Raw genomic sequence first — 113438 nt, 5'->3', positions numbered from 1 at the left:
TGTCAAGCGGGTCTCACCTTCACGCCCCTGCCGTATCGTCGCCGCACAGGGGTGTGGAGTGCGAAGCTTCTCGATCGTCGCCATCGCGGCCGCTACGGTGCTCGTGTTCACCGCGTGCTCGCCGTCGTACGAGGGCGACACGCGGGATGGCCTTCGGACGTACGTCGTCACGGTGAGCGAGGCGAGTGCTGCGGGTGACTGGCCGACTGCGATCGGCGCGCTCGACGGCATGGTCGCCGAGGTGGAGGCCGCCCGTCAGGCGGGCAAGCTCGACGACGAGCGCTTCAAGACCATCACGCTCGCGATGGAGCTCGTCCGGGCACGACCTCGAGATCGCAGTCGCCGGGGCGGAGGACGTGGCCGAGCGCCATCGCCTCCAGGATGAACAGGCTCGTCTCGAGCAGCAGATCGCCGAGCTCCAACAGCAGCCGGCGCCCGTCGACGATGAACCGGGTGACGGCGGCGGCGGCAAGGAGAAGGACAAGAAGAAGGACAAGGCTGAAGGCGGCGACAAGGGCGAAAAGAAGGACCGGTGATCCGGCTCACCTCTGGAGTTCGTCGAACTCGTGTTCCCCACCCGGCCCGGCTCGAACTCGGCTGCCTCCCTCTCCAAATGCGGCTACACCGACGGGGTCTCGGCCTAGCTAGGGCGGGTCGGATCCGAGCCTAGAGTCTCCCGAGTGGCCCACGGGGGTGCCGAGTCGCGGGGAGGGGGAGGAGCAGTGCCAAAGGGAATGCTTCCGATCCGCGCGCGTCGAGGCGCGCGCCCAAACCTCTTGACCGACCCAAGTCAGCCTGAGGCGGCTTCGGATCGATCCGGTGGCGAGTTTCCGGCCGCAGGCTCGGTCGGGATGCGAGTCCGGTCCCGGTCGTGAATCGCGGCGCTCACCGACAACCCGGCATTGCTGCTTGCAGCGACCATAAGGCGCTCAAGCCAGGCCCGGTCTCGCGGACTTCGGTTCGGCGAGTCGAACTCGGCCCGGATGAGGGCTTTCTCGCTGAGGAACATCCGCTGCTCCTGGTCGGCATCATCAGTCCAAGAAAGAAGCACCGGTTCGCGGCGTCGTAATTTTGATGTCACCACGGTGAAGATGTGGTCGAGAAGTTCGTCGTCGATTTGGATCGGGCCGACGCCCTCGATGTGAAGAGCGCCCATGAGTAACTCCTTTCACTCCTCCGGGTGCTACCACCTCCAGCAATCGGCAGAAGTATTACTTGCGTCGTTTCGAGTATTCAAGGCCTTTGGTCCCGGTCGTTCTTTTTCATTGACCTCTGTCAAGTCCACGCCATGATTCCGGAGACCCTCCGGGTGAGTGCCCGGGGTCTCTGCGCGCGTCAACCCCAATTCTCGGACCGTGCTGACCAGAGAGCTGACTCCCCACGAACGGACCATTCTCGAACTGCTCACGAGCGGGAACTACGAGGGCTCCGAGACCACTCAGGCGCAAATTCGCACCGCTCAGCATGCGGGCAATTGCTCGCTGAACGACCCGAGCTTCCATATCCGCCTCGATGAGGAATGCCCACTCATGCCGGTCACTGACGGCATTCTTCTATCGAGCGATCGCCCAGTGCTCGGAGAGGATGGCGCGGCCGGAGGAGGTGTCATGCTCGGGGTGCTCGACGGTCGCATCGACGACTTCGTGTACTACCGGTACAACGAAGCTGACCGACGACGCGAAGCTGGGCCGAATCGCTCGAGGAGCCGGATCGCCGCTTCCTCGATCGTCAGGTCCGGTACATGCGGCTACCGCTTCTGTGGATAAGTCCGGGGCGCGGCATCCGCTCTTCTCCAAGATGGGAGCTATGACCGACCCTGTGCGCACGATCGCCGAGCGCGTCCGCACGAGGGTCCTGCGTGAGGGCATCGACCTCGGCGCCGACGGGACCGCCGCGCGCCGCTTCGCCGATGAGGAGGTGCGCCGCTACAGCGAGCGGGCACTCGCCGGTGCGCATGCGCAACTGTCCGACGAGTCGGGCACCGCGCGCGACGTCGTGGCCGCGATCACGGGCTATGGCCCGCTGCAGCCGTTCTTCGACGACCCGACCGTCGAGGAGATCTGGCTCAACGCCCCGACCCGAGTGTTCGTCGCCCGCGACGGGGTTGCCGAGTTGACGCCGGTCGTGCTCTCCGATCGCGAGGTGCGCGAGCTCGTCGAGCGGATGCTGCAGCATTCCGGTCGGCGCGTCGACTTGTCGTCGCCCTTCGTCGACGCCTCCCTCCCCGACGGCTCGCGACTCCATGTCGTGATTCCCGATGTCACGCGGGCGCACTGGGCGGTGAACATCCGCAAGTTCCAGCGCGGCATCCGTTCGTTGTCGCAGCTTGTCGAGCTCGGCTCGCTGACGCGGCAGGCGGCGGAGTTCATGCGCATGAGCGTGCTCGCGGGCGCGAACATCCTCGTCTCGGGCGCGACGCACACCGGCAAGACGACCATGCTCAATGCGCTGATGTCGGCGGCGCGCACCGGCGACCGCGTGGTGACGGTCGAGGAGACATTCGAGCTCGACCTCGACGTGCGCGACCTCGTGTCGATGCAGTGCCGCCAGCCGAGCCTCGAGGGAACGGGTGAAATCACGCTGCGACGGCTCATCAAGGAGGCGCTGCGCATGCGGCCCGACCGGCTCATCGTCGGCGAGGTGCGCGAGGCCGAGAGCCTTGACCTGCTGATCGCGCTCAACTCGGGCCTTCCCGGCATGTGCACGATCCATGCCAACACCGCGCGCGACGCGCTGACGAAGCTGTGCACGCTGCCACTGCTCGCAGGCCGCAACATCGATGCGTCATTCGTCGTGCCGACCGTCGCGAGCTGCATCGACCTCGTCGTGCACCTCGGGATGGATCGCCATGGGAGTCGGCATGTGGCCGAGATCGCGGCGACCTCGGGAGCGGTGTTCGACGGCGTCGTCGAGGTCGAGCCGATCTTCACGCGTCGCGGCAGCGAGCTCGAAGCCACGGGTGCACTGCCGCCGCGTCGCGAGAAGTACATCGCGGTCGGGCTGGATCCCTCGATCGTCCTCGCGCGGGATGCCGCATGAGCCTGATCCTCGGCGGCATCCTCGGGCTCGGGGTCCTCCTCGTCATCTCACCGTGGCTGTGGCCTGCCCGGCCGGCAGAAACCTCGAAGCCACGGGCGTTCGAGTCCGCGCGCGACGCCATGGCGCTCGCCGGGCTCGGCGGCGTTTCGCTGCCAGTGGTCGTCGTGGTCTGCCTGCTGCTCGCGCTCGTCGCGGGGGCACTCGCCCAGGCGGTGTTCCGCGTGCCGATCCTCACGATCGTGGCGGCGGTGCTGGGAGCCGCGCTCGTGCCGATGGTCGTGAACGCCCGTGCGGCTCGGCGGCGAGCCGCGAACCGTGCCGTCTGGCCCGACGTCGTCGACCACCTCGTCGCCTCGGTCCGGGCCGGGATGTCCTTGCCCGACACCGTCGCCGCACTCGCCGAGCTGGGGCCCGCCGTCACGCGACCGGCGTTCGCCGAGTTCGAGGCGGACTTCCGGCGGAGCGGCAACTTCGGCCACTGCATCGATCGCCTGAAGGCGTCGCTCGCCGACCCGACGGCCGACCGGATCCTCGAGACGCTTCGGATGGCGCGGGAGGTCGGCGGGAGCGACGTCACGGCCGTGCTGCGGGGACTCGCGGGCTACCTGCGTGAGGACGCCGCCGTCCGGTCGGAGGTCGTCGCCCGACAGTCCTGGATCCGCAACGCTGCCCGTCTCGGCGTCGCCGCGCCATGGCTGCTGCTGCTCGTCCTCGCCTCGCGGCAGGAGACGCTCGTGGCGTACGACTCGGCTGCCGGAAGCGTGTTGATCGTCGTCGGAGTCCTCGTGACGTTCGTCGCCTACCGCACGATGATCGCGCTCGGGCGGCTTCCCGAGGAGCGTCGATGGTTGCGTTGAACGTGGTCGGCGCGCTCGCCGTCGTGCTCGGCGCGGTCCTGGGTCTCGGGCTCTGGCTGGTCACCTCGGCGGTGCCGCGGCTCGGGCGGCCTCGACTCGTCGAGCGCGTCGCGCCGTACGTCGCGGATCTCTCGCCCCCGGCGCGGGCGCTGCTCGATCGTCGTCCGGCGGACCCGAGTCCGGTGCTCGGGGTTCTCGTGGGTCCCGTCGCGCGGCGGGCACGCACGATCCTGTCGACGTGGCTCGGCGGAGACGAAACCGTCGCGAGGCGCCTTCGTCAGGCGGGGTCCGCGGCATCCGTCGAGCGATTCCGCGGGGAGCAGCTCGCGTGGGCTGCCGCCGGCTTCGTGCTCGGCGCAGCAATCGCGCTCTTCGTTCCGACGTTCGGCGGACTTCCGGTCGTCGTCCGGCTCGCCACCCCCGTGGTGACGGCTGCGCTCGGTGCAGCCCTCCGCGACTGGACACTGCAACGCGCCGCGCGGCGACGGCTTGCCCGCATCTCGGCAGAGCTGCCGACGGTGCTCGAGTTCCTCACGCTCAGCCTGACGGCGGGCGAGGGGATGCTCGACGCGATTCGCCGCGTCGCGAACGCCGGGTCGGGGGAGCTTCCGCAGGAGTTCGCGCGCGTGGTGAGCCAGGTCGGCACCGGTGTTCCGCTCGGCCGTGCGCTCGCAGATCTGCGCGACGGGCTCGACCATCCGGCGCTCTCACGAGCGATCGACCAGGTGCTGGGCGCCCTCGATCGCGGTGCTCCGCTGGCGGCAGTGCTCCGATCGCAGGCCGGCGACGCACGCGAGGAGGCCAAGCGCACGATCATCGAGCTGGCCGGTCGCAGGGAGATCTCCATGCTGGTGCCGCTCGTCTTCCTCATTCTGCCCGTTACGGTCGCGTTCGCGCTGTTCCCGGGATACCTCGTGCTGCAGGCGGGCTTCTGATGCCGGCCGAAGCAGCGCTCCGACCGCGCACCGGGGGGTGCGCCGACGAAAGGACGGTCCATGCGAGAGCTCATCACGCGGTTGCGCGAGGAACGCGGCGACGTGCCCGGCTGGGTGCTGATCACGCTGATGACGGCGGGGCTGGTGATCGTCATCTGGGGGCTCGCCGGCCCGGCACTGAGCGGCGTCTTCGACCAGGCGATCAGCCGCGTGCTCGGCTTCTGAGCCCATCCTGCGAGCACAGAGCCCGCCGCGTCATCAGCACGCTCGCTCGCGACGAACGCGGGTCCGCGGTCGCCGAGTTCACGCTCGTCGGCGTCCTGCTCACGGTCCTCGCGCTCGCAGTCGTGCAGCTTGCGCTCGCGCTCCACGTGCGGAACACCCTGCTCGACGCCGCGGCTGAGGGGGCGAGGTACGCCGCGCTGGCCGGCTCGTCGACGGGCGAGGGCACGGAGCGCACCCGAGACCTCATCTCGGCGGCGATCTCGCCCGACTACGCGCGGGATGTCACCGCGGGAACGACCTCGGTCGGCGGGGTGACGGCGGTCGAGGTGACCGTCCGCGGGACACTCCCGGTCATTGGCCTCCTCGGGTTCGAGCGCGGCCTGGAGGTGTCGGGCCATGCGGCGCTCGAGACGCTCGACTGACGCGGGTTGGGCGGCATCCGCCCGGCGCGTGCAGGGGCGCTTGGCGGGAGAGCGGGGTTCTGCCTCGCTCGAGTTCCTCACGGTCGGCATGCTCCTGCTCGTGCCGCTCGTGTACCTCGTGCTGGCGGTCGCCGCCGTGCAGGCGGGTGCGCTCGGCGTCGAGGGCGCGGCGCGGCAGGCCGCTCGCGTCGCGGTAACGGGTGCAGACCAGGGGGCGACGGATGCCGCGGTCGAACGCGCGGTCCGGGTGACGCTCGCGGACTACGGCATCGATGCCGATGCGGCATCCGTCGTCGTGCGTTGCGACCGCGCCGACTGCGGGGAACCGGGCGCGCGGGTGAGTGTCACGGTCGCCGCCCGGGTGGAGCTGCCACTCGTGCCCGACGTGCTCTCGCTCACCGCCGTCGGCAGCGTGCCCGTCGAGGCGAGCGCCACGCAGACCGTGTCGCGCTTCGCGCGCACATCGTGATCGACGTGCTGCGCAGTCGCGTGGCTCGCGACGAGACCGGGTCCACGCTGCTCCTCACCATCGGCTACTGCGTGCTCGGGCTCGCGATCATCCTGGTTGTCGCGTCGGCGACGACGCTCTACCTCGAGCGGAAGCGGCTCTTCACCGTCGCCGACGGTGCCGCGCTCGCGGCGGCCGAGGCGTGGGCGCTGGAATCCGTGCGCGTCGAGGGTGATCGACTGACCCTCGACCTCACCGATGCCGACGTGCAGCGCGCCGCCGCCGACTACCTCGCGAGTGCCGCCACCGATCTCGATGACGTGGTGATCGTGAACGCGAGCTCGTCCGACGGTCGCAGCGCGACGGTGACGCTCCGTTCGGTCTGGCGGGCACCGATCTCCTCGGACCTGGTGCCCGTCGAGGTGCCGATCGAGGTCACGGTGACCGCGCGGTCCGTGTTCCACTGATCGAACTGTCGACCTCATCGAACTCCCCAGGAGAACTGCAGGAACTTCCGAGCGACACGCCGACGTCGACCGCTCGACACGCCGCGCGGATGGGAGTTCTTCCTGCAGTTCCCACAGGGCCCGCAACAGCGCGCAGGGGGACTCAGTACGTCGGCGCGAACCCCGGGCCGAAGCGCTCGAAGAGCTGGGTCTTGCGGCGGATCGCCTCCTCGTCGGTCGGGAGGTCCCAGATGAAGACGTGGTCCGACGGCGAGTACTGCAAGGTGCGCGCGGTCGTGACGATCTCCACGACTTCCTGGCGCTCGCCGAAGAGGTCGGCACCGGTCTGGTGCGCCGATCGCAAGATGGTGCCGAGCGAGAGGCCGTCGTCGGTCGAGAGCACGTGACCGATGTGGTGCGAGCGGATGCCGCGGGCCTGCAGCTTGCGCAACGGACGCGCTTCGGTGCCGTGCACGTTGGGCCAGCACACCTTGCAGCTGCGCACACCCGAAAGACCCCGGGCGGACTCGCGGGTGACGAGCGCCGGGAGTGGGAGCCGGTAGGTGCGGTCGTCGTGCAGGCGTCGGCGGTGGCCGGTGCTCCAGCGGGCGCGCAGGTCGAGGTGCGGTTCGAGCGAGGCGCACTCGAGGCGGTGCAGCATCCGTTCGCTCGGCGACTCCATGTGCGTCACCGCGAACTCGGCGCCCTCGGCGAACGCCTGGCGCAGCTCGTCGTGCTCCTCGGCGATGATGCGCTCGACGAGCGCGTCGACCGGGTCGACGGCGGCGACGCCGCGGGCCGGTGTCAGCAGGTCGACGATGCCCGCGGCATCCTGCGGTACTGGCGCAGGCCGCGCACGGCCTGCGGGCTCGGATCGGGTCATCCGCGTCCTCCGTATCGGGCCCCGGGACCGGCCCTTGCTGCGAACCTAGCGGAGCGCGGGGCCGCGTCACCGCCCATCGGCTCAGGACACGCGGCCCCCAACCGGGGCACGCGGCCTCGGTACGGAGCGCATGCGGTTGACTGGAGGGCATGATCGCCGACCATCGACGCTCCGCCAGCCGCCCGCACGAGAGGGTCGCGCGATGAGTGCCGACCGCCCCGGCAGCAACGCCGCGAAGCGGTCGCGCGTCTCGCTGTTCGCGATCATCGGGCTCGCACTCGGCGTGCTCGCGCTGGCCCTCCCGGCGGTGCCGGCGCTCGTGACGGCGGCCGGCGGCATCATCCTCGGCGTGCTCGGCCGCCGGCAGTTCACGCGCGACCCGTCCACCGGTCCGGGCTGGGTGTCGCTCGCCGCGATCATCGTGAGCGCGTTCGTGTTCGTGAGCCAGGCGGTCATCCTCTCGGTCGTGTACTTCTCGGCGTGACCCTTCGCGCCCCGTGCGCCGCCACGCCATGATGGAGCCCATGGCCACCGATGCGCTGACCGCCGCGGCCGACGAGCTCTACGCCCTCGTGCCCGAGGAGTTCACCGCCGCCCGCAACGCTCGCGCCAAGGACGTCAAGGTCGACGACCGGGCGCTCAGCCAGCGCATCGGCGAGTTCCGCAAGCCCTCGCCCGCCGCATGGATCCTCAACCAGCTCGTTCGGGAGCAGCCCGATGCCGTCGACGAGCTGCTCGACCTCGGCGCCGACCTGCGCGACGCCCAGGCCGCCGGCGACGGCAGGACGCTCACGACCGTCGGCGCCGAGCGCCGCCAGCTCATCGCCGGCCTTCTGCGGCAGGCGACGCACATCGCGGATGCCGCGGACCGCTCGCCCTCGCGCGCCGTGCTCGACGAGGTCGAGCAGACCCTCATCGCCGCGACCGTCGACGAGGCCGCCGGCGAGGCGCTGCGCACCGGACGGCTCACCCGCGGACTGCAGGCGGTGGGCTTCGAGGCCGTCGACCTCGACGGAGCCGTCGCCGGCGAGGCATCCGCAGCACGACCCCGGAAGCCGCGCGCGGCGAAGCCCTCGACGGCGAGCGGCGCCGCCAAGAAGGCGGGCAAGACCAAGAAGGGCGATGAGGCCGACGAGCGGGCCGAAGCGGATGCCGCAGCCGAGCGCGAGGCGGCCGCCCGCGCCGTGCGCGAGCAGGCCGACGCCGACGTGGAGGACGCGAAGGGCCGCCTCGACGCGGCCGAGAAGGCGCTCGCCGAGGCCGAGGACCTGCTGAAGGCCGCCGAGTGGAACGCCGACGAGCTGCGCGACGAACGGCACGAGCTCGAGACTCGCCTGAAGGCACTGCGATCCGAGATCGTCGATGCCGAGCGCGATGAGCGCGACGCCGAGCGGGTGCGCAACAAGGCCGAGGTGGCCGTCGACCGGGCGAAGGACGACGTCGACGCCGCCGAGACGGCGCGCGAGAAGCTCAACTGACCGGCGACGATTCCGCGGTCGCGTCCGTGGTGCGCTCGGTGAACACGAGGATCGCGCCGATCGCCGCGCCGACCGCGGCCGCACCGCCGTGGAGGTCGCCCACGCCCAGCAGCACCGCGGCGCCGACGAGGCTCACGACCGCGAGGATGCGCGCCGGACCACGTCCGCGCAGGACTGCCGCGACCGCCACGGAGGCCGCGAGCCCGTAGACCACGACCGAGTTGCCGGCGCCGACGGGATCCACGAGGAGTCCCCAGAGCTCGGCGAGCAGTCCCGACCCCAGCCCGATGAGCACCCACCGGGCGGATCCCCAGATCCACTCCGCGACGACCCCGACGAGCGCGAGCGAGATGAGGTTGGTGATCGCGCCGGTGGCCCCGCTGTCCTGCACCACGATCGGGGTCACGAGTCGCCAGAGCTCGCCGGCGAAGATCCGCTCCCGGTCGCGCTCGAGCGCGTCCAGCAGCGACGGCACGGCCGTGAACTGCAGCAGCGTCGGCACGCCGACGACCACGAGGGCCACGATCGTCGCCACGGGCACGCGTCGGCGGCCGCCGCGAGGTCCGCGGGTCGCGAGCAGGCCGAGCCCGGCGCCGACCGCGGTGGCCAGCATGATGGTGCCGACGGCTGCGGCGACGGTGTCGATCACGTGTCCAGTATGTCCGCGCGGCGAGCCGAGACTCAGTCACCAGGGTCGGGCGCGCCGGGCGGCTCCGGTGGTCCAGAGTCGTCCGAGCCGCCGGCCCGTCGCGAGCGCCGCGGACTCGGCACATACCTCGGCACATAGCGCCACAGGATGCCCGCGCCGACGAACCCGAGGACGCCCATCGTCGCGCTCGCGGCCATGATCGATACCGCCGACGTGACGGCCGCGAGGATGAGCGGCGCGACCGCCTGGCCGGCGTCGGCGATCGTGCGGAACGCGGCGAGGAACGGCGCCGGCTGGTCCTTCGGCGCGAGGTCGGCGCCGAGCGTGAGGATCACGCCGCTCGACAGTCCGTTCGCGACGCCGAACAGCACCGCCACGACCGTGAACCACGCCTCGGCACCCGGCACGTCGTGCGTGAACGCGAGGATGAGGTGCCCGGTGCCGAGGCCGACGAGTCCGGGGATCGCGCTCCAGAGCCGGCCGAACCGGTCCATGACCTGGCCGCTCACGTAGAAGAGGGCGAAGTCGATCGTCGCCGAGATGCCGATCACGAGCGCGGCGGCCTCGGGCGGCATCCCGATCGACACGGCCCAGAGGGGCAGGATCACCGTGCGGCTTGCCCGCACCGCCGCGAGCAGGCCGACACCGCTGCCGATGCGAAAGAGCACCGCGCGGTACGTCGCGATCGCGCGGAACACGCCGTGCGACGCGGCATCCGCCTCGGCCTCGCCCGCCGTGCGCACAGCGCCCCAACCCGCACCTGCACCCGAAGCGGTCGACGCAGCGTCCGCGGATGCCTCGCGCGCCAGCCGCGCGGCTCCGAAGACTCGCTCGGGGTCGGGCAGCACGATGAGCACCACGACGACCGCGAAGCAGGCCGCGACGAGCACCCAGAACACGACCTCGGACGAGCCGGTCCACGCGATGAGCGCGGCGGCCACGAACGGGCCGACCGCCCAGCCGGCGCGGAACACGCCCGCGAGCGTCGAGAGGGCCCGCGCCCGCACCGCCTCGGGCACGTAACTCGTGAGGAACGCGTGCCGCGCGAGTCCGAACACCGCGGTCGCGAGGCCGAGCAGGAAGATGCCGATGCCGAGCGCGAACTCGGTGGGGGAGGCGAGGGCGATGAGCACGCCGATCACGGCGAGCAGCGACGCGCCGATCATGGCGTTGCGCTCGCCGATGCGCGCGACGAGCCAGCCGGCGGGGAGGTCGCCCGCGAGCTCGCCGACCATGAGCATGGCCGCGATGAGGCCGGCGAGCGCGAGCGAGGCGCCGCGGTCGGTCGCGACGACCGGGATGACGGGGATGATCGCACCCTCGCCGATCGAGAAGAGCAGCGTCGGCAGGTAGGCCGGGAGGATGATCGAGCGCCAGGAGAACGGAGGCGTCGCGTCGGTCATCGCCTTCGACGCTACACCCGGGGCGCGCGGCATCCGTGCGCGCCGAAGCTCACCTCACGGCGTCGTGCCGACCGCGCCGGTCGCGACGTTCCACGAGAACGTCATCGGATCGGCGAGCGTCCCGTCGGGCCGCTGCTTCCGGTACGCGAACTTCACCGAGCGGAACTCCATGCCCACCGTCTGCTCGACCTCGCCATCGGCCGAACCCGTCGTCTGCACCGACGTGATGAGGAGCTCCTCCATCGTCACGACGAGCCACGCGTCGCGTCCGCCGTGCCCGCCGCCGCGGGTCACGTGCAGCTCGGCCTTGCGGAGGTGCCGACCCGAAGCGACGAACCCGAGCAGCCTCGTGGATGCCGCGTCGAAGACGTGCTCCCACACGAGCGCCGAGGGATCGGGCCGACCTGCGCCACCGCCACCGCCGCCACCCGGCCCACCCCCTGGACCGCCCGGACCGACCGGCGCCGTCACGCCCCAGTTCCACGACAGCAGCTCGATCCAGTCCTCGTGGCCGACCGCGGGCGACTCGCCCACCGCGTCGTCGAAGAACGTGAGGTACGCGTGACCCGACATCGGTCGCCCCCTTCGGCGCGGCTCCGACCCCCCGGATGCCGCCGTCGATCCGCAGTGTACGCCGGGCGCGACTAGGCTGGACAGGCCATGTTGGATCTTGATCTCTCGCAGGACATCGCCTCGCTGCGCTCCACCTTCCGCGACATCCGTGCCGTCGTCGACGTCGACGCCCTCGAAGCCGAGATCGCCCGTCTCTCCGAGCAGGCCGGCGCGCCCGACCTGTGGGACGACACCGACAACGCCCAGAAGGTCACCAGTGCGCTGAGCCACCGCCAGTCCGAGCTCGCGCGCGTGAAGAACATCGACTCCCGCCTCGACGACCTCGAGGTGCTCGTCGAGCTCGCGAACGAGGCCGACGACGAGGAGTCCGCCGCCGAGGCGCGCGCCGAGCTCGCCGCGCTGCAGAAGACCGTCGGCGACCTCGAGGTGCAGACGCTCCTCGACGGCGAGTGGGACGGCCGCCCCGCCGTCGTCACGATTCGCGCCGGCGCCGGTGGCGTCGACGCCGCCGACTTCGCCGAGATGCTCATGCGCATGTACCTGCGCTGGGCCGAGAAGCACGGCTACAACGCCACCGTCATGGACACGAGCTACGCCGAGGAGGCGGGCATCAAGTCCGCGACCTTCGAGATCGACGCGCCCTACGCGTTCGGAACCTTGAGCGTCGAGGCCGGCACCCACCGCCTCGTGCGCATGAGCCCGTTCGGCGCCGCCGGCAAGCGGCAGACGTCGTTCGCGGCCGTCGAGGTCATCCCGCTCATGGAGGAGACCGAGGAGATCGACATCCCCGAGGGCGACATCCGCGTCGACGTGTTCCGCTCGTCGGGCCCCGGCGGCCAGTCGGTCAACACGACCGACTCCGCCGTGCGCATCACGCACCTCCCCACCGGCGTCGTCGTCTCGATGCAGAACGAGAAGTCCCAGATCCAGAACCGCGCCGCCGCCATGCGCGTGCTCCAGTCGCGCCTGCTCCTCATGCAGAAGGAGCAGGAGGCCGCCCAGAAGAAGGAGCTCGCAGGCAACATCACCGCGAGCTGGGGCGACCAGATGCGCTCCTACGTGCTCGCGCCGTACCAGATGGTGAAAGATCTGCGCACCGAGCACGAGGTGAACAACCCCAACGCGGTGTTCGACGGCGACCTCGACGGGTTCATCGCCGCCGGCATCAAGTGGCGCAAGCAGAAGGTCGAGTAGTCGCGGCTGCTCGGTGCTGGATGCCGCGCGCTCGCGGCATCCGCTGGGCTCGCCGTTCGATGCGCCGGCCTCGCCTCGCGCCTACGAACGCACCGCGAACTTCGCCCGCGCCCGCGTGCGCGCCGCCTGCACGAACGCCCGGATGAGCGCGATGCCCTCGGGGTCGAGCCGCTCCTCTGGATGCCACTGCACGCCGAGGCAGAACGCCCCGTCGGTGGTCTCGATCGCCTCGACGACGCCGTCGGGCGCGCTCGCCGAGACCACGAGTCCCTCGCCGAGTCGGTCGACTCCCTGGTGATGGTGGGACGAGATGTCGAACTCGGCTTCGTGCGTGATGCTGCGCAGCAGGGTGTCGGGCAGGATCGACACGGGATGCGACGTGTGCTCGCCGTAGATGTCACGATGCGGCGTGAGGTCGATGCGATCGCCGAGGTGCTGCTCGAGCGTGCCGCCGAGCGCGACGTTGAGCACCTGCATGCCGCGGCACGCGCCGAGGATCGGGATGTCGCGCTCGCGGGCGAGCTGGGTGAGGGCGATCTCGAGCTCGTCGCGCACCCGCAGTGGCTTGTCGTTCGTCGGATGCGCGACGCTGCCGTAGAGCTCTGCGTCGAGGTCGCGTCCACCCGGCAGGAACAGCCCGTCGACGAGGTCGATGAGGCGCTCGGGATCGTCGACGTGCACGTCGAGGCTCGGGAAGATGATCGGCGCGCCGCCCGCCTCCTGCACCGCCGAGACGTAGGTGTGCGAGATCGCGTCGGTGGGGATGTCGACCCACGAGCCATAGCTCGCAGACTTGCGATCGGCGACGATGCCGATGAGTGGAACCGTCATGTGTTCCTCCATTGGGTGAGCTCCAGCATCCGGATCCCACGCTACTCCCGGCCCAACCTGAGAAACGGGCGAGTCGCAGGTGCGTTCCGCGCCGGGGCTGCTTAGGCTCGATCCGACATGATCCGATTCGATGCCGTCACCAAGACCTACCCGGGTCAGTCGAGGCCCGCCCTGGACGACATCGGGGTGGAGATCCTCCGTGGTGAGTTCGTGTTCCTCGTCGGGGCCTCGGGCTCCGGCAAGTCGAGCTTCCTGCGGCTCATCCTCAAGGAGGAGAAGCCCAGCACGGGCAAGATCCACGTGCTCGGACAGGACCTCGGCTCGATCTCGAGCCGCAAGGTGCCGTACTTCCGCCGCGACCTCGGCGTCGTCTTCCAGGACTTCCGGCTGCTGCCGAACAAGAACGTCTACGAGAACGTCGCGTTCACCCTGCGGGTGATCGGCAAGTCGCGCGGCTTCATCCAGTCGGCCGTGCCCGAGACGCTCAAGCTCGTGGGCCTCGACGGCAAGGGCAAGCGGATGCCGCATGAGCTGTCGGGCGGCGAGCAGCAGCGTGTCGCGATCGCCCGTGCCATCGTGAACAAGCCCCAGATCCTCCTCGCCGACGAGCCGACGGGCAACCTCGACCCCGTGACGAGCGCGGGCATCATGACGCTCCTCGAGCGCATCAACTCCAGCGGCACCACGGTGGTCATGGCGACCCACGAGGCCGGCATCGTCGACCAGATGCAGCGCCGCGTGATCGAGCTGTCCGCCGGCGAGATCGTGCGCGACGAGCGCGGGGCCGGCTACGGCGCGGCCCTCGGCGACGTCGACTCGGCACTCACGGTCGAGGTGTCCGACGAGCTGGTCCCCGCCGCCTCCGCACCTGCCGCGGCCGTCCCCGACGAGGAGGCCGTCGCGGCCGTGCTCGCGGGCGGTGCCGCGGCGAAGGGCCGGAAGACCCGCGCCACTCGAACGAAGGCCGCGAAGGCGACCGAGCGTGTGCCGGCCGCCGCGGCAGCCGCCGCCTCCGCCCAAGCCTCAGCGGCCGAGGTGGCGACCGACACCGACGGCGAGTCCGTGAGCCCCTCCGAGGCGGCGACCGTTGCCGCCGCGACCCCCGCGAAGAAGCCCGTGAGGAAGGCCGCTCCGAAGGTCGACCGCAAGGCCATGGAGGAGAAGCAGCCGCTCTACGTAGAGCCCGAGGAGCGCGACGAGGTGACGGATGCCGCCGCCGCGATCACCGCGGCCGCGACCGCATCGGTCCCCGTCACGCCCGCCGGCGAGGCGGCAGAGCCCACGGCCGAGCCCGGCACCGCCGCACCGGCCGCGAAGGCCGGCGGCGTGGCATCCGAGCACCTGACCCTCGCGGAGCGCCTGGGGCTGCGCGCCCCCGGCGGACCGCGCGAGGGTGACGACCAGCAGGAAGTGGGACCGACGAAATGAGGTTCGGGCTCGTGCTCGCCGAGGCAGCGAACGGCCTGCGGCGGAACGCGACGATGGTCGTGTCGGTCGTGCTCGTCACGTTCATCTCCCTCACGTTCGTGGGCACCGCGGCGCTCATGCAGCTGCAGATCGCCCAGATGAAGAACTACTGGTACGACCGCGCACAGGTCGCGGTGTACCTCTGCACGTCGGTGTCGACGGCCGCCGGATGCACCGACGGCGAGGCGACCGAGGAGCAGAAGGCCGCCGTCGAGGCGCAGTTGGACTCCGACACGCTCAAGCCGTTCATCGACGAGTTCTACTTCGAGGACCACCAGCAGGCGTACGACAACTTCCAGCAGCAGTTCGAGGGCACGCCCGCGGCCGACTACGTGACGCCCGAGGTGCTCAACGAGACGTTCTGGGTGAACCTCGTCGACCCGTCGCAGGCCGCCGTCATCGCCGAGAGCCTCGCCGGCCTCGCGGGCGTCGAGCAGGTCGTCGACCAGCGCCGCTACCTCGACCAGATCTTCGACGTGCTCAACGCGGCGAGCTACACGGCCATCGCGATCGCGGCGATCATGCTCGTCGCGGCGGCGCTGCTCATCGCGACGACCATCCGCCTCTCGGCGTTCTCGCGCCGCCGCGAGCTCGGCATCATGCGGCTCGTCGGCGCCTCGAACCGGTTCATCCAGACGCCGTTCGTGCTCGAGGGCATCTTCGCCGGGCTGCTCGGCTCGCTGCTCGCGGGTGGGGCGGTGATCGCGATCGTGCAGTTCTTCGTGCAGGGCTACCTCGCGCAGAGCCTGTCGTTCACGTTCGTCGACCTCACCGACGCGCTCATCGTGGTGCCGATCCTCGTCGCGGTGGGCGTGCTGCTCGCGGCCGTGTCGGCGGGCATCGCGATCACGCGGTACCTGAAGGTCTGAGTTCATCGCGCGCCGCCGCCCCTGCGGCGCGCGGCCGGCCGGCTGGCCGTCCGGCGGCGGCGGCCGCGGCATCCGCTAGAGTGAGAGGCTGCCTCGGATGCCCCGGGGCGCTCGCACTCGAACGAAGGAGCACGTCGTGCCCAAGGAACGCGGTCAGAAGGTCGTCGCGACCAACCGCCGGGCGCGCCACGACTACCTCATCGAGGACACGTACGAGGCGGGCATCGTGCTCACCGGCACCGAGGTGAAGTCGCTGCGCGAGGGGCGCGCGTCGCTCGTCGACGGCTACGCCTTCATCGACAACGGCGAGATGTGGCTCGACGCCGTGCACATCCCCGAGTACACCGAGGGCACGTGGAACAACCACGCCCCGCGGCGCAAGCGCAAGCTCCTCCTGCACAAGCAGGAGATCATCAAGATCAGCCACCGCACGAAGGACGGCGGGTACACCCTCATCCCGCTCTCGATCTACTTCAGCGACGGGCGCGCCAAGGTCGAGCTCGCGGTCGCGAAGGGCAAGCGCGAGTACGACAAGCGCCAGGCGCTGCGCGAACGGCAGGACAAGCGCGAGGCCGATCGCGCCATCGCGAGTCGGCGGAACCTCGGGGAGTAGGCGCGTTCTGCTCGGCGCCGTCGCGCGTCGTGGCCGATCACCGTTCCCGGATGCCTCCCAGCCGACGTGTCGGCACCGCGGGGTAGGCTCGCTGCGATGGAGACCTCGACCCGCATCCCGGTTCCCGGCACCTACAACTTCCGCGACGTCGGCGGACTGCCGGCGAAGACCGGCACGGTGCGCGACGGGGTCCTCTACCGGTCCGACGGCCTGCACCGCCTCGGCGTCGACGGGCGCGCCGCGCTGCGCGACCTCGGCATCGGCATCGTCATCGACCTGCGCGACGAGAACGAGGCCGCGGTCATGCCCGACGACCTCGACGGGCTCGACGTCGAGGTGCTGCGCCTGCCCGTCTTCGAGGGCTCGGGCGCCTCGCAGGGCCGGGGCGGCATCTCGCTCGACGCGCTCTACGACCGCATCGTGACCCAGCACGCGCCCATCGTCGTGAGCGCGCTGCGCGAGATCTCGAGCGCGGGGGAGCGCTCGGTCGTCGTGCACTGCACTGCCGGCAAGGACCGCACCGGCATCGTCGTCGCGCTCACGCTGCTCGCGGTCGGCGTCGACCGCGACGCCGTCATCGAGGACTACGCGCGCACCGAGGGCAACCTCGCCGGCGAGTGGCTCGAGGACATGGTGACCATGATCGGCCGCTACGGCGTGCCCGACACCCCCGAGTTGCGCGTGCTCATGGGCGGCAGCCCGCGCGAGGCCCTCGAGGGCGTGATCGAGACGGTCGAACGCGCGCACGGCTCGACGCGCGAGTACCTGCTCGCGTCGGGACTCACGCTGCACGAGCTGGCGGCGCTCGAGGCGCTGCTCATCGACCACGAATAGGTTTCGAGATGCGTCGGGCTTCGCCGGGCGCTCCTCAACCAGCGGGGGTCGTCAGGCCGGGTCGGCGGTGAAGCGCGCGTCGACGGCGGCCTCGATCACGAGCTCCTGCGGTGCGAACTCGGTGGGCGCCGCACCGCCGACATCGGCCACGGCCCGCATCATCATGGCCTTCGGCATCGGCGGACCGGGCTGCACGGCGAGCAGGCCCTGGTCGGCCAGCTCGACGGGCGTGGGCGCGCCGAGTCCGAGCGCCGACGCGTAGACCTGCGCCTTGGTGACGGCGTCGGCCACGGCCGCGCGCTGCGCGGTCTCCTGCACGTGTCGACGCGTCGCCTCGGTGAGGCGCCAGTCGATGCCGCCGATCGTGATCTCGTCGGATCCGGCTGCCTCGCCGACCCACTCGCCGATGCGGGAGAGGTCCTTGAACACGACCTCGACGTCGGCGCTGGCCTGGTGCACGACCGGCAGCTGCCGGCCCTCGTTGTTCCACGGGCGGTACGACCACACCCGGAGCTGGCCGGCCGACCAGGTCTCGAGCGCGCCGGATGCCTCGAGCTCGCGCACCTCGGCGAGCAGACGTTCGTGGGCGGCGCTCGTGCGGCCGTAGACGTGCTCGCGTGCGGCGCCCGAGCCGCCGACCGACAGGGTGACGGCCCCGAGTTCGGGAGCGATGCGCTCCTCGGCGCGTCCGGTGACGGCGATCGTGGTCGGCATGTGGTCCCCTCTCGACGGCGAGCGGCGGGCGGCGGGATGCGTCCGCGGCCGCACGCGGGCGCGGCCGACCTCAGCATACGGGCCGGGGCCGACCGCGCCGCCGAGCCTCAGGCGGGCTGGCGCGCCGGAAGCACGCCTGCCGCGTCGAAGAGCCGGTCGAACACCGCCATCCGGTCGAACTGCAGTGCGTACGCGCGGGCGCGCTCGGCCCGGGCCGCACGCTCCTCGGCCGGCAGCGCGAGCGCCCGGTCGATCGCCGCCGCGATCGCGTCGGGATCGTCGACCGGCACGATGAACGCGTGGTCGCCGACGGCCTCACCGATGCCGCCCGTCTCGGTCGTGACCACCGCCCCGCCGCCCGCGAGCATCTGCTCGGCCAGGGCGATGCCGAAGGTCTCGACGAACTCGGGGCGCGGCTTGCTCGGCAGCACGTAGGCGGCGCAGCCGGCCATGAGGTACGGCTTCTCGGCGTCGTCGACGTCGTCGAGGAAGACGATGCGATCGGCGAGCGGCGAGGCCGCGGCGAGCCGCTGGAACCACGCGGCATCCGGCCCGCGACCAGCGATCACGAGCTTGAGCCGCGCGTTCGCGGGCGTGCGCTCGAAGCCCGCGATGAGGTCGTCGACGCCCTTCGCCTTCGTGAGGCGCGACAGGAAGAACACGTAGCCGTCGCGCTCGAGGCCGCGTGCCGCCAGCACGCCGTCGACGAGGTCGGGATCGAGGTCGAGGTACTGCGACGTGTCGATCGCCGGGTACGAGATGCGGATGCGCTCGCGGCACTGGTCGGCGAACCGCGTGCCGCGGAAGGCGTCGATCTCGGATGCCGCGGCGACGATGAGGTCGCGGGTGTACTCCGAGACGGCGACGCAGTGGTCCTGCGCGAGGTAGCTCGAGAGGATGTGGGCAGCGGCCCCGAACCGGCCCTCCTCGACACACGAGCGGACGACGTTCGTGACATCCGACCCGACCGCCTCGGCGATCGTCGTGACGTTCACGGGCAGGCCCGTGCTCCACGCGGCGCGCACGGCGTCGGTCACGGCGATCGTGTGCGGGCTGAGGTAGAGCGAGAGGCACACGGTGGGCACGCCGTCGGTGAAGAGCTCGACGAGGCGGCCGGTGATGCCGGCCAGCCAGCGGCCGTCGGGCACCTTGTAGTCGCCGACGGGCTCGGGGCGCTCGACGATGATGCCCTCACTGTAGGGCAGCATGCGGTCGAGCGGCTTCAACGGGAGGCCGGTGGCCTCGAGGCGGTCCATCGGCCAGGTCACGATGCGCACCTCGTCGAAGCCGCGTTCGAGGGCGGCTTCCGCGAGGTTCCGTCCCTCGACGGAGTGGCCGCAGATGACGGGATCGGCGCGGTTGACGATCACGAGGCGGGTGCGGGGCTTGGTGGTCATGGGCTCGTCCTTCCGGATGGGTGGGCGATGGACTGGTCGGGCGGTGGTCCGGGTCGTTGCGGGCCTCGCGGCACCCGTGCTCAGGGATCGGACGCCGAGGGCGGCCGGCCGTCGCGACCCCACGCGCTCGGCTCGGGGCCGAGCTTGATGCGCAAGAGGCCGCCGCGGTGCACGTCGTCGCCGCGCAGCCACGTGCGGTCGAGCGGCACGCCGTTGAACGTGGCGGACTGCACGTACTGGGGCGGGCCGTCGCGCTCGGGCTCGACGAATCCGGTGGTCTCGATGCGCAGCTCGCCGTCGCCGAGGCGCAGCTCCGACTCGGCGAACGACGGCGCGTTGACGAGGAACAGGTTCTGGCCGGCGACGGGGAACAGCCCGAGCGACGCCCACACGTACCAGGAGCTGAGGCCGCCCGAGTCGTCGTTGCCGGGCAGGCCGCCTCGGCCGGTGCCGAACTGCTGGTGCACCGCGGCGTGCACGACGTCGGCAGTCCGGTCGGGGCGTCCGGCGTACTGGTACGCCCACGGAGCCTCCATGTCGGGCTCGTTGTTGAGGCCCTCGAATCGGCCGAGCGCGTACCCGTTTGCGAGTTCCTCGAGTCCCGGGCGGATGCCCGGCTGGCGCACGGGCTCTGCTCCGTAGCCGAAGAACGCGTCGAGGAGCCGCACGAAGGCGTCGTCGCCGCCCGCGAGGCCGATGCGGTTGCGCATGTCGTGCAGCAGCCGGAACGAGTAGTTGTGCCGGCTGCCCTCGTAGAACGTCGAGTCCTGGAGCAGGCCGGTGGCGTCGTCGAACGCGTTCACCCAGCGCGCGGCGAGGGTGCGGAACTGCTCGACGAGGGCGCGGTCGCCCACGCGTTCGGCGACGCCGGCGGTGCACCAGTATCCGTAGGCCAGGTCGAGCGTGTGGCTGATCGGATGCGCCACGCCGCGCAGCAGGAAGTCCTCGCCGTACGTGCGGCGCAGGTCGGTGTGCATGTGCACGAGTGCCCACTCCCAGTCGATGCCCGGCAGGCCGAGGGCGCACAGGTCGGCGAGGAAGGTCTGCGCGAGTGCACTGCCCTGTCGCGAGAAACGATCGCTGCCCCGTGCCATGCGGTAGCCGATCGGGAAGTTGCCCTCCTCCTCGCAGATCGTGAGGAGCGCCGTTCCGAGCTCGACCGCCCGATCGGGCATGAGCGCCGTGATGAGCGGCAACTGGGTGCGATAGATGTCCCACATGGTGGAGAGGTCGTAGACGAACGGGCCGTCCGACGGCCAGAACGGGCTCTCCTCGGGCGCGAGGCACGGCTTGATGATCGAGTGGTAGAGCGCCGTCGAGAACACCGTCTCGCGCTCGGCCGACGGCGTGTCCACGGTGATCGCCTTGAGCTGCCGCCGCCACGCCTTCCTCGTGCGGTCGCGGCGCTGGGGGAACCGCGCCGGCCCGACGCCACAGTCGCGGCGGAGGTTCTCGCGGGCCTGCTCCACGCCGCGCAGCGAGAATCCGATGCGCACCTCGACCGTCTGGCCCGCGTCGCTCGGCCCCGCCCACATGAGCCCGAACGGGCGCAGCGTGGTCGGGCGGATGTGGTCGAACGCGAGCCGCGTGCCGCCCGGCATGAGCCGGCGGTCGTACCAGAGCATCTGCCGCCACGATCGCGCGTCGCACTCGACGTAGACCGCGAGGGGCGCGCCCTCCACGACGATCTCGCCCTGCGCGATCCCCGGGCCGATCGACTCGAGGTGCGCGCGCAGCGGGATGGTCTCGCCGTGCGGGATCGCGAGGCCGCCGAGCGAGAAGTCGATCACCACGCGGGCGTTGCGGTTGCGCGGGAACGTGTACCGGTGCACCGCGCTCTTCGGCCCGACGGTGAGCTCGGCACGGATGCCGCTCTCGAGCGTCGCGGCGTAGTACCCCGGCTCCGCCTCCTCATCGACCAGGCGCCAGGTGCGACCGAGCACGTCGAGCGGCTCGAGCATGGGCGTCACCCGGAAATAGTTGTAGTACTTGCGGATCGCCCCCGTCCCCGACTGCTGGAAGTGCGTGAAGCCGGATGCCACGGCGTCATCGTGGATCGTCGTGGGCACGCCCTCCGTGCTGAGGTCGTAGCGTCCGTAGCCGGTGGGATACGCGCCAGAGTACGCGCACGCCGAGACCATCCCGAGCGGATACGTCGCACCCGGATGCGTGTTGCCCACCTGCGGCTTCGGCCACCACCACGTGGCGGCGATGCCCGTGGGCGGCGGCAGGTCGGTGACCTCCGTGCCGATGAACGGATCGACGCGGCCGATCACGCAGCTCCCGAACTTCCCATGCCGGGACGCTACGGGCATCGCGCGTGCCGTGGGTTACGGTCGGATGAACGATTGCCGAGCGCTGACCCGCGGCGTGGAATGACAGTGACGCCCGGTCCGTTGTATCCTGTAAGGCCGCGGACACCGAGTGCTGAACTCGGAGGATGCGGGACTTGGAAACTCCACAGCGTGCGACAACGGCCCTCCGAACCGGTTCCGACCGGCGCGGTGCCACATGGGGATGATCGGTTTCGACATCGCCTGTGCGCCCACGAGAAGCGGGCCGAGGATGCAGGGTTATCTCGTGAACGCTCCCTGCGAAACAATAACTGCCAATAAGAAGCAGTCCGACTTCGCCCTCGCTGCCTAAGCGAGGCCGATAGTCCGTCAGTCCGGGTTCGTTCCCGCCCCGGTCACTGGCGTCATCTAGGGAACTCGCTGCGCGTCGTCGCCTGAGCGACGTGCGGGACTTTCTTCAGGCTGGGCCCGTCGACTCAGATGCCTGTGGCAAGAGTCGGGGCCGAGCAGAACGCCTCACAGGATGCGCCCGGAGAAGGCGTGGAAACTCAGCGATGGACGGGGGTTCAATTCCCCCCATCTCCACCACCACTGCTGTTGTCGCGCGATGTGGACCGAACGGCCGCCCGAGGGGGCGGCCGTTCGTCGTCTCCCGAGGTCGCGGGCCCGGTCGTCGGGGATTCCCCCTGATCGGGGGGTCCGCATGCGGCCTCTCGCGGTCGCGAGCGGAATCACGAATCTATAGCCTCGTGTTCATGGCGAAGACGCTGGATGATCGTCGGGCGTTCGGTGCCCTGCAAGCCCGCCGACCGTGGTCGCGGTTCATTGCCGCGCTGTTGGTCGTGGTGGCGCTCGTCGTCGCCCAGGTCGTCGCGCCCGCCACGTCCGGACCGGCGCCGTCCGCCTCGGCCGCGACGCCGTGCACCGGCGGGTCGCTCACGGTGGTGGCGCACACCGACGACGACCTGCTCTTCCTCAACCCGCACATCCTCCAGGACATCCAGGCCGGCCGCTGCACGCGCGTCGTCTACACGACCGCGGGCGAGGCGGGCGAGAGCGCCGCGTACTGGGGGAGCCTCGAGTCCGGCATCCGGGCGACGTACGCGCAGATGGCCGGCGTCGCGAATCGCTGGACCGCGGCGGACGCCGGCGTCAGCGCCGGTGCGGTCTCCGTGCACACGCTGACGGCCGCACCGCACGTCTCCGTGGTGTTCCTGCGGATCCCCGACGGGTTCGACGGGAGCGGCAGCGCCCCGTACGGCTACGAGAGCCTCCAGAAGCTGTGGAACGGCGAGATCTCGCTCGTGCACACCGTCGACGACAAGGAGTGGTACACCAAGAACGAGGTCCGGGACATCCTCGTGCAGCTCATGACGAGTTTCGCGCCCACGACGGTGCGCACCCAGGACTGGACCACGAACCCCAACAACCTCGACGACCACAGCGACCACTGGGCGACGGCCATGTTCGCGCGCCTCGCCAGCGGCCGGTACACCGCTCCGCACACGCTCCTCGCCTACGAGGGATACCCGATCTGGAACTATCCCGCGAACGTCACCGGCCCGGACCTCCAGAAGACGATCGACGCCTTTGTCACGTTCGCGGCGTACGACAAGTTCCTCTGCAGCAACCCGAACGAGGGCTGCCCCGAGTACCCGCACGACGTCTGGCTCGAGCGCCAGTACCTCGTGGCATCCGAACCGACGAAGAACGCTGTCCGCGAGACCGGCGTCATCGTTGCGGCATCCTCGATCAAGTCGACCTCCCAGGCCGCGGATCGTGCTTCGGACGGCTACCCGATGGGTGCACCGATGGATGCCGCACGCGAATGGGTCACGAACAACCAGGGCGTCGGCGGTTGGATCCAGTTCACCTTCCCCAAGCCCACGCCGCTCGAGGGCATCACTCTGTACGACCGGCCGAACACCGCCGACCAGATCACGGGCGCGACGCTCCAGTTCTCCGACGGCGGCATCGTCCCGGTCGCCGCGCTGCCCAACAACGGTGCGGGACTCACGGTGACCTTCCCGGTCCGCACCGTCACCTCGGTGCGGCTGAACGTCACGGCCGTCAGCGCCTCCACCACGGCCGCAGGCCTCGCGGAGTTCGAGGCGTGGCGCGGACCCGCCGACACGACGGCGCCGGTCGTGACCGCCTCGCCCGCCGGCGGGGAGTACGCCGTCGGCCAGCCGATCACGCTCACCGCCAACGAGCCGGCGACGATCTACTACACCACCGACGGCACGGCGCCGACGACGACCAGCCGGGTGTACAGCGGGCCCATCCCGCTGACCGCCGGGTTCACCCTCAGGTACTTCGCGGTCGACACGGCCGGCAACGCCTCCGCTGCGGGGCAGCAGGTCTATCGGGTGCCGGCCGCCGACACCACGGCGCCGACCGTGACGGTCACGCCCGCCGGCGGTCGCTACGAGGTGGGCCGTCAGATCACGATGACGACGAACGAGCCCGCGAAGATCTACTACACGACCGACGGTTCGACGCCCACGACGAGCAGCCCCGTGTACGCGGCGCCGCTCACGATCACCGGCTCGTTCACCCTGCGATACTTCGCGGTCGACCCTGCCGGGAACGCTTCGGCGGCCGTGTCCCAGAGCTACTCGGTGCCCGGGCCGCCGGCAATCGTCCTCCCGAGCAACGGCCAGACGGTCGGCCGCACGACGACCATCCAGCTGCAGGGCGATCCCGGATCGACCTTCCGGTGCACGCTCGACCCCGCCAGCGGCGGGAAGCAGGCTCCGTGCGCCTCGGGAGACGTCCTGACGTTCACGACCGAGGGTTCGCACACGCTCCAGGTCGTCGGCGTGGATGCGGCGGGAACGGTGAGCCCGCCGAGCTCGGTGACCTTCACGGTCAGCTTCGCGGCTCCCGCGCCGGTCATCAGCAACCCGGCCGCCGACGGATCCACGACGACGGCTGCGCCCAGCTTCGAGTTCTCGGCACCTGGCACCACGAATGCCACGTTCCGGTGCAAGCTCGACGCCCAGGCGTTCGCGGCGTGCACGTCGCCACGGGCCTACACGGCCGTGACGGCGGGAGCCCACACGTTCACGGTCGAGGCGACGAACGCACTGGGGAACACCGGTACGGCGGCCCGGACGTTCACCGTGGTGGTCCCCGACACCACGCCGCCCACCATCACGGCGACGCCGATCGGGGGCACCTACGCCAAGGGCCAGTCGATCACGCTGTCGGCCAATGAGTCCGCTCGCATCCACTACACGGTCGACGGGTCGGTGCCGACGACGAACAGCCCGCTCTACAGCGCGCCGCTGTCGCTGCAGACGTCGTTCGAGTTGCGCTACCTCGGCGTCGACACGGCGGGCAACCAATCGGCGGTGGGATCGCAGCGGTACACGGTCCAGGTCGTCAAGCCGGCCGGGCCGAGCCACGACTTCAATGGAGACGGCCGCGCCGATGTGCTGGCTCGGGACACGGCGGGCAACCTCTGGCTCCACCCGGGCGACGGCGCAGGTGGATGGCAGCCCGCCCGGCAGATCGGGACGGGCTGGAACGTCATGACGACGATCCTCGTCCCGGGCGACTTCGACGGTGACGCCAAGGTCGACGTGCTCGCCCGCGACACCACGGGCCGCCTGCTGCTCTACCCGGGCGACGGGGTCGGCGGTTGGCGCGCCCCGTCGCAGGTCGGCTCGGGATGGAACATCATGCGCTCGATCGTCGGCCCCGGCGACTTCAACGGTGACGGCAGGGTCGACGTGCTCGCGATCGACAACGACTACCGGATGATCCTCTACCCGGGCAACGGGTCGGGTGGTTGGCTCTCGCCGGTGCAGGTCGGCTCGGGATGGGGAACCATGAACGCCCTCGTCGGTGCCGGCGACCTCAACGGGGACCGTGCGGTCGACGTGCTCGCGCGCGGCACCGACGGAACGCTCTACCTGTATCCGGGGAACGGGCGGGGCGGCTGGGGAACGCGATCCACGATCGGCGCCGGCTGGGGAGGCCTGAACCCGATCGTCGGCCCTGGCGACTTCAACGGCGACGGATTCGTCGACGTGCTCGCGCGCAACTCGTCCGGAGGACTGCTGCTGTACCGGGGCAACGGGGCCGGCGGACTCGGGCCCGCGACGACGGTGGGATCGGGCTGGAGCGCCTTCTCGGCCATCATGTGAGTCGCCGGTGAGGGCCGGTCTACGATCGGGTCCATGACCTACGCTGCCGACCCCGCCCGCTACGACCGCATGCCCTACCGGCGCGTCGGGGCATCCGGACTCAAGCTGCCGGTGCTCTCGCTCGGGCTGTGGCAGAACTTCGGCGACGACCGGCCCCTCGACACGCAACGCGAGATCGTGCGCCGGGCCTTCGATCTCGGCATCACGCACTTCGACCTCGCGAACAACTACGGCCCGCCGTACGGCTCGGCCGAGGCGAACTTCGGCCGCGTGCTCGCGGCCGACCTCGCGCCGTATCGCGACGAGCTCGTCGTCTCGACCAAGGCCGGCTGGGACATGTGGCCGGGGCCCTACGGCGTGGGCGGCAGCCGCAAGCACGTCATCGCATCGCTGGATGCCTCGCTGCGACGCCTCGGGCTCGACTACGTCGACCTCTTCTACCACCACCGACCCGACCCCGAGACGCCCATGGAGGAGACCGCGGGCGCCCTGGCGTCGATCGTCGAGCACGGCAAGGCGCTCTACGTGGGCGTCTCGTCGTACTCGGCCGCCGACACGCGTCGGATGCACGAGCTGCTCGCGGAGCGCGGCGTGCCCCTGACGATCCACCAGCCCTCGTACTCGATGCTCAACCGCTGGATCGAGACCGATGGCCTCGTGGATGCCGCGGGCGACCACGGCTTCGGCATCATCGGCTTCACCGCGCTCGCCCAGGGCCTGCTCTCCGGCAAGTACCACGAGGGGGTGCCCGAGGGCTCGCGTGCGTCGACGGACGGTTCGCTCGACTCGGAGGTCATCACCGAGGAGCTCGTGGAACGCCTCAGGGGGCTCACGGCCATCGCGGAGCGCCGCGGCCAGTCGCTGCCGCAGCTCGCGCTCGCGTGGGCGCTGCGCGACGAGCGGGTCACGAGCCTGGTGCTCGGCGTGAGTCGCGTCGCGCAGCTCGAGCAGAACGTGGCGGCGCTCGACCGCCTCGACTTCTCCGCCGAGGAGCTCGCCGAGATCGACGCGTTCGCGCGCACGACCGAGGGCGTCGACCTGTGGGCCGAGCCTCGCGAGGGCGGCCCGCTGCCGGTGCTCCGCCCCTGATCGAGGGTCATTTCGGCTCCGGTTGCCCCGTGAACGAGGGACGATCGGGAGTGCCGATCCATGCGTGCCGATGGACATATGGCGACCGCTGTGCATAAGCTGTAAACGCAGCGACGGAGTCGCGTTTCGCACGATGGAGTACGGAGGAGACCCATGTTCGCCAATCTCAACGGGTGGCACGCCCTGATCGTCGTGGTCGTGATCCTGCTGCTGTTCGGAGCCCCCAAGATCCCTGCGCTGGCGCGCAGCCTGGGCCAGTCCATGCGCATCCTCAAGACCGAGATCCGCGACGAGGGCGAGAAGCCGGCGAGCCCCCAGGCGACCGCCGCCCAGCCCGCGGTCAAGGACGCCGACGCGGCCGCCTGAGCCATTCCCACCGCCCTCCCGGAGGTCCCTTTGGGCCTCCGGGACTCCGGCGTGCCCGGCGTCACTGAGGCGTGTCCTCACTTATGACGACAACGATTCAAAAGTCAAAACCGGAGACTCGTCTTTTGCTTGACCGCCTCAGAACAAATGCCGTAGTGTCCGAAAAAGCGTGATCCGCTCGGTTCACGTGAGGCGCTCGACCGGTGCGAACCGGGACGGCGTCGAAGGCAATCGGGGCCCGATCACTCGGGCCGCGGCTGCACCCCCCAACACATCAGTGCAAAGGAGCATCATGAGCGATCTGATCGATCGATCCGACGATCCGCAGCTGGGGCGCAGCCTCGGCCTGTCCCGGCGCCAGCTGCTCGCGGCGACGACGGGCATGGCCGCGGCGGCTGCCCTCGGTGCGGCGGCGATCGGCGGGAGCCCCGCCCAGGCCCTCGCCCAGGCGGCCGGTGCCGCCAAGGCCGCCCCCGGCAGCAACGGCGTCCTCATCCCGCCCGGGAAGCGGGGCATCATCCTGTACACCGTTCGCGACGCGATCAGCCGCGACCCGAACACGACCGACCTGGCGTCGGGCTTCAAGGAGGTGTTCCAGGAGCTGTCGCGCATCGGGTACAAGCAGATCGAGTTCGCCGGCTACGGCCAGCACGCGAACGCCGAGGGCGGCAACGTCAACAACGTCGCCGGTGCCCAGCTGCTGCGCAAGTGGCTCGACGACAACGGACTCGAGGCCGAGGGCAACCACGGCTCGATCCCGGGGTCGATCACCGACGCCACGCTGGCGCAGTTCGACGCCGCCTGCGAGGTCGCGAACATCCTCGGCTTCGGGCACATCGGCACGGGCAGCGACCCGACCGGCAGCGCCTACCTCGCCGACTGGCAGGCCGCGGCCGACCGCTGGAACATCCTCGGCGCACGTGCGGCGACGCACGGGCTGAAGCTGTACACGCACAACCACGACGTGGCCTACAGCTTCCTGCTCGACAGCGGCCCGACCGACGCGCTGGGTCGTCCGACCCGCTCGAGCGGCCTGCGCCGCCTCGAGTGGTTCCTCCAGAACACGGACCCGAACTACGTGTACCTGGAGATGGACATCTACTGGGCGCACGTGGCGCAGTTCAAGCACAAGGTCTACACCGCGCCCGACGGCTCGGCTGTGACCAACGTCTTCGACCCCGCCGGCCTGGTCGCCGCCCAGACCCAGCGGTTCCCGCTGTTCCACGCCAAGGACGGCAAGAGCAACCCCAACACCGCGAACGGCTACGACATGGTGCCGTTCGGCCAGGGAGACATCGACTACACGACGTTCTTCCAGCGCATGGGCGCCAAGGGCTACCACAACCCGATGTGGGAGCAGGACACGGCGCCCGGTGGCGCGGCCAACCCCGGCCAGTCCCTGCAGTTCGCGCAGGTGGCCTACGACGGGATGGCGCGCCTCCGCGGCTGACCGTGTCGATGACCACGCGACGCGTCGCGTGAAACCCCGGGGCCGGACCGTAACCCCGGCCCCGGGGCATCCGCAACACCACCACACCCCTCTACCAAGGAGACATCCATGTCCACACCCCGGTTCCGCCTGGGCGCGCTCGCGCTCAGCGGACTCCTGGCGGTGACGGCGCTCGCGATGAGCCCCGCCACCGCCTTCGCTCATGACGGCGACGATCACGGCGACGAGATCTCGGCCACCACCTGGGCCAACTACGAGAAGGTCACCCTCTCCAAGGACGTCGGTGAGCCCATCGACATGGCCGTCCTGCCCGACTCGCGCGTGCTCCACACGACGCGCGGCGGCCAGGTGCGCCTGACCGATCCCGCGCAGGGCACGACCACGGTCATCAACACCGTCGACGTCTACGCCAACTCGGAGGACGGCCTCCAGACGATCACCCTCGACCCCGACTTCGAGGAGAACGGGTGGGTCTACCTCTACTACGCGCCGCGCACCATGACGGCGCCGTATCCCGCCACGACGCCGACCGGATCGGCGCCGAACTCCCTGCCCGCCGGCGCTGACGGGAGCTACTGGAACCAGTGGAAGGGCTACAACCAGCTCAGCCGCTTCAAGTGGAACGCCGCGACGAGCTCCCTCGACCTCGCGACCGAGCAGGTCATCATCAAGGTCGAGGTCAACCGCGGACAGTGCTGCCACGTCGCCGGCGACGTCGCGTTCGACAAGGACGGCAACGTGCTGCTCTCCACGGGTGACAACACGCCCGCGAGCGCGCCCGGTGCCAACGGCTACGCGCCGATGAACGACCGGGCCGGCTTCAACCCCGGCTTCGACGCACGTCGCGGGGCCGGCAACACGAACGACCTGCGCGGCAAGATCCTCCGGGTCGACGTACAGGACGACGGCTCGTACACGATCCCGGCCGGCAACCTGTTCGCGCCCGGCACCGCAGGCACACGCCCCGAGATCTTCGTGATGGGCGTGCGCAACCCGTTCCGGATCGACTACGACCCGGTGACGAACGCGGTCACGTGGGGCGACTACGGCCCCGACGCGGGCACGGCGAACGTGGACCGCGGCCCGATGGGCTACGTCGAGTGGCAGTCGACCACCGTTCCCGTGAACGGCGGCTGGCCCCTCTGCCACGGTCCCAACGCGAACTACAGCAACTGGGACTACGAGACCCTCACGGTGCGCAACTGGTACGACTGCACGGCGCCGGTCAACCCGTCGCCCTACAACACGGGCCTGCAGCAGCTGCCTCCGGCGACCGCTCCGCAGCTCTGGTACGGCGACCAGCCGACGCACCAGCCGTGGCCCGAGTTCGGCAGCGGCGGCCAGGCGCCCATGGGCGGCCCGACCTACCGCTTCGACGAGGAGAACGAGTCGGCGACGAAGTTCCCCGAGTACTGGGACGGCAAGGCCTTCATGGCGGAGTTCTCGCGCGACCGCGTCTTCGCGTTCTCGCAGGACGACCCCGACGGCCCGGTCACGAAGATCCAGGACTTCCTGCCCAACTCGGCGCTGACCGCGGCGGGCATGCCGGTCTGGGACAACGTGATCGACTTCGAGTTCGGTGCCGACGGCTCGCTCTACGTGCTCGACTACGGTGACGGCTTCTTCCGGCCGAACCCCGACGCGGGCCTCTACCGGGTCGACTACGTCGTGGGCACGAAGGGTCCGCGCGCGGACCTCACCGCTTCGGTCACGTCGGGTCACGGCCCGCTCACGGTCGACTTCTCGGCCGCCGGCAGCACCCACCCCGACGACCTCGCGCTCAGCTTCGCCTGGGACCTCGAGGGCGAAGGGACCTTCACCGACGGCCCCGCCACCATCAGCCACACGTACACCGAGGACGGCCAGTACACCGCCCGCGTTCGCGTGACCGACGCCGGCGGCCGGGTCAGCCTGACCTCCGTCGTCATCACGGTGGGCAACACGGCACCGATCGTGGAGATCATCACCCCCGAGAACGGCTCGTTCACCGACTGGGGCGACAAGGTCGCCTTCGAGGTGAAGGTCACCGACCCCGAGGAGACGATCGACTGCAGCCGGGTGCTGTGGAGCTACGGCCTGGGCCACGACAACACGCACGCCCACCCGCTCTTCACGGGCAGCGGATGCACCGCCACCATCGAGACGCAGTCCGAGGCAGGGCACGGTGAGACCGAGAACATCTACGGTGTGATCGGCGCCTCGTACACCGACGCCGGCACCGCGACCGCGCCGGCGCTCCTGGGCGATGCGGTGACGCTGCTCAACCCGCGTGAACTGCAGGCGGAGCACGCCGACGCGCGCAGCGGCATCGAGGTCGTCGACGACACGACCGCGCACGGCGTTCGCAAGGTGGTGTCGTTCGACGCCGGTGACTGGCTCGCCTACGACCCGGTGAACCTCATCGGGATCACGGGAGTCGAGGCTCGCGCCATCGGCACCGGCACCCTGTCGCTCCGCTGGGGCTCGGCTGAGGCCGACGCGTTCCTGACCATCGACGTCGCCAACACGAGCGGCGCATGGAAGGAGATCTCGTCGCCGCTGCTCGAGGTGCCTCAGGGCACCGACCGGCTCTACGTGACGAGCACGGGTGGTGTCGAACTCGACCAGCTCGCGTTCACCACGTCGACGAGCGATATCCGTTCGCTGCTCGCCGAGCTCAAGGCCGACGGGCGCATCACCAACGGCGCGAAGCAGTCGTTCGGTGACACGCTGGCCGAGATCGACGCGGCGCTGGCCGCCGGGAACACGACCCTGGCGATCAGCAAGCTCGAGTTCATCGTCAAGCAGGTCCCCAACCGGATCCGCACCGACGCCGACGCGGCCGCCCTGGTGATCCGCGCGGCCCAGGCGGTGATCGCCGACCTCAAGCAGCTGACGGCGTAAGCCCCGCCCGACGGACGGGCCCCGGTTCCTCGGAACCGGGGCCCGTTCTCGTGTGCTCGGAACCGGGGCCCGTTCTCGTGTGCCCGGAACCGGGGCCCGTTCTCTGTGCCCGGATGCCGCGCGGCGGTGTCTGTGGCCGAGCATCGCGGCTGGATCGAGATGCCGAGCGGTGTACCCCGATTCGGTCGGTGGCGTCGCGCATCGTGGGCGGGTGCCTGGCGGTGCCGGATCGGAGCGTCGGACCGGCGAGGCACGTCGGGCCGGTCGATTCGACGAGTCGACGCGGCATCCGGTCACCCCTCGTGTACCCCGCCACCCCCGTGCTGGGGGAGGAACACCGGCGCGGTGTGGCCTAGGCTGACGGGGCTGCTCCTTTCTTGGTAGAGGGGTGCCGCACTGTCCCGGGTCGCACGTTACGGGTGCGACCCGGGACGCATTCGTCTCCGCGCGAGTCCGCGGGCCGAGTTGCCCGGCGGATCGTCCGCCGAACCATCGATCAGGGATGGATCCCGCGCACACGACGATGCTCCCCGGCGAGTCGCCGGGGAGCATCGGGTCGTTCGGAGCGGTGCGCGTCAGCTCGTGCTGCGACCGCCGGGGCGCGAGGCGAAGCGCTGCTGCAGGAGCACCGCGACCACGATGATGACGCCCTTCACGACGGCCTGGACCGACGTGGAGAGGTTGTTCTGCGTGAACACGTTGGTCAGCGTCGAGAAGATCAGGACGCCGAGGACCGTGCCGACGATGGTGCCGCGACCGCCCACGAGGAGCGTGCCGCCGACGACCACCGCGGCGATCGCGTCGAGCTCGTACAGCAGGCCGTGGGTCGACGTGCCGGCTGTGGTGCGGCCGAGCATCATGACCGCGGCGATGCCCGCGGTGAGGCCCACGAGCACGTAGAGCGCCACGAGGTGGCGCTTGACGCGGATGCCGGCGAGGCGCGTGGCCTCGAAGTTGCCGCCGATCGCGACCGTGCGGCGGCCGAACGTCGTGCGGTTGAGCAGGAACCAGCCGACGACCGCGACGATCACGAAGATCCAGATGAGCCACGAGATGCCGAGGAAGGAGCCGCGGAAGAAGTCGAGGAACCCGTTGACGGTGACGATCTGGGTCGTCTTGTTCGACAGGAGCTCGGCGAGTCCGCGGGCGCCGACGAGCATGGCGAGTGTCGCCATGAACGGCACCACCTTGCCGTAGGCGATCACGATGCCGTTGACGAGGCCGGCTCCGGCGCCGACCGCGAGGGCGACGGCGACCATGAGCAGCCAGCTCGTCTGGTCGGCGGCCGCCTGCACCCACGACAGCGACGCGACGACGGTCGCGAGGCCCATGACCGATCCGACGGAGAGGTCGATGCCGCCCGCCGTGATCACGAACGTCATGCCGATGCTGATGACGCCGATGATCGAGGCGAAGCGGATGATCGTCAGGAAGTTCTCGAAGTTCCAGAAGCGGTCGCCCGCGGTGATCGCGCCGACGGCGACGAGCAGCAGCAGTGCGATGACGAGGCCGAGGTTGCGGCCCACCGCGCCGCCGAGAAGACGACGCGCGAGGCTCTCGTCGGATTTCGGGGCTTCGGTCGTCGCTTCGGCGGCGGGGGCGGTGGTCTGGTCGCTCACGCGGCGACTCCTTCCATGATGAGATCGAGCACGCCGTGCTCGTCGATGTCGGTGGCGGGGGTGGTGTGCAGGACGCGCCCGTCGGCGATGACGAGGACGCGGTCGGAGAGGCCGAGCACCTCCTCGATCTCGCTCGAGACGACGACGATGGCGTTGCCGGCGTCGGCGAGGCGACGGATGAGGGCGTAGATCTCGGCGCGGGCGCCGACGTCGACGCCGCGGGTGGGCTCGTCGAGCAGCAGCACGCGGGTGCCGTGCACGAGCCAGCGGCCGAGGAGGATCTTCTGCTGGTTGCCGCCCGACAGCGTGCCGGTGATGCGGTCGGGATCAGCGGGTCGCAGCTCCAGCGCCTCGATCTGCTCGCGGGTCACCGAGCGCTCGCGGCGCTCGTCGAGGAACGACGCGCGTGCGAAGCGGGCGAAGGTGGCCAGCGTCACGTTCTTGAAGATGGGCTCCTCGAGGATGAGGCCCTGGCTCTTGCGCTCCTCGGGGGAGAGCCCGACGCCGGCCTCGACCGCCGCGTTCACGGATCCCGCCTTCAGTCGCTTGCCCGCGACCGAGACCGAGCCCGACGTCGCCTTGCGCGCGCCGTAGATGGTCTCGAGGATCTCGGAGCGACCGGATCCCACGAGCCCTGCGAGGCCGACGACCTCGCCGGCGCGGACGTCGAACGAGACCTCCGAGAACTCGCCCTTGAGGCCGAGGTCGTCGACCCCGAGCACGACGGGGGCATCGGCGGGGAGCGGCCGGCGTGCCGGGAACACGTTCTCGACCGAACGGCCCGTCATCAGGCGGATGAGCTCGGGAGTCGGGGTCTCGGAGACCTTGAGGCCCGTCGCCATGCTCTTCCCGTCCTTGATGACGGTGATGCGGTCGCCGATCTGGCGGATCTCCTCGAGGCGGTGCGAGATGTAGATGATCGCGATGCCCTGGGCTGTCAGCTCGCGGACGACGCGGAAGAGGTTCTTGACCTCCTCGGAGTCGAGCACGGCGCTCGGCTCGTCCATGATGATGAGCTTGGCGTCGTGCGAAAGGGCGCGCGCCATGCTGACGATCTGCTTGTTGGCGGCCGAGAGCGTGCCGACCTCGCGGTGGGGGGAGAGGTTGCCGTGGCCGAGCCGCGCGAGCAGCGCTCGCGTGTGCTTCGCGGCCTGGCCGCGGTGCAGCACCCCGCCCGTGGCGAGCTCATGGCCGAGGTAGATGTTCTCGGCGATGCTCAGGCCGTCGACGACGTCGAGCTCCTGGTACATCGTCGCGATGCCCAGGTCGATGGCCGCGACCGGGTTGTCGATCTGCACGGGCTCGCCCTGCCACAGGATCTCGCCGCCGTCGGGCTGGTGCGCGCCGGCGAGCACCTTGATGAGGGTCGACTTGCCCGCACCGTTCTGGCCGAGCACGCAGTGCACCTCGCCTGCGACCACCTCGAGGTCGACGCCGGAGAGCGCTCGGACGCCGGAGAACTCCTTCGTGATCCCGCGCATCTCGAGTAATGACGCAGTGTTATCACCTTTGATCATGCGATGAACATAACAGATGACGGGCCGCGACGACTACCCATGCCAGGACGAGCGTCACCCTCAAACGTATACGCGTGCATGCGCGCGCGCGTAGGAAACTACCGAGATCACGGGTCGGTCACGACTTACGACGAGTCACGATAAAAAGGTGACAACCGAGCGTGCACTTATGCTACGGTGACGATTGTCAGCGTGGACAGCAGCTGCCGATCCCCTCCCCGGGTACGCGCGCTCCGCGTCTCCGCCGGCATGTCTGCGAATCACTGAAACGGAGGAAGCACATGCGCACAGCGCACTCCCGTCGGCACCTTGTGGCCGCGGCAGGCGTCATGCTGGCGGTCACGGGCCTCGTGACCGGCTGCACCGCCTCGACCGACGACACCAACGCCGGTCCGACCAACAACGCCAACAACTCGGAGTCCGGCGACACGGTCCGCATCGGGTTCTCGGGCCCGGCCGCCGACCACGGCTGGCTCGGCGCGATCAACTCGGCGGCCATCGCCGAGGCGGAGAAGTACGACGACGTGGAGCTCGTCGTCGCCGAGGGCACGAACGACGCGAACCTGCAGATCAGCCAGGTCGAGACCTTCATCAACGACGGCGTCGACGCCATCGTGCTGCTGCCGACCGACGGCGCGGCGCTCACCGAGGTCGCGATCAAGGCCATGGAGGCCGGCATCCCGGTGATCAACGTCGACCGCGAGTTCTCGAGCCCGTTCGCCGCCCGCGTCACCGTCCTGGGCGACAACTACGGCATGGGCGTCAGCGCCGGCACCTACATCTGCGAGAAGCTCGGCGACAACCCCGACGCGGTCGTCGCGGAGATCGCCGGCATCGACTCGCTGCCCCTCACGCAGGACCGTTCGCGCGGCTTCGCCGACGCGCTCGACGACTGCGGCCTCGAGGTCAGCAACCGCGTCGCCGCGGACTTCACGGTGCAGGGCGGCGAGGCTGCCGCCTCGCAGCTGCTGGCCGCCGCGCCGAAGATCGACGCCATCTGGAACCACGACGACGACCAGGGTGTCGGCGTCCTCGCCGCGATCGACGCAGCGGGCCGCGACGAGTTCTTCATGGTCGGCGGCGCCGGCTCGAAGAACGCGATGGACCAGATCAAGTCCGGCGACTCGGTGCTCGAGGCGACGGTCATCTACCCGTCGACCCAGGGCGCCGACGGCATCGCGCTCGCGCGTCTCGTGGCGCAGGGCAAGTCGCTGGGCGACCTCGTGGAGCAGGACGTGCCGACGCGCATCGTGCTCTACGCACCCGTCGTGACGGCCGAGAACGTGGACGAGTACCTCCCGACCGCGTTCGCATCCTGATCCGCGGCCGGTGAGCGGGCGACGCCCGCCTGGACAGGGTCCGCCCGCTCACCGGGGCAGCCGCACGACGAATCGGACGCCCGCGTCGCGCTCGCGACGCGGGCGTCCCACGACCCACCCCTCGCCGGGGACGAGAGAGAGAACGATGAGCACGTTGCGGGTAGCCATGATCGGCTACGGATTCATGGGTGCCGCCCATTCGCAGGGATGGAGGGTCGCGCCGCGGTTCTTCGACTTGCCCGCCACGCCCGAGATGACGCTCCTCGTGGGGCGCAACGGCGGCTCCGTGGCATCCGCCGCAGCGAAGTGGGGCTGGTCCGAGACCGCGAACGACTGGCGCGAGGTGCTCGACCGCGACGACATCGACGTGGTCGACATCGTCACGCCGGGCGATTCGCACGCCGAGATCGCGATCGCCGCGCTCGCGGCCGGCAAGCACGTGCTGTGCGAGAAGCCGCTCGCGAACACCGTCGAGGAGGCCGAGGCGATGGCCGAGGCCGCAGCGGAGGCCGCGTCCCGCGGCGTGTACGCCATGGTCGGCTTCACCTACCGCCGCGTTCCCGCGGTCGCCCTCGCACGCCAGATCGTGACCGACGGCGGCATCGGCGACATCCGCCAGGTGAAGGCCGAATACCTGCAGGACTGGCTCGTCGACGAGACGGCCCCGCTCGCGTGGCGCCTGCAGAAGGAGCACGCCGGTTCGGGCGCCCTCGGGGACATCGGCGCGCACGCCATCGACCTGTCCCAGTTCATCACCGGCCAGCGCCTCGTCGACGTGGCCGGCACGATCGAGACCGTCGTGAAGGAGCGTCCGCTGCTCGAGTCGGGCTCGGGCCTCTCGGGCACCGCCGGCGCGGGCGTCGGCACGGTGACCGTCGACGACGTCGCCCTCTTCACCGGCCGCTTCGACGGGGGAGCGCTCGGCTCCTACGTCGCCTCGCGCATGAGCACCGGCCGCAAGAACGCCCTGCGCATCGAGGTCTCGGGTTCGAACGGCGCGATCGCCTTCGACCTCGAGGACATGAACGCGCTGCACGTCTACGACGGCGCCGCGCCCACCGACCGTCAGGGCTTCACGAAGATCCTCGTGACCGAGCCCGAGCACCCCTATGTGGGCGCATGGTGGCCCGCCGGGCACATGCTCGGCTACGAGCACGGATTCAGCCACCAGGCGAAGGACTTCGTCGAGGCGATCGCCGCCGGCGTGCAGCCCGAGCCCTCGTTCGCCGACGGACTGCACGTGCAGCGCGTGCTCGGCGCCGTCGAGCGCAGCTCGAGCGAACGCGGCGTCTGGACGAACGTCGGCTGACCACATATCGTCACATCGCATCGAGGAGGATTCCGTGACCAGACCCATCACCTTGTTCACCGGCCAGTGGGCCGACCTGCCGCTCGAGGAGGTTGCGCGCCTCGCCTCGGAGTGGGGCTACGACGGACTCGAGATCGCCTGCTGGGGCGACCACCTCGACCCGTGGCGCTGGGACGACGACGCGTACATCGAGGACCGGCTGGCGCTGCTCGACCGTTACGGCCTGAAGGTGTGGGCGATCTCGAACCACCTCAAGGGCCAGGCCGTCTGCGACGACCCGATCGACTCACGGCACCGCGACATCCTGTCGGCGCGCGTGTGGGGCGACGGCGAGCCCGAGGGCGTGCGCCAGCGCGCCGCGGAGGAGATGCAGCACACCGCCCGACTCGCGGCGAAGCTCGGCGTGAAGACCGTCGTGGGCTTCACCGGTTCGGCGATCTGGAAGTACGTGGCCATGTTCCCGCCGGTGTCGCAGGAGCTCATCGACGCGGGCTACCAGGACTTCGCCGACCGCTGGAACCCGATCCTCGACGTCTTCGACGAGGTCGGCGTGCGGTTCGCGCACGAGGTGCACCCGTCCGAGATCGCGTACGACTACTGGACGACGGTGCGCACACTCGAGGCGATCGGGCACCGCGAGGCGTTCGGCCTCAACTGGGACCCGTCGCACATGGTGTGGCAGGACCTCGACCCGGTGGGCTTCCTCTGGGACTTCCAGGACCGGATCTACCACGTGGACTGCAAGGACACGCGCAAGCGCATGGTGAACGGCCGCAATGGCCGCCTCGGCTCGCACCTCGCGTGGGCCGACGCGCGCCGCGGGTGGGACTTCATCTCGACCGGCCACGGCGACGTGCCGTGGGAGGACGCGTTCCGCATGCTCAACACGATCGGCTACCAGGGCCCCATCTCGGTCGAGTGGGAGGATGCCGGCATGGACCGCCTGGTCGGCGCGCCCGAGGCGCTCGAGTTCGTGCGCCGGCTCGCGTTCGACGCGCCCGACGCCGCGTTCGACGCCGCGTTCAGCACGAAGTAGCCGTTGACTCGGCGCCGACGGGCGCCGCCAACCGAAGAGGCCCCGGTCGCAGCGACCAGGGCCTCTTCGCTTGCGCAGCGGATGCCGCAGAGGCGTCCCTACCGTGCGGGGATGGGCGCGCCCACGACCATCGCCTCGACGCTCTCGGGCGAGAGGGCGTGGTGGATCGCGAGCATGCAGGCGCCGAGCACCGCGGCATCCGACCCGGCCTTGGACTGCGTGATCTGCAGGTGCTCGGTCGCGAGCGGCATGGAGCGCGTGTAGACGATCTCACGAACCCCGGCGATGAGGTGCTCGCCCGCCTGCGCGAGGTTGCCGCCGATGACGATGACCGAGGGGTTGATGAGGCTCACGCACGTGGTGAGCACCTCGCCGATGTCGCGGCCGGCCTGGCGCACCGACTGGATGGCGTCGATGTTGCCGCGCTTGACGAGGTCGACGACGTCCTGGCTGGACTCGGCCACGAGGCCGGTCTCGCGGAGCTCGCGGGCGATGGCGGGACCCGAGGCGAGGGCCTCGAGGCATCCGCGGTTGCCGCAGGTGCAGGGCACGTCGGCGCCGCGCGCGACGTAGACGTGGCCGATGTCGCCGGCGGTGCCCTGCGCGCCGCGCTGGAGGATGCCGCCCGAGATGACGCCGGAGCCGATGCCGGTGGCGACCTTCACGAAGATGAGGTGGTCGACCTCGGCCCACGACAGCTCGCGCTCGCCGAGCGCCATGATGTTCACGTCGTTGTCGACGAGCACGGGCGCGTCGAAGACGTCGCTGAACCAGCCGGGCACGTCGAAGCGGTCCCAGCCGGGCATGATGGGCGGGTTGATGGGTCGGCCGGTGCTGTGCTCGACCGGACCGGGCAGCCCGATGCCGATCGCGAGGAGGTCGCGCTCGTCGCGGCCGACGCGGGCGAGGAGTTCCTTCGCCGCGGTGGAGACCCAGCTCAGAACGGCCTCGGGGCCGTCGGAGACCGGGATGCGATCGTCGCTCTCGCCGAGGATGCGGCCGGTGAGGTCGCTCACGGCGAGGCGGACGTGCGAGGCCCCGACGTCGACGCCGAGCACGACACGGCCGCTGGCCGTGATGGCGAACTGGCTCGAGGGGCGACCGCCCGTGGAGACGGCGTCGCCGACCGGGCCGACCAGCCCGAGGTTCATGAGCGCGTCGATGCGGAGCGCGACCGTCGACCGGGCGAGTCCGGTCATGGCCGAGAGCTCGGTGCGGGTGCGCGGTCGGCCGTCGCGCAGGATCTGGAAGAGGTCGCTCGCGACCGAGGATCCGAGGGCGGTGACGTGTGCGTCGTCGACCGGAGGACTTACGTCGTTCATAGTCATATACTCTCACGTTCGAGGGTCGAAGATCGAGCACCAGACTCGGATGTCTCGGTGATTTCCGCCGAGGTTCCGCGAGTCGGGTGGGCCGGTCGAGGAATGACCGGCGCTGGAGGGTCAGTGGCCGACAGGTTCTCGGAAGGCGCTTGCCGGATCGGTCATCGTGAGCGCGCTCCCACGGCGGAACTCGGCCGCCTGCAGCACGCTCCACGGGCTGAGGAGGAACGGCGCGGTCTCCGCGAGCTCGACGAAGGCCGTCGGAGCCACCCATGCCCACTCGAGGACCTCGTCGGGATCGGGAGCGAGCGTCGTCGGCAGCGCCGCGACGAAGACCGGGCACACCTCGTGCTCGACCGTGCCGTCGGGCGCCACCGCGCGGTAGCGGAACTCGGGCAGCACGAGCCGGAGGTCCCGCGGCTCCACGCCGAGCTCCCGGCGCACACGGCGCACCACGGCGTCCTCGAGGTCTTCGCCCGGAGTCGGATGCCCGCAGCACGCGTTCGTCCAGACGCCGGGCCAGGTCCGCTTGGCGAGGGAGCGGCGGGTCAGGAGCATCCGGCCGTCGGCGTCGAAGCCGTAGCAGGAGAACGCGAGATGCAGCGGGGTGTCGGGGCCGTGCACGAGGCGCTTGTCGGCGGTGCCGACGGGCGATCCCGCGTCGTCGAGCAGCACGACGAGCTCGACGTCGGCACCGGCCGTCGTGCTCACCGCGGGACCGCCGCCCCGGTCACGCGCGCCGCCTGCAGCACGAGGTCCCGCACGCCGGCGGCCGGCACGAGGTCGGGCGCGGCATCCCAGAACGGCAGCGACGCGTCGGAGCTGAGGAGCAGCGGCGTGTCGTCGGCCGAGTCGGGCAGCCGGCCGTGGGTGCCGCGCACGCACGACGGATCCAGCGGGATCACGTTCATCGCGTATCGCAGCCCGAGCTTCTTGCGCACCAGGTTCATGCCGGCGCGCACCTTCACGAGCGGGTCGGCGGCGTCGAGGAAGAGCTCGGCGGGGTCGTACCCCGGCTTGCGGTGGATCTCGACGCCGCGCGCGAAGTCGGGCGCCCGGTCGTCGTCGAGCCAGTAGTAGTAGGTGAACCAGGCCCCGGGCTCCGCGACCGCGACGAGCTCGCCCGACCGCTCGTGGTCGAGCCCGTAGCGGGCCTGCTGCTCGCGGTCGAGCACCTCGTCGACGCCGGGCAGCCGCTCGAGCAGGTCGCGCACTCGCGGCACGTCGGCCGGGTCCGCGACGTAGACGTGGGCGACCTGGTGGTCGGCGACGGCGAACGCCCGAGAGGTGAGCGGGTCGAGGAGCTCGCGCCCCTGCTGCTCGTGCACCTCGAGGAGGCCCTCGGCGCGCAGCATCCGGTTGACGTCGACGGGTCGATCGGCTCGTGCGATGCCGTACTCGGCGACCGCGATGACGGATGCCCCGAGCGCGAGCGCGTCGTCGAGGAGCGGCGCGAGCGCGGCATCCAGCTCGGCGGCGGCGCGGTCGGCTTCTGGGGAGTCGGGCCCGAAGCGCTGCAGGTCGTAGTCGAGGTGCGGCAGGTACGCCATGACGAGGTCGGAGCCCTGCTCGCGCAGGAGGATGCGCGTGGCCTCGACGATCCACCGGCTGGAGCGGATCGACGCCGTCGGACCCCAATAGTGGAACAGGGGGAACGTGCCGAGCTCCTCGGTGAGCCGCTCGTGCAGCGCGGGCGGCCGAGTGTAGGCGTCGGGCGACTTGCGTCCGTCGGCGTGGTAGATCGGGCGAGGCGTCACCGTGATGTCGGTGCTCGCGCCCATCGCGTACCACCAGCCGACGTTCGCGGCCGTGAAGCCGGGCTCGGAGCGGCGCGCGGTCTCCCAGACCTTCTCGCCCCCGACGAGCGCGTTGTGCTGCCGCCAGAGGTTCACCTCGCCGATGTCGCGCAGGTACCAGCCGTTGCCGACGATGCCGTGCTGCGCCGGCGCGAGCCCGGTGAGCATCGTGGACTGCACTGTGCACGTGACGGCGGGCAGCACAGTGCCGAGGCGGGTCTGCACGCCGCCGGCCGCCATCGCCCGAAGGCGCGGCATGTGGCCGAGGGCGCGCTCCGTGAGCCCGACGACGTCGAGCAGGAGCACCCGGGTCACGAGGCGACCTCCTCGAGGGCCGCGGGGGTGCGAGCGGATGCCACGGCGGCCGCCTCGTCCGCGGTGAGCAGCTCCTCGACCGCCCAGCGCAGCTCGGCGGCGATGCCGTCGACGAGGTCGTCGACGCCGCCGGGCAGCACCGACCACGTGTACGTCTCGATGTCGAGGTGCGCCTCGTCGCCGTGCGCCGTCGCCCGCACCGCCGCCACGGCCTCGCGCAGCACGTCGGTGCTCGCCAGCAGCGGTGGCGTCGGGGCGAGGTGCAGCGGAACGTGGAAGTGCACCCGCCAGGGGCCGTCGCCGGGGAGGTCCGCGAGTGCCTCGGGCAGGTCGTCGACGGGCGTCACGGCGCCGTCGGAGCCGAGCTCGCGGGTCTGGTGCAGGTAGCGCTGCTCGACGAACGCGGCGACCGCCTCCCGGCTCGCCGGGTCGGCGGGATCCTCGACGTGGAGCGCCGCCGAGGCCTGCACCTTCACGACCCGGATGCCGGCCGACTCCACGAGCCGCACGGTCGCGGCCGGCTCGGCGAACGAGACCGCGAGGTGGCAGGTGTCGAGGCAGATGCCGACGTGCTCGGGATCGATGCCGTCGGCGCGGCGGTCGGCCGCGGCATCCGTCTCGGCGTCGGACGTGGTCGCGCGCAGGCGCGGGGCGAGCCACCGGACGACGTCGGCCACGGTGTCGAGCACGCAGCCCGGCTCGGGCTCGATCGCGAGGCGGATCGTGCGGCCCGTGCGCGCGCGCAGGTCGCGGAGCCCGTTCGAGACCCGGCGCAGCGCCGCGGTCGCGCGCGCGTCGTCGTCGGCGGTCCACGGCGTGCGCCAGCCGAGCGGCAGCGTCGAGATGCTGCCCGACCCGCCGGGCGGCAGCAGCTCGGCGAGCACGGCGGCGCAGTCCAGCGTGTAGTCGGCACGGCGCCGGTCGGTCCAGTCGGGCCGGTAGACGTCGAGCTTCACGACCTCCGCGTGGAACGCCGCGTACGGGAAGGCGTTGATCGTGCGCACCTCGAGGCCGTTGGCCTCGAGCCCGGCGCGCAGCCGGCCGCGCCCCTCGGAGTCGGCGACGAGCCGGCGGGCGAGGTCGGCCGGCAGCCACAGGCCGACGCCGAGCCGCTCGAGCCCGGCGGCGCGGCGGGCGGGGCCCGCGTACGCGTCGAGCTGGGCGAGGACGCCCTCGAGGTCCTCGGCGGGGTGGACGTTGGTGCAGTACGAGAGCTCCATCAGGCGCGCACCCCCCGCACCACCGAGTTGCCCTCGAACGTGGCACCCGCTGCGGCGAACGCGATGTCCGCGGCATCCGCCTCGAAGCCCGGCACCGGGTCGAGGTTGAGGCGGCCGCTCTGCCCGTAGAAGGCGACGGGGTTCTGCCAGAGCACCACGTCGACGTCGTCGAGGGTGAACCCGGCCTCGAGCATCGCCTCGGCGGTGGCCCGCGTCTTCAGCGGGTCGGAGTGGCCCCAGTCCGCGGCGCTGTTCGCCAGCATCCGCTCGGTGCCGTACTCCTGGAGGATCGCGACGAACCGGCGCTCGTCCATCTTCGTGTCGGGGTAGATGGAGAAGCCCATCCAGCAGCCGCTCTCGGCGACGGCGCGCACGGTCATCTCGTTGAGGTGGTCGACGACGACGCGCTCGGGCGCGAGGCCCGACTCGCGGACGACGTCGAGCGTGCGGAGCGTGCCCGCGGCCTTGTCCCGATGCGGCGTGTGCACGAGCGCCGGGAGCCCGAAGCGGTCGGCGAGCTCGAGCTGCGCGGCGAACGCCTCGTCCTCGGCGGCGGTCATCGAGTCGTAACCGGTCTCGCCGACGGCGACGACGCCGTCCTTCCCGAGGTAGCGGGGAAGCAGGCCGAGCACCTCGCGGCAGCGCGGGTCGTTCGCCTCCTTGGGATTCAGGCCGATCGTGGCGTGATGGCGGATGCCGTACTGCGCCGCCCGGAACCGCTCCCAGCCGATGAGCGCGTCGAAGTAGTCAGCGAAGCTGCCGACGTTGGTGCGCGGCTGCCCGAGCCAGAACGAGGGCTCGACGACCGCGCGCACGCCGGCGTCGTACATCGCCGTGTAGTCGTCCGTGGTGCGCGACGTCATGTGGATGTGCGGGTCGAAGATGCGCACGGGTCAGTCCTCCTGCTCGGGGTCGTGGGCGGTCGTCGTGGGGTCGAGGGCGGGGGTGGGGTCGACGGTGGTCTGGACGCCGCGGCCTGCGAGGCGCGCCATGTCCTCGCTGATGTCGCGGGATGCCGCGCGGCGCTCGGCCACGAGGCCGGCGACCATGCGCGTGAGCTCGTCGTCGCGGCGCCGGTCGACGTCGGCGACCGCCACGAGCGGGATGCCCATGAACAGCACTTTGAGCACGCCGTGGCGCCAGGCGTGCTGGTCGAGGTGCCGCGCGCCGAACGGCCCGAGCGCGGCGGCGACGAGACGCGGGTCGTTCGTGCGCAGCGCGTCGGCGACGAGGTCGAGACCCGCCGCGACGATCGGCTCCGCGTCAGGATCGGCGGCGCTCAGCCCGCGGAGCACCCCCCGCCGCTCGGCGTCGTCGCCGTAGCGGTAGAGGTCGCCGAGCTCGCGCGCCGCATCCTCGGGCGGGAGGGCCGCGAGCAGCGCGGCGACGAGCTCCTCGCGGGCCCGGTCGTCGAACGTGCCGTGCACGAGCCCGAGCGGATCGCCGTCGGGGTCGACGGGTTCTCGGCCCACCGCCCGTCCTGCTGCGGGAAAGAGCTCGGCGATGCGGGCGGGCTCGGCGGTCACGGCCGCGACGCCCTCGGTGATCCATCCGTCGTTCATCGTGCCTCCCAGGCGTCGTGGAGTGCGGTCATGCAGCGCGCCGCGACGGCGGGCGCGTCGTGGGCGTGTCGCGGGAGCTCGATCGCGGCGATCCCGTCGTAGTCGAGCTCGTCGAGGGTGCGCAGCGCGGCGGCGAGGTCGAGGACGCCCCGTCCGAGCTCGAGGTGCTCGTGCGCGCCGGGGAGCATGTCGTCGACCTGCACGTTGCGCAGCAGCGGTCCCGCGGCGCGGAGGGCGCCGACCACGCCGTCGGGTTCGACGACCACGCAGTGCCCGAGGTCGACCGTGAGCCCGAGCGCCGGCGGGTCGCCGAGGTCGCGACGGAGGCGGAGCGCGTCGGCGACGGTCTCGACCAGCATGCCCGGCTCGGGTTCGAGTGCGAGGTCGACGCGGGATGCCGCGGCGTGGGCCACGAGGCCGTCGAGCCGCTCGCGCAGCCGATCGCCGCCGTGCTCGGGCGACACCTCGTCGGGCAGCGCGCCCGACCACAGCGACACGCACTCCGCGTCGAGCACGGCGGCGAGGTCGACGGCGCGCCGGAGGAACACCTCGCGCAGGCTCGCGTCCTCGTCGAGCAGGTTGGGGCGGTGCTTCCGGAACGGGTCGAGCGCGTAGCGCGCACCCGTCTCGACGACCACGCGCCAGCCCAGGTCGTCGAGGCGGCGCCGCAGGCGGGCCGCGACGCGATCGGCGTCGGACGAGAACGGGTCGAGGTGCGGATGCCCCAGTGTGAGCGCGAGCGCGCGGTAGCCGAGCCGGTCGAGCACGAGCACCGCATCGTCGAGGGCGTGGTCGGCGAACCCGTTCGTGCCATACCCGATCGTGAAGACGGCACCCGGCAGGCCGGACTCGTCGGGCGTGGCGACGCGTTCCTCGAGGGCTCCGAGCGGCCCGGCCACGGCGCCGAGGGGCTCGGCGGGGTTCACGTCACGTCTCCCGCGCGTCGACGCGCCATGAGGAAGCGGCGAGTGCCGTCGAGGGCGGCGATGCCGAGCGCGACGACGAGGGATCCGCTGCGGGCGACGAGGGCCGCCTGGAGCGGCACGACCGAGCCGATGCCGCTGCGCGTCGCGTCGCGCACGCGGACGGGCGACGGGTCCTCGGCGGCGGCGAGCTGGCTCGGGAGCGCGGACGCCAGGTACCCGGCAGCGCCTGCAGCGCCGGCCGCGCGAGCGAGCGGCGTCTGCACCCCGGGCGCGACGGCGTCGATCGAAGCCGCCGCGGCGCCGGTGGCGGCCAGCGCCGTGCCGATCTCGGCGGCCGATCCGCCGTGCACCTCGCCGCGGGAGAGCGCCGTGACGCCGGCCGTGTGCGTGCCGATCGTGAGCGCGGCGGGGATCGCGCGCGACGAGCCGCGCGCGCCCATCATCACGTCGAGGGCGCGGCACGCCGCCATCACCAGCGGGCCGGCGGCGGTGGGCTTCGCCACCACGTCGTAGGCGACCACGGCCGCGACGAGCGGCACGGCGACGGCCAGCGAGCGACGCCCGCCGCCCGCGGCCGCGAGCGCCAGGCCGGCCACGCCGCAGGCCGCCGCCACTGCGAGCGCCTGCTTCGGGCGCACCCGGCCCGAGGGGATGGGCCGTTCGGGCCGCTCGACGGCGTCGACGTCGCGGTCGGCCCAGTCGTTGAGCGCCATGCCGCCGCTGTAGATCGCCGCCGAGGCGAGCGGCAGCAGCCAGCCGCGCCGGCCGAATCCGCCGGATGCCGCATGCGCGCCGACCGCGGAATCCCCGAGCACGGTGAGCGCCGCGGGCGCCCGCACGAGCTCGAGCACGTCACGGACGCTCGTCACCGTGCGCCGCCGATCCCCGCGGGCACCGCGGAGACCGAGGGCGCCGCGACGGCGAGGCCGGTCTCGGCCGCCCACGAGCGCAGCGCAGTCGCCTGGTCGGCGAACGCGTGCACGTCGCTGCCCCACGGGTCCTTGAAGAAGAAGCCCAGGGCCGGGAGCGCACCGTGCTGCCCGGCCGCGTCGGCCAGCGAGAGGAGGCGCGCGAGGTCGATGACGAGGGGCGCGGCGAGCATCGAGTCGTACGCGCTCCACGTGGTCTGCAGCGTGATGCGCGTCGAGAGGAAGCCCTCGACGTGCACGTGGTCCCACGCCGTCTTGACGTCTCCGAGGTCGGGCACGTTGTCGATGTGCAGCGGTGCGACGACGTGGTCGCCGACGAGGCTGATCAGCCCGCGGTTCTTCGAGACGAGCTTGCTGCGCACGGCCTCGGGGTCGGCCAGCGTGGCACCGTCGCCGCCGCCGAGCAGGTTCGTGCCCGCCCACGAGCGCACGTGCATGCCGCGCTCGGTGAACATGGGTGCGAGCACGGTGCGCAGCAGGGTCTCGCCGGTCTTGCCGTCCTGGCCGGCGTAGGGGATGCCGCGGCGCTCGGCGATGATGCGCAGGGCGGGGAGCCAGAGGCCCGTCGACGGCGTGAAGCAGGCGTAGGCGCTGCCCGACTCCACGGCGGCGAGCGCGGCGACCGAGCTCGGCGGGAGGATCTGCTGCTCGGGATCTGCGAGCGCGGCCACGAGCAGCTCGGGGTCGTGGAACTCGGGCCGGTCCTCGGGCAGCGCCTCCGTGGACGACACGTCGACGACGACGACGTGCGCGAGGCGGTGGCGGGCCCGGAACGCGGTGATGTCGTCGCTCATGCGACGGACCGCGTCGGCCTGCGACCCGGTGTCGGTGGCGGGGTCGTAGCCCGGGCGGATCTCGGCGTCGATCGCGCCGAGCGCCCGGTGCACCTCGGCGACCACGCCGGCCGGGAGCATGCCCACGTCGGCGAGCGCCTCGGCGCGGCGCGCGATCGGCATCGTGCTCACGTCGTGGCCGCCGATCACGATCTCGTCGAACGCGGGCAGCGGCACGCCCGCGAACCCGGGCCCCGCCGTGGCGCAGCCGGTGGGCGGTGCGATGCGCGCGGCGAGCGCCTGCACGCCCACGGCGGCGGTGGTGGCGACGGAGCCGCGGGCGCCGATGAGCCAGAGGCCGACCCGGCCTCGGGTCCACGCGGCATCCGTCGCGGTGTCGTGCAGTTCGTCGGGGGTGATGATCACGGTGTCTCCTCCTACGTGGATCGGGTCAGCGCTCGCGGGTGCGGAGCGTGCGGGCGAGGTCGGCGAGGTGCGCGGCGAGCGCGGGCGGCAGGTCGTCGGCCGCGACGCGCACGCCGTGGTCGAGGTGCCGGTCGATGAGGTCGTGCACGGCGGCACGGGCGCCCGTGGCGGTGACGACGGCGCGGACGCGCGCGGCATCCCGCTCGTTCGCGTCGGCCCGGCCGAGCACCTCGTCGATGAGGGCGCGGTCGCCCTCGGCCGCGCGCGCGTGCGCGAGCCGGATGTGCTCGGTGCGCTTGCCGTCGCGCAGGTCGGACATGGCGGACTTGCCCGTGATCGCCGGCGATCCGAAGAGCCCGAGGTCGTCGTCGCTCAGCTGGTAGGCGATGCCGAACGCCGATCCGACACGCTCGAGCGCGCCGAGGGTCGCCGCGTCGTCGGCGCCGGCCGCGATCGCGCCGAGGGTGAGGGGGAGGGTCACGCTGTACGACGCCGTCTTGAGGAGCGCCACCTGGAGCGGCTGCGACCGGGCGGGCGCGACGAGCTCGGAGCGCACGTCGAGGAGCTCGCCGGCGATGGTGCGCTCGACCGCCTCGAGGGCGGTCTCGGCCAGCCGTGCACGGCTGGCGACGGGCGTCGGAGCGGTCAGGAGTGCGAGGATCGCGGCGTTGAGCGCGAGGTCGCCCGCGAGGATCCCGGATGCCGCACCCTGGCGTGCGGCGGCCGACGCGTCGAGTCCGGCCGAATGGGCGTCGCGCTCGCCGAGGCCGATGACGTTCGGCCGGCCGTGCCGCACGCGGTCGCCGTCGATGACGTCGTCGTGCATGCACAGACCGAGGTGCAGGAGCTGCTGCGCACCCGCCACGCGTCGGAGCAGCACCTCGTCGTCGCCGCCCAGGCCGAAGAAGGCGGTCGCGACCAGCCGGGGCCGCACGAACTTGCCGCCGTCGGCGGCACGCGCAGCGTCGACGAGCTCGGACATCTCGGGGCCGGCGGCGGCCGACCGGCGGCCCACCTCGCCCCAGAGCTCGGCCGTGAACAGGGGCGCCTGGGCCACGAACCGCTCCACGCGCGCGGCGAGCGCGGCGCCGACCGCAGCCGTGACGGCGGGGGCGGTTGCCGGTGCACGGGACATGCGATCCTCCGTCGACGGTGACAGGGCGCGAGGGCGCGACGGAGCATCCCGTCGCGGCTTCGCGTCAGAGCGACCGACAGGGGCTTCGCGGAAACCGTTCTGTCGATATGTGTACTGATCCGCAGACTATAGCGTCGAAAGTGCACTGTCAATCATCGAACATATGTTGATCAACACTCATAAGCCGGGTTGCAGAAATGGAAAACCCCCCTCATCGGGGGGTTCGTTCCTGGGCGCGTGCTGGGGTCACCGCAGGTGCGGCACGACCTCGGCGGCGATGAGCTCCAGATGGTCGAGATCGCGGAGATCGACGAGCTGGAGGTAGACCCGGTCGGCACCGAGTTCGCGCAGTCGCAGAACCTTCTCGACCGCGACCTCGGGCGTGCCGGCGATGTTCACCTCCGCGAACGTGTCGGGGTCGGCGCCGATCGCCGCGAGCCGGCGCAGGTACTCCGCGTCATCGGTCGCGACCACGGTGGGCAGGGCGACCGACCGGCGCAGCGTGGCCGGGTCGCGACCCGCATCCTCGCAGGCGCGTTCGACGCCGTCGAAGACCGCCGCGATCGTGTCCTCCGAGCGGAACCCGAGGTTGAACTCGGTCGCGAACCGGGCGGCCAGCTCGGGAGTGCGTCGCGGCCCCGCGCCGCCCACGATGATCGGCACCTGCTGCTGCACGGGCTTCGGCAGTCCCGGCGCCCGGTCGAGCGCGTAGTGGCGGCCGTGGAAGTCGAAGCCCTCGCCGACCGGCGTCGACCAGAGGCCCGTGATCACCTCGAGCTGCTCCTCGAACAGGTCGAACCGCTTGGCCGGGAACGGGACGCCGTAGGCCTCGTGCTCCTCGGCGAACCATCCGGTGCCGAGGCCGAGCTCCACGCGTCCGCCCGACATGGCGTCGACCTGCGCGACCTGGATCGCGAGGAGCGACGGGTGGCGGAACGTCGCGGACGAGACGAGGGTGCCGAGTCGGATGCCGCGAGTCTCACGTGCCAGGCCGGCGAGGGTGGTCCAGGCATCCGTCGGCCCTGGCAACGGGTCGGTGTCGCCCATCGCCAGGAAGTGGTCGGAGCGGAACCAGCCGTCGAAGCCGAGCCGCTCGGTCGCCTGCGCCTGGGCAAGCTGGTCGTCGTAGCTCGCGCCCTGCTGCGGCTCGGTGAAGATGCAGAGCTCGAGCGCTGCCGTCACTTCGCGAGCTCCGCGAGCACGACCTCGTGCAGCAGCCCGTTGGTGGCGAGGGCGCTGCCGTGGCCGGGACCCCGTTCGCCGGTGATGGAGGTGAAGCGCCCGCCGGCCTCCTCGACGATGGGGATCAGCGCGGCGAGGTCGTAGACCTTCACGTCGAACTCGCCCGTGATGTCGATGAGGCCCTCGGCGAGGAGCATGTACGACCAGACGTCGCCGTAGGCGCGATCGCGCCAGACCCGCTCCGAGAGGGCGAGCAGTCGCTCGAGGTACCCCGCGCCCCGCCACTGGGCGAGGCTCTGGAAGCTGAGGGACGCGTCGGCGAGTTCGGCCACCTGCGACACGCCGATGCGCCGCGGCTCCCCGCCCGGGGCATCCGTCGTGTAGGCGCCGCCGCCCTCGACCGCCCACCAACGCCGGCCCATGGCGGGGGAGGACACCATGCCGACGATGGGCACCCCGTCGACCGCGAGCGCGACGAGCGTGCCCCACACGGGCACGCCGCGCAGGAAGTTCGCGGTGCCGTCGATCGGGTCGATGATCCACTGGCGCGTCGAGTCGCCCTCGGTGCCGAACTCCTCGCCGAGGATGCCGTCGTCGGGCCGCGCCCCGGCGAGCCGGTCGCGGATCGCGCGCTCGACCGCGAGGTCGGCCTCGGTCACCGGCGTGCGGTCGGGCTTGGTGCGCACCTCGAGGTCGACGGCGCGGAACCGGCCGAGCGAGACGGCGTCGGCGAGGTCGGCGAGTTCGAGGGCGAGCGCGAGGTCATCGGCGTAGGCGGTCACCGTTTCAGGCTATCGGGCGGTCCCGTCACCGCCGCCGCGGAGGCGACGCGCCGCGTCATCGGCTCGATTGGCGCAACGGGCGGTTCTCCTGATAACGTTGACCCTCGGTTCGGGGTTGTCGCAGATGGCCCGGCCGCCTCATGAGAATGGCATGCACCTCTAGCTCAATCGGCAGAGCAACTGACTCTTAATCAGTGGGTTCAGGGTTCAAGTCCCTGGGGGTGCACCAGCAGAACCCCCGGTCATCCGGGGGTTCTCGCTTTTCTAGCGGAAACGCTAGAAACCCGCGTGCGATATCTGTGCAATACGGCTCAGTACTCGCCCCACGGAAACATCGAGTTGCGTCTGACGGGTGGCTCTGGTTCCGGTTCGGGGGGCAGGTTGCTGCAAACGGGGCACCAGTCTTTCGTGTACCGGGGTCGTGTCCAGCCTGATCGTGCTGCGTCGATCCTGGCTTGTGCAGACGTCTTGGGTTTCCGGTTGGTCGTCTTGGTGCCGCACCGGTCACATTGGAGCTGGCACCAGATGATGGCGGTCACGGCGTTTCCGCCGTTCGTGGGTATGGGGTGTGGGTAGCGTCCATTGCTAGCCCCTCCTTTGTGTACGCAAATGAGTGGGTTAGGGCCTCGGAAAGTGTTGACGCACTTCTGAGGCCCGCTCAGTAATTCTGACGGATCGGGCCCTTACTGAGCGAACCCCATTCGTAGGGGCACCGGGCAACGCGAGAGGAAACTTTGATGGTCCTGCGATCGTACGAGCCTGACGGCATCTGGGAAGTCACCGACGAGCCGTGTCAGAACTGCGGTGAGCCCGTATGGAAATGTGAGGTCGTGGGACTCAACCCGGACGGGATGAGGCACTTCGGCACGGCTTTCAAGTGCCCAGCGTGCAACACGGGATCGCCCTCCAGGAAACCGCTCGAAGAGCTCCGGCAAATGCTCGCGGACTCGGGTGATGCGCCAGAGTAGGCGCGCTTCCCGAAATACACCGGTATATCTGTAGCGACCGTAATAGGGGTTATGTAACGCTCGACGCCATGCGTATCAAGAGCATGTCGATGGCGGCTGTACTCGCCGCTGTGATGTTGACCGCCGCTACTACACCCGCACAGGCGGACACGGGTGTATCAAATGAGACACCTGGTGTCGTTCAGGTCGAGGTTGAGTACACGCCAGGCAGCACCTCGGTTGAGGTCTGCGAAGGAAACACCCTCTCCACCGTCGGGCCTGATGGGCAGATCATGGACGGTGCCGCGATCCGGCTGCACATCATCCATGTCCAGTACCTCTGCGAACAGCAGGGCGAAGAGATCACCGACTCCGCGTACAACGTGGTCGCGCAGCTGACGTACAACTCGTCCACCGGGTGGATGAGCACCATGGGGTACGCGAACAGCCTGCCGTACGCGGAGTACCAGCTTGCCTGCACCTACCGGCACGAACCAGTCTCGGGTGCGCCTGGTCAATGGTTGTCCTGCGGCGAACGGACTGCGACCGGCACGTCGTTGACCACGCGTGGCAACTCGTGGTGCCCGGTCCCCGGCACGCGATGGCATTCGAGCGCGCTACTGCTCACCGGGAAGGGAAATTGGCTGGGGGGAGACGACACATGGAAGGTTGCCGCGTAGGGAAGGCTTGAGCTGTGACTGTTCGATCCGCCCTCGGACGTGGCCGGCTAACGTTCAAGTCCGGTGTCGTCTGCGACCTGACGCTCGTCGAGGTCACGGAGGAACACCTGATCGTCCGTGCCCGCTCCGTGTCCGCCACGTCAGGGCTCGATCTGGTGTCGATAGCCCCTACAGCCGAGGACGAGTCCGGCGGGGTGTACAGGTTCTTCTCGGCCAGCACGGGCGGTGGCGCCGTCAGCGACGTCGTGGAGTGGGTGTACCAGCGACCTGATGGTCACGACCCGAAGACCGTCACCGTCACCAGCGACACGTTGGACGCGATTACTGTGCAGTTCGACTAGACCGGGTGGTCTCCCGCTACGCAGATCTTGTGTGGTGCAGGTGACAAAGGGGGACCACCCCCAAGAGCATGTGGGGCCCTTCCGGGTGCGGATCTGGAGGGGCCCACATGTCGTGTCCCGCTTCGCAGCGTATCCCCCGATAGCGTGAGCGTCATGGCTGGGGATTATGTCTTCCTCTCGTACATTCGCGAGGACAAAGAGTATGTCGATGAGTTGCAGATGGCGCTCGAAGCTGCGGGATTCACTGTGTGGCGTGACACCAAGGATCTCTGGCCTGGCGAGAACTGGGAACTGAAGATCCGTGAAGCCATCAGGGAGGGAAGCCTTGTCTTTCTGGCCTGCTTCTCGTCTGCGTTGGCCGATCGCAAGAAGTCGTACCAGTTCGCGGAACTCTCGATCGCTGCGGAAGAGTATCGGATTAGGCCGGTGGACAGCAGTTGGTTGATGACTGTGAGGTTCGACGAATGCGAGATCCCGCCGATTGATCTTGGAGCCGGTCGAACGCTTGACGGGACGATCCACCGGCTTGACCTTTTCGGTCCCCAGAAGGTGGCGCAGGTAGCGCGACTTGTCGCAGCTGTCGGCAGGGCGATTGGTGCTACACCCGGTCCACCAGCACCGGCCGTATTGCAGGCGGTTGCCGATGCGAAACGCGCAGACGACACCGACGTTGCCCGCGCGCGAGACCTGATCCGGAACCCGACCCTGGTGATGGATTACGAAGAGTTCCTGGAGGGGATACGGGAAAGATTGCTTCACGCGTTGGCAGACCGTGACCGCTTCCCCATCCACGGCGCGTCTGGGACGAGCGCGGAAGATGAAGCACGAGCCTGGATGAGCAGAATCCAGGATTACGACAGTTTGCTAGCTGACGTCATAGAGCCGATGAAGCTGCTCGGGATGTACGGAGAGCCCTCACACCGACCCGGCATCACACAATTCATGCGCGGTGTCGCAACCGAATCGACTCAGATTGTCGGTCTCGACCTCTACCGGCACGCTCACGAGTACCCCGCGCTTGTGCTCTCCTACGTCATCGGTCTGGCTGCGTACGCCCGGTCGAACTTCGGCATGTTCCGTGCTGCGACGTCGGACGTGACAGTTCGGCTCCCGCAAGTGATCGTCCCGTTTGTAGCGTACGCCGGCAATCGAAGCGTTACGGGCGGCGGCAACTGGGCGGACTGGGTTGGTTCGCTTGTCTCCCATGCCGACGAAGGTGAGGAAATCACCGACGACCTCATCCAGGCCCTGGCAAAGCACCAGGCTCCCCGCCGGTACACGCCAATCTCCGACCACCTATTCACCCTTCTCGCACCACTCTTCGAATCCCAATACTTCGGTGATGAGGAATTCGCTGAAGGCTTCGACCGGGTTGAGGTGATGTTCGACGCAATCACCGAAGACACCCGATCCACGGTCAAGAACTTCTACGGTGGCCGAAATGGCTACGGGCGATACACCTGGCGGTACAAGCACGTCGAGACACCGATCGAGCAGACGGTACTCAACGAGCTCGAAGCCGCAGGAGCAGGCTGGACTCCGCTCCTCGGCGGTCTGTTCGGCGGCGAGTTTGAACGCGCGAAAGCTTCGCTGACATCTGTTGTCGAGGTTGCCCAGCGAATCCGAAGCAGCCAGTTCTAAAACGAGGGGAGCGCCGCGCCCCCCGACGCCCCGGCCCAATTAGTTCGTTCGGCTCCTCCGAGGAGTGCCGAATGCTGCTTCCCAACGCTCGTCGTCCGACTGACGTTGCGCATCCCAATACGGCTCGATCGAGCCACCCAACAGAGCGGCCATCTTCGGGCCGTCGAGCTGACCAGGCCAACGATCATGAGTCGCACCGTTCGCATGCCCCCACGCCTCAAACGCATGCTCACGACGAGAACCAGGACTGTCCGGCCACCCACGCCCAACCAGCCCATTCCGCGTCAACCACGCCCCATACGACGCAGCCGACGCCCACACAGGGGAGGTTCCATCGAACAGCTCAGGGGGCACGTCAGCCGCTGCACTGATCGGTTCTCGTTTCCGCAATCTAGGCACGGTCCGAACCCTTCTCGCGGTACTTCGCTTCCGTCTGCGCGATCCACGCCCACTCCGCGTCGGTCAACGAATGGTCGTAGTGCTCCTCCTGCATCTCCAGCGCGCACCCGAACATCGGAACACCCGCAGACCGAAGATCACCCCAATGGGCGTTCTTGACTTCGCTGCCCCCATAGGTCCGATACCAGCCCTGCTGGATCGCGAACGCCTCCGCAGCAGCGATGAACCGTGTCAGCGGACCCTTACCCTCCACGACCGGGAGATCGTGCTCCAGACACCACTCCGAGGTCGCAGCATCCGACTCCCACACCGGGTCCAGGCGAGTCAACAGCGCAACCGGTACACCATCCACCGTCACCGGTACCGGGCGCTTGACCCTAGGCACTGGCCTCACCCCGATGCGTGTCCCTCCAACGCTTCTGAGCCGCAGCACGAGCAGCCGCAGTCCTGGCGCTAATCGCCGCAGTCAACTCCGCCGCATCCAGGTTCAACATCGTCAACAGGCGAGCCGCCGACAACGCAGCCTGACGAAACTCATTCGCCGCCGGGTTTGCGACGAGCTGACCCCGGGAACCCTTGACCATCGCACCGTGGACGCGAACCGCCGCCGCGAACTCATCCGACATGTCCAGAAGCCGGCACGCATCCTCAAGAATCGCCGCCTCATGAGCGTCGAATTCAAGGTCTTCGTGAAGCAGCTTCCACAGCCGTTTTCCACGAGTCTTCAAGCCCGTGGGAGGCTTCTCAGTGCTCATTTCTTCGACCCCTTTCGATGGTCACTCAACCTCTCCGCATCACGCGACAAGGAAACGCCGCGCCCGGCGGTCCCGCGTTTGAAACGGTTTGGGGGAGGGGGCGCAGGGTCTGTTCAATGACTGCTGCCGCCCCGGTGCCGGGTGCGGAGAGCGGTGGGACGAGTCGGTCGGCCTGACCTGCTCGTCCCTCTGCTCCTGCTCACACACGACGTTGATTCATGTGTGTGATGTGTATGTGTGTGCTTGTTTGTGAGTGTGCTCGTCGCTTTTTGCTACTCACTCGTCATCGTTGGTGCTGGTGTCGTTGGTGTAGATACCTGGGATACCGAGCACTTGGTCTAGCTCGTGGGCGAACTTGGCTGTGACGATCTCTTCGTCGGTGGCTGTTTTCAGCCACTCTTCATTACGCTGCGGCATCGGGGTTCCCCTTCCCCCTGGTTGTACCTTCGACCCACTTCTCGATGCGGTGTGCGACACCGTGGAAGTTCGTCACGGTGTTGGAGAGTTGTGGACGTAGCTGAATATCCGGAACGTAGCTGGGGTTAATACCGGCATGGGGTAGCACCAGCCCCAGGTTACGTAGCCCCAGGTTCGCCTGCCCCAGTGCTAGGCCTGCCTCTTCGATCATGCGCTTGGCTTCCGCGCAAGTCCGGTCGTAGTCCTCGCATGCGGTACGTACGAACTTGAGTACCGGGTCTACGATCTCGTCGGCGTGCTTCGTCAACACGGCGTGGAACTCGTCGCCTGCATCTGCGACCGCAGCTTCCGCTTGGCGTTCTACCTCTCTCGCGTAGTTGAGTGCGAAGAGTGCGTCTGGTGCGGTTGGTTTGGGTGGGGTGCCGGTGCCCTCGGGGTCGTTCGCTGCGGCGTCGAGGAGTGCTTGCTTGTCGTGGTCGAGTGCGTCGTTGTATGCGCGGTCGGCTTCAGCGGTGCGGATGATGGCGCGGGTGTGGCGGTCGATCGCGGCCTGCTGTACCTCGTATGCCTTCAGCACTGCTTTGGGCCATGCGGGTCCGACGGCGAGGGTGATGGGGTGGGCCATTGGTTCGTCCTTTGTTCAGGGTTGTTTGAATGGGTTGCGGGTCGTGAGGTGGTTTACGACCGGTTCTTCAATGTCGTCGTCGTATTCCTCGTGATCTGGTGGGAGTCCGAGGCGTTCGCGTAATCTCGCCACGGCTTTTCGGGTATCCCGTTGAACCCACTTGGCGTGGAGTTCGGCCGCCAACTTGACGAGTTCGCCGGGGTCGCCTTGCCCCAGGCGTCGGTTTCTACGCGGCATTCCGTTCCTTTCGTCCGCGTCGTCGGCCGGCCCACCATCCGGCTTCGGGTTTGGCCGTGTCGGCGTATGCACCGCACAAGCTCTTCAGCGGGCGCACATTGAGCACAGCTCGGTCAGTTCGATTTGGTCGGCCTTGTCGAGCTGATCAGCGACGAACCGGTTATCCCCGGCGCACAACGGGCTGGTGTATTTCATCCCGTGCCGTAGCGCTCGGAGAGCGTCAACCGCGGCGGTCATGATCTCGTTCGAGTGCCGACATGAGCGGGCACCCGGGCTTGTGCTGGATGTTGAGGAGGTACGCGCCGCCGGTCACGTTGACCAGCTGGTTCTTGGACTCGCATTCGGGGCAGCTGTAGTTGGCGGCGACAGTCGCCGCCAACGCGTCGGCGTTCATGCGGGCACCTCCAACATCGACGGTTCGACGGTTCCCGACGGTTTCGACGGTTCGTTTGGAGGGGTGATTCCCAACTGTCGCCACGCCTTCAAGAACCGGCTCCTGTGGTACCCCCGTTCATCTGAGACGTTCTTCTGCGAGTGGATCTTGTAGCCCTGGACGAGCATCCGACCGAACCGTTGTGAGGTCAGCCGGCGACCGTAAGTGGAGTGCTCACCCCAGTACTCAGGGTTGTGCTCGACGAGCCTGTCGATCAGGGTTGCCGTCGAGACGAACTCTCCGAGGTGCGACTTCCAGACCTGGTACAGGTCAGCGAGCAGCACCAGTGCAGGAGGTCGGTTCAGGAGACCTTCTTCACGTTCGATCTCTTGCTCATGAATGCCGCGGACGATCAGGTCACGAGCTGTGGAGGGCCAGTCGCCGCCGGCGACCTCGGCTACCCGTGCAAGTGGTCCCCATTTCTCCTTCATCCTGCCGGTGCAGGCGTCGGGGAGTGTGGGGCGGATGGTCCGTACCGTGTCGCGTGCTGCGTCCATCTGGTTCGAGAGGGCGTTCGCGAGTGCTTCCGCGTCCTCCTCGATCTCTTCCCAGTCGGTGGACTCGACCTGACCGAACAGGTCCGGCATGAGCAGGATCCGAATCGACCGGGATCGGGTGTCGTCGGGGAGCTGGGGTGCGTTCCCAGCCATGAGGACGGGTGCGAAGGTTGGCATTTCGGCGACGTCCCAGACGTCCCCCTTCCCCTTCACTAGCACCGGCCGTGTTGCGCCCCGCTTGTAACCGGAATTGATGATGGCGATCAGGTCGTCAACGCCGGGCTTCTTGGGGTCGAGCGACCGGTCTACCTCGTCGATCAGGATCGTGCGGAGCTCCTTGTCGAGCAACCTTGGGAGGAGTGCCGGGGAGGAGATGGTCGCGGCCTGGATCGGCTTGTGAGCGAGTCGAGCGCAATGCTCGATCACGGTCGTCTTCCCGGCGCCGAACGTGGTGGAGTCCACGATGACGCGCGGGGTGGTGTAGGTCTCCTGGGCGACATACGTGTGCGCGATCCACAAGGTGAGGATGTCGGCGTCGGAGTCCTCAGTGAAGAGGATGTAGGTGGTCAGCCACCGGCGGACATCATCCAAGACGGTTCGCAAATACGAACCGTCGAAACCGTCGGGAACCGTCGAACCGTCGAACGTCACGATGCTTCACCTCCAGCAAGCGCGGTCTGCCACGCCTCGGCCGATGCAGCGTTGTACGCCACGATTTGGTACACCAGGTCGTCTCGGATTCGTAGCCGGATCCCAGGAGGCGGCGACGTCCGGCCGACATGCAACCGGACGTGGGTGTCGGGTGACGCGCCGGCGGTCGCGGCATCGATGGTGTGCGGTGCCCGTTCGGGTTTCGGAATCCACGCCTCGATGACGGGCGGCGACAAGCGGATCGCGGTCATGATGCCCGCCCCACTCGGGTGAAGTTGGATGCCCCGCCCAGAGCACGCACATAGGAAGCAAGCTCTACCTTCTCGGTGTGCTCGAAATACCGGTCGATCTCGACCTTGGCCCAGGCGTACCCGTGCTTCCGAGCCGCGTCCCGAACCAGCTTCGACATCTTCGAGGGGGAGATGTAGATTCCAGCGGCATGGAATTTCTCAATGCCCTGGCGGACCAGGTTTTCGATCCGGCGCCCATCTAATTGCAGGCGGTTGAGGTTGTCGCTACGCGACGGCGTCAGCGTCCGCAATGACATCACCCCCAATGGGGCGACCGGCGCGTTCGACACTGTCGAGGTCGACGCGGATCACGCGGGGGCCGATGCGTTCGGCGTAGATGAGGCCGGCGGCGATCCAGCGCCGGACTGTCTTGTCCGTTACACCTTCGTTTTCCGCGACCTGGGCGATTCTGCCCCAACGGCGGGAAATTGTCGACATAATGCGAAAGCCTCCATGCAGGGAATATCTGCCCCTGCGTGGAGGCCGGTGCGCAGTGCCCCTAATAACTTCTTAGGACTGCTTATGTCCCATCCTACCGGATATCCCGCGGGTGGTGATCTCGTCGCGTCCCGCATTCCAGAGGATTTCAAGAATCCGGTCGAGGTTTGCGCCCGTTACATTGACCCCGTATTCGCAGCGGCAGACGATGCGATAGGTGACTTCGCCCTCCTTGACGAATGTCTTCTCCGCGTCCGCACCGTCCGTGGGTATGTCGATCACGCGCCCGTTCAGGACATCCGCGGCGCGGGCACCGTATTGCGGTTCGTAGTAGCCCTCGGACCGCAGACGATTACTCCCGACTATTTCGCCAGTCGTCAGGGTCCACCGAACCGGGCCGACCCACCCAAGCTGACGCATCTCTTCGATCTGCTCGTTGGTGCGTCGGCGGCCTGTCGCGATGTGCAGCGGCTTCCGGTGCACCTTCTCGGCGCACATGATCTTGATCTGGTCGGGGGCCGTCATCGGGGCTCCCCGTCGTCGGGGTGGAGGATGATGCCGATGGGCTTCCGGTAGATCTTCCCGTCTAACCCGTATACCCCGCGCGTAGGAAGCTGGTTCCAGAGCTCGTCGTCGACCGGGACGGCAACCAGCCGGGCTACGCCGTGGATCCTGTGGGAAATCAGGCGCAGCTTTCCGGCCTTCTCCAGCGTGTACGCCGCCCGCCGGATCGCGTTCTGTTCGGCGTGCGTATGTTCCGGGCCGGTGAGGATTACCACCTTGCCCCTGGCTAGGCGTTCGAGGATCTGACGCTGCCAGATCCCTGGTCCTCTTGACATGGGGGCCTCCCATCTAAGTGTTGTGCTGACCAATAGTACCCCAGCACAACACTTATCTCAGGTGAGTTCGTGTGCGAGGTCCACCATTGCGTCATTGACGTTCTGCCAGTCCTCGGACGTGAAGCCCTCCGGCCACGCAGTCAACGCAACCAGGTACCCGTCTGGCATGTGGAGCACACCATCAGGGGTTGGCGGCAGCGGCCCCCACACGTCCCAGGACCGGAAGATCCTGAGCACCCGCCACCGCCAAGACGTACCGTCGCAACCCCAGTCGTCATCGTCGTACATGAGCGGACTGCATTACCTCGTTCATGTACTCGGCGGGTTCCCGTCCGAGTTTCCGGGCTTCCTCAGCGACTTCACCAATGGTGCGGAAGCTGGCGTCGTGGGCTTTCAAGTCAGCTACGGCGTCGGCGATGTTCTCACCGATCTCCTGAGCGTCCTGCGGCCTGTACACGTCACCGTCCAACCCCGCGATCAGAACCCTTACCTTTCCAGGCACGGTGCGGTCTTCACTGAAAAGCACTGACTGCTCCACGCGGACCTCGAAGAACCCGACATCGCCGTGGTTCTTGCCGCGGAAGATCACCAGAGTGTCGGTGCCTTCGGTCTCGACTTCGGTCTTGACACTCCAGTCAGGGACACCCCCGAGGACAGTCTCGGCGTTGGCGATAGCCTGTTCTTTGAGCATGATTTGTCAACTCATTTCGTGCTCGGCCCCCGTATCCTCTTGACCAGGTGCGGGGGCACCTTCATAGCCCCGGGCGGGGTTACGTCTTCGACATCTCTCCCATGCGTCGGGCGAGTTCGGCGTCACGTCCGGCCTCGTGTTGATACGCGAGCGCCGCGACGACCGTGGAATGGCCCAGGCGGGCCTGTAGCTCTTTCAGGGTCGCGCCGGACTGAGCGAACCGGGTTGCACCGAAATGCCGCAGCCCGTGGAACGGCAGGTCCGGGCGTTTCGCCGCGCTCCGGGCATGCCGCCACATGGGCGCGAAAGCTCCCGCGGTCATGTGGCGTTCCGGGTCCCTCGACGACGGGAACAGCAAGACTTCCGGGCCAATCGGCCCAGAAGTCTCCAGGTGGGCGAGGATCTCGGGCGCGACGGTCGGCGGCAGGGTCACGGAGCGGACGCCGGCCGACGACTTCGGCGGGCCGATAATGAACCCGTTTGCTTTGGTGTAGGTGACGGCGCGGGACACGTCGAGCACGATGACGTCATCCCCGATGACTCGGACGTCTTTCCGTCGCAGCTCGGTGGCCTCACCCCAACGCAGCCCACCCCACGCGGCGATCAGCACCAACGCCTTATAGCGAGGGTCGATGGTGTCAAGGATGACCTGGAGTTCACCCGGCGTCGGCGGGTTCACGACCTTCCCAGTCGCAGCCCGGACGGCCCCACGGATCCGACACGGGTTCTCCGCGATCTTCCCCTCACTCACCGCCGTCGAGAGCACACTCTTCAACAGGGTGTACGCGCGTGCGGACTGGGTGAGCTTCCCGCCCTCCTGTTGCCGGGCGTACCAGGTGCGGACCTGCTCGGGGGTGATCGCGGTGATCCTGACCATCCTGAACTCCGAGAGGGGGCCTGCGAGCAGTCGCCTGTACTCCTGCACGGTGGTGGGTCGGAGGGGTTTCCCGGAGCGGCTTACCCGTGTCGGGAGCCAGCCGTCGGCGTACTCACCAAACGTGGTGCGTGAGGCTGTGGCGGGCGTACGGGACCATTTCCCGGCGTCGATCTCCGCACGACGCTGGGAGAGCCAACCGCGCGCGTCAACGATCGCGTCGAAGGTGCGGGGTGCGTTGTGTCGGGTGCCGTCAGGCCCTATGTAGCTGGCCTGGTACCGCCCAGAGGGAAGCTTCCGGATCGCTCCGAACGCTTCCCGCGACTTCCGCTTGGTCAACGCTGACCCCTCCAATGTGCAACATACGTGCAATACGTCATGTCCGCTTGTGTCCATTTGTTGGTAACTGTGACCATACCACCATGCCCCCAAATCCGCACCAGTCCGGGCAAGTCCGTTCCAGTCCCGCGGTCCATACAGTCAGTCTACAACTGTCTCTTAATCAGTGGGTTCAGGGTTCAAGTCCCTGGGGGTGCACCAGCGAAGCCCGGAACGATTCGTTCCGGGCTTCTCTCGTCTCCGGGGCGCTCGCTGGGCGGGTCAGGAGGGCCGGATGGTCTCATCGAGATCGCCCGATGGGGATGGTGCGCCGGACCGTCGGGCAGTCGTTCTCGTGTCGGCCCGCGCACGTCGAGTCCGCCGCCACTCCGACACCGCCGTGATGACGCCGGCGGCGGCCGTGAGCAGTCCGCCCACCGCCCCCGCCATCGCGAGGTAGTCGTCGAGCTCGATCGAGGATGCGTCGGGTGACGGTGCCGGCGTCGGACTCGGCTCCGGCGTCGGAGGCTCGGGCCAGAGGCCCCCCGCGGCCGCCACGAGGGTGGCAGCGGCACGGACATCACTGTCGCTGCCCGCCGCGGAGGATCCCGAATCCGCGGCCGCCCGGACGTTGTCGAGCGTCTCGTCGGCTTGCTCGAGCAGTCGGATCACCTCGGTAGCGCCCTGGTCGATCGCCTCGTCCAGGGAGTCGGTGACCATCTCCGCCGCATCGGAGAGGGAGGCGACCACCTGGTCGGAGAACGTCGGCTCCTCGTCGAGCGCCGCCGCGATCACCGACAATTCGGCCACGGCGTCGGCGAGCATGACGTCGCCCGGCACCATCGGCGCGGCTGGCGCGCCCTTCGCGCCCTGAGGCTCAGCCGGCAGTAGCGGCGCAGCCCCCTCGTCGGGATCAACATCGAAGTACGTCGTCTCGTCGGGCGGGGCAGGCGCCTCGATCGGTGCACCATCCGACGACTCGCCGTCACCACCTGCGGAGCTCAGCAGGACGATGCCCGAGATGAGGAAGACCAGTCCGCCGACGACGATCAGCGCGATGCCTTGGATTCGACGACGTCGAGATCCCTCGGCCGGGGTGCTGTCGACCTCGGTCGGCTCCTGCTGTGGCTGCGGCGCCGACGCCATGCTTCATTGTCGACCCGCCGGCGGACGCGTCACAACGGTGCCTTCCCTGAACGACCCGCGGTCGGGTGACGCCGGGCTCGTGCGCGCGCGTCGGCGCTACGCGCCGTCGATGTCGTTCCCGAGCGCCTTCAGCACCCGCTGCGCGGAACCGCCGAGGTTCCAGTCGGCGGCGAGGCGATCGAGCTCGGCGACGCCGTCGGGGTCGAGCGGCGCGAGCCGCGCGTCGAACGGCTCGAAGACGAGGTCGCGCACGACCTCGACGACCGTCGGCGCGACGTCGAGGTAGTCGGCCGCGCCCGAGATGCGGGCGCGCATCGTGGCCGAGAGCGGAGCCTCGGGATCGGCGGCCGCAGCGATGAGCGAGTCGAGGTCGCCGAACTGCTGCAGCAGGCTCGCGGCGGTCTTCTCGCCGATGCCCGAGACGCCCGGGAGGCCGTCGGAGGCGTCGCCGCGGAGCACGGCGAAGTCGGCGTACTGGGTGGGCAGCACGCCGTACTTGCCGACGACGGTGACATCCGTCACGACCTCGAGCTTGCTCATGCCGCGCGCCGTGTAGACCACGCGCACGTCGCGCGCGTCGTCGACGAGCTGGAACAGGTCGCGGTCGCCCGTGACGACGTCGACGGGGAGGTCGGCGCGGGTCGCGAGCGTGCCGATGACGTCGTCGGCCTCATGGTGCTCGGCGCCGACGATGGGGATGCCGAGCAGGGCGAGGAGCTCTCGGATCATGGGGAGCTGCGCCTCGAGCGGGTCGGGCGTCTCCTCGACGTCAGGCCCGCCGGGCACCACCTCGGCGACGCGGTGCGCCTTGTAGCTCGGGATGAGCTCGACGCGCCAGTGCGGGCGCCAGTCGTCGTCCCAGCAGGCCACGAGGTGCGTCGGCTCGAAGTCGGTGACGAGCCGCGCGATGATGTCGAGCAGCCCGCGCACGGCGTTGACCGACGTTCCGTCGGCGCGCTTCAGCGAGTCGGGCACGCCGTAGAACGCGCGGAAGTAGAGGGACGCGGTGTCGAGGAGCATCAGTCGGTCGGCCACACGGCGATCCTCCCACGGACCACCGCGATCAGGTCGGGTCAGCCGAACGGCGGGGCGGCGAGCCAGGTGTCGAGCCCTACGAGTCGCATCCCCTCGTAGGCGAACCCTGCGACGCAGTACAGGCCGAGCACCGCACCCAGCGCGGTCTCGCGGAGCGAGCCGGTGTCGCCGAGCACCGGGAGCGCGACGTAGCCGTTGGGCAGCCAGATCCGGTTGAGCACCGGCACCGGTCGCAGGTGCTCGGGCGGTCGCGGCACCCACGGCCAGAACAGGCCCGGCAGTCCGCCGGTCGTGAGGAAGTCGCCCGCGAGGTGCGCGACGAAGCCGACCGTGACCGCGAACGGGAACCACGCCACGTGCTCGGGGGCGACCACGGCGACGAACAGGCCGAGCAGCGCACCGAGCCCCCATGCGACGGCCCACGTGCGCACGTAGTCGCGGGCCTTCAGGCCGAAGCACGTGAGCATGGCCGTGCCGACGCCGGCGCCCACCGCGACGGTTCCCACCTCCTCGGTCGCGACGACGAGCAGGGTGAGCGCCCACGCGGCGGCCGCGACGATCGCCACCGCGATGGCGGAGTGCGCGCCCTGGCGATGCCCGCCCGAGAGCAGCCCGACGGTGCCCGTGACCACGCGACCGAGCACGGGCACGGAATGCGCGATGGTGGCGCTGTGGTGGTCGGCGTCAGGCAGCAGCGCGGCGCCCGCGCACACGGCGGCGCCGGCGAGCACGCCGACCGGATCGAGCGGGTACGACCCGAGGGTGACGATCGGCATCGCGCCGGTGATCGCGATCCACGCCGCCGCGCCGCTCGTCGCGTGCGTGATGCCCATCATGCGGCGGTGCTCCTCGGTCGGCCGGTGCTCGGCCGATCAGGCCGTCGACCAGTCTGCCGGGGGCGTGCGACATCGGAGCGAGGGCGCGCGGCGAGGGCGCGCGGCGAGGGCGCGCGGCGACCGAGGAGGTCGCCGCCCGAGCAGGACCTCAGTCGTCGAAGCCGCGCGCCGTGAGCGCCTCGCCGAGGTGCTCGGCGGTGCGCAGCGCGCGCACGATCACGGGCACCGCGAGGGCGAGGATCGACCCCTCCGCGCCGCGCGCCTTCCGCGCCTCCATGACCTCGCGCACGAGGTCGGCGAGCAGCGGCACGCAGCGGATCGTCAGCGCGAGCGCGAGCCCGACCCGGTCGGGGTCGATCCACCGCCGGAACGGCCGCAGCAGCGCCTGCATGGCGTCGAGCGTCGCGCTCACGGGCGTCGTGAGCGTGTACAGCGCCGCGAGCGCGACGGCGATCACGAGCCGGACCGCCATGATCGCGGCCGCCTCCCACCCGCCGAACAGCACCTGCACGGGCACCGCGAACGCGAGCACCCAGAGGATCGGCACCACCTGGCGCCAGGCGAGCGCGAACGGCACGCGCGCGAGCGCGAACAACAGCACCACCGCGACGGATGCCGCGCCGAGCCACACGAGCGACGGTGCGAGCGTCACGGCGGTCACGAGCACCGCGAGCAGCCCGAGCTTCGCGAGCGCGGGCGTCCGATGCACGAGCGAGGTGCCGGGATGGAAGACGCCGATCATGCTCGACCGCTCATCCGATCAGCGCCCGGTAGGCGTCGAGCGCGGCGGACGGAACGTCGTCGGCGACGACGCGTCCCTGCTCCATCACGATGACGCGGTCGAACGACTCGAGCAGCTCGAGCTGGTGGCTGACCACCACGAGCTGCTGGTCGAGGGAGTCGAAGTGCTCGGCCACCCGACGCGCGTTCCGGGCGTCGAGCAGTGTGGTGGGCTCGTCGGCGACGACGATCGCGGGCTCCGCGACGAGCACCGACGTGATCGCGAGCAGCTGCTTCTGCCCGCCCGAGAGCCGATGGGCGGGGCGGTCGGCGAGGTCCGCGATGCCGGCGCGCTCGAGCGCCGCGTCGACGCGCGCCGCGGCATCCGCCTTCTCGAGTTTGTGGCGGCGCAGTGTGAACGCGACGTCCTCGCGCACGGTCGGCATGACGATCTGGTTGTCGGCGTTCGTGAAGACGAACCCGACCCGGCGCCGCACCTCGCGGCCGTGCCGGGCGACGTCGAGGCCGTCGACGAGCACGCGTCCCACGGTCGGCTCGACGAGCCCGTTGATCATGCGCGCGAGCGTGGACTTGCCCGAGCCGTTGGCCCCCACGATGCCCACGCGACGCTCCCGCAGCACGAGCGACACGTCGTCGACGACGCGCTCCGCCCCGAAGTCGTGGCTCACGCCCTCGAACACGATCTCGCTCATGCCACCCGCTCCACGATCATCGCCACGCCCTGCCCGCCACCGATCGAGCACGCCGCGAGGCCAGGCCGCGCGTCGTCTGCGGCCGCCATCCGAGCCGCGAGGCGCACGAGCAGCACGGCACCGGATGCCCCCCACGGATGCCCGAGCGCGATGGCGCCCCCGTCCGCGCTCACGAGCTCCTCGTCGAGCCCGAGCTCGTCGGTCACGGCCAGCACCTGCGCGGCGAACGCCTCGGTGATCTCGACGAATCCGAGGTCGCCGGGCGTCAGCCCCGCCCGGGCCAGGGCGGCGCGTGCGGCGGGCGCGGCCCCGAGTCCGGGCAGGGCGGGATCGCCGGCCGCCACCGCGGCCGCCCGCACGCACAGGGCTGGGAGTCCGAGCTCGCGCGCGAGCCGCTCGGTCGTCACGGCCATGGCCGCGGCGCCGTCGGAGAATCCGCACGAGTTGCCCGCCGTGACCGTGCCGAGGCCGGATGCCGCGGCATCCGCGCGTGCCGCTGCGTCGAGGAAGGCCGGGGCGAACCGCGCCAGCCTCGCCTCGTCCATGCCCGCTCGAGGCCGGTCATCGCGAACGACGCCGTCGACCACGACGATCTCGCCGTCGAACACGCCGAGTTCCCGAGCGGATGCCGCGAGCGCGTGCGACCGCGCCGCCCACGCGTCCTGGCGGGCCCGCGTGATGCCCCGCACGGCGGCGAGCCGATCGGCCGCGGGTCCCATGTCGGGATCTGCGACGCCGCCCGGCGCGAACGGCGCCCGGGTGTACCGCTCGCCAGAGTCGCGCCACGATCGGTGCGGCGCGGTCGAGGCCGACTCGGCGCCGCCCGCGAGCACCAGGTGCGCGTCACCGGCGCGCACCCGTGACGCGGCCTGCAGCACCGCGTCGAGGCCCGAGCCGCACTGGCGGTCGACGGTGACGCCGGGCACGTCGTGGCCCAGCCCCGCCCGCAGCGCGGCGACGCGGGCCACGTCGCCGCCCGGTCCCATGCAGTTGCCGAGCACGACGTCGTCGATCGGAAGCCCGGTCGGCGCGACCGCGCGCGCGACCTCGGCGAGCACGGGCGCCGCGAGCGCATCGACGGTGTGCGCGGCGAACCCGCGGCCGGCCGTGCCGATCGCGGTGCGCCGGGCGGCGACGATGACAGGCGCGCCGGTCACGAGGCGCTCCGCTCGAGTGCGACCGGATGCCCCGCGCCGAGCTCGCCCGCCGCGAGCGCCTCGCGCACGGCCCCGCGGGCGACCTTGCCCGAGTCCGTGCGCGGCAGCGCGCGGGCGAACCAGCGCCGGGGGAGTTCGGCCGCGGACAGCTGCTCCCGTGCGGCGGCGGCCACCTCGTCGAGGCGGGCACCATCGGCGAGCTCGACGACCGCGACCACGCGCTGGCCGAGCAGGTCGTGCGGCTCGCCCACGACCGCGGCCGCCGTCACGCCGGGCAGCCCGCACAGCTTCGCCTCGACGTGCTCGGCGAGCACGGTGGCGCCCGCAGTGGTGATCGCGGCGTCGCCGCGGCCGAGCACGCAGATCGCGCCCGACGGCGTGCGCTCGGCGAGGTCGCCGACGGTGGCGAAGCCCGCGTGGTCGCGGCGCAGCATCCCGCCGCCGACGGTGCCGAGCGCGAGGTACGGCGATCGCGCCCACAGCTCGTCGACCGCGGGCCCCGGCCGCAGGTCGACCTCGACGCCGGGGAACGGCTCGAGCCCGCCGGGCCTGCCGGCCAGCACGAACGAGAGCTCGGCCGCGCCGTAGTACTCGGTGAATCGGATGCCGCGAGCTTCCGACTGCGACCGAAGCACGTCGTTCGTCGCCGCGCCGGCCACCACGACGGCGGGCGGGCACACGTCCCCGTCGAGGACCCGCGCGAGGCGCGTGGGCGTCGCGTGCATGGCAGTTGCCGTGCGGAGGTCGTCGCTCGCGGTCGCGCCGAGCCACAGGGCGTGCAGCACTGCGTAGAGGTGCATCGAGACGTGCAGCGGCCCGGTCACCGCGATCCGGTCGCCGGAGTCGAGGCCGGCGACGTCGGCGAGTGGCCGAGCTGAAGCGAGCCATGACTCGCTCGTGCGGGCGACCACGCGCGGAGCGGCCCCGACGCCCGAAGAGCCAGAGGTCAGCAGCGCGAGCTCGGTGCCGGTGGGGAGCCGCGGATGGAGCACGTCCGCCTCGTGCTGCGCGCCCCCGACGAGCACCGGACGACCACGGTCGAGCGCGGCCAGCACGGTCGTCACGAGCGCGACGGGATCGGTGCCGGCGGGGCATCCGACCGCGCCGTCGCCGTCGGGCAGGTCGACCCGCCCGACCGCCCGGACGAGCTCGCGAAAGCGCACGGCGCCGCCCCCGAAGTCGAGGGCGACGTCGTGCGGCGAACCGCCGAGCCAGTCGCTCATGCCGCGCGAGTCACCGCCGTGTCGCGCTTCCACGGCCAGGGCCGCGGCGCGATGAGCCCGGGCCATGCCCGGTGCACGCCCTTCGCGACGAGCACGGTGACGACGACCTTCGCGAGGTCGCCCGGGAGGAAGATCGCGGATCCGGCGAATGCGACGCCGAGCGGCGTGCCGGTGATCGCGGCGAACACGGGCACGCCCACGAGGTAGACGGCGACGATGCCGCCGAGGGCCGTCCAGAGGAGCGCCGGGAGGATGCGGTAGGTCGGCAGGAGGCGCGCGGTGGCCCAGCCGATGAGGGCGACACCCAGCAGCCAGCCGAGGAGGTAGCCCACCGAGGGGCCGACGAACACGCTGATGCCGCCGCGGCCGCCCGAGAGCAGCGGGAGGCCCGCGGCGACCAGCGCGAGGAAGAGGAGGACCGAGAGGAAGCCCTTGCGCGCGCCGAGGATCGCGCCGGCGAGCATCACGCCGAGCGTCTGGAACGTGATCGGCACGGCGGTGCCGCCGAGGTACAGCGCGCCGGGGAGGCCGAGGGCGGCGATGAGCGCGGCGAACACGGCGACCTGCGCGAGGTCGGTGGCGGTGCTCCTGCGCTTCGTGCCGGAGGTGGAGGCCGCGTCGCGGGGAGTGGCGGCGGATGCGTCGGGCGAGGTGTGCTGTGGGGCGCTCATCGATGGTGCCTCTCGTCGTGGGTGCGGGCGTCGTGCCCGGTCTCACGCTACGAAAGGCGGGGGAGCGGCTTCTCGACCCGGCCGTACAAGAATCGGGGGTCGAATTTGGAACGCGATCAGGCGGCGCGGGCCTCGAGCTCGGCCGCGGTGCCGATCGAGGGCAGCGACGCGGCATCCGATTCGGACTCGGGCACGAGCACGGGGTCGGCCCAGACGACGAGCGGCGCGGGCTCCCAGCTCAAGGCGAGCGGGGCGTCTTCTGCGGGCACCACGACGGCGACGGCTTCGCGCTCGTCGAGCAGCGTGCGCGTCAGGTCGGCCGCGATCTGGTGCGTGAGCATCGCGTGGAAGATGCGGTCGGTGTCGTCGTCGGTGCGACGCACGAGGGCCCATGAGCCGCCGGGGCCGATGAACTCCGAGAGCTTCGCATTGAGCAGCTCGAAGAGGTGCTCGCCGCGGAGGTCGGCCGCAGTGGGGCGCGGCGTGGGAGCGGCGGCGTGGGCGGCGGCTTCGGCTGCGAGCCTCGCGCGGCGGCGCCAGCGGCGGAACATCGGAGGCCCCTCTCGGTGGTACGGACCGCACGTTCAGGGTCGTCGTACGGCAGTGCTCTTTCAGTCTGTGCCCTCGGTTCACGGATCACCGGTGACACGCCGCGTTCGCCGGCATGGGCGTTCGGGCCGAAACGGAGGAAGACCTCCGGGGAAGATGCTACTCCGTCAGCTCGGCGCGCTTCGTCTCGTCGGCGACGGTGCCGATGGCGATCGCCATGCTCGCAGCCCACGACACCCACATGAGCAGGAGGCGCCAGTCCCGTGGTCCTGCGGCGGTCGCGCGGACGACCCCGATTCCGCTGAAGATCGCACTCAACACGGCTCCGCTGAAGAGGTACTTGCGCATGCCGCCACGCTACCGGTTGGCGACGAAGGGCTGTGAGTCATCCGTGAATCTGACCGATCGTGCAGGATCTGACCGATCGGTCAATTAGCGTCGACGGCATGCCCACCGACACCCAACCGACGACACGCGTGCGCGCGGCGGACGAGCTCAAGCAGGTCGCCCTCGAGCAGTTCGCCACCGTCGGCTTCGCCGGAACCTCGCTGCAGCACATCGCCGACCACGCCGGCTACTCGAAGTCGAGCGTGCTCTACCACTACGCCTCGAAGGAGGCGCTGCTCGAGGCGGCGATCGAGCCCGCCATCAGCGAGTTCGAGACCGTGCTCGACGAGTTCCTGTCGAGCACCGACCGAGCGCGTCGCGCGCGGCTCGTCGACCGGGTCGTCGACATGCTGCTCGAGCACCGCGAGGCGGTGCACGTCTTCCTCATCCAGGGGCCGAGCCTGTCGGAGCTCCCGATCATCGCGCGGGCCAACGCCTCGGTTCGTCGGCTCGCGGTCGCCATCGGCGAGGAGCGCGAGAGCGTGACCGACCAGGTGCGCTTCGGCATCGCCCTCGGCGGCGCCGCGTTCCTCCTCACCGCGGGCCGCACGTTCGCCGACGAGGACACGCTCCCCACCGACGACGAGCTGCGCGACGCGCTGCACACCGTGCTCGGCGAGCTGCTCGCGCCCGCGCACCGCCCCCGCCCGTCCGCGAACGACTGAGAGACGACCCGTGGCCCTCCTCCTCCACCGCATCGGACGATTCGCCTTCCGGCGCGCCTGGCTCGTGCTCGCCGGCTGGGTGGTCGCCCTCGCCGCCCTGCTCGGCGCCGGCATCGGCCTCGGCGGCCAGCTCCAGGAGTCGTACGCGATCCCCGGCACCGAGTCGCAGCAGGCGATCGACCAGCTCGCCGCCGTGTTCCCGCAGACCGCCGGTGCGTCGGCGAAGGCCGTCGTCGAGGTGCCCGACGGGGCATCCGTCGAGGACCCCTCGTACACCGCCGCCATCGAGGACATGGAGACGGCGCTGGAGGGCGTCGACGGCGTCGCGAGCGTGCTCGGCCCGTTCGACGAGTACGCCGGCGACCAGGTCTCCGACGACGCCCGCACGGCCTACATCCAGGTGCAGTTCGACGGGCCGTCGACCGAGGTGACGCAGGAGTCCCTCGACGCCGTCCTCGCCACCGGTGACCTCGGCCGCGACGCCGGGATGCAGGTCGCCTTCGGCGGCGAGGTCTTCCAGGACCAGACCTTCGGCCTCACGATCACCGAGGCCATCGGCGTCCTCTTCGCGGGCGTCGTGCTCATCATCACGTTCGGCTCGCTGCTCGCGGCCGGCATGCCGCTGCTCACCGCTCTCGTGGGCGTCGGCGCCGCGTTCGGCGGGATCTCGGTCGTCGCCGCGTTCGCGCCCGTGTCGAGCACCGCGCCGATGCTCGCGGTCATGATCGGCCTCGCGGTCGGCATCGACTACGCGCTGTTCATCCTGTCCCGGCATCGAACGCAGCTCGCCCGCGGCATGGATCCGCAGGAGAGCGCGGCCGAGGCGGTCGCGACCGCCGGCGGTGCCGTCGTGTTCGCCGGCCTGACGGTCATCATCGCGCTGCTCGGCCTGCTCGTGGTCGGCATCCCGTTCCTCAGCGTCATGGGCGTCGCCGCGGCGTTCGCCGTGCTCATCGCCGTCATCGGCGCGACGACCCTCCTGCCCGCGTTGCTCGGGCTCGCGGGCAAGCGGCTGATCCCGAAGCCGGGCAGTCGCGCGTACCGCCGCGCCGTCGCCGGGGACGAGGGCGGCAAGAAGACCATGGGCCGCCGGTGGGTCGACACCGTGCTGAAGGCGCCGATCGTCTTCGTGCTGCTCGTCGTGGGCCTCCTCGGCGCGGCCGCGATCCCCGCCGCGAGCCTCGACCTCAACCTGCCCTCGGGCGCCGGCGAGGAGGGCTCGAGCCAGCGCGAGGCGTACGACATGATCGCCGACGGCTTCGGCCCCGGCTACAACGGACCGCTCGTCGTGACCGTCGACATCACGCAGACGACCGACATCATGGAGGACCTCGACGCCATCGGCGCCCGCCTCGCCGACGTCGACGGCGTCGCCTACGTCGGCCAGGGCATGCCCAACGCAACGGTCGACACCGCGATCATCCAGGTGATCCCCGAGAGCGCCCCCAACGACCCCGAGACGAAGCAGATCGTGCAGGAGATCCGCGCGCTCGAGCCCGAGATCCAGGAGGACTTCGGCACGCCGATCGCCGTGACCGGCTACACCGCCGTCTCGATCGACATCTCGCAGCGCCTGACCGACGCGCTCGTGCCGTTCGCGCTCATCGTCGTGGGCCTGTCGATCATCCTGCTGCTCATCGTGTTCCGCTCGGTGTTCGTGCCGATCAAGGCGGCGCTCGGGTTCCTGCTCTCGGCGTTCGGCGCCATCGGCGTCTCGGTGGCCGTGTTCCAGTGGGGCTGGTTCGCCGACCTCATGCACATCGAGCCCGGCCCGATCCTGAGCTTCCTGCCGATCCTGCTCATGGCCGTGCTCTTCGGCCTCGCCATGGACTACGAGGTGTTCCTCGTCTCGGGCATGCGCGAGGAGTTCGTGAAGACGAAGGAGCCCCGCAGCTCGATCGTGCACGGCTTCCAGCACGCGGCCCGGGTGGTCACGGCTGCCGCGCTCATCATGTTCTTCGTGTTCTTCGCGTTCGTGCCCGAAGGCACGGGAGCCATCAAGGGCATCGCCTTCGCGCTCGCGATCGGCGTGGCGTTCGACGCCTTCCTCGTGCGCATGACGCTCGTGCCCGCCGCGATGGCGCTCGCCGGGCGCGGTGCCTGGTGGCTGCCGAAGTGGCTCGCGCGCATCCTGCCCGACGTCGACATCGAGGGCGAGGGCCTGCGCCATCACCTCGCCGAGAGCGAGTGGGCGGAGGCGGAGGACGCCGATGTGCTCGCGGACGACCTGCTCGTCGGGGACCCGGCCGACCCGATCGGGCCGCTCTCCGTGGCCGTTCCCCGCGGTGGCGCCCTCGTGGTGCGGGGCCGCGCGACCGAGCGCCGGCTCGTCGCCGCCACCCTGGCCGGCCGCGTCACGCCCGCCGGCGGCCGCCTCGCGGTGCTCGGTGCGCCGCTGCCCACCGACGCGGGCGCGGTCATGCGACGCGTCGCCGTGGCCGACTCGGCGATGGATGCCGCGCCGGGCGCGACCGCGGGCGACGTGATCGCCGCCCGGGTCGACGCCACGCGTGCGTGGTACCGCCTCGACTCCAGCCGGGCCGCCGTCTCCGCCGCCCTCCGCCGCGTCGCCGAGGCGCGCACCGCGGCGGCCGACCCGCTCGCGTGGCGCACCCGTTCGCTCGACCCCGACGTCCCATTCGCGTCGCTCGACCCGCTCGACCGCACGCTCGTCGCGGTGGCCGCGGCGCTCGCCGAGCAGCCCGGAGCCGTCGTCGTCGACCTCGACGACGCGTCGGGCCCCGCCGACCGGCTCTGGCCCGCGCTCGCGCGCCTCGTGCCCGACGGCGTGGTGCTCATCGCCACCGCGCCGGCCGGCGCCGACTCCATCCCCGCCGTCGACGCGTTCGCAGCTCGCGGCATCCGCTCGCTCGACCTCGACACCGGCCCCGCCGGGATTCCCGATCTCGTCGCCCGCCCCCAGGAGGCACTCCGATGACCCGCCCCGACGCACCCGCCGCGCTCGCCGGACCGACCCCCGGGCGCCGACGCGGACGCCGCGCCGCCCTCATCGCCGCCGTCGTGGCCGTGCCGCTCGCGGTCGCCGGCCTCGTCGCCGGTGCGATCGGCGGCGCCGACGAGCGCCTCGACGCGATCCCGGCCATCGTCGTGAACAACGACGAGTTCGTCACCATCACGACGCCCGACGGCGAGGAGCAGCCCGTGCTCGCGGGTCGCCAGCTCGTCACCGAGCTCACCGGCGACGGGAACACCGGGTTCGACTGGACGATCTCGAACGACGAGGAGGCCGCGAAGGCCCTCGCCGACGGCGACGCGTACGCGGTGCTCACGATCCCGTCGGACTTCTCGGCCTCGGTGACCTCGCTGCAGGGCGATGCGCCCACGACGGCGCAGCTCGACATCCGCACCGACGACGCGCACGGCTACCTCGCCGGCGTCATCGGCTCGACCGTCGGCGACGCGATCGCCACGACGTTCGGCACGGCGCTCACGACGCAGTACCTCGAGGGCCTCTACGGCAACCTCATCACGGTGGGCGGCTCGCTCGGCGACGCCGCCGACGGCGCCCAGCAGCTGGCCTCGGGCGCGGACTCGCTCTCGTCGGGACTCGGCCAGCTCGCCTCGGGCGTCGGCGCCTCGGCGTCGGGCGCCTCGGACCTCGCGGGCGGCCTCGACCAGCTCGCCGGCGGCGTGGGATCCGCCGCCTCGGGTGCGTCGCAGGCGGCGACGGGCGCGTATGCGTATGCGGACGGCGTCGACCAGTACACGGCCGGCGTCGACGGGCTCGCGGGCGGGCTCGGACAGCTCCAGCAGAACGCCGCCGGACTCAGCCAGCTGCCGCAGGGCTTCCGCGACTACGCCGACGGGATCCGCACGGCGGGCACCGCGCTCGTCGACGGCACGCCCGAGAACCCGTTCGGCTGGTCGGCGTACGTCGGTACCGCGGAGGACGCGAACGCGAAGTTCCAGGCCATCGCGGCCCAGATCGTGGCCGCCGACCCGAGCCTGGCCGACGAGGTCACGGCGATCGCGACGCAGCTCGGCACGCTCGACGCTGCCGGGACTCCCCTCGTGGACGGAACGAACCAGGCATTCAACGACCTGGCTGCCGCAGGTGATCAGAGCGCCACGGACCTCGAGCCGCAGATCGCGACACTCCAGGGCGGCATCGCCCAGCTCGCGGGCGGCGCGTCGCAGCTCTCGGGCGGCTCCGCCCAGCTGCGGACCGGGGCCGCCGGCCTCGCGTCGGGCGTCGACGGCCTGGCCGGCGGGCTCGGCCAGCTCGAGTCCGGTGCGTCGGGCGCGGCATCCGGCACGACCCAGCTCGCCGACGGCCTCACCCAGTTGCAGTCCGGTGCGCAGGCGTCGGCGAACGGCGCCTCGCAGCTCGCCGGCGGCACCGGCGAGCTCGCCGACGGGCTCGCCAAGGGCGCGGAGGGCACCTCGTCGCTCGACGACATGGACGCCGCCGCGACCGCCGACGTCGTCGCGAAGCCGGTCACGTCCGAGTCGACGCGCGACAACGAGATCACCTCGATCGGGCAGGTCGTCGCGATGCTGCTCGGGCCCATCGGCCTGTGGCTCGGCGCGATGGCGCTGTTCCTCATCTGGCGGCCGTTCTCGCGCGAGGCGCTCGCGAGCACCGCGCCGACCGCGCGGGTCGTCGCGCGCACGCTGTTCCGCGCCTCGCTCATCGGCATCGTGCAGGCCGTGGCGGTCGTGCTGCTCATGCACACGGCGCTCGGCGTCGAATGGTCGCTGCTGCCGCAGACGTTCGCCTTCTCGGTGCTGCTCGCGCTGTCGTTCATGGCCGTGCACGCGTTCCTGCACTCGTGGCTGGGTCGCGCCGGCACGATCGTGTCGCTCGTGCTCGTGGTGCTGCAGCTCGCGGCATCCGGCGGCCTCTACCCGCTCGAGGTGGTGAGCGGCCCGTACCAGGCGATCAGCCCCTTCCTCCCGCTCACGTGGGCCGTGCAGGGCATGCAGCTCATCGTCTCTGGTGCTGGCGGATCGGGCGTCTGGGCCGCGGTCGGCGCGACGGCGCTGTTCGGCGTGCTCGGCGCGCTCGGCACCGCCTTCGTCATCGCGCGGCGCCGGGCCGTGCGCTCGCCGGGCAGGCTCGCGGTCGCGACCGCCTGATCGGATGCCGCGCCGGCGCGCTCTGCGTGAGCCGCACCGGCGCGGCATCCGCTCGCCGGGCCCAACTCACCGCGCCCTCGGTCGACGCGCCTCAGCGGCGGTGGTTCGGCAGCAGCGCCTCGAGTGCGCGCCGCGACCGGGTCATCGCCCGGCGCCGGAGCGACTGGTGCGTGTGCCGGCGGGCGAACTCGAGCGTCTCGCGCAGCAGGTCGAGCCGCTCCTGCTCGGTCTTCGCGCGGCGGGTGTTCACCTCGGCGATGATCGCGCCGTCCCAGCCGCGCGCGGTGAGCGACTCGAGCACCTCCGCGACGGGCTGGCGGCCGCGGCCGGGCAGCAGGTGCTCGTCGAACACCTGGCCGTCGCCGATCGCGCCCGAGCCGTCGCACAGATGCACGTGCCGCAGCCGCGAGCCGAGGTCGTCGGCGAACTGCAGGCTGTCGACGCCCGAGAGTGCGGCGTGCGAGAAGTCGAGCGTCACGGCGTCGCAGTCCATGACCCGCGGGTCCCAGCCGGGGGAGTAGGCCTTGAGGTTCCGGCCCGCGGCGCGCCAGGGGAACATGTTCTCGACGGCGATCTCGACGCCGTGCCGCGACGACGTCTCGCGCACGATGTCGAGGAAGCCGGCGGCGTACCCCGCCTGCCAGCGGAAGGGCGGGTGCACGACGACCGTGCCGGCGCCGAGGGCGGTCGCGAGCTCCGCGGTGCGGGTGAGCTTCACGCCGGGATCGCGGCCCCAGACGAAGTGGGTGAGGAGCAGCACGGGCGCGTGCACCGACAGGATCGGCAGCGCGTAGCGCCGCGAGAGCTCGAGCAGCGGCTCGGCCTGCTGCGTCGCCTCCTCCTGCGTGACCATGACCTCCACGCCGTCGAAGCCGGCCAGCTTCGCCAGGCGGAAGGCGTGCTCGGACTCCAGCGGATAGACGCACGAGGTGCTCATGCCGACGCGGATCATCAGGGCACGCAGTCTAGTCCCGCGACCCGGAGGCGGGGAGGGCGGTGAGGGTGGCTGTTAGCCTGAACGAAGCGCCGAGGAGGGACATCCGCCGAATGCACGCCCCTGAACCGAAACGCGACGACCTCGACGTCGACCACGTCTACGACATGATCGTCGTCTCCAACCGGCTCCCGGTCGACTACGAGCTGGGCCCCGACGGCCAGATCCGCTGGAAGAGCTCGCCCGGCGGGCTCGTCACCGCCCTCGAGCCGGTCATGCGGGCTGCCGACGGCGCATGGATCGGCTGGGCCGGGGTCGCCGACCGCGAGCTCGACCCGTTCGAGCACGACGGCATCTCGATCATCCCCGTGGCGCTGTCGTCGCAGGACCTCGAGGAGTACTACGAGGGCTTCTCCAACGACACGATCTGGCCGCTCTACCACGACGTCATCGCGCCGCCGTCGTTCCACCGCGAGTGGTGGGATGCGTACGTGCGGGTCAACCGACGGTTCGCCGAGGCCGCGGCGCGCGCGGCATCCGACGGCGCCGTCGTCTGGGTGCAGGACTACCAGTTGCAGCTCGTGCCGCGGATGCTGCGCGAGAGCCGCCCCGACCTGGTGATCGGGTTCTTCAACCACATCCCCTTCCCCGCCTACGGCATCTACTCGCAGCTGCCGTGGCGCCGCCAGGTCATCGACGGATTGCTCGGCGCCGACGTCATCGGCTTCCAGCGGGCCGCCGACGCGGGCAACTTCTCGCGGGCCGTGCGCCGGCTCTTCGGCTACTCGACCCGCGGCACCGTCATCGACGTGCCCGAGTCCGACGGCGGGAGCCGCCGGGTGGTCGCCCGGCACTTCCCGATCTCGATCGACGCCGCCGGGTTCGAGGAGATCGCCCGCCGGCCCGAGGTGCAGGCGCGTTCGCGCGAGATCCGCGAGAGCCTCGGCAACCCCGAGACGATCATGCTCGGCGTCGACCGGCTCGACTACACCAAGGGCATCCGGCACCGCATGAAGGCGTTCGGCGAGCTGCTGCGCGACGGCCGACTGAAGGTCGAGGACGCCACACTCGTGCAGGTCGCGAGCCCCTCGCGCGAGCGCGTCGAGACGTACCGGCAGCTCCGCGACGAGATCGAGCTCGCCGTCGGGCGCCTCAACGGCGACTACTCGACGCTCGGCCATCAGGCGATCGCGTACCTGCACCACGGCTACCCGCGCGAGGAGATGGTCGCCCTCTACCTCGCCGCCGACGTCATGCTCGTGACGGCGCTCCGCGACGGCATGAACCTCGTCGCCAAGGAGTACGTGGCGTGCCGGTTCGACGACGACGGGGTGCTGCTGCTCAGCGAGTTCACCGGGGCATCCGACGAGCTGCGGCAGGCCGTGCTCGTGAACCCGCACGACATCGAAGGCCTGAAGGACGCCATGGTCGAGGCGATCCGGATGCCGCGGCGCGAGCGCGCCCGTCGCATGCGCGCCCTCCGCAGGCGGGTGCGCGAGAACGACGTCGCGAACTGGTCGCGGTCCTTTCTCGAGACGCTCACCGGCGCCGGCATCATCGCGCCCGGCGTGCCCGACCCGCTCATGGCCGCGGTCACGCGGCTCGCCTCCACCGAGCGGCTCCTCGTCGCGCTCGACTTCGACGGCACGCTCGCCCCCATCGTCGAACGCCCCGAGGACGCGCGCGCCACCGAGCGCGCCCGTGCCGCCATCGAGCGGCTGGCAGGCGCCGACGACACCCGCGTCGCGATCGTGTCGGGCCGCGCGCTCGACAGCCTCGGGGAGGTGGCGAGCCCGCCCACGGGCACGCTCCTCAGCGGCTCGCACGGCGTGGAGCTGAAGCTCGATACCGGCCCCATCCAGATCGACCTGCGCGACACCGAGCTCGAGAAGCTCGACCGGCTGACCGAGATCGTCGAGGGTGTCGCCGACACCAGCCCCGGCGCCTTCATCGAGCGCAAGCCGGCCGGGCTCGCGTTGCACACGCGGCGCCTGAAGGGACCCGAGGGCAGCGCGCTGCAGCAGGACGCCCGCGAGCAGGTCGCGGCGGAACTCCTCGGCATCACGGTGCGCACTGGTAAGGCCGTGCTGGAGTTCGCCGTGCGGGCGAGCGACAAGGGCGAGTCCCTCACGCGGCTGCGCCAGCACGTCGGCGCGACGGCCGTCATCTACGTGGGCGACGACGTCACCGACGAGGACGCGTTCGCGACCCTCGACGCGGGCGACGTCGGCGTGAAGGTCGGCCAGGGCAAGTCGATCGCGACCTACCGCGTGCGCAGCCCCGAGGACGTCGCCGAGCTGCTCGAGCAGCTCGCCGATGCGCGTGACACCGCGCGCCAGGGCGACTCGCGCTGGCCATAGACTCGAATGCATGTCGCAGTTCGACCCCAAGCCGCGTAGCCGCACCGTCACCGACGGCATCGAAGCCATGACCAGCCGCGGGATGCTCCGCGCGGTCGGCATGGGCGATGCGGACTGGGACAAGCCGCAGATCGGCATCGCGAGCTCGTGGAACGAGATCACCCCGTGCAACCTCTCGCTCGCGCGGCTCGCGCAGGCGGCGAAGGAGGGCGTCCACGGCGGCGGCGGGTACCCGCTGCAGTTCGGCACGGTCTCGGTCTCCGACGGCATCTCGATGGGCCACGAGGGCATGCACTTCTCGCTCGTGTCGCGCGAGGTCATCGCCGACTCGGTCGAGGTCGTCATGCAGGCCGAGCGCCTCGACGGCTCGGTGCTCCTCGCGGGCTGCGACAAGTCGATCCCGGGCATGCTCATGGCGGCCGCGCGACTCGACCTCGCCTCGGTGTTCCTCTACGCCGGCTCGATCGCCCCGGGCTGGGTGCGCCTGTCCGACGGCACCGAGAAGGACATCACGATCATCGACTCGTTCGAGGCGGTCGGCGCCGTGCGCGCCGGCACCATGAGCGAGGCCGACGCCAAGCGCATCGAGTGCGCGTTCGCGCCCGGCGAGGGCGCGTGCGGCGGCATGTACACCGCCAACACCATGGCGTCGGTCGCGGAGGCGCTCGGGCTCTCGCTCCCGGGTTCGGCGTCACCGGCATCCGCCGACCGCCGTCGCGACTACTACGCGCACCGCTCGGGCGAGGCCGTGGTCAACCTGCTCAACAACGGCATCACCGCCCGCCAGATCCTCACCAAGAAGGCCTTCGAGAACGCGATCGCGGTCGGCATGGCGCTCGGCGGCTCCACGAACATCGTGCTGCACCTGCTCGCCATCGCCCGCGAGGCCGAGGTCGAGCTCACCCTCGACGACTTCAACCGCGTCGGCTCGAAGGTGCCGCACATCGGCGACCTCAAGCCGTTCGGCCGCTTCGTCATGAACGACGTCGACCGCCGCGGCGGCCTGCCCGTGCTCATGAAGGCGCTGCTCGACGCGGGCCTCATGCACGGCGACGCCCTCACGGTCACCGGCAAGACGCTCGCCGAGAACCTCGCCGAGATGGACATCCCGCCGCTCGACGGCGAGGTGCTCCGCACGCTCGACAACCCGATCCACGAGACCGGCGGCCTCACGATCCTGCACGGCTCGCTCGCCCCCGAGGGTGCCGTGGTGAAGACGGCCGGCTTCGACGCCGCCACGTTCGAGGGTCCCGCGCGGGTCTTCGAACGCGAGCGCGCCGCGATGGACGCGCTGACCGCCGGCGAGATCAAGCACGGCGACGTCGTCGTCATCCGCTACGAGGGCCCCAAGGGCGGTCCGGGCATGCGCGAGATGCTCGCCATCACCGCCGCCATCAAGGGCGCTGGGCTCGGAAAAGATGTACTACTCTTGACGGACGGTCGATTCTCCGGCGGCACAACCGGCCTGTGCATCGGCCACATAGCACCCGAAGCGGTGGACGCAGGTCCCATCGCCTTCGTGCGCGATGGTGATCTGATACGGGTCGATATCGCAGCTCGTTCCATCGACCTACTGGTCGACGATGCCGAGCTGGCTGCCCGCCGTGAAGGCTGGGCTCCGCTTCCTCCGCGCTATACCCGTGGCGTCCTCGCGAAGTACTCCAAGCTCGTGCGCTCCGCCGCCGAAGGCGCCACGACGGGCTGAGTGCTGCGCCTCTCCGCATTTCCACCGTCCACCAGAACAGGAATCGAATGACCACGGAATCGACCCCCGTGCCTTCGCCCGCCCCCGTGCCGTCCGGCGCGCCAGTGGAGATCACCGGTGCCGAGGCGGTCGTGCGATCGCTCGAGCTGCTCGGCATCACCGACGTCTTCGGGCTGCCCGGCGGCGCGATCCTCCCCGTCTACGACCCGCTGCTCGACAGCCGCAAGCTGCGTCACATCCTCGTCCGGCACGAGCAGGGCGCCGGCCATGCGGCCGAGGGCTACGCCTCGTCGTCGGGCAAGATCGGCGTCGCCATCGCGACGTCGGGCCCCGGAGCGACGAACCTCGTCACCGCCATCGCCGACGCGCACATGGACTCCGTGCCGCTGCTCGCGATCACCGGCCAGGTGTTCTCGAACCTCATGGGCACGGATGCCTTCCAGGAGGCCGACATCGTGGGCATCACGATGCCCGTCACCAAGCACTCCTTCCTCGTGAAGCGTGCGGAGGACATCCCCGCGACCATCGCGGCGGCGTACCACATCGCCTCGACCGGACGCCCCGGCCCCGTGCTCGTCGACATCACGAAGGACGCCCAGCAGCAGCTGGCGCCCTTCCGCTGGCCGCCGAAGGTCGAGCTCCCCGGTTACCGCCCGATCACGAAGGCGCACGGCAAGCAGGTCGCCGCGGCGGCGCAGCTGCTCGCAGAGTCGAAGCGCCCGGTGCTCTACGTGGGCGGCGGCGTCATCCGCTCGGAGGCGTCGGCCGAGCTGCTCGAGCTCGCCGAGACCACGAAGGCGCCCGTCGTGACCACGCTCATGGCGCGCGGGGCGTTCCCCGACTCGCACGAGCAGCACCTCGGCATGCCCGGCATGCACGGCACCGTCCCCGCGGTGCTCGCGCTCCAGGAGGCCGACCTGCTCGTCGCGCTCGGCGCTCGGTTCGACGACCGCGTGACCGGCAAGGCCGCGCTCTTCGCGCCCAACGCGAAGATCGTGCACGTCGACATCGACCCCGCCGAGATCTCGAAGATCCGCACCGCCGACGTGCCGATCGTGGGCGACCTCAAGGACGTGCTCGTCGACCTCTCCGCCGCCTACCGCGAGGCGACGGCGACGACCACGCCCGACCTCGACGAGTGGTGGGCCACGCTCGACGGGCTCCGCTCGGAGTTCCCGCTCGGCTACGTGCCGACGTCCGACGGCCTGCTCTCGCCGCAGTTCGTGATCTCGCGCATCGGCGAGCTGACCGGCCCCGAGGGCGTCTACGCCGCGGGCGTCGGCCAGCACCAGATGTGGGCGGCGCAGTTCATCAAGTACGAGCGTCCCAACTCGTGGCTGAACTCGGGCGGCGCGGGCACGATGGGCTACGCGGTCCCCGCGGCCATGGGCGCCAAGGTCGCACAGCCCGACCGCGTCGTGTGGGCGATCGACGGCGACGGCTGCTTCCAGATGACGAACCAGGAGCTCGCGACCTGCACCCTGAACGACATCCCGATCAAGGTGGCCGTCATCAACAACTCCTCGCTCGGCATGGTGCGCCAGTGGCAGACGCTGTTCTACGACGGCCGCTACTCGAACACCGACCTGAACACGGGCCACGACACCGTGCGCGTGCCCGACTTCGTGACCCTCGCCGAGGCCTACGGCGCGCTCGGCATCCGGGTCACGAAGGAGGAGGAGGTCGACGCGGCGATCAAGCTGGCGCTCGAGACGAACGACCGTCCCGTCGTCATCGACTTCGTCGTCTCGGCCGATGCCATGGTGTGGCCGATGGTGCCGCAGGGCGTGTCGAACAGCTACGTGCAGTACGCCCGCGACCACTCGCCGGCGTTCAGCGAGGAGGAGGACTGATCATGTCGACCCACGTGCTCTCCCTCCTCGTCGAGGACAAGCCCGGCCTGCTGACCCGCGTCGCGGGACTGTTCGCGCGACGCGGCTTCAATATCGAGTCCCTCGCCGTGGGCCACTCCGAGATCGACGGGCTCTCCCGCATCACGGTGGTGGTCGACGTCGAGGAGCTGCCGCTCGAGCAGGTCACCAAGCAGCTGAACAAGCTCATCAACGTCATCAAGATCGTGGAGCTCGACCCGGCGCAGTCGGTGCAGCGCGAGCACCTGCTCGTCAAGGTGCGCGTCGACAACGCGACCCGCTCGCAGGTGCTCGAGGCCGTGAACCTCTTCCGCGCGCGCGTGGTCGACGTCTCGACCGACGCGCTCGTGATCGAGGTCACCGGGGACTCCGGCAAGACCACCGCGTTCCTCAAGGTGCTCGAGCCCTACGGCATCAAGGAGATCGCCCAGTCGGGCCTCCTCGCGATCGGCCGCGGCGGCAAGTCCATCACGGAGCGCGTCTTCAAGAACTAGCACAACGGATGCCTCGGCGCGGCATCCGTCACCTGAACCCACCACAAGGAGAAATGAACAGCATGGCTGAGATCTACTACGACAAGGACGCCGACCTCTCGCTGATCCAGGCGAAGAAGGTCGCCGTCATCGGCTACGGCTCGCAGGGCCACGCGCACGCGCAGAACCTCCGCGACTCCGGCGTCGAGGTCGTCATCGGCCTCAAGGACGACTCGAAGTCGAAGCCCAAGGCCGAGGAGGCCGGCTTCGAGGTGAAGAACGTGGCGGATGCCGCGGCCTGGGCCGACGTCGTCGTCATCCTCGCGCCCGACCAGTTCCAGCGGCACATCTACGCCGAGTCGGTCAAGGACAACCTCGCCGAGGGCAAGACGCTCGTCTTCGGCCACGGCTTCAACATCCGGTTCGGCTACATCGAGGCGCCCGAGGGCGTCGACGTGATCCTCGTCGCGCCGAAGGCGCCGGGCCACACCGTCCGTCGCGAGTTCGTCGCCGGCCGCGGCATCCCCGACATCATCGCGGTCGAGCAGGACGCCTCGGGCACCGCGTGGGACCTCGCGAAGTCGTACGCCAAGGCGATCGGCGGCACCCGTGCGGGCGTCATCAAGACGACCTTCACCGAGGAGACCGAGACCGACCTCTTCGGCGAGCAGTCCGTGCTCTGCGGCGGTGTCTCGCAGCTCGTGCAGTACGGCTTCGAGACGCTCACCGAGGCGGGCTACCAGCCGCAGATCGCCTACTTCGAGGTGCTCCACGAGCTGAAGCTCATCGTCGACCTCATGTGGGAGGGCGGCATCGCCAAGCAGCGCTGGTCGGTCTCCGACACCGCCGAGTACGGCGACTATGTGTCGGGCCCCCGCGTCATCGACCCGAGCGTCAAGGAGAACATGAAGGCGGTGCTGGCCGACATCCAGGACGGCACCTTCGCCAAGCGCTTCATCGCCGACCAGGATGCCGGTGCTCCCGAGTTCCTCGAGCTCCGCGCCAAGGGCGAGCAGCACCCCATCGAGGTCACCGGCCGCGAGCTCCGCAAGCTCTTCTCGTGGACGCAGGTCGACGACGACGACTATGTGGACGGCGAGGTCGCTCGCTGACGGCTCCGGTGGTCGAGTAGCGCCCGCCGCAGGCGGACCCGTATCGAGACCCTTCGACACGACACCCGCACGGCGGGGCCGGCTCCGGCCGGCCCCGCCGTCGGTGTTGAGGGCCCCTCAGCTCATGCGCGAATGAGCAGAGGGGAACCCCTTGTCAGGCGGGTACGCGGCGTGATCGCATGTGGTCCCATGACCCGAACTGCACACACGCACCCTGATCCCTCTCCACGCTGGTGCTCCTGCGCCGCACCCGACGACGAGGTCGAGACGACGACGTCCGGCCTCACCCGTCGCAACGTCCTGGTCGGCGCATCCGCTGCCGGCGTCCTGGCGGCGGCCGGCTGGCCCACCGCCGCCAACGCCGCGCCCGGTCCCGATTCGCTGACCATCACGATCATGGGCACGTCCGACCTGCACGCCAACGCCGTGAACTGGGACTACTACAAGGACGCCACGTACAGCGACAGCGCCGGCAACGCCATCGGCCTCGCTCGCGTGTCGAGCGTCGTGAACCAGATCCGCGCCACGCGGGGGCGCGACCGCACGATGCTCTTCGACGCCGGCGACACCATCCAGGGGTCGCCGCTGGGGTTCTACTACGCCCTCGTCGACCCCGTGAACTCGTCGGGTGCCGTCCACCCGATCGCGGCGCAGATGAATGCGATCGGGTACGACGCCGTCGCGCTCGGCAACCACGAGTTCAACTACGGGCTCGACTTCCTCGACTACTGGATCTCGCAGATGGACGCCGACGTCCTCGCGGCGAACGCCGTGCGCGCCGGCACGAAGGTGCCGGCGTACACCCCATACACGATCAAGACGATGAAGGTGCCGGGGCGCCCGCCGCTCCGGGTGGGCGTGCTCGGCCTCACCAACCCTGGCGTCGTGATCTGGGACAAGGCCAACGTGAGCGGCAAGCTCGAGGTGCAGGACCTCGTCGAGGCCGCGGCGCGCTGGGTGCCCGTGATGCGCCGCGCCGGTGCCCACGTCGTGGTCGTGAGCGCCCACTCGGGCGACAGCGGCCGTTCGTCGTACACCGGCGACCTCCCCGTCGAGAACGCGGCCGCGCTGGTCGCCGAGCAGGTGCCCGGCATCGACGCGATCCTGTTCGGCCACGCGCACGTCGACGTGCCGCAGCGCATCGTGAAGAACCTCGCGACCAACCGCGACGTGGTGCTCAGCGAACCGAAGAACTGGGGCCAGCGTCTGAGCGTCTTCGACCTCACGGTCGAGTACGCGAAGGGCAAGTGGGCGGTCACGTCGGGATCATCGACGACCGTCAACACGAACACCGTCGTCGACGATCCGGCGCTCGTCGCCGTGGTACGGGCGCAGCACGACGCCGTGGTGCGCTACGTCAACACTCCGGTCGCGGTCTCGACCGAGGCGATGTCCGCGGCCGAGGCGTGTTGGAAGGACACGGCGATCCTCGACTACGTGAACGCCGTGCAGACGGCGACCGTCTCGGCCGCAGTTGCGGGCACGCCCGAGGCGGCGCTGCCGATCGTGTCGATCGCGGCGCCGTTCAACCGGGCGGCGACCTTCCCGGCCGGGCAGGTGACCATCAAGGACGTCGCGGGACTGTACATCTACGACAACACCCTGCTCGGGTCGATCATGACGGGCGCCCAGATCAAGGACTACCTCGAGTACTCGGCGAAGTACTTCGCTGTGGTGGCACCCGATGCGCCGGTCGCGCCGGCGACGTGGACGAATGCCGGCAACACCCCCGACTACAACTACGACCAGTTCTCGGGGGTCGACTACGGCGTCGACATCTCCCAGCCGGTCGGCTCGCGCATCGTGGGACTGTCGTTCGACGGCGCGCCGGTGGCCGCCGACCAGCGGTTCCTCGTCGCGGTCAACAACTACCGGCAGTCGGGCGGTGGCGGGTTCCCGCACATCCAGGGCGCGCCGGTGGTCTACAACGCCCAGGTCGCGATCCGCGAGGCCATCGTCTCGTACGCCTCGGCGGCGGGGACCATCGACCCGGCGGACTTCCACGTCGAGAACTGGCGGCTCGTCCGGAACGGGACGCCCGTGTTCTGATCTGCCCTCGTGGCACCGCCGCTGGCGGGGTCGGCTTCGGCCGGCCCCGCCGAGCGTGTGCAGGCGATCGGGTCAATCGGAGCCGAAGCGGCAGGTGCTCTGCCGGTCACCGAGCGTGCCGAGGTAGGTGCGCCACTCGTTGTCGGTGAGGTCGCGGCCGGCGATGCGGCAGACGTACTCGAACTGGTGCTCGGGATCGATGTCCCACGCCACGACTCCTTCGGGCATCGAGAGGGCCATCTCACGACCGTCGGGGCGGATGACCGCGTCGGGGAGAGGGAACGTCACGTCGGTGCCTTCGAGATCGACATAGATACCCGGGGCAACGGGCCGGTCGTCGGTCGGGAACGGCCCGCCGATCCGGATTCCCGTATCCGTGTCATAGAGCAACGCGGTTCCGTCGTCGGCCATCACGAGCAAGGTCCGGGCGTCACGACTCAACGACGGGTATGCGAATTCCGCTGCGCCGCCCGGAACCGTCGCGACCCGTGCGAGTGGATCCGTCTGGTACCGACCCATGCGAGTGCCCTCCATGCCGAGGAGCTCGCCGTCGTCGAGCATGACGTGGTCGTCGATCGCCGTGGGTTCGCGGTACAGGAGGTGATGTCCCTCGGCGGCGAGGATCGCCAGCCAGGTCTTGCTGGGCGGGCTGGAGTGGGTCACCGCGATCCGGTCTCCATCGGGTGCGACCGAGATCCGGAGAGCGTGTCCTTCGACGTCCCACGGCTCCCCTTCTGCGTCTCCGCTACGCGGATCGAGGTCTTGGATCAGGCCGTCGTGGCGCACCGCGTGGAGTGTCGTGCCGTCGCTCGATGGCCATACCGTCTCGATACCCCAGACCGGGGACCCGACCTCGTCTCCCGTGTCGGCGTCGACGATGCGGAACATGTGGTCCTCGTCCGAAACCGCGTACAGGCGTCGGTTTGCTGCCCAGCCGACGCCGCCTACCGCTTGATCGAACCGGTACGTGACGTCGCGGGTCGCGGTGTCCAAGACGACAACGCCCTCCAGGACACCTTCCGTCGCCTCGAAAACCCGCTTGAGTTCGTCACGCGAGAAGGAACCGGCGTTGATCTGGGGTGCCGTCGCGACGGATGATCCCTCGTACGAATACGGACCGGCCAGCATGTGCCCAGGAGCGATCAGCCGACGCGCGAGGCCGAGCCCGTCGAGGCGCCAGCGGGAGATGTTCGGCTGACTTCCGTTGATCGCCGTCAGGACCGCACCGTCGGCGCTCACGTCGAGCGTCCCGATGTCCCCGTCAGGTGCCCTGATGTCTTCGGCGGGGATCGGTGCGCCGTTCGCGAGGTCGAAGACGCTGATCCGCCCGAACCGGCTGGCGCAGTAGACGCGTTGCATCGGCTCCGACAGCGCGAGCCAATTGCACGATTCGGGGTTGGGTGTGCCGATGTCGGTCGACCAAACCACGCGTTGCTCGTCGGGCTCGAAGGCGATCAGCCCGAAGTCGCCCGACGCGATCACGATTCCGGAGTCGCTGACGGCCATGGCGGTATGGGCCGACAATTCGGGCACGGCCATGGTCGCCGTGATCATCGCCGATGCGGGATCGACCATGTCAACGTGGTCGTCGAGGCGTCCGACCAAGAGCCGGCCCCGATCGTCGAACGCGAGTGCGGCGGTGTGCGGGTAGATCTTATTGGCAGGAAATGCGAGCGGCCTCGATGTCTCCCAAGCGACGTCGAGCACCTGCCAGTCCGAGGTCGACACGAGTGTCACATCGCCGTCGGCGAGGTCCGCGACCGCGATGCTCGACCCGTCACGATTCACGGCGAGCGCTCCCGTCGCCATTTCGAGCCGGGTTGGACCCCAGATTCGCTCGGCGCGTTCGAGATCGAACACGACCAGGTCGGACCGCGTGGATTCCCACCTGACCCCGGGAGCGCCATCCGGAAACACCTCAACGGGCCACAGGACGGCACCGACTCGGCCGTCGCCGCTCACCTCGACGAGGGGAGTGGGCGTAGCCGGACCGGGATCGAATCCGAGGTCGAGCTCAACGATCACGTCGCCACTCCCGGCATCGCGAACCCCCGCGTCACCGGCGGTCGTGACAACCAGCAGCTGCTCGGTGCCCGGGATCACGCTCCCATACGCATTCCCACCCGATGCCACTGCGACGGTGCCGAGGAACCCGCCCGCTGCTTGGAGCACGCTCATGAGTGCGGAGCGCGTGCGCGGATCGTCGGGCCATCGTCGATACGCCTCGGCGGCGAGGAGGGCGGACACATCGCGCTCCGAGGTCCGCAGCGCGAGCGATGTGGCGACGAGCGCCTCGATCGTGGCGCTGTCCCGCTGTGCGTTCGCCTCCTGGGAGGACACCACAGCCACCGAGCCGGCGCCCGCGAGCAGCACGATCAGGCCGACCGCGACGCCGAGCACGACGCGCAGGCGCCAGTTCTGCCTGCGTTCCTGCTGCTCACGGGCCGCGAGTTCCCTCCGATCGGACGCCTCCAGCGCCTCCGACGCGTCGAGGAACTGCGATTCGGTCTTCGTGAGGTCCCCCTCGCTGCTCGACCGCAACTCCAGCGCGGTCTGAAGTCGTCCCCCGCGGAAGAGGTCCTCATCGGGCCGCCCGTCGACATCCCATGACTCCGCGGCCGTGGACAGGGAGTGCATGGTGCGTTGCGCATCTGCGTCCTCGTCGAGCCACCCGCGCAGACGTGGCCAGGCGACGGCCAGCGATTCGTGCGAGACGATGATCGACGTCTCATCAGCGCTCACGAGACGGGCCCCTTCGAGCATCGCGAGCACATGGTCTCGTGCCTCGTCGTCATGGAGCGACTTCACGGGCATCGTGCGACGGATGGGGCTGCCGTCCGGACCCAAGGCCACGAGCCTCAGCAACGTCGAGCGGCAGAGCGTCCGTTCCGCGGGCGTCATCCGCTGGTAGAGCCGGTCGGCCGATTGAGCGATGGCCCCTGACAAGCCACCGGCCGCCTCGTAGCCCGCGACCGTGAGCGTCGACCCTTCGCGACGCAGCCAGGTCTCGACCAGGGCGTGCGAGACGAGTGGAAGCGCGCCGGCCTGCCCGGCGGCATCTCGCAGGATCAGTTCGGTAAGACCGGGCTGGAGCCGGAGGCCGGCTAGTCGAGCCGGACCTTCGATGGCCTCTCGCAACCCGTTCATCCCGATCGCGGGCACGAGGTGAACGCCCTCGATGAAGGCGGGTCCCAGATGTGGGAGCCGAGCGCAGTCGTCGAGGAAGTCGCTGCGAACGGTGACGAGGACAGTTCCGCCTCGGTGCATGTAGCCCGCGAGCGCTGCACAGGTCTCGTCGATTGCGTCGTCGGACAGTCCCTGGTGCAGGAGTTCCTCGAACTGGTCCACGACGAGTACGTCCCCGACACGTAGTGAAGCGAACCGGTCCTGGACGTCGGACGCGACGGTCCTGCGAGGAAGCAGGATCTCAACTCGTCGCCGTTGGCGTCGAAGGGCGGGCGTTACGCCCGCGCGTACGAGGGAGGACTTGCCGCATCCGCTCGCACCGGCGAGCGCAAGGAACTGAGCACCGTCTATCCGTGCCAGCGCGGACAGAATGTCGCCCGAGCGGCCGAAGAATTCCTCTTCGTCTCCAACGTCGTATGCGGCGAGCCCGCGATAGGGGCACGTCGGCTCGACGTCCGGGCGTTCCACGGATGAAGCGGTGAGTGCGGTGTCATGCCGGAGCATCGATTGCTCCAGTCCCGCGAGCTCATCAGAGAGGTCGATCCCGAGTTCTTCGCCGAACCGGCGCCGAGCCTCGCGAATCGTTGCAAGTGCTTCGGCCTGTCGGCCACCGCGGTACAGGGCGATCGCGAGGATTCCCCATCTGCGTTCGCGGAGTGGCGCATCCTGGACGAGCCGCTCCGCCCTGGACACGATGCTCACATCGTGGCCGAGGTCGAGCTGTGCCTGGAGCTGGCCCTCCTCAGCGGAGGCACGAAGATCGACCAGGCGTTGCGACTCGGCGACGGCCGGCGCCCAGTCGGGCAGGTCGGCGAACGCCCTCCCCCTCCAGAGCTCGAGCGACTGGGAGAAGGCCGACTCCGCACGATCGGGCTCTCCGTCACGTGCGTGCTCGATGCCGACTTGAACCAATCGCTCGAATCGGAGGGCGTCGACAGAGTCGGGGGTGACGTTGAGCCGATATCCGTCCGGTAGCGTCTCGATCGGCGGGACTCCTTCATGGCGACGCAGCCGTGCAATCGCGATCTGCACCTGCTTCGTCCACGTCGCCGGCGGTTCCTCCCCCCAGATGGCATCGGCGATGTCGCCGGGCGCGAGGGGATCACCGGCTCGAAGCACGAGCGCCGCCAGGACCGCTCGCTCTCGCGGGCTGATCGGGGCCCCGTCGACGACGAGCGTCCCCAAGACGCTGACGCTCATGATCGGCATTGTCCTCGCGGCTCGAAGGCCCGTCAATCGATCATCCGCGCGCGGATACTGGGCGGATACCGGCCCGCAACCGGTGGATGCCGGCGTGGGTTCGGCGGATACCGGACGGCGCCACAGTCGGAGACATGAACGCACGCACTCGAACCTTGGTCGTCGCCTTCATCGCCTCGACGGCCCTCATCGTTCCACTCGCCGGTTGTGCCGGCACGGCACTCGTTGCCGACCCGAAAGCCGAAACACGCGTCGACCAGGACGTCGCGGAGCGGCGCCTGTGGATGCAGACCCGAGTCGACGGGCGGGATGTCGCGGAGCGGCGCCTCTGGATGCAGTCCCGAGAGATCGGACCGGATGTCGCGGAGCGGCGCCTCTGGATGCTTGACGGCTCGTAGGTCGCCGGGGCACATACCTCGCGCATACCGATCGCGAGACGGCTGCATACCGCGGCATCCGATGGTGGATGCATGAACACCACCACCGCATTCACCCGCCTCACCGCCGCCGCGGCCGCCGCCGCGCTTGCGGTGACCGTCATCGGATCCGCCGGCGCTGCGAGCGCCGCCGAGGCCGACGCCAACGCCGCCCGGATCGTTCGTCCCGTGACCACGCCCGCCATGCATCGCGAGCTCGTGCGCGAGTTCGCCCTCCGCTACGTGAGCGAGCTGGACGTCCGCCACGACATGGCCGTGGGGACCCTCCCCGAGACCGACGCGGCCGCACCGGTCCACGACGATCTGAGCCCGCTTGGCGGTCGATGACCGAATCCCGGTCGCGAGCTCGCGACCTCCACACACCCCGGCGGGGTCGGCTCGGGCCGGCCCCGCTCCTTCATGCCTGGCCGGTCGGTCGGTCGTGATCGCCCGATCAGTCGAAGTCGCAGGTGCTCTGCGGATCGCCGAGGTCGGCGAGGTACGTGTTCCACTCGTCCTCGGTGAGGTCTCGGCCCGCGAGCTGGCAGGCGAACTCGAACTGGTGCTCGGGATCGAGGTCCCAGAGCATGACGCCCTCCGGCATGGACACGGCCATCTCCTTGCCATCGGGGCGGAGGACGGCGACGCCGAGCGTGCGCTGGTCCGTGCGCAGCGGGTCGCCGATCCTCGTGCCCGTGGCTGCGTCATAGAGCAGCGCCGTCCCATCGGAGGCCATGACGAGCATGGTCTCCGCGTCTCGGCTCATCGATGGCGCGTAGAGGCCTCCGGCGGCGCCGGCAACGGTTCCGACGCGGGCAAGCGGTTCCGTCTCGTAGCGCCCGATGCGGTTGTCTTCGAGCCCGATGAGGTCGCCGTTATCGAGCAGTACCTGGGCGCCGACCGGCATCGGCTCGTTGAAGAGCACTCGGTGCTCCCGCGTCTCGACGATCGAGACATTGAGGGCGAACTGCTCCCTCGTGATTCCGTCCGCCTCCGACTTCGAGTATTCGTTCTCCCACTGCGTCACGGCGATTCGCTCGCCGTTCGGGGAGATCGAGAGCCAGACGGGGAAACCGTCCACCGTCCAGGAGTCGCTCGCGGGTTCTGCCGTCCGGGGATCGAAGGCCTGGATCCGTCCGTCGACGCGTATCGCTTCGAGCCGCGTTCCGTCGTTGGTGGGGAAGAACGACGCGACGTTCCAGATCGACTTTCCGACCTGATCCCACGTCTCGCTGTCGAGGAAGCGGAACTGCCCAGTGTCGTTACTCCGAGCGATCAGACGGCCGGCGGCCCAGACGACGTCACTCACGCGTTCGTCGAACCGGTGCGTGACGTCGCCGGTTGCGGTGTCCTGCACGACGGCGCCATCCCAGGCGGGCGGCATGCTCGTGACGACCGCCTGCGGCGCGACGACGACCGAGCCGCCATCCGTCGAGTACGGCCCGACCACCAGATGCCCAGGTGAGAGCATCCGGCGCCCAGGACCCTCGCCGTCGAGCCGCCAGCGAGAGACGAGCGGATGGCTGCCGCTGATCGCCACCAGCGTCGTGCCGTCGACCACGTCGATCGGGCCGACCTCGCCGTACAACGGACCGAGTTCCTCCTGCGGAACATGGGCGCCGTCGGTGAGGGAGTATGCGCTGATCCTGCCGTACAGGCTGCCGCAGTAGGCGCGTTCCGTGGCCTCGGCCACCGCCAGCCAGTTGCACGGGGCGAGGTAGGGCCGGGCGATGTCGGTGGACCACAGCACGCGCCCGTCGTCGGGATCGAACGCGACCAGGTGGCGGTCGCCGGAGGCGACGACGATCCCCGAGGCGTCGGCGGCCATGGCGACATGCGCCGAATCCTCTGGAACCGGCAGACTCGCGGTGATCGAACCGGCCTTCGCATCGATCACATCAACGCGGTCATCGAGGCGTCCTACCAGCAACCGGTCCTGATCGTCGAACGTCATCGCGGCCGCGTAGGAGTCACGATCGAGATCCACGGTTGCCTCCCCGGCGATCCTCGACATGGTCCCGTCCGACGTGGACATCAGCGTCACCGCGCCGTCCCGGGCATCCGCGATCGCGACCATGGACCCGTCCGCGTTCACCGCGAGGGCCCCTGTTCCGACCTCGAGGACATCGGGTTCGACGATCCGTCGCCCGGACTCGAGATCGAAGACGACGACCTCCGACTGCGGCGACGTCCCATACCAAGTGACTCCGGCCAGCTGCGTGCGGACGGGCCAGAGGACGGCGGCGACCCGGCCGTCCCGGCTGACCTCGATCAACGGGCGAGGCCGAGGCATGCCGAGTTCGAACCCGAGATCCAGCTCACGGACCACATCCCCTGTCGCGGCGTCGCGGACTGCGGCGTCACCGTCGGTGCTCACGACGACGGCCTGGCCGGTTCCCGGGATGACGCTTCCGTACGTGTTTCCCCCGTCGGCCAGGATCGTGTTCCCGAGGAACCCGCCGGCGCCCTGCAGCACTCCCATGAGTCCCGACCGCGTGCGTGGGTCGTCGGGCCAGCGTCGATACGCCTCAGCGGCGAGCAGCGCCGACACGTCCCGCTCCGACGAGCGCAGCGCGAGCGCCGTGCCGACCAGTGCTTCGATCGCGGCGCTGTCGCGTTGCGCATTCGCCTCCTGGGACGAGACCACCGCGACAGAGCCGGCGCCGACGAGCAGGACGATGAGGCCACCCGCCACCCCGAGCAGGACGCGCAGCCGCCGGTTCTGGCTCCGGTCCCGGCGAGCGCGCTCCGCGAGCTGCTCCTGCTCGGCGGTCGCCCTGGCTGCGGAGGCGTCGAGGAACGCGGACTCGACGTCGGTCAGGTCGTTCGGCGAGGCGTCCCGCCACTCGAGGGCGGCCTGCAAGCGGACGCCTCGATACAGGTCGTCGTCGGGACGCTCGGCGGCGTTCCACGCCTCCGCGGCGGCCGAGACGGCCGTGAGCATGCGGGCGCTCTCGGCGTCCTCCTCGAGCCAGGACTGGAGCCGCGGCCACGCCGTCGCGAGGGACTCGTGGGCGACCTCGACCGATTCGGCCTCGGTGCTCACGAGCCGCGAGCCGGCGAGCATCGTCAGGACCTCGTCGCGCGCGGCATCCGTTCGCAGCGGCTTCGACGAGACCCGGCGACGCACCGGGCTGCCGTCGGGCGCGAGCGCCATGAGCCGCAGCAGGAGGGAACGGCACACCTTCCGCTGCTCGGGGCTCATCGACTGGTAGAGACGGTCGGCCGACTGGGCGATCGCGCCGGAGATGCCGCCGGACGCCTCGTATCCGGCGACGGTCATCGTCGCGCCCTCGCGCCGGAGCCAGGTCTCGACGAGCGCGTGGGAGAGGTGGGGGAGCGCGCCGGTCTCGCCCGCGGCATCCCGCAGGATGACCTCGACGAGGCCCGGTTCGAGTCGCAGGCCGGCGCGGCGGGCCGGCAGCTCGACGGCCTGGCGTAGCGCATCGGTGGCCATCGGCCCCACGAGGTGGACGCCCTCCGCAACGAGTGGGGCGAGGTACGGGTTCGCCGCGCATTCGTCGAGGAAGTCCGAGCGGACGACCAGGATGACCGTCGTCTCGATCACGACGGCATCGAAGATGGCGTGCGCGGCGGCGTCGAGGTCGGCCTCGCCGGCGTGGAACACCTCCTCGAACTGGTCGATGACGACGACGCCCGCGCGTCCGGCGCCCATGGCGGCGTCGCGGATCCGAACGTCGAGGTGGTGCTCGGGCGTCAGGATCACGACACGATCGCCGCGCCGCCGCAGGGCGGGGACGACACCGGCACGCACGAGTGATGACTTGCCGCTGCCAGAGGCTCCCGAGACGGCGAGGAAGCCCGAGCGGGCCAGCCGGCCGAGCGCGGCGGCGATGTCGACGTCGCGGCCGAAGAAGAGGTCCTCATCGTCGACGCCGAACGGCTGCAGGCCGCGATAGGGGCATTCGACGCTCGCCGTCGAGGGCGCCGCATCGAGGTCGAGCGCGTCGTCGTGCCGCAGGATGCCGAGCTCGAGCTCGGTCAGCTCGGCGCCCGGCTCGGCTCCGAGCTCGTCGGCGAGGCGTTCTCGCGCCGCACGGATGGCCGCGAGCGCGTCGGCTTGGCGACCGCTCCGATAGAGGGCCGTGGCGAGCAGCACCCAGCGCCGCTCCCGCAGCGGCGCCTCACGCACGAGCTGCTCCCCGTCGCCGATGGAGGCCGCGTGCTCGCCCATGCGGAGGCGGCCGTCGAGCCGCACCTCCTCGAGCTCCATCCGCACCTCGTCGAGCCGCTCCGTCTCGGCGACGGCGGGCGGCCACGACGCGAGGTCGGCGTACGGCGAGCCGTGCCAGAGCGCGAGAGCCCGGTCGGCGGCGTCCACCGCCCGGGCCGGGTCGTCGTCGAGGTGCTCCCGAGCGGATGCCGCGAGGCGCTCGAACCGCTCCACGTCGACGCTCTCGGGGTCGATACGCAGCACGTACGCGCCGGGCGCCGTCTCGATCGAATGGTGCCCGATCGCGGTACGGACGCGACCGACGGACGCCTGCAGCTGCTTCGGCCAGGTGCCCGGAAGCTCGTCGCCCCAGAGCGCCTCGGCGAGCTCATCCGTCGTGACCTGGCGTCCGGCGCGGAGCACCAGTGCCGACAGCACAGTCCGTTCGCGCGGACTGAGCGAGACCCCCTCGACGGTGAGCGGGCCGAAGACTCCCAGGCCCATGCTCCGCATTGTTCGCCGTTGCCGCGCCACCGTCAACGACGTCCGCATACCGTGCATACCGGTTGCATACCGATCCGGGGCCCGGCGCATACCCCCCTCGGCGGATCGTGGGAGGCATGAACACCGCAACCGCCTCGCTCCGACTCGTCGTCGCGGCATCCGTGGTCGCACTCGCAACGTGCCTCGCCGGCTGCGCGACACCGGCGTCGACCGCCGGATCGCGCGCCCACCTGCTCCCGCCGCACGTCGACGCCGCGATGAACAACGCGCTCGTGCACCAGGCCGCCGATCGCTACGTGATCGAGCTGCTGGTGCGTGCACGCCTCGCCGACGAGGCCGTGGCGTCCCGGGGTCTGGTCATCACCCGCGTGCACGGGCGCTGAGCGCGACCGCCGAGGTCGGCGCGCCTCGGGCCGGCCCGCCTCAGGCCGGTGCGTTGCCCCAGAACGGCCCGACGAGCCCGACGCTCGCGAAGTAGTCGTGCGCCTCCTTCGGCTCGCGTCGCCGGTAGGGCGTGTCGAGGCGGCCGGCGTACCACTGCGACGCGAGCCGCCAGAGCGTCGCGAGGTCGAACACCGCACCTCGTTCGTTGCCCGTCTCGGCGAGCCAGCGGTCGAGACACACCTCGTCGCAGAAGATCCGCTGGTGCTCGCACGCGTGGATGACGTCGTCCCAGACGTGCGCCATCGGCGTGAGGAAGTGGGCGATCTGCGTCCCATCCGGCGGACCGTCGCGCGTCACGGTCCAGGAGTGCGCGGTGCCGCACGCGGGGCACGTCGTCGCGACGAGTGCCGACGGCTCGTCGGGCACGAGGTTCGGGATTGCGAAGCCGTCCCAGGCGCATCCTCCCCACCACAGCGTGTGCTCGCCCATCACCGAGAACGCGAAGTTGCGCGTCGCGAACGGGTGCGCGAGCACGATCTCGTGCTCGCCGTCGAAGACCAGGTGGCGGGATGCCGCGAGCTCCTCCATCGCCTCCGCGAGCTCGGGTGCGGAGAGCCCCGTCTCCTCGACGAGCTCCGCCTCCGACGGGAGCCGGCCCGTGCCGGCGAGGCCCGAGTAGATCGCGAGGCGCACGGTCTCGTTGCGGTCGGTCATGACACGAGTGTCCTCCTGAACCGGGGTGCGGGCCAGCGCGGGGCGGCGCGGATCGTCGCAGGCCGCGCAGGCCGTCGCTCGATAGGGTGACGAGGTGCCACGAATCCTCCCCGTCGAGATCGCCGTCCAGGATGCCGCCGGGGTCCGCATCGCGCTCCGCGAGGGGGCCGCGCGGGTCGAGCTGTGCCAGGCGCTCGGACTCGGGGGGCTGACGCCGTCGCCCGGATTCGTCGAGGCGGCCATGGAGGCGGCGCACGCGGCATCCGCGCCCGGATTCGTGCACGTGCTCGTGCGACCGCGGGGCGGCGGGTTCGTGTACGACGCCGACGAGGTCGACGCGACCGTGCGCGACATCCGATTCGCCCGATCGCTCGGCGCCGACGGGGTCGTCGTCGGCGCGCTCACCGATGCCGGCGAGCTCGACCTCGACGCCCTGCAGCGGTTCATCGACGCCGCAGAGGGCCTCGATGTCACGGTGCATCGAGCCGTGGATGCCGCGGCCGACCCGCTCGCCGCAGTGATGTCGCTCCCCGGGCTGCGAGTCCGCCGCGTGCTCACGTCAGGCGGCGCGGCCGACTGCCGTGCCGGGCGCGAGACGCTCGCGCGGATGGCGACCGAGCTCGGGGGAGCCGTCGAGCTCATGGCGGGAGGTGGCGTCGGCGTCGACGACATCGTGGCCCTCGCCGAAGCGGGTGTCGATGCCGTGCACCTGTCGGCCCGCAGCCGGGTGCAGCGTGGCGGCCCGAGCGGCCCGGGCGGTGGCGAGGTCGGCTTCGACACGACGGATGCCGCGATCGTCCGCGCGGCGGTCGAGGCGGCCGCTGCGGCGGCGCGATGACGTCGACCGATCAGGAAGGACCCGTCGCCGAGGTGCGAGGCGCACCGTCGGAGCCGCCCGAGCACCGCATCCTGCGGGCCGCGGCGCAGCTCGCCGGCACGGCGATCCTGGCGGGGTCGATCGCCACGGTGATCGGATTCGTGCTCACGTTCGGCGTCCCCGTGCTGATCTTCGTCTTCATGGCGTTCCCCTGGGGGTTCGTGCCGCTCGCGGCGACGTCGGGCGGCCTCGCGGCCGGTGCGAGTGTCGTCGTGGTTCGGGCTCTCGGGTGGAGCAGCTTGGTCGAGCGGCTGCTCGTACCGTTGTCCGCCGCAGCCGGCTCGGTGCCCGTGCTGCTCTCGGTGTCGGCGCTCAGATGGGGCATTCCACCCTGGATGTGGGCCGCCTGGATCGTGGTGGCGGTCGCCGCGGCGCTGTACGGTTACCGTCGCACACTGCGGCATCCGCTCGCCGAGTGGCGGCCCGTGCTCGTGCGCCTGCTTGTCGGCGTCGGGCTGGCCATCGGCGTCTCGGCTTTCTTCGTGATCCCGTTCGATCGGTCGTGGGACGGTGCTGTGCCGGCCCTCCTCGTGCTCGGGGGAGTGATCCTCCTCAGCGGCATCCTCATTTCGCTCGGCCCGTTCCGCAGCCGAACGGTCGCCGGAATCGCGTGGGCCGGGTTGGCGCTCCTCGTGACGTCGGTCGTGGCGGTCATGCTCGGCGTGAGCCTGCAGTCCGAGTTCGCTCGAGAGGTGGCACCGCCACCGCCCACCCTCTGGGCCGAGGACGGCGCTGACCGTGATCCCAGGACGGACCTCCCGCGGGATCCCGCCGAGCCGGCGGTGCCGCCGCCCACGCTCGAGGAGGGCCGCGCCCAGTTCGCCGCGCTTGCGGCCGCCACCATCGACGCCGCCGGACCTGACGCGCGCTGGCGCGACCAGCCGGGCGCCGTCGTGCGCGAGGTCGACTGCGGCGACGGCACCACGATGCTGCGCATCGATGCCGAGTTCGCGATGGGGGAGATCACCGACACCACGACGGACGAGCAGGATCGCACCGTCACCGAGGCCAACCTCGCGGCGGCGGACCGCATCGTGCTCGCCTGGTCGGCGGCCGGCCTCGGCACGCCCGAGGTGCTGCACGGCGAGCCGATCCTCGGCGGCGCCGCGATGTCGTCGGTCGACTTCGCGAAGGTCGACTTCGCGTTCGGGGTGGCGCAGCCGCGCATCGAGGGGCGGTGCCTGCCGGGGGACTAATCGTCGTCGGAGCCGAATCCGCACGTCGAGCGGTAGTCGCCGAGCTCACCGAGATAGGTGGCCCATTCCTCACGCGTCAGGTCGCGACCGGCCATGCGGCATGCAGCCTCGGCATGGGTGGCCGGCCGAAGGTCCCAGACGGCGACGCCCCCGATGACGTTCACGGCGATCTGCTCACCGTCGGCACGGAGCATGCCGGAGCCGGACTCGACGGTCACCGGGATCGGTTCGCCGATCCGAAGGCCCGCCTCGAGGTCGTAGATCGACACGCTGCCGTCGAGGGAATAGGTGCTCAGGAGCCGACCGTCGGCATCGAGGCTCACGCCGTCCACTCGAGCGGGCGGGGCCGGAAGGACGCCGAGGCGGTCGAACGACCGAGCATCGAGTCGCACGAGTTGGTTGTCATCCCACTTCGTGAGGATCACGTCGGGCGACGCGAAGATCGATCCCGCAGCGTGTCGAAGGCCCTCGCGCAGCGGTTGCCCGCTCCGGCCGTCGAACACGACGCTCTGGTACTGGTCGTTCTCGTCACCTTCGCCGTCCCGCCACACGGTGACGAGGACCTCGGCCCCGTCGGGGGTCGTCGAGACCGTGATCGGGAACCCGTCGGCATCGAAGGTCGGTTCCACGCGTGCGCCGGTGGCGGCGTCGATCGACCAGATCTCGCCCGTCTCCCGGGCCGCGAACATCAGATCGCCGGCCCCGTCGGCGAACGTGCCGGCGAGATCGTCCGGCATGGCGACTCCCGTGACGATCTCACCGGTCCGCGTGTCGTAGAAGCCCATGTGGTTGCGGCCTTCGCCGCCGAACTCGCCGAACAGCATGTGGGAGCCCGCCCAGACGACATGATGGGAAGGAACGGGAAGCCGACTGGTGAACTCTCCCGTGGATGTGTCGAGCACTGCGTACTCCGGGCTCGCGGGGTCGCCGTCCCGACGCATGATCACGACCTCGGGGTCGGTCCGCGAGTATCCGCCGACGACCGACCAACCCGGTGCGAGGAGGTGGGAGGCAAGCCCCGATCCGTCCACCATCCAGCGAGCTATGACGGGAGCTCCACGTCCGAACGCCACCACCTCGTGGCCGTTCGACGCCATGTCGACCGGTCCGACGTAGCCGAGCTGCGGGTGCAGCACGACCCCCGTCGGCACGCCGTTGCCCAGGTTGCGCTCCTCGATCGTCCCCCAGAGCGTGGCGCAGTACACGGTCTGAAGTTGGGTCGAGGCCGTCACCCAGTTGCAGGGCTCTTCGCGATCGACCGCGAACTCCTGCGCCCAGAGGACGCGACCCTCGGTCGGGTCGATGAGCGCGATCCTCCGGTCGCCGGTCGTCACGACCTCCGTATCCGAGAGCACCCGCATCGAGACGTTCGTCGCCCCGGCCGGCATGTCCACGGCGCCCCCGACGCTCGCGGTCGCGGCATCGACTATGAGGAGCGCACCGTCGCGGGTCCCGTGCAGGAGCCGTCCGTCGGGCATGAAGCGGATGGTCCCCGCACGGTCGGTGTTGTACTCCGGTGCGTGCGTCGGAATGCCCGAGACGACTCGGATGGTGCCGCTCGGTACGTCGATGAGTCGGAGCACGCCCACCTCGTCGATCGATGCGACAACCGTTCCGTCCGGACTGAGCGCGAGCGTGCTCACGAGGAAGTCGAGGTCGACCGGCCCGAACAGCCGCTCGCCGGTTGTCACGTCCGCGACCACGAGTCGGCTGTTCGAGCGGTCGCGGTAGCGCGAGAGCACCTGTTCGACGACCGCGACCCGGCGTCCATCGCCGCTCAGCACGGGTCCGTGCCGGCTGTCCATGAAGGCGTTCTCGCGGGGGATGTCGAGCGTTCGCACCGATTCGCCCGAGTCGATGTCGACGACGCGGACGTCCCGCGCATCCGTCACGACGACGGCGGTGCGCGTGCCTGGAACGAGGACGCCCGAGATCTCCACCAGGTCGGGGAAGCGGGTCGTCGCCAGCAGGCCGATCGAACCCGTCATGGCGCCGAGCAGTGCGGATCGCGTGCGCGGATCGTCGGGCCACCGTCGGTGCGCCTCCGCGGCGAGGAGGGCGGCGACGTCGGGCTGCGTCACCCTGAGCGACAGCGACGTGCTCGTCAGCGCCTCGATCTGGGCGACCTCGCGCTGTCGTGCCGTCTCGATGGAGCTCGCAGCCACGAGTCCGCCGGCGGTGACCGCAACGGCGAAGAGTGCAGTCGCGGCGCCGAGGGCGACCCGCAGCTTGCGGTTCTGCGCACGATCGCGCGCAGCGCGCTGCTCGACTGCCGCAAGCTCGTCCTGCTCCTTCGCACTCGACGCATCGAGGAACGCGGCCTCCTCGGTCGTCAGCTCAGGCGATTCGGTCTCCCGCCACACGGTCGCAGTCGCAAGCCGCGCACCGCGATACAAGTCCTCGTCGGGTCGCCCATCCGCGTCCCACGTGTCGGCCGCGGTCGCGAGCGCTCGCATCGTCCGCAAGCCCTCAGCGTCGTCCTCCAGCCACCCGCGCAGCCGCGGCCAAGCGGTGGCAAGAGATTCATGGGCGACGACCAGCGAGTTCTCTTCGGCGCTCACGAGCCGAGCGCCGGCCAGGCTCGCCAGCACACGCTCGTGGGCGGCATCCTGCCGCATCGGCCGGATCGGGATCCGGCGGCGCATCGGCGCACCGTCGGCGCCGATCTCGACGAGCCGCAGGAACGTCGAGCGGCACGTGGCGCGCGCCTCGGGGTCGAGCGAGAGGTAGAGCCGGTCGGCCGACTTGGCGATCGCGCCCGAGATGCCGCCGGAGTCCTCGTAGCCCGCGACGGTGAGCGTGGATCCCTCGCGCCGCGCCCAGGTCTCGACAAGGGCGTGGGACACGTGCGGCAGCACGCCGGGCGCACCGGCGGCGTCGCGGAGGATCAGCTCCACCAGCCCGGGCTCGAGCCGAAGCCCCGCGAGGGCTGCGGGCTCCTCGATCGCGCTGCGCAGGCCCTCCGGCCTCAACGGCCCGACGAGGTACACGCTCTCCGCGAAGAGCGGGCCGATGCCGGGCGCGGCGGCGCAGGTGCTGAGGAAGTCGGCACGGACGGCGACGATGACGCGTCGACCGGCAGCGACGGCGGCGGCGATCGACGATCCCACCGCTTCGATGTGCGAGTCCGGGAGTCCCGAGTGGAACAGCTCCTCGAACTGGTCGATGACGACGACCGAGCCGCTGCCGTCGGCGAGCGCGTCCTGCAGTCTGCTCGACGGTGCCGAACCGGTGCCGATGACCACGACCTGCTCACCGCGGGCCCGGAGCGCCGGGACGATTCCGGCGAGCAGCAGCGAGGACTTCCCGCTGCCCGAGGCGCCGGAGATGGCGAGGAACGGCGAGCTCGACAGTCGTGCGAGCGCGGCGCTGACGTCGCCGTCCCGCCCGAAGAACTCGCCGGCGTCCTCCGTGCCGAAGGGCTGGAGGCCGCGGTACGGGCAGTCGCCATCGCCGACCGGAGCGGCGACCGGGGGCTCGAGCGCCGCGTCCTGGTTGAGGATCGCGGTCTCGAGCGCCGTGAGCTCGGGCCCGGGGGAGATGCCGAGCTCGTCGGCCAGCCGTTCCCGCGCAGCGCGGAGGGCCGCGAGCGCGTCGGCCTGGCGACCCGAGCGGTACAGCGCGGTCGCGAGGATCGCCCAGCGGCGCTCGCGGAGCGGGTCGTTGCGCACGAGGCGCTCGGCGTCGGGGACGACGGCCCGATGCTCGCCGCTCTCGAGCCGGGCCATGAGCAGGTCCTCCTCGGCGGTGGCCCTGATCTCCTCCAGTCGAGCAGCCTCGATGACGGCGGGCGGCCAGTCGCCGAGTTCCGAGTACGGCCTGCCGCCCCAGAGCGCGAGCGCGCGTTCGATCAGGTCGACCGCGCGCTGCGGATCGCCGTTCGTGCGATGCGTCGCCGCCGCATCCAGCAGCCCCTCGAACCGCACGGCGTCGATCGCGTCACCGTCGACGCGGAGGCGGTAGCCGGCTCGCATAGTGCCGATCGCCGTCGATCCGAGGGTCCGCCGCACGTGCACGACGAACGCCTGCACCTGCTTGCGCCACGTTGCCGGCACGTCGTCGCCCCACACCGCATCCGCCAGTTCGGACGGCGAGACGACATTTCCGGATCGAAGGACGAGGACGGCGAGCAGGGACCGCTCCTTGGGGCTGAGCCTGCCACTGTCGATCGTGAGGTCACCGAGTACTCGGATCTCCACACCTGCATTGTCGACTCGCCTCCAAGGGGTGTCAACGAATGCGGGTCGGCGTCCATACCGGTTCCATACCGTCGGCCCGACGGGGCCATACCGGCGCGCGCGAACGTGCGGTCATGGACACCACGAAGAAGACCCGCACCACCGCCCTCACGATCGCGCTCGCCGCGATGCTCGCCGCCGGACTCGGGGCCTGCGCCAAGGCCGACGTCGACACGTTCGCCGAACGACGGGCGAGCGATCTCAGCCACGAGGTGCAGCGCGCCGAGAACCGCGTCGACGCCTTCGCCGCGAGGTCGCAGTACCGGGACCAGGCCGAGCGCCGCACCGGCATCGAGACCCCGAGCGACTCCGAGTCGCACTACCAGGATCAGGTCGAGCGTCGCATGCGCGTCCTCCGGTGACCCGCCCGATCGCGTCGTCGTCGGGTCCGGTGCGCGGCTCGCTAGTCTGGTCGCATGAGCCCGGATCCCGACGACGACGCGCTGCGCTGGGAGGGCGACGACGACCCCACGCTCGCCCCCGGATGGAAGGTCGTCGGCAACCCGTCGAAGTCGAAGCCGGCGGATGCCGCGGCATCCGGTCAGGCCGTCGAGGCGAACGGGGCGACCGCGGTCGACCACGTCGACAGGGCCGACGAGGGCGAAGACGCGGATGCCGCGGCGCAGCCCGGCTCCGCCGAACTCGTGCTGCTCGGCGTGCTCGGCGGCGTGTACCTCCTCTACTCCGTCGGGTGGCTCATCTGGGCGATCTCCTCGGCCCCCGACCTCGGCGACCCGGTCGCGCAGTTCATGTACGGGCTCGGGCGCTGGCTCGCCGTACTCGCCCCCGCGCTGTGGTTCGGAACGACGCTCTGGCTCGCGTCCGAGCGTCGGCGCGCCCGGCTGCTCTGGCTCATCGTCGGCGCGATCGTCCTCGTCCCCGTCCCGTTCCTGCTGCGAGGTTGAGATGAACGAGGCATCCGTTCCCGCCGACGCCGGCACCGCGGCATCCGCCGACGACGCGGGCGCCCCGCGATCGGCGACGCCGCTCTGGCTCGCCGTCACGGTCGCCGTGCTCTTCGGGGTGCTCTACGCGTACGACGTGTGGGAGGCCGTCGGCAACCTCGTCGGCCTCAACCTGCAGGCCGCGTCGCTGGGCATCGCGATCTCGGGCGTCGGCCTGACGCTGCTGATCGTCGCACTCGTGCTGCCGTTCCTCGTGTTCGGCGTCGCCTTCTGGCTCGGCCACCGACGCGGTCCGCTGCCCCAGATCCTGCTGTTCCTCGCGGGCTATGCGGCGGTGCAGGCCATCACGTTCGGGCTCACCGCGCTGTTCTTCCAGCTCGGCGGCCTCGACCTCGGCTGACGGCGGAGACCGGTTGGCCCGGCCGGCCCCTGTGACGGCCACGTCGTCACAGAACGGATGCCGCATGCGCCCTCCAGTAGAGTGAGCGGGTAGCGCCCCCACGGCGTGTGGCGCATCCCCACCCGCACATCAGAGCGCCCCGCGCGCGCTTCGCCCCGAAGGAATCGTTCGTGTCAAAGCCGGTCGTGCTGATCGCCGAAGAACTCTCGCCCGCCACCGTCGACGCCCTCGGGCCCGACTTCGAGATCCGCAACGTCGACGGCACCGACCGTCCGGCGCTGCTCGAGGCGATCGCCGACGCGAACGCGATCCTCGTGCGATCGGCGACCAAGGTCGACGCCGAGGCGATCGCGGCCGCGCCGAAGCTCCAGGTCATCGCCCGCGCGGGCGTCGGCCTCGACAACGTCGACATCAAGTCCGCCACGACGGCGGGCGTCATGGTCGTGAACGCGCCGACCTCGAACATCATCTCGGCCGCCGAGCTCACCGTCGGCCACATCCTGAGCCTCGCCCGCCACATCCCGGCGGCGCACTCCGCGCTCGCGCAGGGGGAGTGGAAGCGGTCGCACTACACGGGCGTGGAGCTCTACGAGAAGACCATCGGCATCATCGGCCTCGGCCGCATCGGTGCGCTCATCGCGGCCCGCCTGCAGGCCTTCGGCACCGAGGTCATCGCCTACGACCCCTACATCACGGCGGCTCGCGCGCAGCAGCTCGGCGTGCAGACCGTGAGCCTCGACGAGCTCCTCGAGCGCAGTGACTTCATCACCATCCACATGCCGAAGACCCCCGAGACCACGGGCATGATCGGCACCGAGCAGCTCGCGAAGATGAAGCCGACGGCCTACGTCGTCAACGTCGCCCGCGGGGGCCTCATCGACGAGGACGCGCTCTACGAGGCGCTCGCCGCAGGGCAGATCGCGGGCGCCGGCCTCGACGTGTTCGTCTCGGAGCCGCCGCGCGAGTCGCCGCTGCTCGCGCTGCCCAATGTCATCGTCACGCCGCACCTCGGCGCGTCGACCGACGAGGCCCAGGAGAAGGCCGGCGTCTCGGTCGCGAAGTCGGTGCGCCTCGCGCTCGCCGGCGAGCTCGTGCCCGACGCGGTGAACGTCGCCGGCGGCGTCATCGACCCGTACGTGCGCCCGGGCATTCCGCTCGTCGAGAAGCTCGGCCAGCTCTTCGCCGGCCTCGCCGACACCGCGATCACGAGCCTCGACGTCGAGGTGCACGGCGAGCTCGTCGACTACGACGTGAGCGTCTTCAAGCTCGCCGCCCTGAAGGGCGTCTTCACGAACGTCGTCAGCGAGACGGTCTCGTACGTGAACGCCCCGCTCCTCGCCGAGCAGCGCGGCATCGACGTGCGCCTCATCGTCGACGCCGACTCGCCCGAGTACCGCAATGTCATCACGCTCGCCGGCGCACTCGCCGACGGTCGCCAGATCTCGGTCTCGGGCACGCTGACCGGCACCAAGCAGATCGAGAAGCTCGTGGGCGTCAACGGCTACGAGATCGAGGTGCCGCTCGCGACGACGCACATCGTGATGCAGTACACCGACCGCCCCGGCATCGTGGCGATCTACGGCCGCGAGTTCGGGGAGGCCGGCATCAACATCGCCGGCATGCAGATCGCGCGTCGCGAGGCGGGCGGCCAGGCGCTGAGCGTCCTCACGGTCGACTCGCCGGTGCCGACCGAGGTGCTCGACCGCGTGCGCGCGGCGATCGACGCCGACGTGCTCGTCGAGATCGACATCACCGAGGAGTAGCGGACCGCGCGGAGGCGCCGCGACGACGAGCCGCGACGGCTCAGTGCGTCGGCGGCTCCGCCGCGAGCCGCTCGAGCATCGCCACGAGCGCGTCCATCTCGCTCGCGCGCGGCGCGTCGACGCCCGTCTCGGCGTCGTCACCGTGCAGCGCCGAGTCGTAGTACAGGCCGTCGCCGATCAGCGTGATCGCGAGCGCCACCGTCGGGTCGGCCACGTGCGGGCGCACGGCGCCCATCCATCGCTCGCGTACCGAGCGGATCATGCGCACGGCCGACGGATGCCCCGCCTGCGCCAGTCGCGCCGCCGCCACGCCGGCGCGCTCGAGCGCCGTGTCGTGCGACACCGACGAGCGCACGAAGTACGCGACCGCGCCCTCGGGCGCCTCGGCCATGACCTCGAGGTCGGCGTCGACGAGCGCGGAGAACCGCCCGAGCACGCCCTCGACGAGCGCCTCGCGGTTGGGGAAGTGGTAGAGCAGGCCGCCCTTCGAGACGCCGGCGGCACGGGCCGCGGCGTCGAGGGTCGCGGCGCGCTCGCCGTCCTCCACGAGGAGTCGCTCGAACGCGTCGAGCACGGCGTCGCGTGCGGCTGGTGGGCGGCTCATGTGCTCGATGCTAGCGAGACGTGAGCGAGCGGCATCCGTGCATGATAGTGATACTATACCGGCTGGACGGTATAGTAATGGAACCCGAGATGATGAACACCACGGAACGCACGACCACGCCCATCGACCACGCGACGGAGGCCGCCGCGCCCGCCGCGCGCATCGATCCCGGCCGGTCGACGCGCTCGTCGCGCCGTGCGTGGTTCGCGCTCGCGGTGCTGATGCTGCCGGTGCTGCTCGTCTCGATCGACAACACCGTGCTGAGCTTCGCGCTGCCGGCCATCTCGGCCGACCTCGCACCGACGGCCGCCCAGCAGCTCTGGATCATCGACGCGTACCCGCTCGTGCTCGCAGGCCTGCTCGTGGCGATGGGCAGCGCGGGCGACCGCTACGGACGCCGCCGGATGCTGCTCATCGGCTCGACCGGGTTCGCGCTCGTCTCGATCGGCGCCGCGTTGGCGCCCACCGCCGAGACCCTGATCGCGGCCCGGGCGGCGCTCGGATTCTTCGGCGCCATGCTCATGCCCTCGACGCTCTCGCTGCTGCGCGCGGTGTTCACCGAGCGCGAGCAGCGCCGGCTCGCCATCGCGATCTGGGCGTCGGGCTTCGCCGCCGGCAGCGCCATGGGCCCGCTCGTCGGCGGCGTGCTCCTCGAGCACTTCCACTGGGGTTCGGTGTTCCTCCTCGCCGTGCCCGTGCTCGTGCCGCTGCTTGTCTTCGTGCCGATGCTCATCCCCGAGAGCCGTGACCCCGCGCCGGGTCGCATCGACCTGGTGAGCACCCTGCTCTCGCTCGCGGCGATGGGCCCCATCGTCTACGGCATCAAGTCGCTCGCGACCGAGGGCGTCGAGGGGTTCGGCGTGCAGGCGATCGTGCTCGGCGTGTTCTGCGCGATCTGGTTCGTGCGGCGCCAGCTGCGCAGCGAGACGCCCATGCTCGACGTGCGCCTGTTCCGCCAGGGCTCGTTCGGCGGCGCGGTCGTCGTGAATCTGTTCAGCGTCATCGCGCTCGTCGGATTCCTCTACTTCGTGTCGCAGCACCTGCAGCTCATCGCCGGGCTCAGCCCGGTCTCCGCCGGGCTCGCGCTGCTGCCGGGCCTCGTGGCGATGATCGCCGCCGGCCTCCTGGTCGTGCCGGTCGCCCGACGGGTGCGTCCGCGCGTGCTCGTCCCGGTCGCGCTCGGCCTGTCGGCGAGCGGATACCTCGTGATCGCGCTCTTCGCCGGATCCGGGTCGATCGGACCGATCGTGCTCGCGTTCGTGCTCCTCGGCGTGGGCATCGGCGCGGCAGAGACGGTCTCGAACGAGCTCATCCTCTCGAGCGCGCCGCCGGCGAAGGCGGGCGCAGCGTCCGCCGTCTCCGAGACGGCCTACGAGCTCGGCGCGGTGCTCGGCACGGCGATCCTCGGCAGCATCCTCGCGGTGCAGTTCCGCTCGGGTCTCGTGCTTCCGTCGGTGCTCACCGACCAGCAGGCGGATGCCGCCCGCGAGACGCTCGCGGGCGCGATGACGGTGGCCAACTCACTTCCCGGCGCGATCGGGGAGCAGCTCGCGGCATCCGCTGCGCACGCCTTCGACGCCGGCGTCGTGGTGACTTCGCTGATCGGGGTGGCGCTCATGGCGGCCGCGGCCGTCGTGGCCGCCATCGCGCTGCGGAACCCGAAGGCTCCGCGCGCCGAGTGAGTGCGCGGCCGACCCGGCCCCGAACGACGAACGGCCGCCGCCCCTCCCGGGCGGCGGCCGTGTCGTGAAGCCTGGCTCAGAGCACCGTCGGGTCCTCGGGAGCCGAGTGCTCGTTGCGGGTCACCCGGCTGCCGGTCGCGGGGTCCACGCTCGTCTGAGAGGTGGAGATGGAGCGGCGACGGCGCGCGAGGAGGACGATGCCGAGGATGATCACGATCGCTCCGGCGATCATGAGGATGTAGCCGACCAGCTGGAGGTTGACCCAGTCGACGGTGAGGTTGAGCGCGAACGCGAGGATCGCGCCGATGACGAAGAGCACGATGCCGAGACCGAGACTCATGTGGGGGTTCCTCTTTCTCTCCGGCGGCTCGGGTGCCGCGCTTCGATGAGGTGGATACCTCGTCCTGAGGCCCACTGTAACCATCGGCCACTCGGACGGACACTACGCTGGGAGGGCTGGCGCACGAAGGAGAATCCATGGTAGGTACGGTCAGGCTCGCAGTCATTCCGGGCGATGGAATCGGCCCCGAGGTGGTCGCCGAGGCGCTCAGGGCGCTCGATGCGGCGGTCGTCGGCGCCGACGTCGCGTTCGAGCAGACGCCGTTCTCGCTGGGCGCTGCGCGCTACCTCGAGACGGGCGACGTCCTGACCGACGACGACCTCGCCGCCATCAAGGAGCACGACGCGATCCTGCTCGGAGCGGTCGGGGGCGTACCGGGCGATCCTCGCCTCGCGGGCGCCAACATCGAGCGCGGACTGCTGCTGAAGCTCCGCTTCGAGCTCGACCACTACGTGAACCTCCGCCCGTCGGTGCTGCACCCGGGCGTCGCGAGCCCGCTCGCCGACCCGGGCGAGGTCGACTTCGTCGTCGTGCGCGAGGGCACCGAGGGCCCCTACGTGGGCAACGGCGGCGCGATCCGCGTCGGCACGCCCGCGGAGGTCGCGAACGAGGTGTCGGTCAACACCGCCTACGGGGTCGAGCGCGTCGTGCGCTACGCGTTCGCCGCGGCATCCGCGCGCCCACGCAAGCGGCTGACGCTCGTGCACAAGACCAACGTGCTGGTCTTCGCCGGGTCGCTCTGGAAGCGCACGGTCGACGCGGTCGCGGCCGAGTATCCCGACGTGACCGTCGACTACCTGCACGTCGACGCCGCGACGATCTTCCTCGTCACGGATCCTGCTAGATTCGACGTCATCGTCACGGACAACCTCTTCGGCGACATCCTCACCGATCTGGCCGGCGCGATCAGCGGCGGCATCGGCCTGGCGGCCTCGGGCAACATCAACCCCGACGGCCGGTTCCCGAGCATGTTCGAGCCCGTACACGGCTCCGCACCCGACATCGCCGGGAAGGGCATCGCCGACCCCACCGCCGCGATCCTCTCCGTCGCCCTGCTCCTCGACCACCTCGGTCACCGCGGGCAGGCGGCGAAGGTGCAGCGGGCGGTCGCCGCAGACATCGCCGAACGCGGCGACGCACGTCGTTCGACCTCCGAGGTCGGCGACGCGATCGTCGCCCGCATCGGCGCACACGAGTAACCAGCGCATCCGAAGGACGAAGCACATGACCATCAACCTCCCGCTCCAGGCGCCCTCCGCGGCAGGGCTCACCTGGGCCGTCACCCGCAACGACGAGGCGAAGACCGACGCCGAGCGCGACGCGATCCTCGCCGACCCGGGCTTCGGCAACCACTTCACCGACCACATGGTCGACCTCTGCTGGTCGGAGAAGGGCGGCTGGCACCGCCCGCGCGTCTCGCCGTACGGCCCGATCCAGCTCGAGCCGTCGGCCGCCGTGCTGCACTACGCGCAGGAGATCTTCGAGGGCCTCAAGGCCTACCGCCACGCCGACGGGTCGATCTGGTCGTTCCGTCCGTACGAGAACGCGGCGCGCCTGCAGCGCTCGGCCGCGCGCCTCGCGCTGCCCGAGCTGCCGAGCGAGTACTTCATCGACTCGCTGAAGCAGCTCATCGCGGTCGACGGCTCTTGGGTGCCCAACGCCCCCGAGACGAGCCTCTACCTGCGCCCGTTCATGTTCGCCAAGGAGGCGTTCCTCGGCGTTCGGCCGGCGAAGAAGGTGGCCTATTACCTCATCGCGAGCCCCGCAGGCGCGTACTTCCACGGCGGCGTGCAGCCCGTGTCGATCTGGCTCTCCACGCGGTACGCCCGCGCCGGCAAGGGCGGCACCGGCGCGGCGAAGACCGGCGGCAACTACGCGTCGAGCCTGCTGCCGCAGGCCGAGGCGGCCCAGCACGGATGCCAGCAGGTGCTGTTCCTCGACGAGGGGAAGTACCTCGAGGAGCTCGGCGGCATGAACGTGGTGCTCGTCTACCGCGACGGCACGGTCGTGACGCCCGAGTCGGACTCGATCCTCGAGGGCATCACGCGCGACTCGGTGCTGCAGCTCGCGAAGGACCGCGGCCACGTGGTCGAGAGCCGCAAGGTGACCATCGACGAGTGGCGCGAGGGCGCGGCATCCGGCGACATCGTTGGCGCGTTCGCGTGCGGCACGGCCGCCGTGGTCACGCCCATCGGCCGCCTGCTCGCCGAGGACTTCGAGATCGTGCACTCGGGCCCGCAGGCGACCGAGCTCGCCCTGTCGCTGCGCGAGGAGCTCACCGGCATCCAGTACGGCCGCGTCGAGGACCGCCACGGCTGGATGACGCGGCTCGACGCCTGATGGCAGGGGCGTGATGCACGACGCGGTGGCCCCCGCGGGCTCGGGCGCGGCCATCCGGCCGTTCCGTCGCGAGGACACCGAGGCCGTCGTGGCGCTGTGGCGCCGCGCCGGCCTCGTGGTCCCGTGGAACGACCCGTACCGCGACATCGAGCGCAAGCTCACGGTGCAGCCCGAGCTGTTCCTCGTGGCCGAGGACGCGGCATCCGCGTCGGTCGTCGGCGCGGCGATGGTCGGGTACGACGGGCACCGCGGCTGGGTGAACTACCTCGCGGTCGACGAGTCGCGTCGCGGCGAGGGCATCGGCGCGACGATCATGGCCGAGGCCGAGCGCCTGCTCGTCGAGCGCGGCTGCCCGAAGCTCAACCTGCAGGTGCGGTCGACCAACCAGGGCGTGATCGACTGGTACCGGTCGCTCGGGTACGAGCCCGACCACGCGGTGGGCCTCGGCAAACGGCTCATCCCCGACGTTCCCGAGGCCGGTGCGCCCGCGCAATAGGCTGGCTGCATGAAGATCGCGCGCTTCTCCCACGGCGACACCATCGCCTTCGGCATCGTCGACGAGGAGGAGGACGAGCTCGTCGTGCTGAAGGCCGACCCGATGTTCGCGGGCTACGAGCCGACCGGCGCACGCGTGCCGCTCGCCGAGGCGCGCCTGCTCGCTCCCGTCATCCCGCGGTCGAAGGTCGTCGCCGTCGGCAAGAACTACCGCGAGCATGCCGAGGAGATGGGCGGGGAGGCGCCGGCGGAGCCGCTGCTGTTCCTGAAGCCGAACACCTCGGTCATCGGTCCCGGCGACGCGATCGTGCTGCCCCGTCAGAGCGAGCAGGTCGAGCACGAGGGCGAGGTCGCGGTCGTCATCGGCCGCATCGCGAAGAACGTGGCCGAGGCGGATGCCGCGAGCGTGATCTTCGGGTACACGATCGCGAACGACGTGACCGCCCGAGACCTGCAGCGCCGCGACGGCCAGTGGACCCGCGCGAAGGGCTTCGACACGTTCTGTCCGCTCGGACCGGTCATCGACACCGAGCTCGACCTCGAGGGCGGCACGATCGAGACCGTCGTCGACGGCGAGCGACGCCAGCACGGCCGCCTCGCCGACATGGTGCACTCGATCCCGGCGATCGTCGCCTACGCGTCGAGCGTGTTCACGCTGCTGCCCGGCGACGTCATCCTCACGGGAACGCCCGCGGGCGTGGGCCCGCTCGTCGACGGCGACACCGTCGAGGTCACGGTCTCGGGCCTGGGCACGCTATCGAACCCGGTACGAGCGGCGGGCTGAGCGCGGCGGGCTGAGCGCGGCGGGTTGATCCGCCCCGCGCATCGATGCTCGGCAGGCCTCAGTGGCCGAGCGTGCGAGCGGCGAGGTCGACGTCCTCGTCGTCGTTCCACAGGTGGAACGCCACGCGCGCGCGACCGGCGCGGCCCGAGGCGGTGATGCCGGCCGCGGTGAGCGCCCGCAGCGAGGTGCCCTCGGCGTCGGGCCAGGCGACGATCGCGCTGTCCGACGAGTCGAGGCCGATGCGCTCGCGGAACGCGTTCGCGAGGCCCACGGCATGGTCGCGCACCTCGGTCGGGTCGAGCGACGCGGCGAGGCCGAGCGCGGCCTCCGCGCCCATCCACGCATGCCAGGCGGGGGAGACGTCGAAGCGGCTCGCGTCCTCGGCGAGGTGCAGGTCGGGTCCGTAGCACGAGGCCCAGGGGTCGGTTCCCGACCACCAGCCGGCGGCGAGCGGCACGAACTCGGCGAGGGCGCGGTCCGAGAAGGCGGCGAAGGCCGCGCCGCGCGGCGCGCAGAGCCACTTGTAGGAGTGGCACACGAGCAGGTCGGCCTCGACGTCGGTCGTCGGCATCCACCCGGTCGCCTGGGTCGTGTCGACGAGCACGCGCGCGCCGACGGCACGCGCGGCCTCGGCCACGGATGCCGCGTCGGTCACCCGGCCCGTCGCGGACTGCACGAGCGAGTACGCCACCAGCCACGTGCTCGGCCCGATCTCGTCGGCGAGCGCGTCGAGGGGCACGTGTCGCACGCGCAGGTCGCCGCGCACGAGGAATGGC

General features: G+C 70.5%; 105 protein-coding genes, 2 tRNA genes and 1 other RNA gene (1 of these 108 only partly in view). 54 read left to right on the top strand and 54 right to left on the bottom strand.

The window, feature by feature from the left end; translation table 11 throughout:
* Window positions 1-58 precede the first annotated feature (58 nt).
* Together ACFVN5_RS11585 and ACFVN5_RS11580 are read left to right on the top strand one after the other, a co-directional pair.
* Entirely contained in the window at window positions 59-385 is a 327-nt protein-coding gene (locus ACFVN5_RS11585; protein WP_376955282.1) for a hypothetical protein, read from the top strand.
* Window positions 357-536: a hypothetical protein gene (locus ACFVN5_RS11580; protein WP_376955281.1), complete on the top strand. Its 180-nt coding sequence runs from the start codon at window positions 357-359 to the stop codon at window positions 534-536. The genes ACFVN5_RS11585 and ACFVN5_RS11580 overlap by 29 nt, the downstream gene beginning before the upstream one ends.
* 254 nt (window positions 537-790) lie before the next feature.
* Here ACFVN5_RS11580 and ACFVN5_RS11575 read toward each other — a convergent pair whose 3' ends face one another.
* Window positions 791-1156 (bottom strand): hypothetical protein, encoded by a 366-nt coding sequence (locus tag ACFVN5_RS11575; protein ID WP_376955280.1) that lies wholly within the window; start codon window positions 1154-1156, stop codon window positions 791-793.
* 199 nt (window positions 1157-1355) lie between these two features.
* On the opposite strand from ACFVN5_RS11575, the gene ACFVN5_RS11570 reads away from it, so the two are divergent.
* The 8 genes from ACFVN5_RS11570 to ACFVN5_RS11535 are packed head-to-tail and all read left to right on the top strand — an operon-like array spanning window position 1356 to window position 6393.
* The gene (locus ACFVN5_RS11570; protein ID WP_376955279.1) at window positions 1356-1766 is read left to right on the top strand and encodes a hypothetical protein; all 411 of its coding nucleotides are present in this window, start codon (window positions 1356-1358) and stop codon (window positions 1764-1766) included.
* A 40-nt stretch (window positions 1767-1806) separates the two neighbouring features.
* Window positions 1807-3039, top strand: coding sequence for a CpaF family protein (locus ACFVN5_RS11565; protein WP_376955278.1), 1233 nt, complete (start codon window positions 1807-1809; stop codon window positions 3037-3039).
* Entirely contained in the window at window positions 3036-3896 is an 861-nt protein-coding gene (locus tag ACFVN5_RS11560; RefSeq protein ID WP_376955277.1) for a type II secretion system F family protein, read from the top strand. Before ACFVN5_RS11565 ends, ACFVN5_RS11560 begins: the two co-directional genes overlap by 4 nt.
* Entirely contained in the window at window positions 3884-4831 is a 948-nt protein-coding gene (locus ACFVN5_RS11555) for a type II secretion system F family protein (RefSeq protein ID WP_376955276.1), read from the top strand. Before ACFVN5_RS11560 ends, ACFVN5_RS11555 begins: the two co-directional genes overlap by 13 nt.
* A 60-nt stretch (window positions 4832-4891) precedes the next feature.
* Window positions 4892-5056 (top strand): hypothetical protein, encoded by a 165-nt coding sequence (locus ACFVN5_RS11550; RefSeq protein WP_376955275.1) that lies wholly within the window; start codon window positions 4892-4894, stop codon window positions 5054-5056.
* A complete protein-coding gene (locus tag ACFVN5_RS11545) occupies window positions 4987-5478 on the top strand; it encodes a TadE/TadG family type IV pilus assembly protein (RefSeq protein ID WP_376955641.1) in 492 nt (163 codons plus the stop codon). The genes ACFVN5_RS11550 and ACFVN5_RS11545 overlap by 70 nt, the downstream gene beginning before the upstream one ends.
* Window positions 5453-5947 carry a TadE family protein gene (locus tag ACFVN5_RS11540; RefSeq protein WP_376955274.1) on the top strand — a complete coding sequence of 165 codons (495 nt, stop codon included), beginning with the start codon at window positions 5453-5455 and terminating at the stop codon, window positions 5945-5947. Before ACFVN5_RS11545 ends, ACFVN5_RS11540 begins: the two co-directional genes overlap by 26 nt.
* A 5-nt stretch (window positions 5948-5952) precedes the next feature.
* The gene (locus ACFVN5_RS11535) at window positions 5953-6393 is read left to right on the top strand and encodes a pilus assembly protein TadG-related protein (protein ID WP_376955272.1); all 441 of its coding nucleotides are present in this window, start codon (window positions 5953-5955) and stop codon (window positions 6391-6393) included.
* Between the two features lie 142 nt (window positions 6394-6535).
* Here the strand turns inward: ACFVN5_RS11535 and ACFVN5_RS11530 are convergent, their stop codons facing one another.
* A complete protein-coding gene (locus ACFVN5_RS11530; protein ID WP_376955270.1) occupies window positions 6536-7255 on the bottom strand; it encodes a hypothetical protein in 720 nt (239 codons plus the stop codon).
* 202 nt (window positions 7256-7457) lie between these two features.
* On the opposite strand from ACFVN5_RS11530, the gene ACFVN5_RS11525 reads away from it, so the two are divergent.
* Entirely contained in the window at window positions 7458-7739 is a 282-nt protein-coding gene (locus tag ACFVN5_RS11525) for a hypothetical protein (protein ID WP_376955269.1), read from the top strand.
* A 40-nt stretch (window positions 7740-7779) separates the two neighbouring features.
* A complete protein-coding gene (locus ACFVN5_RS11520) occupies window positions 7780-8733 on the top strand; it encodes a hypothetical protein (protein ID WP_376955268.1) in 954 nt (317 codons plus the stop codon).
* Here the strand turns inward: ACFVN5_RS11520 and ACFVN5_RS11515 are convergent.
* Genes ACFVN5_RS11515 through ACFVN5_RS11505 form a run of 3 tightly spaced genes read right to left on the bottom strand, consistent with a single transcriptional unit; the run spans window position 8726 to window position 11358 of the window.
* On the bottom strand, window positions 8726-9382 hold the full coding sequence (locus tag ACFVN5_RS11515; protein WP_376955267.1) for a hypothetical protein: 657 nt from the start codon (window positions 9380-9382) through the stop codon (window positions 8726-8728). The two genes, ACFVN5_RS11520 and ACFVN5_RS11515, sit on opposite strands and share 8 nt — an antisense overlap.
* Before the next feature lie 32 nt (window positions 9383-9414).
* The gene (locus tag ACFVN5_RS11510) at window positions 9415-10785 is read right to left on the bottom strand and encodes an MFS transporter (protein ID WP_376955266.1); all 1371 of its coding nucleotides are present in this window, start codon (window positions 10783-10785) and stop codon (window positions 9415-9417) included.
* Between the two features lie 54 nt (window positions 10786-10839).
* Window positions 10840-11358, bottom strand: a complete 519-nt coding sequence (locus ACFVN5_RS11505; protein WP_376955265.1) for an Hcp family type VI secretion system effector — start codon at window positions 11356-11358, stop codon at window positions 10840-10842.
* 87 nt (window positions 11359-11445) lie between these two features.
* Between ACFVN5_RS11505 and prfB the strand changes: the two genes are divergently transcribed.
* Window positions 11446-12552 carry a peptide chain release factor 2 gene (gene prfB, locus ACFVN5_RS11500; RefSeq protein WP_376955264.1) on the top strand — a complete coding sequence of 369 codons (1107 nt, stop codon included), beginning with the start codon at window positions 11446-11448 and terminating at the stop codon, window positions 12550-12552.
* An 81-nt stretch (window positions 12553-12633) separates the two neighbouring features.
* Here prfB and ACFVN5_RS11495 read toward each other — a convergent pair whose 3' ends face one another.
* Entirely contained in the window at window positions 12634-13383 is a 750-nt protein-coding gene (locus tag ACFVN5_RS11495; RefSeq protein WP_376955263.1) for a gamma-glutamyl-gamma-aminobutyrate hydrolase family protein, read from the bottom strand.
* A gap of 117 nt (window positions 13384-13500) precedes the next feature.
* Between ACFVN5_RS11495 and ftsE the strand changes: the two genes are divergently transcribed.
* The 4 genes from ftsE to ACFVN5_RS11475 all read left to right on the top strand — a co-directional run bounded on the left by ftsE (window position 13501) and on the right by ACFVN5_RS11475 (window position 17166).
* Entirely contained in the window at window positions 13501-14811 is a 1311-nt protein-coding gene (ftsE, locus tag ACFVN5_RS11490) for a cell division ATP-binding protein FtsE (protein ID WP_376955261.1), read from the top strand.
* On the top strand, window positions 14808-15719 hold the full coding sequence (ftsX, locus tag ACFVN5_RS11485) for a permease-like cell division protein FtsX (RefSeq protein WP_376955259.1): 912 nt from the start codon (window positions 14808-14810) through the stop codon (window positions 15717-15719). The genes ftsE and ftsX overlap by 4 nt, the downstream gene beginning before the upstream one ends.
* A 136-nt stretch (window positions 15720-15855) precedes the next feature.
* Complete coding sequence (gene smpB / locus ACFVN5_RS11480) at window positions 15856-16332, top strand: SsrA-binding protein SmpB (protein WP_376955258.1); 477 nt, start codon at window positions 15856-15858, stop codon at window positions 16330-16332.
* 96 nt (window positions 16333-16428) lie between these two features.
* Window positions 16429-17166: a tyrosine-protein phosphatase gene (locus ACFVN5_RS11475; protein WP_376955256.1), complete on the top strand. Its 738-nt coding sequence runs from the start codon at window positions 16429-16431 to the stop codon at window positions 17164-17166.
* A gap of 51 nt (window positions 17167-17217) precedes the next feature.
* On the opposite strand, the gene ACFVN5_RS11470 is transcribed toward ACFVN5_RS11475, so the two are convergent.
* The 3 genes from ACFVN5_RS11470 to ACFVN5_RS11460 all read right to left on the bottom strand — a co-directional run bounded on the left by ACFVN5_RS11470 (window position 17218) and on the right by ACFVN5_RS11460 (window position 21553).
* Window positions 17218-17880 carry an SIMPL domain-containing protein gene (locus tag ACFVN5_RS11470; RefSeq protein WP_376955255.1) on the bottom strand — a complete coding sequence of 221 codons (663 nt, stop codon included), beginning with the start codon at window positions 17878-17880 and terminating at the stop codon, window positions 17218-17220.
* A gap of 107 nt (window positions 17881-17987) precedes the next feature.
* On the bottom strand, window positions 17988-19277 hold the full coding sequence (locus tag ACFVN5_RS11465; protein WP_376955254.1) for a glycosyltransferase: 1290 nt from the start codon (window positions 19275-19277) through the stop codon (window positions 17988-17990).
* An 80-nt stretch (window positions 19278-19357) separates the two neighbouring features.
* Complete coding sequence (locus tag ACFVN5_RS11460; protein ID WP_376955253.1) at window positions 19358-21553, bottom strand: glycoside hydrolase domain-containing protein; 2196 nt, start codon at window positions 21551-21553, stop codon at window positions 19358-19360.
* A gap of 237 nt (window positions 21554-21790) precedes the next feature.
* Between ACFVN5_RS11460 and ssrA the strand changes: the two genes are divergently transcribed.
* The 6 genes from ssrA (at window position 21791) to ACFVN5_RS11430 (ending at window position 31513) form a co-directional block, all read left to right on the top strand.
* Window positions 21791-22159: a transfer-messenger RNA gene (ssrA, locus tag ACFVN5_RS11455) on the top strand.
* Between the two features lie 167 nt (window positions 22160-22326).
* Window positions 22327-25725: a chitobiase/beta-hexosaminidase C-terminal domain-containing protein gene (locus tag ACFVN5_RS11450; RefSeq protein WP_376955252.1), complete on the top strand. Its 3399-nt coding sequence runs from the start codon at window positions 22327-22329 to the stop codon at window positions 25723-25725.
* 33 nt (window positions 25726-25758) lie between these two features.
* Complete coding sequence (gene mgrA / locus ACFVN5_RS11445) at window positions 25759-26814, top strand: L-glyceraldehyde 3-phosphate reductase (protein ID WP_376955250.1); 1056 nt, start codon at window positions 25759-25761, stop codon at window positions 26812-26814.
* 153 nt (window positions 26815-26967) lie between these two features.
* Window positions 26968-27180, top strand: a complete 213-nt coding sequence (gene tatA, locus ACFVN5_RS11440) for a twin-arginine translocase TatA/TatE family subunit (protein ID WP_376955248.1) — start codon at window positions 26968-26970, stop codon at window positions 27178-27180.
* A gap of 292 nt (window positions 27181-27472) precedes the next feature.
* Window positions 27473-28630, top strand: coding sequence for a sugar phosphate isomerase/epimerase family protein (locus ACFVN5_RS11435; RefSeq protein ID WP_376955247.1), 1158 nt, complete (start codon window positions 27473-27475; stop codon window positions 28628-28630).
* Window positions 28631-28738: 108 nt separating this feature from the next.
* Window positions 28739-31513 carry a PQQ-dependent sugar dehydrogenase gene (locus tag ACFVN5_RS11430; protein WP_376955246.1) on the top strand — a complete coding sequence of 925 codons (2775 nt, stop codon included), beginning with the start codon at window positions 28739-28741 and terminating at the stop codon, window positions 31511-31513.
* A 575-nt stretch (window positions 31514-32088) separates the two neighbouring features.
* Here ACFVN5_RS11430 and ACFVN5_RS11425 read toward each other — a convergent pair.
* Both ACFVN5_RS11425 and ACFVN5_RS11420 read right to left on the bottom strand, forming a co-directional pair.
* Window positions 32089-33132: an ABC transporter permease gene (locus ACFVN5_RS11425; protein WP_376955245.1), complete on the bottom strand. Its 1044-nt coding sequence runs from the start codon at window positions 33130-33132 to the stop codon at window positions 32089-32091.
* On the bottom strand, window positions 33129-34649 hold the full coding sequence (locus ACFVN5_RS11420) for a sugar ABC transporter ATP-binding protein (protein ID WP_376955244.1): 1521 nt from the start codon (window positions 34647-34649) through the stop codon (window positions 33129-33131). The genes ACFVN5_RS11425 and ACFVN5_RS11420 overlap by 4 nt, the downstream gene beginning before the upstream one ends.
* A 281-nt stretch (window positions 34650-34930) precedes the next feature.
* Here ACFVN5_RS11420 and ACFVN5_RS11415 point away from each other — a divergent pair, with 281 nt between their 5' ends.
* From ACFVN5_RS11415 to ACFVN5_RS11405, 3 genes are all read left to right on the top strand, one after another.
* Window positions 34931-35968 carry a substrate-binding domain-containing protein gene (locus ACFVN5_RS11415; RefSeq protein ID WP_376955243.1) on the top strand — a complete coding sequence of 346 codons (1038 nt, stop codon included), beginning with the start codon at window positions 34931-34933 and terminating at the stop codon, window positions 35966-35968.
* A gap of 145 nt (window positions 35969-36113) precedes the next feature.
* Window positions 36114-37277, top strand: coding sequence for a Gfo/Idh/MocA family protein (locus ACFVN5_RS11410; RefSeq protein WP_376955242.1), 1164 nt, complete (start codon window positions 36114-36116; stop codon window positions 37275-37277).
* A 34-nt stretch (window positions 37278-37311) separates the two neighbouring features.
* Complete coding sequence (locus ACFVN5_RS11405) at window positions 37312-38313, top strand: sugar phosphate isomerase/epimerase family protein (RefSeq protein WP_376955241.1); 1002 nt, start codon at window positions 37312-37314, stop codon at window positions 38311-38313.
* A gap of 98 nt (window positions 38314-38411) precedes the next feature.
* Here the strand turns inward: ACFVN5_RS11405 and ACFVN5_RS11400 are convergent, their stop codons facing one another.
* The 12 genes from ACFVN5_RS11400 to ACFVN5_RS11345 form a co-directional block, all read right to left on the bottom strand.
* The gene (locus ACFVN5_RS11400; protein ID WP_376955239.1) at window positions 38412-39635 is read right to left on the bottom strand and encodes an ROK family protein; all 1224 of its coding nucleotides are present in this window, start codon (window positions 39633-39635) and stop codon (window positions 38412-38414) included.
* 120 nt (window positions 39636-39755) lie between these two features.
* The gene (gene idi, locus ACFVN5_RS11395; protein ID WP_376955238.1) at window positions 39756-40346 is read right to left on the bottom strand and encodes an isopentenyl-diphosphate Delta-isomerase; all 591 of its coding nucleotides are present in this window, start codon (window positions 40344-40346) and stop codon (window positions 39756-39758) included.
* The gene (locus tag ACFVN5_RS11390) at window positions 40343-41746 is read right to left on the bottom strand and encodes an alkaline phosphatase family protein (protein WP_376955237.1); all 1404 of its coding nucleotides are present in this window, start codon (window positions 41744-41746) and stop codon (window positions 40343-40345) included. The genes idi and ACFVN5_RS11390 overlap by 4 nt, the downstream gene beginning before the upstream one ends.
* Window positions 41743-42966: a metabolite traffic protein EboE gene (gene eboE, locus ACFVN5_RS11385; protein ID WP_376955236.1), complete on the bottom strand. Its 1224-nt coding sequence runs from the start codon at window positions 42964-42966 to the stop codon at window positions 41743-41745. Before eboE ends, ACFVN5_RS11390 begins: the two co-directional genes overlap by 4 nt.
* Window positions 42966-43856 carry a TatD family hydrolase gene (locus ACFVN5_RS11380; RefSeq protein ID WP_376955234.1) on the bottom strand — a complete coding sequence of 297 codons (891 nt, stop codon included), beginning with the start codon at window positions 43854-43856 and terminating at the stop codon, window positions 42966-42968. Before ACFVN5_RS11380 ends, eboE begins: the two co-directional genes overlap by 1 nt.
* A 3-nt stretch (window positions 43857-43859) precedes the next feature.
* Window positions 43860-44528: an EboA domain-containing protein gene (locus ACFVN5_RS11375; RefSeq protein WP_376955233.1), complete on the bottom strand. Its 669-nt coding sequence runs from the start codon at window positions 44526-44528 to the stop codon at window positions 43860-43862.
* Window positions 44525-45454: a sugar phosphate isomerase/epimerase family protein gene (locus tag ACFVN5_RS11370; RefSeq protein WP_376955231.1), complete on the bottom strand. Its 930-nt coding sequence runs from the start codon at window positions 45452-45454 to the stop codon at window positions 44525-44527. The genes ACFVN5_RS11375 and ACFVN5_RS11370 overlap by 4 nt, the downstream gene beginning before the upstream one ends.
* Window positions 45451-46323: an SCO3242 family prenyltransferase gene (locus ACFVN5_RS11365; RefSeq protein WP_376955229.1), complete on the bottom strand. Its 873-nt coding sequence runs from the start codon at window positions 46321-46323 to the stop codon at window positions 45451-45453. Before ACFVN5_RS11365 ends, ACFVN5_RS11370 begins: the two co-directional genes overlap by 4 nt.
* Window positions 46320-47582: an inositol-3-phosphate synthase gene (locus tag ACFVN5_RS11360; protein ID WP_376955228.1), complete on the bottom strand. Its 1263-nt coding sequence runs from the start codon at window positions 47580-47582 to the stop codon at window positions 46320-46322. The genes ACFVN5_RS11365 and ACFVN5_RS11360 overlap by 4 nt, the downstream gene beginning before the upstream one ends.
* A gap of 25 nt (window positions 47583-47607) precedes the next feature.
* A complete protein-coding gene (locus ACFVN5_RS11355) occupies window positions 47608-48717 on the bottom strand; it encodes a polyprenyl synthetase family protein (RefSeq protein ID WP_376955227.1) in 1110 nt (369 codons plus the stop codon).
* 246 nt (window positions 48718-48963) lie between these two features.
* Entirely contained in the window at window positions 48964-49899 is a 936-nt protein-coding gene (locus ACFVN5_RS11350; protein ID WP_376955226.1) for an LLM class F420-dependent oxidoreductase, read from the bottom strand.
* Window positions 49896-50681, bottom strand: coding sequence for an inositol monophosphatase family protein (locus ACFVN5_RS11345; RefSeq protein WP_376955225.1), 786 nt, complete (start codon window positions 50679-50681; stop codon window positions 49896-49898). Before ACFVN5_RS11345 ends, ACFVN5_RS11350 begins: the two co-directional genes overlap by 4 nt.
* Before the next feature lie 153 nt (window positions 50682-50834).
* Between ACFVN5_RS11345 and ACFVN5_RS11340 the strand changes: the two genes are divergently transcribed.
* The 4 genes from ACFVN5_RS11340 (at window position 50835) to ACFVN5_RS11325 (ending at window position 54290) form a co-directional block, all read left to right on the top strand.
* Window positions 50835-50910 (top strand) — tRNA-Lys (locus tag ACFVN5_RS11340).
* Between the two features lie 807 nt (window positions 50911-51717).
* Window positions 51718-52308, top strand: a complete 591-nt coding sequence (locus tag ACFVN5_RS11335; RefSeq protein WP_376955224.1) for a hypothetical protein — start codon at window positions 51718-51720, stop codon at window positions 52306-52308.
* Between the two features lie 14 nt (window positions 52309-52322).
* On the top strand, window positions 52323-52649 hold the full coding sequence (locus tag ACFVN5_RS11330; protein ID WP_376955223.1) for a hypothetical protein: 327 nt from the start codon (window positions 52323-52325) through the stop codon (window positions 52647-52649).
* Between the two features lie 153 nt (window positions 52650-52802).
* The gene (locus ACFVN5_RS11325; RefSeq protein WP_376955222.1) at window positions 52803-54290 is read left to right on the top strand and encodes a toll/interleukin-1 receptor domain-containing protein; all 1488 of its coding nucleotides are present in this window, start codon (window positions 52803-52805) and stop codon (window positions 54288-54290) included.
* Window positions 54291-54681: 391 nt separating this feature from the next.
* Here the strand turns inward: ACFVN5_RS11325 and ACFVN5_RS11320 are convergent, their stop codons facing one another.
* From ACFVN5_RS11320 to ACFVN5_RS11260, 13 genes are all read right to left on the bottom strand, one after another.
* Entirely contained in the window at window positions 54682-55074 is a 393-nt protein-coding gene (locus ACFVN5_RS11320; RefSeq protein ID WP_376955221.1) for a hypothetical protein, read from the bottom strand.
* Entirely contained in the window at window positions 55067-55444 is a 378-nt protein-coding gene (locus tag ACFVN5_RS11315; protein ID WP_376955220.1) for a P27 family phage terminase small subunit, read from the bottom strand. Before ACFVN5_RS11315 ends, ACFVN5_RS11320 begins: the two co-directional genes overlap by 8 nt.
* Before the next feature lie 276 nt (window positions 55445-55720).
* Window positions 55721-55861 carry a hypothetical protein gene (locus ACFVN5_RS11310; RefSeq protein WP_376955219.1) on the bottom strand — a complete coding sequence of 47 codons (141 nt, stop codon included), beginning with the start codon at window positions 55859-55861 and terminating at the stop codon, window positions 55721-55723.
* The gene (locus ACFVN5_RS11305; protein WP_376955218.1) at window positions 55848-56486 is read right to left on the bottom strand and encodes a hypothetical protein; all 639 of its coding nucleotides are present in this window, start codon (window positions 56484-56486) and stop codon (window positions 55848-55850) included. Before ACFVN5_RS11305 ends, ACFVN5_RS11310 begins: the two co-directional genes overlap by 14 nt.
* Window positions 56487-56943: 457 nt before the next feature.
* Complete coding sequence (locus ACFVN5_RS11300) at window positions 56944-57117, bottom strand: hypothetical protein (RefSeq protein ID WP_376955217.1); 174 nt, start codon at window positions 57115-57117, stop codon at window positions 56944-56946.
* Window positions 57114-58304, bottom strand: a complete 1191-nt coding sequence (locus tag ACFVN5_RS11295) for a DUF3631 domain-containing protein (protein ID WP_376955216.1) — start codon at window positions 58302-58304, stop codon at window positions 57114-57116. The genes ACFVN5_RS11300 and ACFVN5_RS11295 overlap by 4 nt, the downstream gene beginning before the upstream one ends.
* On the bottom strand, window positions 58301-58555 hold the full coding sequence (locus tag ACFVN5_RS11290) for a hypothetical protein (RefSeq protein ID WP_376955215.1): 255 nt from the start codon (window positions 58553-58555) through the stop codon (window positions 58301-58303). Before ACFVN5_RS11290 ends, ACFVN5_RS11295 begins: the two co-directional genes overlap by 4 nt.
* Window positions 58552-58851: a hypothetical protein gene (locus ACFVN5_RS11285; protein WP_376955214.1), complete on the bottom strand. Its 300-nt coding sequence runs from the start codon at window positions 58849-58851 to the stop codon at window positions 58552-58554. Before ACFVN5_RS11285 ends, ACFVN5_RS11290 begins: the two co-directional genes overlap by 4 nt.
* On the bottom strand, window positions 58820-59032 hold the full coding sequence (locus ACFVN5_RS11280; protein ID WP_376955213.1) for a hypothetical protein: 213 nt from the start codon (window positions 59030-59032) through the stop codon (window positions 58820-58822). The genes ACFVN5_RS11285 and ACFVN5_RS11280 overlap by 32 nt, the downstream gene beginning before the upstream one ends.
* 72 nt (window positions 59033-59104) lie before the next feature.
* On the bottom strand, window positions 59105-59557 hold the full coding sequence (locus tag ACFVN5_RS11275) for a hypothetical protein (RefSeq protein ID WP_376955212.1): 453 nt from the start codon (window positions 59555-59557) through the stop codon (window positions 59105-59107).
* Entirely contained in the window at window positions 59554-59871 is a 318-nt protein-coding gene (locus ACFVN5_RS11270; RefSeq protein ID WP_376955211.1) for a hypothetical protein, read from the bottom strand. The genes ACFVN5_RS11275 and ACFVN5_RS11270 overlap by 4 nt, the downstream gene beginning before the upstream one ends.
* Window positions 59872-60145: 274 nt before the next feature.
* On the bottom strand, window positions 60146-60562 hold the full coding sequence (locus tag ACFVN5_RS11265; protein WP_376955210.1) for a hypothetical protein: 417 nt from the start codon (window positions 60560-60562) through the stop codon (window positions 60146-60148).
* A gap of 79 nt (window positions 60563-60641) precedes the next feature.
* Window positions 60642-61775 (bottom strand): tyrosine-type recombinase/integrase, encoded by a 1134-nt coding sequence (locus tag ACFVN5_RS11260; RefSeq protein WP_376955209.1) that lies wholly within the window; start codon window positions 61773-61775, stop codon window positions 60642-60644.
* A 109-nt stretch (window positions 61776-61884) separates the two neighbouring features.
* On the opposite strand from ACFVN5_RS11260, the gene ACFVN5_RS11255 reads away from it, so the two are divergent.
* Window positions 61885-61976, top strand: a tRNA-Lys gene (locus ACFVN5_RS11255).
* 60 nt (window positions 61977-62036) lie between these two features.
* Here the strand turns inward: ACFVN5_RS11255 and ACFVN5_RS11250 are convergent.
* The 10 genes from ACFVN5_RS11250 to ACFVN5_RS11205 all read right to left on the bottom strand — a co-directional run bounded on the left by ACFVN5_RS11250 (window position 62037) and on the right by ACFVN5_RS11205 (window position 70152).
* Window positions 62037-62900 (bottom strand): hypothetical protein, encoded by an 864-nt coding sequence (locus ACFVN5_RS11250; protein WP_376955207.1) that lies wholly within the window; start codon window positions 62898-62900, stop codon window positions 62037-62039.
* A gap of 96 nt (window positions 62901-62996) precedes the next feature.
* On the bottom strand, window positions 62997-63935 hold the full coding sequence (locus ACFVN5_RS11245) for a 5'-3' exonuclease H3TH domain-containing protein (protein ID WP_376955206.1): 939 nt from the start codon (window positions 63933-63935) through the stop codon (window positions 62997-62999).
* A gap of 38 nt (window positions 63936-63973) precedes the next feature.
* Window positions 63974-64771, bottom strand: coding sequence for a metal-dependent hydrolase (locus tag ACFVN5_RS11240; protein ID WP_376955205.1), 798 nt, complete (start codon window positions 64769-64771; stop codon window positions 63974-63976).
* Window positions 64772-64919: 148 nt separating this feature from the next.
* Entirely contained in the window at window positions 64920-65513 is a 594-nt protein-coding gene (locus ACFVN5_RS11235; protein ID WP_376955203.1) for an energy-coupling factor transporter transmembrane component T family protein, read from the bottom strand.
* 10 nt (window positions 65514-65523) lie between these two features.
* Window positions 65524-66204 carry an energy-coupling factor ABC transporter ATP-binding protein gene (locus ACFVN5_RS11230; protein ID WP_376955201.1) on the bottom strand — a complete coding sequence of 227 codons (681 nt, stop codon included), beginning with the start codon at window positions 66202-66204 and terminating at the stop codon, window positions 65524-65526.
* Window positions 66201-67361, bottom strand: a complete 1161-nt coding sequence (locus ACFVN5_RS11225) for a thiolase family protein (protein WP_376955199.1) — start codon at window positions 67359-67361, stop codon at window positions 66201-66203. The genes ACFVN5_RS11230 and ACFVN5_RS11225 overlap by 4 nt, the downstream gene beginning before the upstream one ends.
* A complete protein-coding gene (locus tag ACFVN5_RS11220; protein WP_376955198.1) occupies window positions 67358-68584 on the bottom strand; it encodes a class I adenylate-forming enzyme family protein in 1227 nt (408 codons plus the stop codon). Before ACFVN5_RS11220 ends, ACFVN5_RS11225 begins: the two co-directional genes overlap by 4 nt.
* On the bottom strand, window positions 68581-69255 hold the full coding sequence (locus tag ACFVN5_RS11215) for a biotin transporter BioY (RefSeq protein WP_376955196.1): 675 nt from the start codon (window positions 69253-69255) through the stop codon (window positions 68581-68583). Before ACFVN5_RS11215 ends, ACFVN5_RS11220 begins: the two co-directional genes overlap by 4 nt.
* A gap of 116 nt (window positions 69256-69371) precedes the next feature.
* Window positions 69372-69806, bottom strand: a complete 435-nt coding sequence (locus tag ACFVN5_RS11210) for a hypothetical protein (protein WP_376955195.1) — start codon at window positions 69804-69806, stop codon at window positions 69372-69374.
* Window positions 69807-69963: 157 nt separating this feature from the next.
* Window positions 69964-70152 (bottom strand): hypothetical protein, encoded by a 189-nt coding sequence (locus tag ACFVN5_RS11205; RefSeq protein ID WP_376955194.1) that lies wholly within the window; start codon window positions 70150-70152, stop codon window positions 69964-69966.
* A 98-nt stretch (window positions 70153-70250) separates the two neighbouring features.
* Between ACFVN5_RS11205 and ACFVN5_RS11200 the strand changes: the two genes are divergently transcribed.
* The 3 genes from ACFVN5_RS11200 to ACFVN5_RS11190 are packed head-to-tail and all read left to right on the top strand — an operon-like array spanning window position 70251 to window position 75956.
* Window positions 70251-70856 (top strand): TetR/AcrR family transcriptional regulator, encoded by a 606-nt coding sequence (locus ACFVN5_RS11200; protein ID WP_376955192.1) that lies wholly within the window; start codon window positions 70251-70253, stop codon window positions 70854-70856.
* A 10-nt stretch (window positions 70857-70866) separates the two neighbouring features.
* Window positions 70867-73794: an MMPL family transporter gene (locus ACFVN5_RS11195; RefSeq protein WP_376955191.1), complete on the top strand. Its 2928-nt coding sequence runs from the start codon at window positions 70867-70869 to the stop codon at window positions 73792-73794.
* Complete coding sequence (locus tag ACFVN5_RS11190) at window positions 73791-75956, top strand: YhgE/Pip family protein (RefSeq protein ID WP_376955190.1); 2166 nt, start codon at window positions 73791-73793, stop codon at window positions 75954-75956. The genes ACFVN5_RS11195 and ACFVN5_RS11190 overlap by 4 nt, the downstream gene beginning before the upstream one ends.
* 91 nt (window positions 75957-76047) lie before the next feature.
* Here the strand turns inward: ACFVN5_RS11190 and ACFVN5_RS11185 are convergent, their stop codons facing one another.
* Window positions 76048-76908, bottom strand: a complete 861-nt coding sequence (locus ACFVN5_RS11185; protein WP_376955189.1) for a sugar phosphate isomerase/epimerase family protein — start codon at window positions 76906-76908, stop codon at window positions 76048-76050.
* A 95-nt stretch (window positions 76909-77003) separates the two neighbouring features.
* Between ACFVN5_RS11185 and ACFVN5_RS11180 the strand changes: the two genes are divergently transcribed.
* The 6 genes from ACFVN5_RS11180 (at window position 77004) to ACFVN5_RS11155 (ending at window position 86460) form a co-directional block, all read left to right on the top strand.
* Window positions 77004-79250 carry a bifunctional alpha,alpha-trehalose-phosphate synthase (UDP-forming)/trehalose-phosphatase gene (locus ACFVN5_RS11180; protein ID WP_376955188.1) on the top strand — a complete coding sequence of 749 codons (2247 nt, stop codon included), beginning with the start codon at window positions 77004-77006 and terminating at the stop codon, window positions 79248-79250.
* A 10-nt stretch (window positions 79251-79260) separates the two neighbouring features.
* Window positions 79261-80955: a dihydroxy-acid dehydratase gene (ilvD, locus tag ACFVN5_RS11175; RefSeq protein ID WP_376955187.1), complete on the top strand. Its 1695-nt coding sequence runs from the start codon at window positions 79261-79263 to the stop codon at window positions 80953-80955.
* 47 nt (window positions 80956-81002) lie between these two features.
* Window positions 81003-82808 carry an acetolactate synthase large subunit gene (locus ACFVN5_RS11170; protein ID WP_376955186.1) on the top strand — a complete coding sequence of 602 codons (1806 nt, stop codon included), beginning with the start codon at window positions 81003-81005 and terminating at the stop codon, window positions 82806-82808.
* A 2-nt stretch (window positions 82809-82810) separates the two neighbouring features.
* A complete protein-coding gene (gene ilvN / locus ACFVN5_RS11165; protein ID WP_376955185.1) occupies window positions 82811-83320 on the top strand; it encodes an acetolactate synthase small subunit in 510 nt (169 codons plus the stop codon).
* A gap of 62 nt (window positions 83321-83382) precedes the next feature.
* The gene (ilvC, locus tag ACFVN5_RS11160) at window positions 83383-84411 is read left to right on the top strand and encodes a ketol-acid reductoisomerase (RefSeq protein WP_376955184.1); all 1029 of its coding nucleotides are present in this window, start codon (window positions 83383-83385) and stop codon (window positions 84409-84411) included.
* Window positions 84412-84600: 189 nt separating this feature from the next.
* Window positions 84601-86460: a 5'-nucleotidase C-terminal domain-containing protein gene (locus ACFVN5_RS11155; RefSeq protein WP_376955183.1), complete on the top strand. Its 1860-nt coding sequence runs from the start codon at window positions 84601-84603 to the stop codon at window positions 86458-86460.
* 72 nt (window positions 86461-86532) lie between these two features.
* On the opposite strand, the gene ACFVN5_RS11150 is transcribed toward ACFVN5_RS11155, so the two are convergent.
* Entirely contained in the window at window positions 86533-90846 is a 4314-nt protein-coding gene (locus tag ACFVN5_RS11150) for a BTAD domain-containing putative transcriptional regulator (protein WP_376955182.1), read from the bottom strand.
* A 134-nt stretch (window positions 90847-90980) separates the two neighbouring features.
* Between ACFVN5_RS11150 and ACFVN5_RS11145 the strand changes: the two genes are divergently transcribed.
* Window positions 90981-91244, top strand: coding sequence for a hypothetical protein (locus ACFVN5_RS11145; protein WP_376955181.1), 264 nt, complete (start codon window positions 90981-90983; stop codon window positions 91242-91244).
* A gap of 72 nt (window positions 91245-91316) precedes the next feature.
* Complete coding sequence (locus ACFVN5_RS11140) at window positions 91317-91610, top strand: hypothetical protein (RefSeq protein WP_376955180.1); 294 nt, start codon at window positions 91317-91319, stop codon at window positions 91608-91610.
* 106 nt (window positions 91611-91716) lie between these two features.
* Here the strand turns inward: ACFVN5_RS11140 and ACFVN5_RS11135 are convergent, their stop codons facing one another.
* Window positions 91717-95940 carry a BTAD domain-containing putative transcriptional regulator gene (locus tag ACFVN5_RS11135; RefSeq protein ID WP_376955178.1) on the bottom strand — a complete coding sequence of 1408 codons (4224 nt, stop codon included), beginning with the start codon at window positions 95938-95940 and terminating at the stop codon, window positions 91717-91719.
* A gap of 116 nt (window positions 95941-96056) precedes the next feature.
* Here ACFVN5_RS11135 and ACFVN5_RS11130 point away from each other — a divergent pair, with 116 nt between their 5' ends.
* On the top strand, window positions 96057-96323 hold the full coding sequence (locus tag ACFVN5_RS11130; RefSeq protein ID WP_376955177.1) for a hypothetical protein: 267 nt from the start codon (window positions 96057-96059) through the stop codon (window positions 96321-96323).
* A gap of 40 nt (window positions 96324-96363) precedes the next feature.
* Here the strand turns inward: ACFVN5_RS11130 and merB are convergent, their stop codons facing one another.
* On the bottom strand, window positions 96364-97038 hold the full coding sequence (gene merB / locus ACFVN5_RS11125; RefSeq protein ID WP_376955176.1) for an organomercurial lyase: 675 nt from the start codon (window positions 97036-97038) through the stop codon (window positions 96364-96366).
* 94 nt (window positions 97039-97132) lie between these two features.
* Between merB and ACFVN5_RS11120 the strand changes: the two genes are divergently transcribed.
* Window positions 97133-97876 (top strand): copper homeostasis protein CutC, encoded by a 744-nt coding sequence (locus ACFVN5_RS11120; RefSeq protein WP_376955175.1) that lies wholly within the window; start codon window positions 97133-97135, stop codon window positions 97874-97876.
* Window positions 97873-99111, top strand: a complete 1239-nt coding sequence (locus ACFVN5_RS11115; RefSeq protein ID WP_376955174.1) for a hypothetical protein — start codon at window positions 97873-97875, stop codon at window positions 99109-99111. Before ACFVN5_RS11120 ends, ACFVN5_RS11115 begins: the two co-directional genes overlap by 4 nt.
* On the opposite strand, the gene ACFVN5_RS11110 is transcribed toward ACFVN5_RS11115, so the two are convergent.
* Window positions 99108-103310: a BTAD domain-containing putative transcriptional regulator gene (locus tag ACFVN5_RS11110; protein ID WP_376955171.1), complete on the bottom strand. Its 4203-nt coding sequence runs from the start codon at window positions 103308-103310 to the stop codon at window positions 99108-99110. The two genes, ACFVN5_RS11115 and ACFVN5_RS11110, sit on opposite strands and share 4 nt — an antisense overlap.
* 113 nt (window positions 103311-103423) lie before the next feature.
* Here ACFVN5_RS11110 and ACFVN5_RS11105 point away from each other — a divergent pair, with 113 nt between their 5' ends.
* The 4 genes from ACFVN5_RS11105 to serA all read left to right on the top strand — a co-directional run bounded on the left by ACFVN5_RS11105 (window position 103424) and on the right by serA (window position 106417).
* Window positions 103424-103711, top strand: coding sequence for a hypothetical protein (locus ACFVN5_RS11105; protein ID WP_376955169.1), 288 nt, complete (start codon window positions 103424-103426; stop codon window positions 103709-103711).
* A gap of 54 nt (window positions 103712-103765) precedes the next feature.
* Window positions 103766-104254 carry a hypothetical protein gene (locus tag ACFVN5_RS11100; protein WP_376955167.1) on the top strand — a complete coding sequence of 163 codons (489 nt, stop codon included), beginning with the start codon at window positions 103766-103768 and terminating at the stop codon, window positions 104252-104254.
* Between the two features lies 1 nt (window position 104255).
* On the top strand, window positions 104256-104654 hold the full coding sequence (locus ACFVN5_RS11095; RefSeq protein WP_376955166.1) for a hypothetical protein: 399 nt from the start codon (window positions 104256-104258) through the stop codon (window positions 104652-104654).
* Window positions 104655-104824: 170 nt separating this feature from the next.
* Entirely contained in the window at window positions 104825-106417 is a 1593-nt protein-coding gene (gene serA / locus ACFVN5_RS11090; protein WP_376955165.1) for a phosphoglycerate dehydrogenase, read from the top strand.
* Between the two features lie 40 nt (window positions 106418-106457).
* Here the strand turns inward: serA and ACFVN5_RS11085 are convergent, their stop codons facing one another.
* On the bottom strand, window positions 106458-107021 hold the full coding sequence (locus ACFVN5_RS11085; protein WP_376955163.1) for a TetR/AcrR family transcriptional regulator: 564 nt from the start codon (window positions 107019-107021) through the stop codon (window positions 106458-106460).
* A gap of 92 nt (window positions 107022-107113) precedes the next feature.
* Here ACFVN5_RS11085 and ACFVN5_RS11080 point away from each other — a divergent pair, with 92 nt between their 5' ends.
* On the top strand, window positions 107114-108703 hold the full coding sequence (locus ACFVN5_RS11080; protein ID WP_376955640.1) for an MFS transporter: 1590 nt from the start codon (window positions 107114-107116) through the stop codon (window positions 108701-108703).
* Window positions 108704-108779: 76 nt separating this feature from the next.
* Here ACFVN5_RS11080 and ACFVN5_RS11075 read toward each other — a convergent pair whose 3' ends face one another.
* Window positions 108780-109043, bottom strand: a complete 264-nt coding sequence (locus tag ACFVN5_RS11075) for a DUF6458 family protein (RefSeq protein WP_376955162.1) — start codon at window positions 109041-109043, stop codon at window positions 108780-108782.
* Window positions 109044-109180: 137 nt separating this feature from the next.
* Here ACFVN5_RS11075 and ACFVN5_RS11070 point away from each other — a divergent pair, with 137 nt between their 5' ends.
* Genes ACFVN5_RS11070 through ACFVN5_RS11055 form a run of 4 tightly spaced genes read left to right on the top strand, consistent with a single transcriptional unit; the run spans window position 109181 to window position 112662 of the window.
* Window positions 109181-110242: a 3-isopropylmalate dehydrogenase gene (locus ACFVN5_RS11070; RefSeq protein ID WP_376955161.1), complete on the top strand. Its 1062-nt coding sequence runs from the start codon at window positions 109181-109183 to the stop codon at window positions 110240-110242.
* 25 nt (window positions 110243-110267) lie between these two features.
* Window positions 110268-111383: a branched-chain amino acid aminotransferase gene (locus ACFVN5_RS11065; RefSeq protein WP_376955159.1), complete on the top strand. Its 1116-nt coding sequence runs from the start codon at window positions 110268-110270 to the stop codon at window positions 111381-111383.
* Between the two features lie 13 nt (window positions 111384-111396).
* The gene (locus ACFVN5_RS11060; protein WP_376955158.1) at window positions 111397-111879 is read left to right on the top strand and encodes a GNAT family acetyltransferase; all 483 of its coding nucleotides are present in this window, start codon (window positions 111397-111399) and stop codon (window positions 111877-111879) included.
* A gap of 9 nt (window positions 111880-111888) precedes the next feature.
* Window positions 111889-112662 carry a fumarylacetoacetate hydrolase family protein gene (locus ACFVN5_RS11055; protein WP_376955157.1) on the top strand — a complete coding sequence of 258 codons (774 nt, stop codon included), beginning with the start codon at window positions 111889-111891 and terminating at the stop codon, window positions 112660-112662.
* Between the two features lie 58 nt (window positions 112663-112720).
* Here ACFVN5_RS11055 and ACFVN5_RS11050 read toward each other — a convergent pair whose 3' ends face one another.
* Window positions 112721-113438, bottom strand: the 3' portion of a protein-coding gene (locus ACFVN5_RS11050; protein ID WP_376955156.1) for an aminotransferase class V-fold PLP-dependent enzyme. It continues 338 nt past the right edge of the window; 718 of the gene's 1056 nt are visible here — the last part of the coding sequence; the start codon falls outside the window, past its right edge; its stop codon occupies window positions 112721-112723.

It is taken from the genome of Agromyces sp. NPDC057865, assembly GCF_042796995.1.
Lineage (GTDB): Bacteria > Actinomycetota > Actinomycetes > Actinomycetales > Microbacteriaceae > Agromyces.
The sequence above is the reverse complement of the archived record's forward strand: the minus strand, read 5'-3'. Positions and strand labels throughout refer to the sequence as shown.

What these genes read in the sequence shown, in the direction of transcription:
- ACFVN5_RS11180 (WP_376955188.1), top strand. Translation starts at nt 77,004, where the DNA reads ATGCACGCCCCTGAACCGAAACGCGACGACCTCGACGTCGACCACGTC.
- ACFVN5_RS11400 (WP_376955239.1), bottom strand. Translation starts at nt 39,635, where the DNA reads ATGAACGACGTAAGTCCTCCGGTCGACGACGCACACGTCACCGCCCTC.
- ACFVN5_RS11290 (WP_376955215.1), bottom strand. Translation starts at nt 58,555, where the DNA reads ATGACCGCGATCCGCTTGTCGCCGCCCGTCATCGAGGCGTGGATTCCG.
- ACFVN5_RS11070 (WP_376955161.1), top strand. Translation starts at nt 109,181, where the DNA reads ATGGTAGGTACGGTCAGGCTCGCAGTCATTCCGGGCGATGGAATCGGC.
- ACFVN5_RS11075 (WP_376955162.1), bottom strand. Translation starts at nt 109,043, where the DNA reads ATGAGTCTCGGTCTCGGCATCGTGCTCTTCGTCATCGGCGCGATCCTC.
- ACFVN5_RS11085 (WP_376955163.1), bottom strand. Translation starts at nt 107,021, where the DNA reads ATGAGCCGCCCACCAGCCGCACGCGACGCCGTGCTCGACGCGTTCGAG.
- ACFVN5_RS11415 (WP_376955243.1), top strand. Translation starts at nt 34,931, where the DNA reads ATGCGCACAGCGCACTCCCGTCGGCACCTTGTGGCCGCGGCAGGCGTC.
- ACFVN5_RS11135 (WP_376955178.1), bottom strand. Translation starts at nt 95,940, where the DNA reads ATGGGCCTGGGAGTCTTCGGCCCGCTCACCGTCGAGGGGGTCTCGCTC.
- ACFVN5_RS11525 (WP_376955269.1), top strand. Translation starts at nt 7,458, where the DNA reads ATGAGTGCCGACCGCCCCGGCAGCAACGCCGCGAAGCGGTCGCGCGTC.
- ACFVN5_RS11375 (WP_376955233.1), bottom strand. Translation starts at nt 44,528, where the DNA reads ATGAACGACGGATGGATCACCGAGGGCGTCGCGGCCGTGACCGCCGAG.
- ACFVN5_RS11305 (WP_376955218.1), bottom strand. Translation starts at nt 56,486, where the DNA reads ATGGCCCACCCCATCACCCTCGCCGTCGGACCCGCATGGCCCAAAGCA.
- ftsX (WP_376955259.1), top strand. Translation starts at nt 14,808, where the DNA reads ATGAGGTTCGGGCTCGTGCTCGCCGAGGCAGCGAACGGCCTGCGGCGG.
- ACFVN5_RS11565 (WP_376955278.1), top strand. Translation starts at nt 1,807, where the DNA reads ATGACCGACCCTGTGCGCACGATCGCCGAGCGCGTCCGCACGAGGGTC.
- ACFVN5_RS11355 (WP_376955227.1), bottom strand. Translation starts at nt 48,717, where the DNA reads ATGTCCCGTGCACCGGCAACCGCCCCCGCCGTCACGGCTGCGGTCGGC.
- ACFVN5_RS11220 (WP_376955198.1), bottom strand. Translation starts at nt 68,584, where the DNA reads ATGAGCGACTGGCTCGGCGGTTCGCCGCACGACGTCGCCCTCGACTTC.
- ACFVN5_RS11315 (WP_376955220.1), bottom strand. Translation starts at nt 55,444, where the DNA reads ATGAGCACTGAGAAGCCTCCCACGGGCTTGAAGACTCGTGGAAAACGG.
- ilvD (WP_376955187.1), top strand. Translation starts at nt 79,261, where the DNA reads ATGTCGCAGTTCGACCCCAAGCCGCGTAGCCGCACCGTCACCGACGGC.
- ACFVN5_RS11275 (WP_376955212.1), bottom strand. Translation starts at nt 59,557, where the DNA reads ATGACGGCCCCCGACCAGATCAAGATCATGTGCGCCGAGAAGGTGCAC.
- ACFVN5_RS11465 (WP_376955254.1), bottom strand. Translation starts at nt 19,277, where the DNA reads ATGACCACCAAGCCCCGCACCCGCCTCGTGATCGTCAACCGCGCCGAT.
- eboE (WP_376955236.1), bottom strand. Translation starts at nt 42,966, where the DNA reads ATGGAGCTCTCGTACTGCACCAACGTCCACCCCGCCGAGGACCTCGAG.
- ACFVN5_RS11055 (WP_376955157.1), top strand. Translation starts at nt 111,889, where the DNA reads ATGAAGATCGCGCGCTTCTCCCACGGCGACACCATCGCCTTCGGCATC.
- ACFVN5_RS11310 (WP_376955219.1), bottom strand. Translation starts at nt 55,861, where the DNA reads ATGCCGCAGCGTAATGAAGAGTGGCTGAAAACAGCCACCGACGAAGAG.
- ACFVN5_RS11200 (WP_376955192.1), top strand. Translation starts at nt 70,251, where the DNA reads ATGCCCACCGACACCCAACCGACGACACGCGTGCGCGCGGCGGACGAG.
- ACFVN5_RS11150 (WP_376955182.1), bottom strand. Translation starts at nt 90,846, where the DNA reads ATGAGCGTCAGCGTCTTGGGGACGCTCGTCGTCGACGGGGCCCCGATC.
- ACFVN5_RS11495 (WP_376955263.1), bottom strand. Translation starts at nt 13,383, where the DNA reads ATGACGGTTCCACTCATCGGCATCGTCGCCGATCGCAAGTCTGCGAGC.
- ACFVN5_RS11270 (WP_376955211.1), bottom strand. Translation starts at nt 59,871, where the DNA reads ATGTCAAGAGGACCAGGGATCTGGCAGCGTCAGATCCTCGAACGCCTA.
- ACFVN5_RS11510 (WP_376955266.1), bottom strand. Translation starts at nt 10,785, where the DNA reads ATGACCGACGCGACGCCTCCGTTCTCCTGGCGCTCGATCATCCTCCCG.
- ACFVN5_RS11530 (WP_376955270.1), bottom strand. Translation starts at nt 7,255, where the DNA reads ATGACCCGATCCGAGCCCGCAGGCCGTGCGCGGCCTGCGCCAGTACCG.
- ACFVN5_RS11230 (WP_376955201.1), bottom strand. Translation starts at nt 66,204, where the DNA reads ATGAGCGAGATCGTGTTCGAGGGCGTGAGCCACGACTTCGGGGCGGAG.
- ilvN (WP_376955185.1), top strand. Translation starts at nt 82,811, where the DNA reads ATGTCGACCCACGTGCTCTCCCTCCTCGTCGAGGACAAGCCCGGCCTG.
- ACFVN5_RS11265 (WP_376955210.1), bottom strand. Translation starts at nt 60,562, where the DNA reads ATGCTCAAAGAACAGGCTATCGCCAACGCCGAGACTGTCCTCGGGGGT.
- ACFVN5_RS11435 (WP_376955247.1), top strand. Translation starts at nt 27,473, where the DNA reads ATGAGCGATCTGATCGATCGATCCGACGATCCGCAGCTGGGGCGCAGC.
- ACFVN5_RS11250 (WP_376955207.1), bottom strand. Translation starts at nt 62,900, where the DNA reads ATGGCGTCGGCGCCGCAGCCACAGCAGGAGCCGACCGAGGTCGACAGC.
- ACFVN5_RS11550 (WP_376955275.1), top strand. Translation starts at nt 4,892, where the DNA reads ATGCGAGAGCTCATCACGCGGTTGCGCGAGGAACGCGGCGACGTGCCC.
- mgrA (WP_376955250.1), top strand. Translation starts at nt 25,759, where the DNA reads ATGACCTACGCTGCCGACCCCGCCCGCTACGACCGCATGCCCTACCGG.
- ACFVN5_RS11145 (WP_376955181.1), top strand. Translation starts at nt 90,981, where the DNA reads ATGAACGCACGCACTCGAACCTTGGTCGTCGCCTTCATCGCCTCGACG.
- ACFVN5_RS11470 (WP_376955255.1), bottom strand. Translation starts at nt 17,880, where the DNA reads ATGCCGACCACGATCGCCGTCACCGGACGCGCCGAGGAGCGCATCGCT.
- ACFVN5_RS11285 (WP_376955214.1), bottom strand. Translation starts at nt 58,851, where the DNA reads ATGTCATTGCGGACGCTGACGCCGTCGCGTAGCGACAACCTCAACCGC.
- ACFVN5_RS11185 (WP_376955189.1), bottom strand. Translation starts at nt 76,908, where the DNA reads ATGATCCGCGTCGGCATGAGCACCTCGTGCGTCTATCCGCTGGAGTCC.
- ACFVN5_RS11065 (WP_376955159.1), top strand. Translation starts at nt 110,268, where the DNA reads ATGACCATCAACCTCCCGCTCCAGGCGCCCTCCGCGGCAGGGCTCACC.
- ACFVN5_RS11420 (WP_376955244.1), bottom strand. Translation starts at nt 34,649, where the DNA reads ATGATCAAAGGTGATAACACTGCGTCATTACTCGAGATGCGCGGGATC.
- ACFVN5_RS11115 (WP_376955174.1), top strand. Translation starts at nt 97,873, where the DNA reads ATGACGTCGACCGATCAGGAAGGACCCGTCGCCGAGGTGCGAGGCGCA.
- ftsE (WP_376955261.1), top strand. Translation starts at nt 13,501, where the DNA reads ATGATCCGATTCGATGCCGTCACCAAGACCTACCCGGGTCAGTCGAGG.
- ACFVN5_RS11575 (WP_376955280.1), bottom strand. Translation starts at nt 1,156, where the DNA reads ATGGGCGCTCTTCACATCGAGGGCGTCGGCCCGATCCAAATCGACGAC.
- ACFVN5_RS11100 (WP_376955167.1), top strand. Translation starts at nt 103,766, where the DNA reads ATGAGCCCGGATCCCGACGACGACGCGCTGCGCTGGGAGGGCGACGAC.
- ACFVN5_RS11095 (WP_376955166.1), top strand. Translation starts at nt 104,256, where the DNA reads ATGAACGAGGCATCCGTTCCCGCCGACGCCGGCACCGCGGCATCCGCC.
- ACFVN5_RS11130 (WP_376955177.1), top strand. Translation starts at nt 96,057, where the DNA reads ATGAACACCGCAACCGCCTCGCTCCGACTCGTCGTCGCGGCATCCGTG.
- ACFVN5_RS11560 (WP_376955277.1), top strand. Translation starts at nt 3,036, where the DNA reads ATGAGCCTGATCCTCGGCGGCATCCTCGGGCTCGGGGTCCTCCTCGTC.
- ACFVN5_RS11140 (WP_376955180.1), top strand. Translation starts at nt 91,317, where the DNA reads ATGAACACCACCACCGCATTCACCCGCCTCACCGCCGCCGCGGCCGCC.
- ACFVN5_RS11210 (WP_376955195.1), bottom strand. Translation starts at nt 69,806, where the DNA reads ATGTTCCGCCGCTGGCGCCGCCGCGCGAGGCTCGCAGCCGAAGCCGCC.
- ACFVN5_RS11475 (WP_376955256.1), top strand. Translation starts at nt 16,429, where the DNA reads ATGGAGACCTCGACCCGCATCCCGGTTCCCGGCACCTACAACTTCCGC.
- ilvC (WP_376955184.1), top strand. Translation starts at nt 83,383, where the DNA reads ATGGCTGAGATCTACTACGACAAGGACGCCGACCTCTCGCTGATCCAG.
- ACFVN5_RS11215 (WP_376955196.1), bottom strand. Translation starts at nt 69,255, where the DNA reads ATGAGCGCCCCACAGCACACCTCGCCCGACGCATCCGCCGCCACTCCC.
- ACFVN5_RS11410 (WP_376955242.1), top strand. Translation starts at nt 36,114, where the DNA reads ATGAGCACGTTGCGGGTAGCCATGATCGGCTACGGATTCATGGGTGCC.
- ACFVN5_RS11080 (WP_376955640.1), top strand. Translation starts at nt 107,114, where the DNA reads ATGAACACCACGGAACGCACGACCACGCCCATCGACCACGCGACGGAG.
- ACFVN5_RS11060 (WP_376955158.1), top strand. Translation starts at nt 111,397, where the DNA reads ATGCACGACGCGGTGGCCCCCGCGGGCTCGGGCGCGGCCATCCGGCCG.
- ACFVN5_RS11505 (WP_376955265.1), bottom strand. Translation starts at nt 11,358, where the DNA reads ATGTCGGGTCACGCGTACCTCACGTTCTTCGACGACGCGGTGGGCGAG.
- ACFVN5_RS11335 (WP_376955224.1), top strand. Translation starts at nt 51,718, where the DNA reads ATGCGTATCAAGAGCATGTCGATGGCGGCTGTACTCGCCGCTGTGATG.
- ACFVN5_RS11520 (WP_376955268.1), top strand. Translation starts at nt 7,780, where the DNA reads ATGGCCACCGATGCGCTGACCGCCGCGGCCGACGAGCTCTACGCCCTC.
- ACFVN5_RS11450 (WP_376955252.1), top strand. Translation starts at nt 22,327, where the DNA reads ATGGCGAAGACGCTGGATGATCGTCGGGCGTTCGGTGCCCTGCAAGCC.
- prfB (WP_376955264.1), top strand. Translation starts at nt 11,446, where the DNA reads ATGTTGGATCTTGATCTCTCGCAGGACATCGCCTCGCTGCGCTCCACC.
- merB (WP_376955176.1), bottom strand. Translation starts at nt 97,038, where the DNA reads ATGACCGACCGCAACGAGACCGTGCGCCTCGCGATCTACTCGGGCCTC.
- ACFVN5_RS11235 (WP_376955203.1), bottom strand. Translation starts at nt 65,513, where the DNA reads ATGATCGGCGTCTTCCATCCCGGCACCTCGCTCGTGCATCGGACGCCC.
- ACFVN5_RS11105 (WP_376955169.1), top strand. Translation starts at nt 103,424, where the DNA reads ATGGACACCACGAAGAAGACCCGCACCACCGCCCTCACGATCGCGCTC.
- ACFVN5_RS11430 (WP_376955246.1), top strand. Translation starts at nt 28,739, where the DNA reads ATGTCCACACCCCGGTTCCGCCTGGGCGCGCTCGCGCTCAGCGGACTC.
- ACFVN5_RS11540 (WP_376955274.1), top strand. Translation starts at nt 5,453, where the DNA reads ATGCGGCGCTCGAGACGCTCGACTGACGCGGGTTGGGCGGCATCCGCC.
- tatA (WP_376955248.1), top strand. Translation starts at nt 26,968, where the DNA reads ATGTTCGCCAATCTCAACGGGTGGCACGCCCTGATCGTCGTGGTCGTG.
- ACFVN5_RS11300 (WP_376955217.1), bottom strand. Translation starts at nt 57,117, where the DNA reads ATGAACGCCGACGCGTTGGCGGCGACTGTCGCCGCCAACTACAGCTGC.
- ACFVN5_RS11170 (WP_376955186.1), top strand. Translation starts at nt 81,003, where the DNA reads ATGACCACGGAATCGACCCCCGTGCCTTCGCCCGCCCCCGTGCCGTCC.
- ACFVN5_RS11325 (WP_376955222.1), top strand. Translation starts at nt 52,803, where the DNA reads ATGGCTGGGGATTATGTCTTCCTCTCGTACATTCGCGAGGACAAAGAG.
- ACFVN5_RS11555 (WP_376955276.1), top strand. Translation starts at nt 3,884, where the DNA reads ATGGTTGCGTTGAACGTGGTCGGCGCGCTCGCCGTCGTGCTCGGCGCG.
- ACFVN5_RS11155 (WP_376955183.1), top strand. Translation starts at nt 84,601, where the DNA reads ATGACCCGAACTGCACACACGCACCCTGATCCCTCTCCACGCTGGTGC.
- ACFVN5_RS11280 (WP_376955213.1), bottom strand. Translation starts at nt 59,032, where the DNA reads ATGTCGACAATTTCCCGCCGTTGGGGCAGAATCGCCCAGGTCGCGGAA.
- ACFVN5_RS11190 (WP_376955190.1), top strand. Translation starts at nt 73,791, where the DNA reads ATGACCCGCCCCGACGCACCCGCCGCGCTCGCCGGACCGACCCCCGGG.
- ACFVN5_RS11240 (WP_376955205.1), bottom strand. Translation starts at nt 64,771, where the DNA reads ATGATGGGCATCACGCACGCGACGAGCGGCGCGGCGGCGTGGATCGCG.
- ACFVN5_RS11205 (WP_376955194.1), bottom strand. Translation starts at nt 70,152, where the DNA reads ATGCGCAAGTACCTCTTCAGCGGAGCCGTGTTGAGTGCGATCTTCAGC.